The 115343-nt window shown below is 63.0% G+C and carries 102 protein-coding genes, 2 pseudogenes and 2 riboswitches (2 of these 106 cut by a window edge); of the genes and pseudogenes, 57 read left to right on the forward strand and 47 right to left on the reverse strand.

The features are described 5' to 3' along the window. Both V7714_RS07830 and V7714_RS07835 read right to left on the reverse strand, forming a co-directional pair. Positions 1–517: the 5' portion of a pseudouridine synthase gene (locus V7714_RS07830; RefSeq protein ID WP_335709214.1), read on the reverse strand. Its footprint begins 221 nt before the window's first position; only the first 517 of its 738 coding nucleotides appear in the window; the start codon lies at positions 515–517; its stop codon lies beyond the left edge, outside the window. Between the two features lie 143 nt (positions 518–660). Further along, entirely contained in the window at positions 661–1068 is a 408-nt protein-coding gene (locus V7714_RS07835) for a glycine zipper domain-containing protein (RefSeq protein ID WP_335709215.1), read from the reverse strand. A 277-nt stretch (positions 1069–1345) separates the two neighbouring features. Between V7714_RS07835 and V7714_RS07840 the strand changes: the two genes are divergently transcribed. Together V7714_RS07840 and V7714_RS07845 are read left to right on the forward strand one after the other, a co-directional pair. Beyond that, positions 1346–1771 (forward strand): organic hydroperoxide resistance protein, encoded by a 426-nt coding sequence (locus V7714_RS07840; RefSeq protein ID WP_284195154.1) that lies wholly within the window; start codon positions 1346–1348, stop codon positions 1769–1771. 128 nt (positions 1772–1899) lie between these two features. Then, positions 1900–2337: a MarR family winged helix-turn-helix transcriptional regulator gene (locus V7714_RS07845; protein ID WP_335709216.1), complete on the forward strand. Its 438-nt coding sequence runs from the start codon at positions 1900–1902 to the stop codon at positions 2335–2337. Positions 2338–2504: 167 nt separating this feature from the next. Here the strand turns inward: V7714_RS07845 and V7714_RS07850 are convergent, their stop codons facing one another. Then, entirely contained in the window at positions 2505–3482 is a 978-nt protein-coding gene (locus V7714_RS07850; RefSeq protein WP_335709217.1) for a lipin/Ned1/Smp2 family protein, read from the reverse strand. A gap of 719 nt (positions 3483–4201) precedes the next feature. Between V7714_RS07850 and V7714_RS07855 the strand changes: the two genes are divergently transcribed. Further along, positions 4202–6412 (forward strand): OsmC domain/YcaO domain-containing protein, encoded by a 2211-nt coding sequence (locus V7714_RS07855; protein WP_335709218.1) that lies wholly within the window; start codon positions 4202–4204, stop codon positions 6410–6412. 28 nt (positions 6413–6440) lie between these two features. Here the strand turns inward: V7714_RS07855 and V7714_RS07860 are convergent, their stop codons facing one another. The 4 genes from V7714_RS07860 to V7714_RS07875 all read right to left on the reverse strand — a co-directional run bounded on the left by V7714_RS07860 (position 6441) and on the right by V7714_RS07875 (position 10959). Next, the gene (locus V7714_RS07860; protein WP_335709219.1) at positions 6441–7442 is read right to left on the reverse strand and encodes a lipin/Ned1/Smp2 family protein; all 1002 of its coding nucleotides are present in this window, start codon (positions 7440–7442) and stop codon (positions 6441–6443) included. A gap of 11 nt (positions 7443–7453) precedes the next feature. Further along, complete coding sequence (gene glnT / locus V7714_RS07865; protein ID WP_335709220.1) at positions 7454–8815, reverse strand: type III glutamate--ammonia ligase; 1362 nt, start codon at positions 8813–8815, stop codon at positions 7454–7456. An 83-nt stretch (positions 8816–8898) separates the two neighbouring features. After that, positions 8899–9693, reverse strand: a complete 795-nt coding sequence (locus V7714_RS07870) for a MipA/OmpV family protein (RefSeq protein WP_335709221.1) — start codon at positions 9691–9693, stop codon at positions 8899–8901. A gap of 36 nt (positions 9694–9729) precedes the next feature. After that, the gene (locus V7714_RS07875; protein ID WP_335709222.1) at positions 9730–10959 is read right to left on the reverse strand and encodes a winged helix-turn-helix domain-containing protein; all 1230 of its coding nucleotides are present in this window, start codon (positions 10957–10959) and stop codon (positions 9730–9732) included. Positions 10960–11188: 229 nt separating this feature from the next. On the opposite strand from V7714_RS07875, the gene V7714_RS07880 reads away from it, so the two are divergent. Beyond that, positions 11189–13390 (forward strand): YgiQ family radical SAM protein, encoded by a 2202-nt coding sequence (locus V7714_RS07880; protein WP_335709223.1) that lies wholly within the window; start codon positions 11189–11191, stop codon positions 13388–13390. Positions 13391–13489: 99 nt separating this feature from the next. Here the strand turns inward: V7714_RS07880 and V7714_RS07885 are convergent, their stop codons facing one another. Both V7714_RS07885 and V7714_RS07890 read right to left on the reverse strand, forming a co-directional pair. Next, a complete protein-coding gene (locus V7714_RS07885; RefSeq protein WP_335709224.1) occupies positions 13490–14524 on the reverse strand; it encodes a hypothetical protein in 1035 nt (344 codons plus the stop codon). A 314-nt stretch (positions 14525–14838) separates the two neighbouring features. After that, entirely contained in the window at positions 14839–15222 is a 384-nt protein-coding gene (locus V7714_RS07890; RefSeq protein WP_335709225.1) for a hypothetical protein, read from the reverse strand. Between the two features lie 354 nt (positions 15223–15576). On the opposite strand from V7714_RS07890, the gene V7714_RS07895 reads away from it, so the two are divergent. Then, entirely contained in the window at positions 15577–16125 is a 549-nt protein-coding gene (locus V7714_RS07895) for a YaeQ family protein (protein ID WP_335709226.1), read from the forward strand. Positions 16126–16165: 40 nt separating this feature from the next. On the opposite strand, the gene V7714_RS07900 is transcribed toward V7714_RS07895, so the two are convergent. The 10 genes from V7714_RS07900 to V7714_RS07945 form a co-directional block, all read right to left on the reverse strand. After that, on the reverse strand, positions 16166–16963 hold the full coding sequence (locus V7714_RS07900) for a transporter substrate-binding domain-containing protein (protein WP_335709227.1): 798 nt from the start codon (positions 16961–16963) through the stop codon (positions 16166–16168). 138 nt (positions 16964–17101) lie between these two features. Further along, on the reverse strand, positions 17102–18058 hold the full coding sequence (locus V7714_RS07905; protein WP_335709228.1) for an FAD:protein FMN transferase: 957 nt from the start codon (positions 18056–18058) through the stop codon (positions 17102–17104). Beyond that, complete coding sequence (locus V7714_RS07910) at positions 18051–19181, reverse strand: DUF3570 domain-containing protein (RefSeq protein WP_335709229.1); 1131 nt, start codon at positions 19179–19181, stop codon at positions 18051–18053. Before V7714_RS07910 ends, V7714_RS07905 begins: the two co-directional genes overlap by 8 nt. Next, complete coding sequence (locus V7714_RS07915; RefSeq protein WP_284195169.1) at positions 19172–19375, reverse strand: DUF4266 domain-containing protein; 204 nt, start codon at positions 19373–19375, stop codon at positions 19172–19174. The genes V7714_RS07910 and V7714_RS07915 overlap by 10 nt, the downstream gene beginning before the upstream one ends. A 9-nt stretch (positions 19376–19384) precedes the next feature. After that, positions 19385–19852, reverse strand: a complete 468-nt coding sequence (locus tag V7714_RS07920) for a TlpA family protein disulfide reductase (protein WP_335709230.1) — start codon at positions 19850–19852, stop codon at positions 19385–19387. A 25-nt stretch (positions 19853–19877) separates the two neighbouring features. Next, positions 19878–20399 (reverse strand): c-type cytochrome, encoded by a 522-nt coding sequence (locus tag V7714_RS07925; protein ID WP_335709231.1) that lies wholly within the window; start codon positions 20397–20399, stop codon positions 19878–19880. Positions 20400–20465: 66 nt separating this feature from the next. Next, positions 20466–21005: a cyclic nucleotide-binding domain-containing protein gene (locus V7714_RS07930; RefSeq protein ID WP_335709232.1), complete on the reverse strand. Its 540-nt coding sequence runs from the start codon at positions 21003–21005 to the stop codon at positions 20466–20468. A gap of 152 nt (positions 21006–21157) precedes the next feature. After that, positions 21158–21493 (reverse strand): nuclear transport factor 2 family protein, encoded by a 336-nt coding sequence (locus V7714_RS07935; protein ID WP_335709233.1) that lies wholly within the window; start codon positions 21491–21493, stop codon positions 21158–21160. Next, positions 21493–23550 (reverse strand): M3 family metallopeptidase, encoded by a 2058-nt coding sequence (locus V7714_RS07940; RefSeq protein WP_335709234.1) that lies wholly within the window; start codon positions 23548–23550, stop codon positions 21493–21495. Before V7714_RS07940 ends, V7714_RS07935 begins: the two co-directional genes overlap by 1 nt. A 148-nt stretch (positions 23551–23698) precedes the next feature. Then, positions 23699–24529 carry a class I SAM-dependent methyltransferase gene (locus V7714_RS07945; RefSeq protein ID WP_335709403.1) on the reverse strand — a complete coding sequence of 277 codons (831 nt, stop codon included), beginning with the start codon at positions 24527–24529 and terminating at the stop codon, positions 23699–23701. A gap of 89 nt (positions 24530–24618) precedes the next feature. Here V7714_RS07945 and V7714_RS07950 point away from each other — a divergent pair, with 89 nt between their 5' ends. The 3 genes from V7714_RS07950 to V7714_RS07960 all read left to right on the forward strand — a co-directional run bounded on the left by V7714_RS07950 (position 24619) and on the right by V7714_RS07960 (position 26430). Continuing rightward, positions 24619–24816, forward strand: coding sequence for a SlyX family protein (locus V7714_RS07950; protein ID WP_335709235.1), 198 nt, complete (start codon positions 24619–24621; stop codon positions 24814–24816). A 96-nt stretch (positions 24817–24912) separates the two neighbouring features. Next, positions 24913–25932, forward strand: a complete 1020-nt coding sequence (locus V7714_RS07955) for a class I SAM-dependent rRNA methyltransferase (protein WP_335709236.1) — start codon at positions 24913–24915, stop codon at positions 25930–25932. Between the two features lie 24 nt (positions 25933–25956). Beyond that, positions 25957–26430 carry a nuclear transport factor 2 family protein gene (locus tag V7714_RS07960; protein WP_335709237.1) on the forward strand — a complete coding sequence of 158 codons (474 nt, stop codon included), beginning with the start codon at positions 25957–25959 and terminating at the stop codon, positions 26428–26430. A gap of 183 nt (positions 26431–26613) precedes the next feature. Here V7714_RS07960 and V7714_RS07965 read toward each other — a convergent pair whose 3' ends face one another. From V7714_RS07965 to V7714_RS07975, 3 genes are all read right to left on the reverse strand, one after another. Further along, positions 26614–27174: a flavin reductase family protein gene (locus V7714_RS07965; RefSeq protein ID WP_335709238.1), complete on the reverse strand. Its 561-nt coding sequence runs from the start codon at positions 27172–27174 to the stop codon at positions 26614–26616. A 106-nt stretch (positions 27175–27280) separates the two neighbouring features. Then, a complete protein-coding gene (locus V7714_RS07970) occupies positions 27281–28531 on the reverse strand; it encodes a TIGR03862 family flavoprotein (protein ID WP_335709239.1) in 1251 nt (416 codons plus the stop codon). A gap of 205 nt (positions 28532–28736) precedes the next feature. After that, positions 28737–29678 (reverse strand): DUF1853 family protein, encoded by a 942-nt coding sequence (locus V7714_RS07975; RefSeq protein ID WP_335709240.1) that lies wholly within the window; start codon positions 29676–29678, stop codon positions 28737–28739. Between the two features lie 282 nt (positions 29679–29960). On the opposite strand from V7714_RS07975, the gene V7714_RS07980 reads away from it, so the two are divergent. From V7714_RS07980 to V7714_RS08005, 6 genes are all read left to right on the forward strand, one after another. After that, positions 29961–30479 (forward strand): nucleotidyltransferase domain-containing protein, encoded by a 519-nt coding sequence (locus V7714_RS07980; protein WP_335709241.1) that lies wholly within the window; start codon positions 29961–29963, stop codon positions 30477–30479. Next, a complete protein-coding gene (locus V7714_RS07985) occupies positions 30476–32155 on the forward strand; it encodes a thiamine pyrophosphate-binding protein (protein WP_335709242.1) in 1680 nt (559 codons plus the stop codon). The genes V7714_RS07980 and V7714_RS07985 overlap by 4 nt, the downstream gene beginning before the upstream one ends. A gap of 107 nt (positions 32156–32262) precedes the next feature. Further along, complete coding sequence (locus tag V7714_RS07990; RefSeq protein WP_335709243.1) at positions 32263–34986, forward strand: GAF domain-containing hybrid sensor histidine kinase/response regulator; 2724 nt, start codon at positions 32263–32265, stop codon at positions 34984–34986. A 47-nt stretch (positions 34987–35033) separates the two neighbouring features. After that, a complete protein-coding gene (locus V7714_RS07995) occupies positions 35034–35228 on the forward strand; it encodes a Lar family restriction alleviation protein (protein WP_284195184.1) in 195 nt (64 codons plus the stop codon). Beyond that, positions 35225–35812 carry an IMPACT family protein gene (locus V7714_RS08000; RefSeq protein ID WP_335709244.1) on the forward strand — a complete coding sequence of 196 codons (588 nt, stop codon included), beginning with the start codon at positions 35225–35227 and terminating at the stop codon, positions 35810–35812. The genes V7714_RS07995 and V7714_RS08000 overlap by 4 nt, the downstream gene beginning before the upstream one ends. Positions 35813–35941: 129 nt before the next feature. Further along, positions 35942–37393: a sensor domain-containing diguanylate cyclase gene (locus tag V7714_RS08005; protein ID WP_335709245.1), complete on the forward strand. Its 1452-nt coding sequence runs from the start codon at positions 35942–35944 to the stop codon at positions 37391–37393. A gap of 12 nt (positions 37394–37405) precedes the next feature. On the opposite strand, the gene V7714_RS08010 is transcribed toward V7714_RS08005, so the two are convergent. Continuing rightward, positions 37406–38176 carry a substrate-binding periplasmic protein gene (locus tag V7714_RS08010; RefSeq protein ID WP_335709246.1) on the reverse strand — a complete coding sequence of 257 codons (771 nt, stop codon included), beginning with the start codon at positions 38174–38176 and terminating at the stop codon, positions 37406–37408. Between the two features lie 72 nt (positions 38177–38248). Further along, entirely contained in the window at positions 38249–38839 is a 591-nt protein-coding gene (locus tag V7714_RS08015) for a M91 family zinc metallopeptidase (RefSeq protein ID WP_335709247.1), read from the reverse strand. Positions 38840–39152: 313 nt separating this feature from the next. Between V7714_RS08015 and V7714_RS08020 the strand changes: the two genes are divergently transcribed. The 14 genes from V7714_RS08020 (at position 39153) to mtgA (ending at position 55679) form a co-directional block, all read left to right on the forward strand. Further along, a complete protein-coding gene (locus V7714_RS08020) occupies positions 39153–40232 on the forward strand; it encodes a CaiB/BaiF CoA transferase family protein (protein ID WP_335709248.1) in 1080 nt (359 codons plus the stop codon). Positions 40233–40288: 56 nt separating this feature from the next. Continuing rightward, on the forward strand, positions 40289–41338 hold the full coding sequence (locus V7714_RS08025; RefSeq protein ID WP_335709249.1) for a M14 family zinc carboxypeptidase: 1050 nt from the start codon (positions 40289–40291) through the stop codon (positions 41336–41338). Beyond that, positions 41331–42140: an alpha/beta fold hydrolase gene (locus tag V7714_RS08030; protein ID WP_335709250.1), complete on the forward strand. Its 810-nt coding sequence runs from the start codon at positions 41331–41333 to the stop codon at positions 42138–42140. The genes V7714_RS08025 and V7714_RS08030 overlap by 8 nt, the downstream gene beginning before the upstream one ends. Positions 42141–42290: 150 nt before the next feature. Beyond that, entirely contained in the window at positions 42291–42548 is a 258-nt protein-coding gene (locus tag V7714_RS08035; protein ID WP_290333547.1) for a hypothetical protein, read from the forward strand. 173 nt (positions 42549–42721) lie between these two features. Continuing rightward, a complete protein-coding gene (locus tag V7714_RS08040; protein WP_335709251.1) occupies positions 42722–45508 on the forward strand; it encodes a DUF3857 domain-containing transglutaminase family protein in 2787 nt (928 codons plus the stop codon). Positions 45509–45685: 177 nt separating this feature from the next. Beyond that, complete coding sequence (locus tag V7714_RS08045) at positions 45686–47533, forward strand: ABC transporter ATP-binding protein (protein ID WP_335709252.1); 1848 nt, start codon at positions 45686–45688, stop codon at positions 47531–47533. 30 nt (positions 47534–47563) lie between these two features. Then, entirely contained in the window at positions 47564–49285 is a 1722-nt protein-coding gene (locus V7714_RS08050) for a hypothetical protein (protein ID WP_335709253.1), read from the forward strand. Between the two features lie 261 nt (positions 49286–49546). Then, on the forward strand, positions 49547–50035 hold the full coding sequence (locus V7714_RS08055; RefSeq protein WP_335709254.1) for a DUF3291 domain-containing protein: 489 nt from the start codon (positions 49547–49549) through the stop codon (positions 50033–50035). A 94-nt stretch (positions 50036–50129) separates the two neighbouring features. Continuing rightward, positions 50130–51029, forward strand: a complete 900-nt coding sequence (locus V7714_RS08060) for a hypothetical protein (protein WP_335709255.1) — start codon at positions 50130–50132, stop codon at positions 51027–51029. Positions 51030–51127: 98 nt separating this feature from the next. Beyond that, positions 51128–52183, forward strand: a complete 1056-nt coding sequence (locus tag V7714_RS08065; RefSeq protein WP_335709256.1) for a DUF1176 domain-containing protein — start codon at positions 51128–51130, stop codon at positions 52181–52183. A gap of 83 nt (positions 52184–52266) precedes the next feature. Then, a complete protein-coding gene (locus tag V7714_RS08070; RefSeq protein WP_335709257.1) occupies positions 52267–54180 on the forward strand; it encodes a diguanylate cyclase in 1914 nt (637 codons plus the stop codon). After that, complete coding sequence (locus V7714_RS08075; RefSeq protein WP_335709258.1) at positions 54177–54749, forward strand: sigma-70 family RNA polymerase sigma factor; 573 nt, start codon at positions 54177–54179, stop codon at positions 54747–54749. The genes V7714_RS08070 and V7714_RS08075 overlap by 4 nt, the downstream gene beginning before the upstream one ends. Before the next feature lie 4 nt (positions 54750–54753). Continuing rightward, complete coding sequence (locus tag V7714_RS08080; RefSeq protein WP_335709259.1) at positions 54754–54930, forward strand: zf-HC2 domain-containing protein; 177 nt, start codon at positions 54754–54756, stop codon at positions 54928–54930. A gap of 56 nt (positions 54931–54986) precedes the next feature. Next, a complete protein-coding gene (gene mtgA / locus V7714_RS08085) occupies positions 54987–55679 on the forward strand; it encodes a monofunctional biosynthetic peptidoglycan transglycosylase (protein WP_335709260.1) in 693 nt (230 codons plus the stop codon). A gap of 93 nt (positions 55680–55772) precedes the next feature. Here the strand turns inward: mtgA and V7714_RS08090 are convergent, their stop codons facing one another. Further along, positions 55773–56144 carry a DUF6463 family protein gene (locus tag V7714_RS08090; protein WP_335709261.1) on the reverse strand — a complete coding sequence of 124 codons (372 nt, stop codon included), beginning with the start codon at positions 56142–56144 and terminating at the stop codon, positions 55773–55775. Positions 56145–56348: 204 nt separating this feature from the next. Here V7714_RS08090 and V7714_RS08095 point away from each other — a divergent pair, with 204 nt between their 5' ends. The 5 genes from V7714_RS08095 (at position 56349) to V7714_RS08115 (ending at position 61218) form a co-directional block, all read left to right on the forward strand. Then, positions 56349–56792 (forward strand): PACE efflux transporter, encoded by a 444-nt coding sequence (locus V7714_RS08095; RefSeq protein ID WP_335709262.1) that lies wholly within the window; start codon positions 56349–56351, stop codon positions 56790–56792. A 479-nt stretch (positions 56793–57271) separates the two neighbouring features. After that, the gene (locus V7714_RS08100) at positions 57272–57475 is read left to right on the forward strand and encodes a hypothetical protein (protein WP_284195206.1); all 204 of its coding nucleotides are present in this window, start codon (positions 57272–57274) and stop codon (positions 57473–57475) included. A 272-nt stretch (positions 57476–57747) separates the two neighbouring features. Next, positions 57748–59037 (forward strand): hypothetical protein, encoded by a 1290-nt coding sequence (locus tag V7714_RS08105; protein WP_335709263.1) that lies wholly within the window; start codon positions 57748–57750, stop codon positions 59035–59037. A 192-nt stretch (positions 59038–59229) separates the two neighbouring features. Beyond that, positions 59230–59847, forward strand: coding sequence for a CDP-diacylglycerol--serine O-phosphatidyltransferase (gene pssA / locus V7714_RS08110; protein ID WP_284195208.1), 618 nt, complete (start codon positions 59230–59232; stop codon positions 59845–59847). 354 nt (positions 59848–60201) lie between these two features. Continuing rightward, positions 60202–61218, forward strand: a complete 1017-nt coding sequence (locus V7714_RS08115) for a substrate-binding domain-containing protein (protein ID WP_335709264.1) — start codon at positions 60202–60204, stop codon at positions 61216–61218. Positions 61219–61382: 164 nt separating this feature from the next. Here V7714_RS08115 and metH read toward each other — a convergent pair whose 3' ends face one another. The 6 genes from metH to V7714_RS08145 all read right to left on the reverse strand — a co-directional run bounded on the left by metH (position 61383) and on the right by V7714_RS08145 (position 69586). Beyond that, complete coding sequence (metH, locus tag V7714_RS08120; RefSeq protein ID WP_335709265.1) at positions 61383–65087, reverse strand: methionine synthase; 3705 nt, start codon at positions 65085–65087, stop codon at positions 61383–61385. A 174-nt stretch (positions 65088–65261) separates the two neighbouring features. Beyond that, positions 65262–66665, reverse strand: coding sequence for a nitrogen regulation protein NR(I) (gene ntrC / locus V7714_RS08125; RefSeq protein ID WP_335709266.1), 1404 nt, complete (start codon positions 66663–66665; stop codon positions 65262–65264). A 15-nt stretch (positions 66666–66680) separates the two neighbouring features. After that, a complete protein-coding gene (glnL, locus tag V7714_RS08130) occupies positions 66681–67745 on the reverse strand; it encodes a nitrogen regulation protein NR(II) (RefSeq protein WP_335709267.1) in 1065 nt (354 codons plus the stop codon). Positions 67746–68011: 266 nt separating this feature from the next. After that, entirely contained in the window at positions 68012–68443 is a 432-nt protein-coding gene (locus V7714_RS08135) for a DUF4124 domain-containing protein (RefSeq protein ID WP_335709268.1), read from the reverse strand. After that, a complete protein-coding gene (locus V7714_RS08140) occupies positions 68440–68760 on the reverse strand; it encodes a YciI family protein (protein WP_335709269.1) in 321 nt (106 codons plus the stop codon). Before V7714_RS08140 ends, V7714_RS08135 begins: the two co-directional genes overlap by 4 nt. 55 nt (positions 68761–68815) lie before the next feature. Continuing rightward, positions 68816–69586 carry a tRNA threonylcarbamoyladenosine dehydratase gene (locus V7714_RS08145; RefSeq protein ID WP_335709270.1) on the reverse strand — a complete coding sequence of 257 codons (771 nt, stop codon included), beginning with the start codon at positions 69584–69586 and terminating at the stop codon, positions 68816–68818. A gap of 166 nt (positions 69587–69752) precedes the next feature. On the opposite strand from V7714_RS08145, the gene V7714_RS08150 reads away from it, so the two are divergent. Beyond that, positions 69753–70496 (forward strand): pseudouridine synthase, encoded by a 744-nt coding sequence (locus tag V7714_RS08150; RefSeq protein ID WP_284195216.1) that lies wholly within the window; start codon positions 69753–69755, stop codon positions 70494–70496. Positions 70497–70661: 165 nt separating this feature from the next. On the opposite strand, the gene plsB is transcribed toward V7714_RS08150, so the two are convergent. The 5 genes from plsB to metK form a co-directional block, all read right to left on the reverse strand. Next, entirely contained in the window at positions 70662–73184 is a 2523-nt protein-coding gene (gene plsB, locus V7714_RS08155) for a glycerol-3-phosphate 1-O-acyltransferase PlsB (RefSeq protein ID WP_335709271.1), read from the reverse strand. Positions 73185–73326: 142 nt separating this feature from the next. Beyond that, complete coding sequence (gene metF, locus V7714_RS08160; RefSeq protein ID WP_335709272.1) at positions 73327–74154, reverse strand: methylenetetrahydrofolate reductase [NAD(P)H]; 828 nt, start codon at positions 74152–74154, stop codon at positions 73327–73329. Positions 74155–74233: 79 nt separating this feature from the next. Continuing rightward, positions 74234–74743 (reverse strand): GNAT family N-acetyltransferase, encoded by a 510-nt coding sequence (locus V7714_RS08165; protein ID WP_335709273.1) that lies wholly within the window; start codon positions 74741–74743, stop codon positions 74234–74236. 162 nt (positions 74744–74905) lie between these two features. Further along, positions 74906–76324 (reverse strand): adenosylhomocysteinase, encoded by a 1419-nt coding sequence (gene ahcY, locus V7714_RS08170; RefSeq protein WP_308446981.1) that lies wholly within the window; start codon positions 76322–76324, stop codon positions 74906–74908. A gap of 63 nt (positions 76325–76387) precedes the next feature. Further along, a riboswitch (S-adenosyl-L-homocysteine riboswitch) is annotated at positions 76388–76454 on the reverse strand. A 61-nt stretch (positions 76455–76515) separates the two neighbouring features. Beyond that, a complete protein-coding gene (gene metK / locus V7714_RS08175) occupies positions 76516–77685 on the reverse strand; it encodes a methionine adenosyltransferase (protein WP_335709274.1) in 1170 nt (389 codons plus the stop codon). 90 nt (positions 77686–77775) lie between these two features. Here metK and V7714_RS08180 point away from each other — a divergent pair, with 90 nt between their 5' ends. Continuing rightward, positions 77776–78645 (forward strand): lysophospholipid acyltransferase family protein, encoded by an 870-nt coding sequence (locus tag V7714_RS08180; protein ID WP_335709275.1) that lies wholly within the window; start codon positions 77776–77778, stop codon positions 78643–78645. Beyond that, positions 78642–79505 (forward strand): lysophospholipid acyltransferase family protein, encoded by an 864-nt coding sequence (locus V7714_RS08185; RefSeq protein WP_335709276.1) that lies wholly within the window; start codon positions 78642–78644, stop codon positions 79503–79505. The genes V7714_RS08180 and V7714_RS08185 overlap by 4 nt, the downstream gene beginning before the upstream one ends. Positions 79506–79586: 81 nt before the next feature. On the opposite strand, the gene V7714_RS08190 is transcribed toward V7714_RS08185, so the two are convergent. Next, positions 79587–80237 carry a protein-L-isoaspartate O-methyltransferase family protein gene (locus tag V7714_RS08190; RefSeq protein ID WP_335709277.1) on the reverse strand — a complete coding sequence of 217 codons (651 nt, stop codon included), beginning with the start codon at positions 80235–80237 and terminating at the stop codon, positions 79587–79589. Positions 80238–80401: 164 nt separating this feature from the next. After that, positions 80402–80497: riboswitch (TPP riboswitch) on the forward strand. Positions 80498–80534: 37 nt separating this feature from the next. Between V7714_RS08190 and thiC the strand changes: the two genes are divergently transcribed. The 11 genes and pseudogenes from thiC to V7714_RS08245 all read left to right on the forward strand — a co-directional run bounded on the left by thiC (position 80535) and on the right by V7714_RS08245 (position 94027). Next, entirely contained in the window at positions 80535–82451 is a 1917-nt protein-coding gene (thiC, locus tag V7714_RS08195) for a phosphomethylpyrimidine synthase ThiC (protein ID WP_335709278.1), read from the forward strand. Positions 82452–82588: 137 nt separating this feature from the next. Then, a pseudogene (locus V7714_RS08200) lies at positions 82589–83398 on the forward strand (DUF1186 domain-containing protein); the annotation flags it as partial. Positions 83399–83479: 81 nt separating this feature from the next. Next, positions 83480–83560, forward strand: a pseudogene (locus tag V7714_RS08205) (SEC-C metal-binding domain-containing protein); the annotation flags it as partial. 84 nt (positions 83561–83644) lie between these two features. Continuing rightward, positions 83645–86227, forward strand: a complete 2583-nt coding sequence (locus V7714_RS08210) for a sensor domain-containing diguanylate cyclase (RefSeq protein ID WP_335709279.1) — start codon at positions 83645–83647, stop codon at positions 86225–86227. Positions 86228–86316: 89 nt separating this feature from the next. Continuing rightward, positions 86317–86640, forward strand: a complete 324-nt coding sequence (locus tag V7714_RS08215) for a rhodanese-like domain-containing protein (protein ID WP_335709280.1) — start codon at positions 86317–86319, stop codon at positions 86638–86640. A gap of 85 nt (positions 86641–86725) precedes the next feature. Then, on the forward strand, positions 86726–88870 hold the full coding sequence (gene pbpC, locus V7714_RS08220) for a penicillin-binding protein 1C (RefSeq protein ID WP_335709281.1): 2145 nt from the start codon (positions 86726–86728) through the stop codon (positions 88868–88870). A 145-nt stretch (positions 88871–89015) separates the two neighbouring features. Beyond that, on the forward strand, positions 89016–90272 hold the full coding sequence (locus tag V7714_RS08225) for an STAS domain-containing protein (RefSeq protein WP_335709282.1): 1257 nt from the start codon (positions 89016–89018) through the stop codon (positions 90270–90272). Positions 90273–90564: 292 nt separating this feature from the next. Then, positions 90565–91098 (forward strand): ATP-dependent protease subunit HslV, encoded by a 534-nt coding sequence (hslV, locus tag V7714_RS08230; protein ID WP_284195232.1) that lies wholly within the window; start codon positions 90565–90567, stop codon positions 91096–91098. A 9-nt stretch (positions 91099–91107) separates the two neighbouring features. Continuing rightward, positions 91108–92433 (forward strand): ATP-dependent protease ATPase subunit HslU, encoded by a 1326-nt coding sequence (gene hslU / locus V7714_RS08235; protein WP_335709283.1) that lies wholly within the window; start codon positions 91108–91110, stop codon positions 92431–92433. Positions 92434–93054: 621 nt separating this feature from the next. Beyond that, positions 93055–93243: a hypothetical protein gene (locus tag V7714_RS08240; RefSeq protein ID WP_335709284.1), complete on the forward strand. Its 189-nt coding sequence runs from the start codon at positions 93055–93057 to the stop codon at positions 93241–93243. Positions 93244–93838: 595 nt separating this feature from the next. Next, positions 93839–94027, forward strand: a complete 189-nt coding sequence (locus V7714_RS08245) for a hypothetical protein (RefSeq protein WP_335709285.1) — start codon at positions 93839–93841, stop codon at positions 94025–94027. Positions 94028–94084: 57 nt separating this feature from the next. Here the strand turns inward: V7714_RS08245 and V7714_RS08250 are convergent, their stop codons facing one another. Further along, positions 94085–94618 carry a metal-dependent hydrolase gene (locus tag V7714_RS08250; RefSeq protein WP_335709286.1) on the reverse strand — a complete coding sequence of 178 codons (534 nt, stop codon included), beginning with the start codon at positions 94616–94618 and terminating at the stop codon, positions 94085–94087. Positions 94619–94852: 234 nt separating this feature from the next. Here V7714_RS08250 and V7714_RS08255 point away from each other — a divergent pair, with 234 nt between their 5' ends. After that, positions 94853–95023, forward strand: coding sequence for a hypothetical protein (locus V7714_RS08255; protein WP_335709287.1), 171 nt, complete (start codon positions 94853–94855; stop codon positions 95021–95023). Positions 95024–95096: 73 nt separating this feature from the next. Here V7714_RS08255 and V7714_RS08260 read toward each other — a convergent pair whose 3' ends face one another. From V7714_RS08260 to creB, 4 genes are all read right to left on the reverse strand, one after another. Continuing rightward, entirely contained in the window at positions 95097–95528 is a 432-nt protein-coding gene (locus V7714_RS08260; RefSeq protein ID WP_290333584.1) for a hypothetical protein, read from the reverse strand. Then, complete coding sequence (gene creD / locus V7714_RS08265) at positions 95525–96883, reverse strand: cell envelope integrity protein CreD (protein ID WP_335709288.1); 1359 nt, start codon at positions 96881–96883, stop codon at positions 95525–95527. The genes V7714_RS08260 and creD overlap by 4 nt, the downstream gene beginning before the upstream one ends. Positions 96884–97082: 199 nt before the next feature. Further along, positions 97083–98507 (reverse strand): two-component system sensor histidine kinase CreC, encoded by a 1425-nt coding sequence (gene creC / locus V7714_RS08270; RefSeq protein ID WP_335709289.1) that lies wholly within the window; start codon positions 98505–98507, stop codon positions 97083–97085. A 4-nt stretch (positions 98508–98511) separates the two neighbouring features. Next, positions 98512–99189, reverse strand: coding sequence for a two-component system response regulator CreB (gene creB / locus V7714_RS08275; protein WP_335709290.1), 678 nt, complete (start codon positions 99187–99189; stop codon positions 98512–98514). A 167-nt stretch (positions 99190–99356) separates the two neighbouring features. Between creB and V7714_RS08280 the strand changes: the two genes are divergently transcribed. Then, positions 99357–99827 carry a WapI family immunity protein gene (locus tag V7714_RS08280; protein WP_335709291.1) on the forward strand — a complete coding sequence of 157 codons (471 nt, stop codon included), beginning with the start codon at positions 99357–99359 and terminating at the stop codon, positions 99825–99827. A 44-nt stretch (positions 99828–99871) separates the two neighbouring features. On the opposite strand, the gene V7714_RS08285 is transcribed toward V7714_RS08280, so the two are convergent. Next, positions 99872–100744 (reverse strand): DUF3034 family protein, encoded by an 873-nt coding sequence (locus V7714_RS08285; protein ID WP_335709292.1) that lies wholly within the window; start codon positions 100742–100744, stop codon positions 99872–99874. Between the two features lie 120 nt (positions 100745–100864). Between V7714_RS08285 and V7714_RS08290 the strand changes: the two genes are divergently transcribed. The 7 genes from V7714_RS08290 to V7714_RS08320 all read left to right on the forward strand — a co-directional run bounded on the left by V7714_RS08290 (position 100865) and on the right by V7714_RS08320 (position 111015). After that, positions 100865–101284, forward strand: coding sequence for a group I truncated hemoglobin (locus V7714_RS08290; protein ID WP_335709293.1), 420 nt, complete (start codon positions 100865–100867; stop codon positions 101282–101284). Beyond that, positions 101281–101901 carry a methylamine utilization protein gene (locus tag V7714_RS08295; RefSeq protein WP_335709294.1) on the forward strand — a complete coding sequence of 207 codons (621 nt, stop codon included), beginning with the start codon at positions 101281–101283 and terminating at the stop codon, positions 101899–101901. The genes V7714_RS08290 and V7714_RS08295 overlap by 4 nt, the downstream gene beginning before the upstream one ends. A 14-nt stretch (positions 101902–101915) precedes the next feature. Then, entirely contained in the window at positions 101916–104252 is a 2337-nt protein-coding gene (locus tag V7714_RS08300; protein WP_335709295.1) for a bifunctional diguanylate cyclase/phosphodiesterase, read from the forward strand. A 122-nt stretch (positions 104253–104374) separates the two neighbouring features. Next, positions 104375–105694, forward strand: coding sequence for an amino-acid N-acetyltransferase (gene argA, locus V7714_RS08305; RefSeq protein ID WP_284195246.1), 1320 nt, complete (start codon positions 104375–104377; stop codon positions 105692–105694). Positions 105695–106053: 359 nt separating this feature from the next. Next, a complete protein-coding gene (locus V7714_RS08310; protein WP_335709296.1) occupies positions 106054–106872 on the forward strand; it encodes a phosphate/phosphite/phosphonate ABC transporter substrate-binding protein in 819 nt (272 codons plus the stop codon). A 2-nt stretch (positions 106873–106874) separates the two neighbouring features. Then, positions 106875–109736, forward strand: a complete 2862-nt coding sequence (locus V7714_RS08315) for an EAL domain-containing protein (protein ID WP_335709297.1) — start codon at positions 106875–106877, stop codon at positions 109734–109736. Between the two features lie 55 nt (positions 109737–109791). Then, complete coding sequence (locus V7714_RS08320) at positions 109792–111015, forward strand: MFS transporter (RefSeq protein ID WP_335709298.1); 1224 nt, start codon at positions 109792–109794, stop codon at positions 111013–111015. A gap of 70 nt (positions 111016–111085) precedes the next feature. Here V7714_RS08320 and V7714_RS08325 read toward each other — a convergent pair whose 3' ends face one another. From V7714_RS08325 to V7714_RS08340, 4 genes are all read right to left on the reverse strand, one after another. Continuing rightward, complete coding sequence (locus V7714_RS08325) at positions 111086–111277, reverse strand: hypothetical protein (protein ID WP_284195250.1); 192 nt, start codon at positions 111275–111277, stop codon at positions 111086–111088. Between the two features lie 64 nt (positions 111278–111341). After that, positions 111342–112037 carry an N-acetylmuramate alpha-1-phosphate uridylyltransferase MurU gene (murU, locus tag V7714_RS08330; protein WP_335709299.1) on the reverse strand — a complete coding sequence of 232 codons (696 nt, stop codon included), beginning with the start codon at positions 112035–112037 and terminating at the stop codon, positions 111342–111344. 1 nt (position 112038) lies between these two features. Then, on the reverse strand, positions 112039–113079 hold the full coding sequence (gene ltaE / locus V7714_RS08335) for a low-specificity L-threonine aldolase (protein ID WP_335709300.1): 1041 nt from the start codon (positions 113077–113079) through the stop codon (positions 112039–112041). 239 nt (positions 113080–113318) lie between these two features. Further along, positions 113319–114338 (reverse strand): aminoglycoside phosphotransferase family protein, encoded by a 1020-nt coding sequence (locus V7714_RS08340; RefSeq protein ID WP_335709301.1) that lies wholly within the window; start codon positions 114336–114338, stop codon positions 113319–113321. A 73-nt stretch (positions 114339–114411) separates the two neighbouring features. On the opposite strand from V7714_RS08340, the gene V7714_RS08345 reads away from it, so the two are divergent. Next, a protein-coding gene (locus tag V7714_RS08345) for an LPS-assembly protein LptD (protein ID WP_335709302.1) crosses the window boundary here: on the forward strand, positions 114412–115343 show its 5' end (the start). 1186 nt of this gene lie beyond the right edge of the window; only the first 932 of its 2118 coding nucleotides appear in the window; the start codon lies at positions 114412–114414; the stop codon falls past the right edge of the window.

Here is a 115343-nt window from a genome sequence, read left to right on the forward strand (position 1 = left end):
CTCGTGCAGCCAGTGGTGCTGGCTCGTCATGCAACTGCACGCCTGCCAGCAAGGCCGCCACCAGCGAGGTATCGGCCGCATGCTTGAGGCTGACCTGGTAGGTCTTGGGTACGTGCCGCTTGGGCGAAGCCAGCGCATGGTTGTAGGGACCGTCATCGGTCAGCAGCAGCAGGCCGGTGGTGTCGGCATCCAGCCGGCCTATGGGCTGGACTCCCCGCGCAAGGAAATGCGCGGGCAGCAGGCTGAACACCGAGGCATGGTGCTGCGGCGTGCGCGAGCACTCGTAGTTGGCCGGCTTGTAAAGCGCCAGATAGAGCCGTTCACGATAGGGCCAGGGCTGCTCGTCCACCGTCAGCAGCAGGCCATCGGTAGCAAAGCTGGCATCGGGCTGGTGGCAGGGCTGGCCGTTGACGGCCACGCGGCCGGCCTGCACCAGGGCGCGGGCCGTCTTACGGCTGCCAAAGCCTTGCGATTGCAGGATGCGTTCCAGCGGTTGGGGGCGATTCGATACGGGCATGGCGGGACCAGAAACAAAGAAGCCCCGCCGCAAGCGGCGGGGCCGAGCCCGCATGATACCGGGCTCTGCTGATGTTTGTGTCCTTGTGGCGCCGCCCGAGTTTAGGCGCTGGAAGAAGACAAACTCAGCTTAAGCGGTCTGGCTCAACGACCGTGGTGGCCGTGATGATGGCCGTGGCCGTGCCGGCGATGGTGCTTCCAATGCTTGCCATGGCCACGGTGGCGCTCTACCGGCACATAGACCACCTGTTGCACGGGGCGGTACACCACGCGGGGCTCGTCGTAGTAGCGGACCGGGTAGACCTTGCGGTACTCAGTACGATGCACCACCACTTCGCGGCGATCTGAGCGGTGTGCCACGGCGGCCCCCACGGCGCCACCCAGTGCAGCGCCGACGATGGCGCCATTGCGGCCGTCCAGCTCGTAACCGATGGCCGATCCGGCTGCGCCACCCAGGGCACCGCCGACGATCACGCGGGAAGAGTTGTCAGCCAGCGCAGCGGTGCCACTCAAAGCCACAGCCAGTATCAGGATGGAAATCGGTTTGAACATGATCTTGCCTCCGTTGATGCAGCCGCAGTGGCTGCCTGTGAAGCGCAGTTTGCTGCCACGGCGCTGAATCCTTCCTGAACGTACGGTTTGGCAGTTTTCACCGTGCACGCGCCAGACAGGCGCGATCCCTCCCCCGCGCCGTGGTCACAAGACAGGCTGTACCCCATGGCTATCGACGTGATAGTTACAATTAAATTGTGTGCAATTTAATTGCTGGCTATATTTCGTCTCACCAGGCGGCACCCAGTGCCATCGATAACCCAGCAAGGAAAACACCATGTCCGTACAAGTGCTCTATACCGCCCAAGCCACTGCCACCGGCGGCCGTGAAGGCCAGATCGAATCGTCCGACGGCGTACTGCAGGCCAAACTGGCCCTGCCCCGTGAAATGGGCGGCCCCGGCGGTGCGGCCACCAATCCCGAGCAACTGTTTGCTGCCGGCTATGCGGCTTGCTTCGAAGGTGCCGTCCGCTTCGTGGCCCGCCAAAAAGGCATCAAGATCGAACAGGCTTCGGTCACGGCCCAGGTTGGCGTCGGCCCTCGTGCCGCCGGCGGCTTTGGCATCACCGCCGCCCTGACGGTATCGCTGCCCGGCCTCGATCGTGCCGTGGCCACCGAACTGGCCGAGATTGCCCACCGCGACATCTGCCCCTACTCGCATGCCACCCGTGGCAATGTGGATGTGCAGATCACCGTAGCCTGATGCACTGATGCCCAACCGGGCATCGCCACAGAATGGCGGCCCGGCTTGGCACCAAGGCGATAGAATCACAGGCAGTGGGATAGGCCGGTACCATGCCGGCCTGCCGCCATTGCCAACGAGTACACATCATGACCGCGCAACCCGATTGGCTCAGGCTGGATGCCCAGCTCTGCTTCCGCCTCTACGCTGCCTCCCGCACCGTCACCCGCTGCTACCAGCCGCTGCTGGCCGAGCTGGGGCTGACCTATCCTCAGTATCTGGCCATGCTGGTGCTGTGGGAGCGTGACGACCTGACGGTCAAGGCACTGGGCCAACGTCTGCTGCTGGACTCGGGCACCCTCACCCCGCTGCTCAAGCGGCTGGAGCAAGGCGGGCTGATACGGCGCGAGCGGCGGGCCGAGAATGAACGCGAAGTCCGCATCATGCTGACCCCTGCCGGCCAGGCACTGCGGCAGCAGGCCGAAAGCATCCCCCCCGCCCTGCTGGCCGCCACCGGGCTGAGCCTGGATGAGGCACAGCAAATCAACGCCTTGCTGGACAGGCTGCTGGTGCAGGCCGAGCTTTAAGCGACAACTAGCACCATCGACGATAGCAAGGACAGCACCCCGCATTTTGCGGTTAGCGTGATATCCCCATGCTCGCGTATGCAAACTTGGGCAGATAGATGGTGTATGCAGCCATCACGGGCACAGGCCAGCCAAGCGGGCCCGTTCCCGTGCATCACCCCGCCAGCTTAGCGCCTGCAGGCCGCCGGCGGCGTTGCCGCCACCACACTGCTGTAGTGATAGCTGTAGTCTGCCCCAACGCTGCGGGTCCCCTCCTTGCCGGCATGCTGGCCTATGATCCAGGTTTCGGCCTTGGCTATGCCGCCGTTGGCATAAGCCGCAATATCAGTGGTGGCATTGCCATAGGCGCGGACGATGTTGAGGCCGACTGTCTCGCGCAGGTAGCGCACGTAGTTGGTCTTGTGTTCCTCGGTATTGGGCGGGATGGGGCCGTCGCCATAGGGGTTGCTGCGATAGTGCCAGCCCAGCAGGTTTTGCTTGCCGAACCATTCGCGGGCATCGCGCGTCACCCAGTAGGGTCGGGCGGTCAGATAGATAATCTGGTAGCCCTTCTGCTGATAGGCCCGCACGGTCTCCGGGGCGTAGTAATAGGCAGCGGCCGTCTTCAGGCCGGCGTAGTCGGCATAGGCCTCGAAATCGTTGATGGTGAGGGTGCCATCGATATCGAACAGCACGGTGTCGCGGCCCGGCTCGACCACGCTCAGGTAGCCTTCCACGGCAGACCCATCGCCCTCCACCACCATGCGTACCTTGTATTCACCGGCCGGCCGTGGGCCCAGGGTAACGAAGATCTTGCCGTCGCTATTGGTCATTTGGCTACCCAGGTATTCCCAGGCGGCCATGCCGGTACCATAGAGGTAGACATGCACGCGCTCGTCTTCGAGATCCTTGTGCAGTACGGCGTCGTAATCGAACTTGCCCACCAGGGTGGCGGACTGTCCTTGTGCCACCAGCGTGTCATGCACCATGTGCCAGGGCTGGTAAAGCCCCGACAGTATCTTGCTGCCCAGGTGGCGGAAACTCTTCTTGGCCGGCTTGGGCGCGGCAGGCGCCTGCTGCGGTGTGGTGTAGTCGGGGCAGGCGGCCTGGGCGGTGAGGCTACCCGCCAGGGCCAGGGCTATGGCCAGCGATATGCGGCGTGTCATCGATGTGTCTCCGTTTGTATTTGAATGTCTCACCCTTGCGGTGAAGCAGGTGAGTGTGGAGAAGATAGATGACGCTAGCATGAAAGCAAGCGCTTGAATACAGGCAGCACGAAAATCGGGCACCCAGAAATCTCAACTGCCGGGCAGCACAAGGTGCGCGCAAGCAAACGCAACGCCACACACCGTTGATATACAAAAAGAATTTCTCTATCCGCAACGCTGTACAGCAAGGAGAATGCGGCTTCTGGCTGTGCCCAAAAGCCACACTGCATGCCACCTCTGGCCCTACCGCCGGGTGATACCGCAAGTGCAATCCACGCCGAATCACAGTACCATGAAAAAATACGGGCTAGTTACGCCCCAGTTTCTTATGCATATCGAATGTCTAGCGCCGTCCGTGGACTCAAGCCATGGATGAGTGGTGACAGACTGGGCAGGCATCAGGAAGACACCGGCGCTGGACAGCAGCGTAGCCTGGATCAGTAGGCTCTCCCTCGATCAAGGTCCCGCCCTCGAAAGGGCAGCTCACTAAAGCCAGTCTTCACCTGCATGGGCTTCGGCTTTGCAACGAATCAAGTTCACAACAGGCTCTCCCCCGTCACTTGGCCTTGGGGACACCTGGCCTCAATGAAATGCACGCCGTGCCCATCAGCGTTCCAGCTGCTGTCGTGGGCAGGCAGTAGCAGTGGGGCTTGGCGGCGCTATTTTGGAGTTCTCTCATGGAAATTAAGGTCAACTTTCTCGACAAGCTTCGCCTTGAAGCCAAATTCGATGATTTCACGGTGGTGGCCGATCAGCCCATACGCTACAAGGGCGATGGCTCGGCGCCGGGCCCGTTCGACTACTTCCTGGCCTCTTCGGCTTTGTGCGCTGCTTACTTCGTCAAGCTGTATTGCGTCACCCGCAATATCTCTACCGAAAACATCCGCCTGTCACAGAACAACATTGTTGATCCGGAGAACCGCTACCAACAGATTTTCAAGATACAGGTCGAGTTGCCGGAAGATATCTCCGCCAAAGACCGCCAGGGTATCTTGCGATCGATTGAACGCTGCACGGTAAAAAAAGTCGTGCAAGCGGGGCCAGAGTTCGTGATTGAAGAGGTAGACAATCTCGATGCCAATGCCCAGGCGCTGTTGATGCCCAACTCGGCTTCCGAAGCGCGCACTTATATCGCGGGCAAGGATCTGCCCTTGGAACAGACCATTGCCAATATGTCGGGCATTTTGGCTGGCCTGGGCATGAAGATAGAAATCGCCTCCTGGCGCAATATCGTTCCCGGCGTCTGGTCACTGCATATACGCGATGCGCACTCGCCCATGTGCTTTACCAATGGCAAGGGCTCAAGCAAGGACAGCGCACTGGCATCGGCCTTGGGCGAGTTTATTGAGCGGCTGAATTGCAATCACTTCTATGCCAGCAGCTTTCTGGGCCAGGACATCGCCAACGCCCCCTTCGTGCATTACCCGAACGAGCGCTGGTTCAAGCCTGGCCCTAAGGATGCCTTACCGGCCGATATCCTCGATGAGCACTGCCTGGCGGTCTACAACCCCGATGGCGAGCTACTTGGCACGCATCTGTACGACACCAACTCTGGCAATGTGCAACGCGGTATCTGCTCCCTGCCCTTTGTGCGCCAGTCTGATGGCGTGGTGGTGTACTTCCCCTCCAACTTGGTGGAGAACCTGTACGGCAGCAATGGCATGAGCGCTGGCAATACCCTGGCCGAGGCGCAGGTGCAGTGCCTGTCGGAAATCTTCGAACGGGCGGTCAAGCGCGAGATTCTGGAAGGCGAAATTGCACTGCCCGATGTGCCGCAAGCGGTGCTGGCGAAATACCCCGGCATCGTGGCGGGCATACAGGGCCTGGAAGAACAGGGGTTTCCGGTGTTGGTGAAGGATGCCTCGCTGGGCGGGGTGTATCCCGTGATGTGCGTCACCTTGATGAACCCGCGTACCGGCGGCGTGTTTGCTTCGTTCGGCGCGCATCCCAGCCTGGAGGTCGCGCTGGAGCGCAGCCTGACCGAGCTGCTGCAGGGGCGCAGCTTTGAAGGCCTGAACGACCTGCCCCAGCCCACCTTCGAAAGCCAGGCGGTAACTGAGCCGAACAACTTTGTGGAACACTTCATTGATTCCAGTGGCGTGGTGTCATGGCGCTTTTTCAGTGCCAAGGCCGATTACGCCTTTGTGGAGTGGGATTTTTCCGGCCAGGGTGACAATTCCAATACCGAGGAAGCCGCAACCCTGTTCGGCATACTCGAAGACCTGGGCCAGGAAGTGTATATGGCGGTGTACGAGCATCTGGGTGCGACAGCCTGCCGCATCCTGGTGCCGGGCTATTCGGAAGTTTTTCCGATAGAGGACCTGGTCTGGGACAACACCAACAAGGCGCTACTGTTCCGCAACGATGTGCTGAACCTGCACAAGCTGGATGATGCCAGCCTGGCCGCCCTGCTGGAGCGCCTGGAAAATAACGAGCTGGATGAATACGGCGATATCGCCACCTTGATCGGCATCGAGTTCGACGAGAATACGGCCTGGGGCCAGTTGACCGTGCTGGAGCTGAAGCTGCTGATACACCTTGCCTTGCAACAGTTTGAGGAGGCGCAGGAACTGGTGAGCGCCTTCCTGCAATACAACGACAACACGGTCGAGCGCGGTTTGTTCTACCAGGCACTCAATGTTGTGCTGGAGGTGCTGCTGGACGATGAGCTGGAGCTGGACGACTACGTGGTAAATTTCCGCCGCATGTTTGGCGCCGCGCGCATGGACGCAGCGCTGGGCTCAGTGGACGGCAGCGTACGCTTCTACGGCCTGACGCCGACGAGCATGCAACTGGAGGGCTTGGACCGACACCAGCGCCTGCTCGACAGCTACAAGAAACTGCACACGGCACGGGCCTGGGCGGCGACAAAAGCCGGCCAGGCTTAGTCGCGCACGGTAAAAATAAGGTCGCGCTTCACCGCTTGCAAGCTGCCAGCGGTGTCGCCGCCACCACCGTGCGATAGTGCGCCCGGTAGTCCTTGCCTACCACGCGGGTCTGCTCCTTGCCGGCGTGCGGGCCTATGATCCAGGTTTCTGCCTTGGGCAGCCCGGCGCTGGCATAGGCGGCAATATCGGTCAGGGCATTGCCGTAGGCCCGCACGATGTTCAGCCCCACCGTCTCGCGCAGGTAACGCACATAGTCGGCCTTATGCTGCTCGGTATTGGGCGGTATGGGGCCACTACTGTAGACATTGCTGCGGTAGTGCCCGTCGAGCAGGCCGTGGCTGGCAAACCAGCTACGGGCCTTGGGCGTCACCCAGTAGGGGCGCGCTGTCAGATAGATGATCTGGTAGCCCTTCTGCTGGTAGGCCTGCACGGTCTGGGGTGACTGGGCATAGGCCTCGGCCATGGCCAGCCCGGCGTAATCGGCATAGGCCTCGAAGTCGCTCAGCGTCAAGGTGCCATCCACATCGAACAGCACCGCCTCCCGCCCCGGCTCCACCACGCTGAGATTGCCCTCCGCCACCGAGCCGTCGCCCTCCACCACCATGCGTAAGCGGTATTCTCCTACCGGGCGTACACCCAGGTTGATCGAGACCTTGCCATCGTCGTCCGTCAGCCAGTCGCCCAGATACGCCCAGCTGGCCATGCCGCTGCCGTAGAGGTAGACATGCACGCGCTCGTCTTCCAGATCCTTGTGGAGCGCAGCGTCGTAGTCAAACTTGGCCACCACCGTAGCCGCTTGGCCCTGCGCCACCAGGCTGTCGTGCACCATATGCCAGGGGCGATACACGCTGGCCAGCACGCTGCTGCGCACATGGCGGAAACTCTGCTTGGCGGGCTGCGGCGCCGCTGGCGCAGACTGCAGGGCATCGTAATCGGGGCAGGCGGCCTGGACAGCCAGGCTGGTGGCCAGCAGCCATGCCACAGTCCTCGCTTGCTGGCCAGCCCGTCGGGCGTATTTGCTATACCGCATAGTGCCTTACCTCAAAAGAAATCGGCATAGCGCTTGCGCTCCCAGTCCGATACGTGGCGGGAATACTCCACCCACTCCATGCGCTTGATCCTGGCGAACTCGGCGACAAAATCGGCCCCCAGCGCCTCCAGCATGACCTGGTCCGCCTCCAGGGCAGCGACGGCCTCGCCCAGATTCTGCGGCACAGGGCGTATACCGGCACGTTCAAGCTGGCCTTCATCGTACTCATACAGATCGTCATCCACCTTGCGGCCCGGCTGCAGCTGCCGGCTGATGCCGTCCAGCCCGGCGGCAATCAGTGCGGCTGTCACCAAATAGGGATTGGCGCCGGCATCAGCCAGACGCCACTCTATGCGCCCCCCAGGACAGCGCGCCAGCACGGTGCGGTTGTCGCCATAGGCCACATAGGCTGGCGCCCAGGTGGCGCCTGACAGCGAGTTGCCGACCACCAGCCGCTTGTAGCTGTTGACCGTGGGCGCACAAATAGCGGTGAGCGCCGGGGCATGCTGCAGTATGCCGGCCAGGAAGTGATAACCCAGGGAGCTGAGACCATAGCCCTGAGGATCACTCGCATCCTCGAACAGGTTGCGGCCCGTCGCATCAGCAATCGAGAGATGGAAATGCAGGCCTGAGCCGGCCCTGTCGGCAAACGGTTTGGGCATGAAGCTGCACAGCATGCCCAACTGCTCGGCCACATGGCTGGCTGCCATCTTGAAGTAGATATAGCGATCGGCGCTGGTCAGCGCGTCCGAATAGACGTAGTTGATCTCGTACTGTCCCGGCGCGTCCTCGTGGTCTATCTGGTAGACGTCAGCGCCGACGGCAGCCATGGCCTCGGTCACCTGCTCGAGGAACACCCGGTTGGCCTCGCGCGACAGGCCCTTGTAGTCGTAGCTGGCCTTGTCCAGCACATCGAGCTCGTCAGCCGGCCGGTAGTCGCCATCGGCAGTTCGGCGCAGCAGGATGAACTCCGGCTCCAGCCCGGTGTTGAGGGTCCAGCCACGCACCGCCAACCTGGCCAGTTGCTGTTTGAGCAGCACCCGCGAACACAGCGGATGCGGCTGGCCGTGCACATGGCCGTCGCCTACCACCCGGGCATAACCAGGCTGCCAGGGCACCAGCGCCAGGGTATCGAGATCGGCCCGGGCATAGTAGTCACCGCCGTTGCGGGCGATGCCGGTTCCCCATATGGCATAGCCCGAAAACCCGGCCCCCGTATGGGTGATCATGTCCAGATGGCGGGCGGGCACCACCTTGGTCTTGGCCGCACCGTGGATATCCACGAACTGCGCCAGCAGGTATTTCACCTGGTGCTGCTGCAGCCACTGCTGCGCCTGGGCCAATGCGGCCTGCTTGCTTTCGTCCTTGGCCATATGCTGCTCGTGCGGGTGGGAATCCCGCATCCTAACCGGCCACCGGCCACTTGCAAATGTGCAGCGCAGCAGTCGACATAGGCTCAGTCGCGGCGATAGAAACGCCAGACCAGGGTGATGCCCGCGCTGACATTGTTATCCCGGCGCACCAGCGGGCTATCGGCAAATCGCGCGCCCGCCAGGTGATCGGTGCGTAGAAAGGCACCCAGCCAGTAGTCACCCAGGTCACGGCTGGCACTGAAGGTCAGCTGCGTACCACCGTAACCACCGCGCGCCTCATAGGCGGCCCGGCCCGGGTGGACATACTGCGGTGCAACCCCGTAAACATACTGGTGCAGATCGCGGTCACCCACCAGCACGCCGAGCGAGCCGCCCAGCTTCCAGGCTGCATCACCCTGCCCCACCTTCCAGTCGGCCGCCAGGCGGGGGTTGAACAGATTGCCGCGATGGCGGGTACGCCAGTCGTCAAAGCCTATAACCGCCCTTACCGGCAGTACCAGTTCGGTACGGACCGCCGCATCCGAATTGCTCAGGCGATAGCGCAGCGATGGGCCGACCTCCAGCATAGGGTCCAGCTCCGGCATGCCCAGCCGCGCCTGGTTGCGGTCTGCACGCACCGGTGGCGTAGCGCCAAAGCTGAGATCGAGCTCGGCCCGCTCACTCAGCGCCAGCTTGCCGCGCAAGCCGGTGCGTGACACCTCCAGGTGTTCACTGCGGTAGCTGATATAGGGCACCGGCAGCAGATAGGCGCGCTGCTCGTCGCTGCCACGGTAATCCGGCAGGCTGAGGGCGCTGGCACCGATGCCCAGCTCCAGTGTACCGGCCTGGGTGACCAGCGACAGCAGTGCGGCCGATAGGCCTGTGTAGATGCGTTTCATGGTGGTGTACTCGATGTTAGGCAGGGCAAAAGCGGGTCAGGCCGTGATGATGGGGGTACTCAAGGCTTCGGCCAAGCCCATGGGTGCCTCCTGCACCTGTACTCGGGGCGTACCGTGCCAGGCGGCGCACCGTTGCAAAGCCGTACCGATATCGCCCAGCAGGCGCTGGCTGATACGCACACCAGGCTCGATGAACAAAGCCTTGACCTCGAACACGCCCTCCTTGCGATGGGCCTTGGCATCCACCCTGCCCACCAGCCGCCCCCGGCTAAGCAGGGGCAACACAAAATAGCCATACTTGCGCTTGGCCGCTGGGGTATAGCACTCGATGCGGTAATCGAAGTCGAACAGCTCCGCCGCCCGCTTGCGATCCCATACCACCGGATCGAACGGCGACAGCAGTGTGGTGACCGTGGATTGCAAGCGCCCGGCAACGGCATCGTCAAGCAGGGGGGCAAGGCTATGGTGCACATAGGCATCCTGCCGGCTGTCCTCCAACCGCACCGGAATCAGCTCCCCTGCGTCGGCCAGGCCATGCAGTGCCTGCTCGTATTTGCCGCGCTTCAATCGGTAGTAGTCGGCCACCCAACCCGCCTTGACCACGCCCAATGCCTGGCAGCTGCGGCTGACCATACGCGCCTGCGCCACCTCCGGCGTGGGCAGGTCGCGGGCATCGTCCCAATCGGGCAGCACCCGTTCGGCCAGATCGTAGACCCGCTGAAAATTGTGCCGCTCTGCCACCATCAAGCGGCCCGCAGTGAACAACACCTCGAGGTGGCGCTTTTCCGGCTTCCAATCCCACCAGCCCGTACCCTTGCCGCTCACCTTGCGTTCGAAATCGGCCGAGCGCACTGGCCCTTGCGCCGCAATATGCGCCAACAGGGCTTCGATCTCGGCCTTGTGGGTCTCCATCCAGCGGACCGAGAATTTCCAGCCCATGCCGGCCGGATCCAGCATGCGGTGGCGCAGCAGGCCGTAATCCTCGGTCGGCACGAAGCAGGCCTCATGCGCCCAGTATTCGTACAGCCGGCCTTCGGCCAGCAGTTGTTCCAGCCAGGCCGGATCGTACTGCCCCAGCCGGCTGAACAGCACCAGATAGGGGCTGCGTGCCACCACATGGATGGTATCGATCTGCAGCAAGGCCATGCGCTGTATGGCCGCCAGCACATCCGCCTTGCTGGCCTTGCGCCGACTGGGCGTGAGCAGGCCCTGTGCTGCCAGATGCAGGTTGCGGGCGGCGGCGAGGGAAAGATGTAGGGTCGTCATGGCCCGTCAGGATACCCATAGGCAGAGAGAATGGGTACAGCTCAACAAACGCCAAGGGAGATACCGAAAGCGAGCGGCGTGAGGGGCGGTGCATCGGAATCAGCGAAGCGCCTCAGATTTTCGTTGCACGCCACCGGCAGACCTTATGTATGTCGATGAATATCAAAAAGATTTTCAGATAACAAGGCAAATCTGAGACAATACCCGATTGACCTTGCCCCACTCAGCCATGACTGTTACCGCAACACCCACCCCGCTCCATCAATACCCCAGCTACTGGGGCACGCAAGGCCGCATTGCGCCCTTCCTGCCCATGAGCCGGGCCGAGATGGATGAACTGGGCTGGGACGAATGCGACATCATTCTGATATCAGGCGATTGCTATATCGACCACCCCAGTTTCGGCATGGCGCTGATAGGGCGGCTGCTGGAGCAACAGGGCTTCCGGGTAGGGGTGATCGCCCAGCCGGACTGGCATTCGGCCGAGGCCTTCACGGCGCTGGGCAAGCCCAGGCTGTTCTTTGGTGTCACTGCCGGCAATATGGATTCGATGATCAACCGCTACACGGCCGACAAGAAACCGCGCTCGGACGACGCCTACACGCCGCACGGCGCACCGGACAAACGCCCGGATCGCGCCGTCACCATCTATTCGCAGCGCTGCCGCGAGGCCTACCCCGGCGTGCAGATCATGATAGGCGGCATCGAGGCCAGCCTGCGCCGCATTGCCCAGTATGACTACTGGAGCGACAAGGTACGTCAGTCCGCCCTGGTCTACGCCAAGGCCGACATCCTGCTCTACGGCAACGCCGAACGGGCCCTGGTCGAGATCGCCCAACGCGCAGGCCGAGGCGAGAAGCTGCGCGACATGCGTGATATACGCGGCACTGCCTTCATGGCGCCGCTGGGCTGGAAACCCGACGCCAGCTGGCGCGAGGAAGATTCCAGCACGGTAGATACCCCAGGCCGAGTGGACGCTCACATCGACCCCTATGCCATGGAGCCCGAACAGCCCAAGCAGATTGCCGGCGAAGTGCTGCCCGAGGGCACCCAGGCCATACGCATAGTCAGCAAATCCGAGCGGGTACGCGCCAAGCTGGAGGCCCGCCTCAAGACTGTCGTGCGCATCCCCGCCTACGAGGCTGTGGCCCACGACCCGGTACTCTACGCCCACGCCAGCCGGGTGCTGCACCTGGAATCCAACCCCGGCAACGCCCGCGCGCTGGTGCAGCAGCATGGTGAACGTGAGGTCTGGATCAATCCGCCCCCCATCCCCCTCACCACCCCGGAGATGGATCACGTCTACGGCCTCTACTATGCCCGCAACCCACATCCGGCCTATGGCAACGCCCATATCCCGGCGTGGGAGATGATACGGTTCTCAGTCAACATCATGCGCGGCTGCTTTGGTGGCTGTACCTTCTGCTCGATTACCGAGCATGAAGGCCGCATCATCCAGAGTCGCTCTGAAGAATCCATCCTGGCCGAGATCGAGGAAATCCGCGACAAGACCCGTGGCTTCAAGGGCCATATCACCGATATAGGCGGCCCCACCGCCAATATGTACCGGCTGGCCTGCAAGGACACCAAGATAGAATCGGCCTGCCGCCGCCTCAGCTGCGTCTACCCAGGCATCTGCGAGAACCTCAATACCGATCACGCACCGCTGATACAGCTCTATCGCAAGGCACGCGCGATACCGGGGGTAAAGAAGATCACCATCGGGTCCGGCCTGCGCTACGACATTGCCGTGCGCTCGCCCGAGTACATCAAGGAGCTGGTCACCCACCATGTCAGCGGCTATCTCAAGATCGCGCCCGAGCATACCGAGGAAGGTGCGCTGAGCAAGATGATGAAGCCGGGGGTGGATGCCTTCGAGCGCTTCCGCGAGCTGTTTGATCGCTTCAGCAAGCAGGCCGGCAAGGAGCAGTACCTGATCCCCTACTTTATCGCCGCCCACCCGGGCACCAGCGATGAGGACATGCTGAACCTGGCGCTATGGTTGAAGAAAAACAACTTCCGCCCAGACCAGGTGCAGGCCTTTACCCCCACGCCTATGGCCCTGGCCACCACCATGTGGCATACCCGCCGCAACCCGCTGAAGAAATTGAGCCGCAGCTCGGAAAAGGTCGATATTGTTCGCGATGCCTACCGCCGTAAGTTGCACAAGGCCTTTTTGCGCTACCACGATCCCAAGCACTGGCCCATTCTGCGCGAGGCCCTGAGCAATATGGGACGGGCCGATCTGATAGGCAATGGCAGCCAGCATCTGGTGCCCCACCCCACGGCCGAGGAGCGCCAGTTGCAGGCGCCTCGCGGCAATGCCCGTGGTGGTGGTGGTCCTGGCACGGTGGGCCGTATTGCGCCGCCACGGCAACCCAACCTGCGTGGCGGCAAGGGCAAGGCGCCCAGTAAGCCGCGAGGCCGATGATCTGACCTGCGCCAAAACAAAACGGGCTCATGAAAACATGAGCCCGTTTGCCATCATGCCTCCCAGCCGAGCCGGCTGTTCAGGCAACAGCGTCCGGCCTCAGCGCGCCAGGCACTGACCATTGACCGTGCAGGTCGCATTGAAGGCGGGGCCAGCCTTGCACACTACGCGATAGTGCTCGTCCAAGCCATCCTTGCCGACCAGCCAGGCGCCATCGCCCATACAGCCAGCCTCCTTGGCAATCTGCTCAACCTCGTATGACCATTTGCCCAAGGTCTGGCTGGCGGCAACCACCTGCACCGGCGCTGACACCACTTGCTCGACCACGACGGGCTTCAGCTGCACTTGCGGTGCAGCCGCCGGTACGGTTGCTGTCTTCACTTCAGCCTTGGCCACCGCCGCGGGTACGGCGGCAAGCGTCGCCACCGGGGTTACAGGGGCGACGGTTTGCAAGGCTGTCACGGCAACCTCATTGTCCATTTGCTCCAGCGCCAGGGTTGCTTGGCCGGTGAACTCTCTTTCCACTACACGCGCAGCACCACCCAAGGCGCCATAGAAGGCCTTGGTCAGGTTAGGGTAAGCTTCCGGTTGATCCCAAGGGCCGACAACCGGCGCAACCTGATCCACCGTGCTGTACCACTCCAGAGAGTTGTCCTTCAGATTAACCAGCTGCGCCTCTATCATGAACCTGGCACGCGGTTCCTCCAGCGGAATAAAGCCATAGTAGGCCCGCAGGGTGCCCGCTGCCGCCACGTTCAGGGTAATAATCTTGCTCGCCTGGTAGCGCTGCGCCAGCCCACGGAAATCCCGCCCAGCAAACCCGGTGCCCCTGCCCTTGTCCTTGAACTCGGGCAGTGAGGCAAAATCGAAGTCTTCTATCAACTGAACCTGGGCGAAGCCCTGTTCGGTAAGGTGGCTATTGAATTGCTGGCCAACGCGATTGAAGCGGGAAATGTCCAGACCTGCCAAGTGCTTATCCAGGCCACTGGCCATGGCGTTGTTGATGGCCACATCCAGCAGTCCCTGCGCCCCCACCTTCATGCTCATGGGCTTGGGCAACTTACCCACCACGATGGCAACCGTCTCTTGTTTCTGCGTCTTGAACTCAGGCTTCAAGGCGATCTGCGGCTGCACCGAAGCACACCCGCCTAAGGCCAACAAGGCAATTGCACCTAAACAAACTGCTAAATGCTTCAACATACTCCCCTTTGCATACTCATGCTCTGACAATCAAGACGTGGCCGGACAAGCCCGGCCAATCAAAGGGACGCATTATATATCAAGCACTTACATGCCATTAGCATATAGCAATGGTGCGGCTGCTGTCATGCCTTAGGGGTTATGTATCTCCAACTACACCTGCTGCTAGGGCTACGCCCGGCATCTAGTCCCAGGTGCTCACGGCAGGCGTACAGCATGTTGTACTAGAGCGGCAGCAAGCCCGACGCTCAATCCACCAGACACTGACCAGAAGCGGTACAGGTAGCCTGTAGCACGGCGCCCGTCTCGCACTGGATACGGTAGTACTGTTCACTGCTATCGCCGCCCGTCAGCCAGGCGCCGCTGCCCTTGCAGCCTTGGCTACGTGCCAGCTCTTCCACCTCGTAGGACCAAGTACCCAGCTTGGGCGCCGGAGCGGGTAGCGTGGCGGCCAGCTTGGTGCCGGGCAGGTAGACCGCCTCAGCGCGGAGCGGCGCCTGGGTCAGGGGCATGACCACCACGCCGGCCTCGGGCGTCGGCGCTGGCACAGCAGGTGCTGCTTCCACCGCCAGCGACAGCAGCATCCAGCCGGCCATCACCATGGCGCGACGCTTGTTTCCTGTTTTCAACATGATGTCATCCTTCTATGTACAGCCTCCTGCTTTACAGGATCTGCCGTATGAATGTGGCTGGCAGCAGGCTGCGGCCGAAAACCGAATAGTACCATGCCAATATCATTATTCCATAGGCATACACAACATAAGCATCTGATTGAATTAGCTTCTTCCATAGCAACCCGGTAACCGCGAGGCAGACAGGCACTGCAACCATGCCGTCGATGCGGCAGCAACCTGCCTTATGCATCCAGGTCCGCCCAGGCGGCTTGGCAACCGAACCGGCTGCACAAAATATCTGTGCCGGCTTTGCGACACCGGCGCCCACAAGGGCTAAACTCGCGCCTTTCTCAAATCGACTGCATACCTGCCATGGCACTCAAGGCCACCATACATAAAGCCGACATCTCCATCAGCGACATGGATCGCGGCTACTACGCCAACCACAGCCTGACCCTGGCCCAGCATCCCTCCGAAACACTGGAGCGGCTGATGCTACGCCTTGCTGTGTTTGTGCTGCACGCGAGCGAACGGCTGGCCTTTACCCGCGATATCGCCAGCGACAATGACGAACCCGCGCTGTGGCAGAAAAGCTATGCCGACGAGATCGAACTGTGGATAGACCTGGGTGAGCCGGACGAGCGCAGGCTGCGCCAGTCCTGCGGCCGTGCCGATCAGGTATGGGTCTACAGCTACGGGGGCCGCGCTGCCGATATCTGGTGGAAGGGCATGGAGAGCAAGCTGGGCCGGCTGGATAATCTCAGCGTGATCAGCATCAGCCCGGAAACCCTGGCGCAGTTGGCCGCCATGAATCAGCGTGGCATGCAGTTGCAGGCCACCCTGCAGGATGGCCAGCTGTGGCTGAGCGACGGCACGAATACCGTGCTGGTGGAGGGCGAGAAATTGAAGCAGATTGCCTGATAGGCCCAGCAAGGGCCTATCACTGCTCAAGCACCCGTGATCAGCTCTGTATCTTGAATATGCGCTGCAGCGGCGCGCTGGAGGTCGGGCCGAACCAGCGCTCGAAAATACGGGCCGCTTCGCCGCTGTCTTCCAGCTCGGACAGGGTATCGTTGATCACCCCAACCAGCCGCTTCTCGCCCTTAGCCACGGCCAGGCCATAGGCCTTGGTGGAGAGTGATACCGGGCTGATCTCATACTGCTGCTTGCCTGGCATGGCGAACAGCTTGGCGGCCAGGATGGGCTCGTCATAGGTAATGGCATCGATCTTGCCTTGCTGCAGGAAGCGAAAGGCTTCGTCCACATCGGTGAAGCTGATGATGGTGGTGCCGGCCAGTTCCTTCTTGGCCAGCTTCTCCGAGGTGGTGTCGCGGATGGCGCCCACCGACAGGGATTTGACGTCGTCCAGCGTCTGTATCTTGCGCAGCTTGGCCACGAACTTCTGGCCGGTCACAAAATAGCCGTAGCTGAAATTGACCTGCTTTTCCCGCTCGGCCGTCTTGGTATAGGCAGTCAGAATGTCGATCTTGTTGCTATTGAGTGCGTTGACACGCTCATCGGTGTCCAGCTCCAGGATCACCGGCTTGACGCCCAGCTTCTTGGCAATGGCAATGGCGAAATCCACATCGTAGCCAGAGAGCGTGCCATTCTTGTTCTTGATGCCAAATGGCGGGTCGATGACCACGCCTACCGTCAGCACGCCCTTGCTCTTGACCCGGTCAAGCACATCGGCCAATACCGTGGACGTCATCAACAAACCAGACAGGCAACCTAGCAGCAGGGTGCGGTTCAGGCGCATGGGAGAGTACTCCTTAAGATTTGGTGCAGTGCTCGCCGGCCCGCAATATCGCGGTAGCGCACGGCGCAGCAGCAGGTGATGGATGTCCCCAATAGAGGCGCTGTAGCGATAGTGTAGTACCCAAACAAGGTGGCCGTCTCAGCTTTGCGAGGCTGGCTGCGGCATACAGGGTACTTCGTGTTCATTCTGCCGCACCGGAAAACCATCATGCACGCTGCCATCGGCCGCCACGGCCAGATAGGGCTGGCCGCAGCGCCGCAACCAATCCAGGCCGCCTGCGGCATCGTGCAGCATGGCTACCGTGCTGACCGTACCCGCCAGCAGGCACCGTGCGGCCGTCACACTGACCGCCTGCCAGCCCTGCGAAGGATAGCCGGAATGTGGGTCCAGAATATGACAATAGCGCCGCCCTGCCACATCCATATAGCGCTCATAGTCGCCGCTGCTGGCCAGACCGCCCTCGCTTAACAGCACGGTTGCCAAGACCTGCTCAGGCGCACGCGGGTGTCGCAGGCCTATGCGCCAAGGCCTGCCACCGGCTTGCGGCCCCAACACCCGCAGATCGCCGCCCAGGTTGACCAGCCCCTGGCGCCAGCCCGCCGCCAGGCAAAGGTCGGCGGCGCTATCGACAGCATACTCCTTGCCAAAGCCACCAAAATCCAGCTCCATGCCGGCCTCGGGCAGGCGCACCCAGCCGGGGCCGCGCTCCACCCTGTCCCAGCCTATGCGCTGCAATGCCTGGGCCAGTTGCGCGTCGTCGGGTAGCTTGGTGCTGCGAAAATCCCACACCTGCCTGAGCACGCCCGAGGTGATATCGAATCGCCCGCCGCTTTGCAGCCAGGCTGCATGGGCATAGTCCAGCAGGCGTTCGGTCTCCAGGTCTATGGTCACCGGCTCGCCACCAGCACCGCCATTGATGCGCGCCACCACGCTGTCGGCGCGGTAACGCGAATACTTGGCCTCGATGCGGCGGACCTCGGCCATGGCCTGCTCGGCTATGTGGGCAGCGGCGGTAGCATCGCCCACCAACTGCAACTCGTTGTCACAGGCCATGGCCCGGAACACGAAGCGGTGGCAGGCGTCAGCTTCACTCAAAGCGATGGCCCAACCCCAGCGATAGCCAATTGGCCTTGAACGGCATCATTGCGGTGCTGCCCTGCCCGCCTGCATGCCAGTTGGCACGCTGCTGGTAGTGCTCGGCCAGCAGTGCTACGGTGGTCTGCGCGCTGTAACGCCAACTGGCCTTGAGGCCCACCGTGACGGCGCCCAGCGCGCCCAGCCGGCTATCGGCCGAATACAGCGTATTGAAGCGGGCAGGCGGAAAACGATCGCTGTAGAAGCAGGCAGCGCCCTGGCTGTGGTAACGCAGACTGGGCTGCAACAGCCAGCGCTCGCCTACGGGCTGGTACCAGCTAGTCTCCAGGCTATGCGCCCGGACACCCCAACTGTCGCGATAGTAGCGGTAGTCCAGATGCAAGGCGGCCTGCAGGGCAGGCAGGTAGTGCCGATAACGGGTCAGCCAGGCCAGCTGGTGGCGGCTGTCGGGCCGTCGGTCCAGCGCCTTGTAGGAGTCCGAAAAGTAACCATGGCCACGGCTATAGGTGAGATTGCTTTGCACGATGGCCACCGGCGACAGCACCTGTGTCAGCCCCAGCATGGCCTCCTTGCCATGACGCTGCTGCTGTATCAGCGGCCGGTCGGTGGCACTGATATGGTCGCTGCTGCTGCCCAGCCCTGCCACCAGGGTGGTGTTCTGGTCCTCGCTCAACCACTGCACATCCAAGCCAGCCCCACGTGAGCGGTAGTCGTCCTCGTCTGAATAGGCCAGCCCCAGGCCCAGCACCACCCTGTCGAAATAGTGGCTGAGCTTGGCATCGGCAGCGCGCCGGCTGTCGGCTATACCCTTGCCGGATGCGCCGCTGAGTGCATTGTGGAACTCCGGTGAAGCACCCGACATGGTCTCCACCGTGGCCGCCATCTCCAGGCCAAAACGCTCGCCCAGCGCAGTCCGCAGGTGTAGTTGCGGGGCATGCACCTGCATGCGATCACGCTGGGCATCGTAATCCTGATAGCTAAGGTAGCTCACCGTCACGCTGGTACCATCAGGTGGCGTCACCGCCTGCGCCGTGGCCGGCATCAGGGCCAGGGCGGCAGCCGCCAACAGGCCCAACGGATGGCTGTTGGCATCATCGGTCTGCGGGCTAGATGTCAGTTGCATCCACAGCCCCCCGTGCCCACACCCTGGCCGCCGCTGGCGGCTTCCTTGCTGGTGTAGATCTGCTTGTGCTGGCGTGCCGTCAGTGGATCGGGGTCAAACGCCATGATGGGCTTGGCCAGGTGGCCTTTCTCCCAGGGCTGCACAGTGGCGCAGCCGGCCAGCAGGGTCATGCTCAATAGCAGGCAGATACGCATGCAAGGTCCTCAGGGGGTTTGCAGCAGGGCTGCGATTTGGGCGTCGAGCTCGACGGCACTACTGGGGCGGAAACCAATATGGCGGCTACGAATGGCCCCCTGCCTATCGATCAGATAACTGCTGGGCATGGCCTTGACGCCCCACGTCTTGGCACTGGCGCCGGTGGCGTCGTACAGCACGCTGAAGCTGGCCGGATAGCGAGCCAGAAAAGCCGCGGCATCCTTGGCCTCTGCATCAAGATTGACGGCCAGCACCACCAGGCCGTCCTTGGCGTGCCGTTGCTGCAATTGATTCATCCAGGGAAAGGACTGACGGCAGGGCCCGCACCAGGAAGCCCAGAAATCCAGGTAGACCACCTTGCCACGCAAGTCCGCCAGATCGTGCTGGCGTCCCTGGACATCCAGCAGCCTGAGCATGGGTGCGGGCACACCCGTGTCGGCGGCGCGGGCTGGCACCCAGGCCAGGGTCAGCAGCAAGCAGGCCAGGCCCGCGAGCCCGTACTCAGTACCCCGCCGGCTCAGCCAGCAACATGAAGCTCTCCATACTGCCCAGATTGAGTGGATCGCCGGGCTGGCTGGGGTCATAGAAAAAAATGTCACGGTTCTGCGTGCCTACATAGACATTGGTGATCGGATAATACCGATAGTAGTAGCCCAGTGCGGTTCCAGCCACCGGCACACCGCTCAGCAGCTCGGGATAGGTCGCCTGCCCCCAGTCGAACAACCGGTCGGAATCCGTGGTGGTGGGCTTGGCAAGATACTTGGCAACGTCGCGCAATTCGCTGTCGGTGAAGGCGCCATTCAGAAAGCTCATCTGCGGCTGGATGTTGAAGGCATTGCGTATGGCGTTGGGATTGTCCGCCGCTATCATCACCTTGGGCCGTATCAGATTGTCGGGTGGTGTGCCATGGCACACGGCGCAGTTGCCCTCAAACACATGGCGGCCGTTATCCACGCTGGCTGCCAGCGTATCGGACTGCCACAGCACCAGCAGGGCCATTCCGCCCAGGAAAACGGTTTTCATGCCACACCTCCCATGCCTGCATGTCCATGCCGACACGGTAGACCTATCGGTGGCCGACCGGGTGTTTCAGCGACGAATGACGGTGCGCTGCTGGGGCAGCGCAAAGCCGCTGCCCTGCGCCTCATCGTCCACCGCCACCGCGGCAGGTGCCTTATCAGCCAGCAGCACGCTGACCAGGCTATTGGTCTCCCGCAGGCGGCCGGCCATCAGGGTGCCCACATTGCGGTAAAGCTTGGCCAGCAGCAAGGGTGGCAGCTTTACCACGTCCAGTCGGTCAAAACGCAGCAGGCGGCAGGGCTCGGTCGTGGTCACCGAAGCCGAGCGCTCGCCGAAATCCACCAGGGCCAGCTCACCAAACACATCGCCAGCCCGCAGTAGCGCCAGTTGCACCGGCTCAGCCTCGCCTGCCTTGCGGCTGACCTTGAGCCCGCCACTCATTACTGCATAGAGATGCCTGCCACGCTCACCCTGTTCTATCAGCACATAGCCGGCCGGCACCTCCTCCTGCCGGCAATGGCCCAGAAAGGTAGCCAGCTCGTCAGGCGTCAGCTCATGGAACAGCGGTACGGCAGCCAGCAGCTTGTGCAAGGGTGATTCAGCGTTCATGGTGTGTCCCGGCGGCAACCTATCCGCCCAGTGTAGTGCGCCGGCGCCAGACAAACCAAGGGCCGGTCTGCGCCGGCCCTTGGTTCATGCTTCAAGCGCAGTCGGCGTTGGTGCCGACTTTAGCCCCTTGATAGCTTACGCCCACAAAGTGCTCAGCGCATGAACCAGACCCGCTCTATACCCTGCGCCCCCACCTGGTAGATCACCACCAGTGAGGCATCACCCATGATGGGGTGACCGGTGATCTGCTCATGGTCGATGACGCGATTGCCCACCACCATGCGCTGGGTCACCACGGCATGCACGGTGGAACCCGGGAACAGGATGCGGCCATAGCGCTCGCGCAGGGCAGCCTTGCCCTCCAGCAGCGGCGTGGCGGGGAATTCATGCACCACCACATCATCTGCATAGAGGGCCAGGAAGCCCTCCAGGTCGAGCTGGTTGTAGCAATCGAGCTGCGCCTGGGCGTAATCGGCCGGTCGCATCATCAGATCAGGCCCCGCTTGGCCAGCATGGGCTCGACCTTGGGGTCGCGACCACGGAAGGCCCGGTAGGCGGCGGCAGGCTCCTGCTTGTTGCCGGCACTGTAGATATGGCGGTACAGCCGCTCTGCCGTCTCGGCATGGAAGGGGTCGCCGGCTTCGATAAAGGCGTCGTAGCCATCGGCATCCAGCACCTCGGCCCACATGTACACATAGTAGCCAGCGGCATAGCCGGGGCCGGCAAACAAGTGCTGGAAATGCGACAGATAGTGGCGCAGGCCGATGTCCTCGGGCACACCCAGCGCTGCACATTGCTCGGCCTCGAAGGCGGCGATGTCCACCTCGGTGCCGTTGGGCAGCGAATGCAGCGCCATGTCTATCAAGGCTGGCGCCACATACTGGATGGTGGCCCAAGCCTGGTTGAACTGGCGTGCCGCCTTGAGTTTCTGCAGCAGCGCGGCGGGAATGGCCTCGCCGGTCTGGTAGTGCCGGGCATGCTGCTTGAGCACGGACTCCTCGTCAGCCCAGTTCTCGAATATCTGCGAGGGCAGCTCAACAAAATCGCTCAGCACCTGGGTGCCGGCCAGATGCTCGTAGCGTACCTGCGACAGCAGGCCATGCAGGCCGTGGCCGAACTCATGGAACAGGGTGCGCAGGTCGTCCGCGCTCAGCAGCGTGGTGTCGGCCTTGGCAAAGTTGTTGTTGTTGATGACGATGGGCAGCGTCCCGCCAGCGATACCGCTCTGGCTGCGGAAGATGCTCATCCAGGCGCCACTGCGCTTGCTGGGCCGGGCGTAGTTGTCACCGATGAACAGGCCTATCAGCTGATCAGCGCGGTCGCGCACTTCCCACAGGCGGGCATCGGCGTGGTAAAGCGGGATGCCCTGCTGTTCCACGAAACGTACGCCGAACAATTTGCCGGCACAGTCGAACATGGCGGCAATCATGTTCTCCAGCGCAAAGTAGGGCTTGATCTCGGCATCGTCCAGATCGTAGCGCTGCTGCCTGACCTTCTCTGCCAGATAGCGCCAATCCCAGGCTGCGATCGGGGTCGGCTCGCCCAGCGAGCGGGCCATCTCGGTCAACGCCAGGCGATCCTGCTCGGCCTTGCGCTTGGCAGGCTCCCAGGCGCGGCTCAGCAGATCATGCACGGCGGCCGGCTTGCCGGCCATGCGGTCCACCAGCTCATAGTCGGCATAGCTGGCATAGCCATGCAGCGCAGCCTGCTCTTGGCGCAGCGCCATGATCTCGGCAGCCAGCGGGCGATTATCGTGTTCGCCAGCATGGGCGCCACGGGCCACCCGTTCGCGCCAGACTATCTCGCGCAGATCGCGGCGCGAGGAAAACGTCAGGAAGGGTTCTGCCAGTGAAGGCGACAGGGTGATGGCGTGGCTGCCTTCGGGCAGGCCCAGCTGGCGGGCTGCGCCCTGGGCAGATGCCAGCAGGAAGTCCGGCAGGCCTGCCAGATCAGCAGCATCCTTGAGCTGCAGCGAGAAACCGGCTTCGTCGGCCAGCACATTCTGGGTAAAGCGGGTGCACAGGCCGGCCAGCGCCTCCATCACCTCGCCATAGCGCTGGCGCTTGTCCTCCGGCAGTTTGGCGCCGGCACGGACGAAATCCAGGTGGATGCGCTCCAGCAGGCGCAGTTGCTCGCTATCCAGGCCCAATTCGGCGCGTTGGCCGTACAGCGCGTCTATGCGGCTGAACAACGCGGCATGCATGTAGATGGCGTTCTTATGCGCCGCGATACGCGGCGCCATGATCAGTTCCACCTCCTGCAAGGCCGGCGAGGTCTCGCTGGAGGCAAGATTGTCGAACAGCAGCTCTATGCGGGTGAGCAGACGGCCTGCAGCGTCGAAAGCCACCACCGTATTGTCGAAGCTGGCGGGCGCAGCCTGGCTGGCGATGGCATCCAGTTCGGCCAGGTGGGCCGGCATGGCCAGATCAAACGCCGGAATGAAATGTCCGGCATCGACCTGGTCGAACGGGGGCAGGCCATAGGGCGTATGCCAATCTTGCAGCAGCGGGTTGATGGCGAGGGTATCGCGCAGTGCGTCATTCATTGCGGCGGCTTCCGAGCTTGTCAGTAGCCCACCATTCTACTGTGCAGACCGACCACTCGCCCACTGCTGCGATAAAGGGCCCAAAGCCGCGACAGGCGGGATACGCAGCGCTTGTAGTATGCAAATACTAAGCACCTAACTCACCCCACTAAGGCGCCGGTACGAAGAAGCGCGCCTGCATATCCTGCAGCCCCACTTCGGCCAGCACCGCATTGAGCCGCTGGGCAGCTTGCTTGCGCGGCCGGTTCTGGTATTGGGCAATGATGAGTTCATTCTTTATCGAGTGCTCCCAGCCCACCAGCTCGGTCACTGTCACCTGGTAACCATGGGCCTCCAGCTGCAGGCAGCGCAATACATTGGTGAGCTGGCTGCCGAATTCACGGGTGTGGATGGGATGCCGCCAAATCTCGGTCAGCGGATTGGCCAGCATGCTGCCCTTGTGCTTGCGCAGCGCAGCCGCCACCTCGGCCTGGCAGCAAGGTACCAGGACGATGCTCTGCGCCCCCTTGGCCAGGGCAAAGCGGATGGCATCGTCGGTCGCGGTATTGCAGGCATGCAGGGCCGTTACCACGTCTATGCGCTCAGGCAGCTCGCTGGAGCTGATCGAATCGGCCACCGACAGATTGAGAAAGCGCATGCCCTTGAAGCCCGCCTTGTCGGCCAGCTCGCGCGATCGGCTGACCAACTCGTCGCGGGTCTCGATGCCGTAGATCAGGCCGTCGGGCGCCTGTGCCTTGAAGAACAGGTCGTACAGGATAAAACCCAGGTAGGACTTGCCGGCACCGTGATCCACCAGCCGGATATCAGGGTGGACCGCCAGCGCCGCCTGCAGCAGGGGCTCGATGAAGTTGAACAGGTGGTAGACCTGTTTGAGCTTGCGCCGGCTATCCTGGTTGAGCTTGCCGTCGCGGGTCAGGATATGCAGCGCCTTGAGCAACTCAACGGACTGGTCGGGGCGGATGTCGTACTTCTCGGTCATAACGATGCTTTTCACCTATCAAGACCGGAATGCTACGCGGCTAAGCAAAAATCGGTAAGCTCCGCCCGTCTTTTGAAAGCGAGTAGGTCATGGAAGATCGCATTACCGAACTGGAAATCCGCCTGGCGTTGCAGGACGATCTACTGGATGAGCTGAACCGCGTGGTCGCCCGCCAGCAGCAGCAAATGGAGTGGTTGGCACAGGAACTGCGCCGCCTGAACGACCAGATGCGCACGCCCGACGGCAGCAAGGGCAGCCCGCAGCATGAGATTCCACCGCATTATTAAGTGGTTAGCCGCGCCGGACAGGTTAAAATGATCGATTGATCTAATTGAAGCGCCTGGCCCGCCCTGCGGTGTACCGGCGCTTGACCCGGAGTATTCATGTCCAGCACCACCCTGACCCCGCTGCTGCAAGCCGCCTTTGATGCCCGTACCGAGCTGCTGGCCCGCCTGCACGGTGAAGCCACCGATGCCTACCGACTGTTCCATGGCAGCGTGGAAGGTGAAGCCGGCCTCACCATAGACCGCTATGGCAGCCTGCTGCTGGTGCAGACTTTCCACAGCAGCCTGAGCCCAGCCCAACTGGACGAGATAGAAGACTTCTACGAGCATGCCAGCCCCGGTCTCGCCATGGTCTACAACGACCGCAGCGGCGCCAACTCGCGCATAGGCAACCCCTTGCCCGAAGATGAACTGGAAGCCGCCATGCTGCCACGCGAGTTCCAGGAACTGGGCGTGAGCTACCATGTACAGGCCCGCCATGGCGGTCAGGACCCCTGGCTGTTTCTGGACATGCGCGCCGGCCGCCGCCGGGTGATGCAGGAGGCCGAGGGCAAGTCTGTGCTGAATCTGTTTGCCTACACCTGCGGCATAGGTATCGCCGCCGCCAAGGCCGGTGCCAGCCATGTGGTGAATGTGGACTTCGCTGAATCCAGCCTGCGCGTGGGCAAGCAGAATGCCCGCCTCAACAACCTGCCCATACGCCCCCGTTTTGTGCAGAGCGATGTCTTCCCCGCCGTGCGCCAGTTGTCGGGCCTGGGCCAGCCCACCATGGTGCGCGGCAAGCGCATGCCCCCCTTCCCCAAGCTGGAAGCCAAGCAGTTCGACTTGGTGTTCCTGGATCCGCCCCGCTATGCCAAGAGCCTGTTCGGCGTAGTGGATCTGGTCAACGACTACTCCTCGGTCTTCAAGCCTGCCCTGCTGGCCACCGCTGAAGGCGGCACCCTGATCTGCTGCAACAATGTGGCCCAGGTGGATGCCGACGCCTGGCTGGACCTGCTGCAGCGTAGCGCCACCAAGGCGGGCCGCACGGTGCGCGAGGTGGAATGGATCACCCCGGAAAGCGACTTCCCCAGCCATGATGGCAAGCACCCGCTGAAGATGGTGCTGCTGCGCGTATAAGCACCCCCACCCCGGATAACCGCCATGCCCCTGCTGCGCCGTGCGCTACTGACCCTGCTTATGCTGATTGCCCCGCTGGCCCATGCCGATGACCGTGTCGAAGTCGGCGCCGTACTGGATCGTTTCCACGGCGCTGCCGCCAAGGCGCAGTTCGAGCCTTATTTCGCGCTGTTTACCGCAGATGGCGTATTTATCGGCACCGATGCCAGTGAGCGCTGGACCGTGGCGCAGTTCAAGGCCTACGCCAAACCGCATTTCGACAAGGGCCGTGGCTGGACCTACACCCAGGCCGAACGGCATATCAGCCTGGCACCGGACGGCAGCCATGCTTTCTTTGACGAGCTGCTGGACAATGCCAGCCTGGGCCGTTGCCGGGGTACTGGGGTGCTGCGCAAGGAAGCGGGCCAGTGGAAGATCGCCCAGTACCACCTGACCATCCCAGTACCGAATGCGCTGGCCGACAGCGTGGTCAAGCAGATACGGTCGGCCCAGCCTTAAGCGCCTAGTTATGGACTTAAATCATTGATTGTTGATGTCGGGCTGTGCGGGCGCCAGGAAAAATCCAGCGCTATGCATCATAAACAGCCTGATACAGCAGGCTTTCCCTGATTGAGTCCCCCACCCCGCCCTCGCGTGACCAGCAACCGCCTTGCAAGGCAGGCGGCGTTGCCGGCAGAGGCCTCAAGGCATGGGCACCTGAAATGCCTCTCCGGTTTCAAAGAAGGTGCCGCCGGCCACATAGTGGATGGAGCGCTCTCGGCCCGCTGCGAAATGCCAGTGCCCCTCGCTGAAGTCGCGCGGGTCGGCCCAGGCGGCGACCACTTCGGCAATGAATAGATCGTAAGCCTGCTGGATATGCCGCTCGGCCAACACCCGGCATTCCAGCCAGCCCACACAGCCTGCCAGCAGCGGTGCCGCAACCTGGCTGCCGGCAAAGGTCGCCAGCTGGTACTCGGCAAACTTGTCCAGCTCCCTGCCGCTACGATTGCCCACCGCCACCGTGGCCTGGGCCAGGTTGCGGCCGGGGATATTGAGCACGAACTCGCCCGACGCCTCGACCAGCTCGCGGGTCAGGGTGTGCTTGTCTATGACTACGGAAATCTTGGGCGGCGAGAAATCCAGCGGCATGCTCCAGGCAGCCGCCATCACATTGCGGCGCTCGCCGTGCGCGCTGGAAACCAGCACGGTAGGGCCATGGTTGAGCAGGCGATAAGCCTTGGCGAGGTCGACGGGTTGGTGCATGGTGGGCTCGGCGTTAGAGGGAATCAACGGCCTAGATGGGGTCGACAGCAGTAGGCTGCAAGGCACTGGACAGGTGCTTGCATCGCGTCGCAAGCATCAGGGCTACTCAGCCCGCTCGCCCCAACCAATCGAGCACGCCCTGCCCCGCCTTGCGGCCGCTGGCAAAGCAGGCGCTGAGCAGATAGCCGCCGGTAGGGGCCTCCCAATCCAGCATCTCGCCCGCGCAGAATACGCCGGGCAGTTGGCGCAGCATCAAGCCACGGTCCAAGGCCTCGAACCGCACGCCACCGGCCGTGCTGATGGCCTCGGCCAAGGGGCGCGGCTCACCCAGGGTGATGGGTAAGGCCTTGATACCCTGCGCCAGCAAGGCCATGTCGTTGTACGCCTCCTTGCTCAGGCACTCGCGCAGCAGGCCGGCCTTGACGCCGGTGATACCCAGCTTGCTCTGCAGATGGCTGGACAGCGAACGCGAGCCCCGCGGATGGGCCACTTCGGCCTGCACCCGCGCCAGATCACGCCCAGGCGCCAGGTCGATATGGATGGTGGCATGCCCCTGCCTAGCCACCTGCTCACGCAAGGCGGCAGCATGGGCGTAGATCAGGCTGCCCTCCACCCCGGCATCGCTGATCACGAACTCGCCTTGCTTGCGGTATTCCTTGCCGCTGCCATCGGCAAACGACAACACCACTGATTTCAGCGGGGCTCCGGCGAATTTTTCCCGGAAATGCTGGCTCCAGGCCACCTCAAAGCCGCAGTTGGCTGGTCTGAGCGGGGCAATACCCACCCCCTGCGCTGCCAGCAAGGGTTGCCAGGCACCATCCGACCCCAGCCTGGGCCAGCTGGCGCCGCCCAGGGCCAGTACGGTGGCGCTGGCCTTGCAGTGCTTTTCGCCATCGGCCGTAGCCAGCCGCAGGCTGCCATCCGCCGTCCATCCCAGCCAACGGTGCCGCACATGGATGCGCACCCCCATGCCCTTGAGCCGGTGCAGCCAGGCACGCAGCAGGGGAGCGGCCTTCATATCGGTGGGGAAGACCCGCCCGGAGCTGCCCACAAAGGTGGCAATGCCCAAGCCATGTATCCAGTCGCACAGCGCATCAGGGCCAAAGTCCGCCAGCAACTGCCCCACCTCGTGCTCACGCTCGCCATAGCGGCTGAGAAAAGGTGCCAAAGGTTCGGAGTGGGTAATGTTCATGCCGCCCACGCCAGCCAACAGGAACTTGCGGCCAACCGAGGGCATGGCGTCGTAGACATCCACCGCCAAGCCGGCCTGTGCCAGCACCTCGGCAGCCATCAGGCCGGCAGGGCCGCCGCCTATGATGGCTATGGCAGGAGAGGAGGCAATCGCGGTATCAGACATGGCTCAGGCACAGTCCCTGATAACAACATCCAGGGACTATAGCGTTAATGGCGGGGGGCGCATGGTACACCGTGCGGCAGGTCGGGCGGTGAGTGGGCATCGACCTGCCACAGCAGTGGTGGCCCAGGCTGCATTCCTCTGCATAGTTCATCCAGCCGCCTCCCGCACCATCATTGCCCCACGCTCAAGCGCCATGGACAACTGCTTAAAACCCCAGGGCTGCCGCGCCCGGTGTTTCCGCCACCTTGCGGCGCAGCAGGCGCAAGCTATCGGCTTCGGGCCAGCCCGCAGGCAGCACCATGCCGCGTGCCAGCTCCTGCCCGCCTGCCGCCAGGGGTGCATACTCGGCCACCATGACTGGCCTGGCACTGACCGCAAAATGTTGTGCCAGTTGGGCCTGTACACCACCCAAGTCTGGCGCTTCGCCGTCGGCCCGCTGCGGCGCCAGCCATAGCCGCTTGGGCAGGCAACACCACAGGCTGTCTGGCCGGGTTTGCGGCCATGCCTCACCCCAGCAGCGCCACCAGCCACGCAAATGATCGTTAGCCAACATGGCGGGGGCAGGCGACGAAGGCTCCCTATAGAACATGCGCCCGCGCAGCCAGGGCATGGCTTGTACCGGCCCCATGCCATCCAGCGCCGCCTGTCCTGCCGGCGTATGTGGTAGTTGCAACTGGTGTTGCAGCAGGCGTGCCAGCTTGAGGCTGAGTGCATCGTGCAGGCCCGGCCCCACCAGGAACGGCCCTTGTGGGTCGGGCAGGGCCAGGTAGAACTTTACCGCCAGTTCGATATGCCATACCCGCCCGGTAGGTGGGCGTAGCAGAAAGTCATATTCGCCCAGGCTGCGGCCGGCCTCCCGCACGGCCAACTGGCTGGCCAGCAGGTCGTGGCCGGGTAGTTGGGTCAAGGCCAGCCGCATCAGGTCTTCGGCGTAGCGGCCCAGCCGATAACCCTGACCCACCGTTGGCAGGGCAGCCAGCCCTGGCAGCAGTGCCGTCCTGTCCAGCGCCCGCCACCAGGCCTCGCCCAAGGCAGCATCGCCAGCGAGTGCATCGGCCGGCAGACTGGCCGGTGCCAACAGCGAGGGCGAGGTCAGCAGCCAGTGCAGATCGGCGACAGCGGTGGTTTGTCGTATTTCTGGCAACATCTTTGTGGTATTCCAACCGGTAGGCAGCAAGGCAAGTAGTCAAGGCAAGGCTGCGCTACGATACGCCAACTCCGGCAGCAGCACTTGCGAACCGGGGCCTGTCTCCATATAACGCATAGGGGGCAGTGAAACACGGCCGGGGAACCTGGCCGGTTTTGGCGGTTCCCAATGTGCGGCGGGCAACAAGCCCGCCACATCCAAGCCAGCGAGGACGACATGGGCCACCACGACAGATCACCGCGCGGCGCGCGCGAACAGATCATTCACCTCGCAGCCCGTCTGATGGCCGAAGAGCACATCGACGACTTTGCCCTGGCAAAGCGCAAGGCCATCAAGCGGCTGGGCTTGCCTGAGGGCAAGAACCTGCCCGGCAACGACGAGATCGAGGCCGCCCTGCGCGAATACCGCAGCCTGTTCACCCCCAACCATGCCGATGTGGTGACCGAGCTACGCAAGAAGGCCCTCTCAGCCATGCGGCTGTTCACCGAATTCAAGCCCTATCTGGTCGGCTCGGTCCTGTCCGGCCTGGCTGGGCCGCATTCCGACATCAACCTGGTGGTCTACACCGATGACGACAAGTCAGTCGAGATACGCTGCCTCAACCTGGGCATAGACTACCGGATTGAATCGCCGCCCTCCGGCCACACCACGCTGGCTTTTTATGAGGAAGGCAGCCTGGTGCGGCTGAGCGTCCGGCCCACCAATGACGAGCGGCTGGGCGCCCGCGCCGCCTCCGAACCGCTGGAGCGCGCGCGCCTGTCCCAGGTGGAAAACCTGCTTACCTGCCCCGCTGCGCCGTGAGCCAGGCCACAGCCCGCCTGGGTGGCCATCTGGTTGCCGATGCCCTGGTGAGCCAGGGCGTCAGCCTGGCTTTCGGGGTGCCCGGCGAAAGCTATCTGTCGGTACTGGATGGCCTCTATCGCCATGCCGACTTCCGGTTTATCGTCACCCGGCATGAGGGTGGGGCCGCCTTTATGGCAGATGCCTACGCCAAGCTCACCGGCAAGCCCGGTGTCTGCCTGGTAACACGGGGGCCGGGTGCCACCAATGCAGCCATCGGCATACACACAGCCCAGCAGGATTCCACCCCGCTGGTGCTGCTGGTCGGCCAGGTGGGGCAGGATGTGGTGGAGCGTGAGGCCTTCCAGGAGATCGACTACCGCCGCATGTTCGGCAGCATGGCCAAGTGGGTCGCCCAGATAGATCAGGCCGAACGGGTACCCGAGATGGTTGCCCATGCCTTCCAGCTGGCGACCTCGGGCCGGCCCGGCCCCGTGGTGCTGGCCCTACCCGAGGATATGCTGGCCGCCAGCGCCACCGTGGCCGATGCCCGCCCGCATCAGCCGCTGCAGGCCAGCCCTTCGGCGGCCCAACTCTCTCAGCTCACCAGCCTGCTGCACGCCGCCCGGCAGCCCATCATCATCGTTGGCGGTTCGGGCTGGAGCCGCCAGGCCTGTGCCGACCTGCGCCTGTTTGCCGAGGCCTGGCAGTTGCCGGTGGCCTGTGCCTTTCGTTTTCAGGATCTGTTCGACAATCAGCACCCGCTCTACACCGGCGATGTCGGCATAGGCATCAACCCCAGGCTGGCCGAGCGCCTGCGACAGGCCGATCTGGTGCTGTGCCTGGGCGCCCGCCTCGGTGAAATGACCAGTTCAGGCTACAGCCTGTTTGATATCCCCATTCCACGCCAGCAACTGGTGCATGTGCATGCCGGGGTGGAGGAACTGGGGCGGGTCTACCAGGCCGCGCTGATGATCAATGCCGGCATGGCCGAGATGGCAGGCGCGCTGCGGCTGATACCTTGCCGCCATGCGGGCTACGCCGCCGGGGCAGCCGCGGCGCGGGCCGACTACGAAGCCTGGCAGGGCATACCGCCCATCTACCAAGGCAGGCAGGCCCGGTTGGACTTATGGCAGGTGGTGATGGAAGCCCGCCAGCAACTCCCGGCCGACACCCTGGTCTGCAACGGTGCCGGTAACTTTGCCAGCTGGGCCCATCGCTTCTGGCGCTATGGCAGCCAGGAGCGGGGGCGCTGCCAGTTGGCGCCTACCTCGGGCGCCATGGGCTACGGCCTGCCCGCTGGCGTGATGGCCAGCATTGTGGCGCCCGAACGCACGGTGCTGGTATTCGCTGGCGACGGCGATTTCCTGATGAACGGGCAGGAGCTGGCCACCGCATTGCAATACGGCGGTGCCCCCATCGTATTGCTGTTCAACAATGGCCAGTACGGCACCATACGCATGCACCAGGAGAAGCACTTCCCGGGCCGGGTCTACGGCACCCAGCTGCACAACCCAGACTTTGCCCGCTATGCCGAGAGCTTCGGCGCCCTGGGCCTGGTGGTGGAAACCACAGCCCAGTTCGGCCCAGCCCTGTCTCAGGCGCTGGCCCATCGGCAGCAGACCGGCAAGCCCGCGCTGATAGAACTGCGCATGGATGCTGCCGATCTGGCGCCAGGCCTGCGCCTGGCCGGCTGATGCGGAACCCTCGCCGGCTGGCCGGCATATTTACGCCCTTCCCGGGCTTTCGTTACACGCTCCCCTGCGCCACACTGTATATCTGACCCGCAAGGCACTATCCCGATATGCCGCCCTCCGACGACGATCTCAAGCGCCAGTTGCAACGCCTGCAAGCCATCCAGCAGGCCATCCTCACGGTGAGCCGCCAGGCCAATGCCGGCCATGACCTGGCTGGTTTCGCCGCCCTGGTGCATAGCCAGCTCAATAGCCTGATGATGGCGGAGAACTGCTATATCGCGGTGTGCGACCCGAACAATGAACGCATACGCTATGCCTACTTCTCGGACCAGTGTGAGCCGGCGCCGGAGCCCGAAGCCTGGGAGAAGCTGGGTGATGCCGAAAGTGGCCCCACCGCCTGGGTGATCCGCCAGGGCCAGCCCTTGCTGATGACCGCCGAGGAAGACCGCAACCGTACTGCCACCGGGCAGCCCTGGGGCGACGGCAAGGTGGCAGAGCACTGGATGGGCATGCCGCTGCGCGGCAGCAATGATCGCGTCATCGGCGCGCTGGTGACCCAGACCTATCTGCCGGGATATCGCTACAGCAAGGAAGACCAGGAAATCTTTGGCGTGATGGCCAGCCATGTGGCGGTCGCGCTGGAGCGGGTGATGCACCAGCAGTGGATGGACCAGCTGGTGGACGAGCGCACCCGCGAACTGGCGCGCGAAGCCCATGAGCGGCGCAAGGGCGAAACCCTCAACCGGGTGTTCTACCAGATAGCCGAACGCGCCACGGCGGGGGATTCGTTCTATGACTTCCTGCAGGCAGTACACCACCTGCTGGGTGAGTTGCTGTACGCCCGCAATTGCTATGTCTGCCTGTATGACGCCGCCAAGGGCGTGCTCAACTTCCCCTACTATGTGGACGAGCGCGACGGCGACACCATGCAGGAATACGACGTGCCAATGCGGCGCGGGTTGACCGAATATGTATTGCGCAGTGGCACGCCGCAGTTGATAGACCGTGACCGCATGCAGGCACTGAGCCAGGCCGGCGAGATCACCGAGGCCACAGGCGACCTGACCTTCTACAGCTGGCTGGGCGTGCCCATGCAGATACGCGGCAGCCTGGGCGGGGTGCTGACCATCCAGAGCTATGAGGCCGACCACCTCTATGACGCCGCCGATGCCGACGTGCTGTCCTTTGTTGCAAACCACATCAGCAGTGCCATCGAGCGCAAGCAGGCCTACGATGCGCTGCGTGAGGCCACCCAGGTGGCCGAGAACGCCTCCCGCCTCAAGAGCGAGTTCCTGGCCAATATGAGCCACGAGATACGCACACCCATGAATGCCGTCATCGGCATGGCCTATCTGGCGCTGAAGACCGAGCTGACGCCGAAGCAGCGTGACTATGTCAGCAAGATCCACAAGGCCGGCAATTCCTTGTTGGCCATCATCAACGACGTACTGGACTTCACCAAGATCGAGGCTGGCAAGCTGGACATGGAGCGGATCGAGTTCTCACTCGACGAGGTGCTGGCCAATGTGGCGACCGTGACAGCCCAGCGAGCGCAAGACAAGGGACTGGAGTACCTGTTCCATGTGCCGCTCAACATCCCCCGCCAACTGATAGGCGACCCTTTGCGACTGGGTCAGGTGCTGATCAATCTGGCCAACAACGCCATCAAATTCACCGAGCACGGCCAGATCGACCTGCATTGCCGGCTGCTGCGCGAGGAAACCGGCCAGGTGCGGCTGGAATTCACCGTGCGCGACAGCGGCATAGGCATGAGCCAGGCACAGGTAGCCGCGCTGTTCCAGCCGTTTACCCAGGCGGATGGTTCCACCACCCGCAAATACGGCGGCACCGGTCTGGGGCTGACCATCAGCAAGCGACTGGTCAGCATGATGGGGGGGGACATCTCGGTGGAAAGCCATGTTGGCGTAGGGTCGGCGTTTCATTTCGCGGTGGACTTCCAGCTACCCGCCGCCCCGCAGCCCACCCTGCGCGGCCTGCTGGATACCCTGCAGGGCAAGAGCGCGCTGGTGGTGGATGACAACAGTGCTGCCAGCGAGATACTGGCCGACGCACTGCTGCATTTTTCCATCGGTGCCGATACCGCTGATAGCGGCGCGGACGCCCTGGCCAGCATCAAGCTGGCCGATGCACACGCGCCCTACGATCTGGTGCTGTGCGACTGGCATATGCCCGGCATGGATGGCGTGGCGCTGGCCGAAGCACTGCAGGCAGCCCGTTTGCGCCACCCGCCCAAGGTCGTGCTGGTGACGACCTTCGGCCATGAGTCCAGCCTGCAGCGGCCTGCCAGCCATGGAGTGGATGCCGTGCTGACCAAGCCCATCAGCCAGGCCGGCCTGCTCAACACCCTGCTGCCCCTGTTTGCGCTGCACGCGCCCGGCGACGCCAGCACGGTGGACACCGCCCAGTCAGGAGTCGGCTACAGGGTGCTGCTGGCCGAAGACAACGAGATCAACCAGCAGATCGCGGTCGAGCTGCTGCAAGCCCAGGGCTATGCCGTGGAGGTAGCCCAGAATGGCCGCCAGGCCTTGGCCATGCTGCATGCCCAGCCAGCCGATTACTACCAGCTGGTACTGATGGACCTGCAGATGCCCGAGATGGATGGCCACGAGGCGGTGCTGAACCTGCGGCGTGACACGCGCTACGACCGCTTGCCGGTCATCGCCATGACAGCCCACGCCCTGCTGGAAGAACGCGAGCGCTGCCTGCGCGAAGGCATGCAGGACACCATCACCAAGCCGATAGACCCCGACCTGATGTTCCGCACCATGGCACAGTGGCTGGCACCACAGATAGCCGAAATCAGCCAGTAAGCGCTACCATCGCGGCCCCACACCCCTGCCGTACCGAGAGACCTGCCATGACCGATGCCACCCCGCTCACCCCCAAACCCTGCAAGAAATGCGGCTCGCCAGGCGAAGTATTGAAGGCCGGCTCCAATCGCTGGTGGGTGGAATGTGCCAAGTTCGGCCGCAACGGCAACTGCAATGTCATTAGCGCCCAGGCCAGCAGCCGCAAGGCCGCCATACAGGACTGGAACGCCCACTGCGCATGAGCAGCAGCCTGACCGGGCCTTGCCATAGCGAACTGCTGATCAAGAAAAGCCGCTTTATCGGCTGCGTCGAACCCATGGCCGACCGCGCTGGCGCCCAGGCCCGCGTCGCCGCCCTGCGGCAGGCCCACCCGGCAGCGGCCCATGTCTGCTGGGCCTTGCTGGCAGGTGGGCACTCTGCGGCGGTGGATGACGGTGAACCCAGCGGCACAGCCGGGCGCCCCATGCTGGATGTACTGCGCCACCAGGATCTGGAAGGGGTACTGGCCACCGTGGTGCGCTACTACGGCGGCGTCAAGCTGGGTGCCGGTGGCCTGGTAAGAGCCTATACCGATGCCGTCGCCCAGGCCTTGCTGGATGCACCCCGCATCCCCCTGCAAACCCTCAGCACCCTGCACTGCAGCCTGCCCTATGCCCTGGAGGGCCATGTGCGGCGGCAGCTCAGTGCCGCCGGCGCGCAGTTGCTGGGAGTAGAGCACGCCAGCCTGGTACACATGCAGTTCTGCCTCCCGGCCAGCGCGGCCGAGGCACTGATTCGCCAACTCAACGAGTCCTGCCACGGCCAACTGGCCTGGTTCCATCCCTAATTTGCAGGATGGCAAGGCCGCGCCGCCTCTCTACAATAGGATGGTGATGCCATGCGCGGGTGTTCTCGCCCCGAACGCAGGGCATACCCGCCAACCCGCCGGCCCTGCCGGCATCGCGAGAGGAAAGCCATGCCCGAGCAGCAGCTGCCACGCCCAGGTCTGGGCGCCTATCTGCTGCTGCCCCTGCTTTACTTCGTCGCTGCCCGCTTTTGTGGCGCCTATACCGTTTCGCCTGAGGGCATGGGCATCATCTGGGCCCCCAATGCGGTGTTGCTGGGGGTATTGCTGTACTACCAAGGCCAAGGCTATCTGCGCTTTGCCGTACTTGCTGTCATCGCCGAGATGCTGGGCGACCTGCCCTACTACCCCGTGCAGCATTCCTTCTTCTTTGGCCTGGTGGACACGCTGGAAGCCACCCTGGCCTGGCTACTGATGCGCCGCGCCGGTATGTCCACCCAACTGGGCACGGTGGAGGACCTGGCCAAGTTCATGCTGGCCGGCCCCGTGCTGGCGGCACTGGCTGGTGGTACCCTGGGGGCGCTTACCCTGTATAGCCTGGGCGTCAGCCAAAATGGGCTGCTCAGCATGACCAGGGTCTGGTGGTTTGGCGACGCGCTGGGCTATATGATCATGACGCCCCTGCTGCTCTACCTGGCCCAGCCCGCCAGCCGCTGCGGCTACCAGTACCGGCAGGGCGATCTGGTGGCGCTGGTCTTTACCCTGGCCGTTGCCGCCGCCCTGGTCGCGGCCGAGCATGGTGCCCTGCAGGGCGTATCCGTCACCCCCGCCGTCCTGCTGCCCTCGCTGCTCTACCTGGCCACCCGTTTTCACCCCGCCTGGTCGGCACTGGGGGTGGCCCTGGTCGCCATGACGGTAGCCGTGCTGATCACCCGCGGCCACCATCCCTTCGGCAAGCTGCCGCTGAACGAAGAGGTCATGCGCGGGCAGGAGTTCATCCTGATCATGAGCCTGCTGGGCACCGGTTTTGCCGCACTGATGAGCGAGATACGCGAACACAAGCGCAGCCTGGAAGCCAGGGTGGCAGAACGTACCTCACTGCTGCTCAAGCTCAATGCCGACCTGGCCCACCAGGCCCAGACCGATGGCCTGACCGGCCTGCTCAACCGCCGGGCCTTCTATGAGGCCGCGCAGCGGGAGGTCGAGCGCAGCACCCGCTTCGAGCGGCCGCTGGCGGTGTTGATGCTGGATCTGGATCATTTCAAGGCCATCAACGACAGCCATGGTCACCTGGTCGGCGACAAGGTGCTGAGCCACTTTGCCAGCCTGCTGCGGCAGACGGCACGTGGCTCCGATGTGGTGGCGCGCTATGGCGGTGAGGAGTTCGTGGTGCTGCTGCCGGAAAGCAGCCTGGAACCCGGCCAGGCGCTGGCAGAGCGCTTGCGCGAGAACCTGAGGGACTCGCCCCTGCTGATCGACGGCCAGGCCATCGCGGTCACCGCCAGCATGGGCCTGACCGTGCTGCGGCCGCCCGAAGGGGTGGAAGCCATGCTCAGCCGGGCCGATACCGCGCTATACCATGCCAAATCCGGCGGACGCGACCGCATCATGGAGGTAGGCTGAACCAGCGGTCGCTCAGGGTTTCTGCATCCAGGGCGCCACGGCCTGCTTGAATTCAGCCGACTCCCTTACCACCGCCACCGTATCCCACAGGCGCTGGGCCCACGCCGGGTGCTGGGCAACAAACCGGCGCGACAGCATGATGAAATTGGGGCGCCGGTCGAGCGGTGGACCGACTTTTTCCAGATTGGCCGCCAGCTCGGGGTTGGCCTGCAACAAGCGGTCGCCGTTATGGGTCAGCAAGGCGGCACCGTCGGCCACACCCAGTTGCACCTGCCGCAACACATCCTCGGCGTCCTTAGACAACTCCAGCACGTTCGCCCCAGCCGCCCGCAAGGGGCCAATGATGGAAAAGCGATACTGCACAGCAATGCCGCGTTTGAGGTTGCTGAAGCGGCTACCATCCCAATGCAGCTCGCCTTCCTTGGGCCGATACAGGGAGTAGGTGATTTCCAGCATGCGCTTGTCGATATCCGGCTTGCCATCCCGCATGGGGTAGACCCCCATCTCCAGCCGCTCCGGCACAAAGCTGGCATTGACCACGCCATCGACCACGTTCTGCTGCATCTCGGCCAGACAGCGCTTCCAGGGCTTGGCCACCAGCACCACATGCAGGCCGCTGCGCTGGCCGACCATCTCCACCATGGTGATCACATAGCCACTGGGGCCAGGCAATATCCAGGGATAGTTCTCCTGATCCTCGAAGCACAAAGTGACGCTGGCAGGCTTGTCGGCCAGGACAGGCAGCGTCAGCAGGAGGCAGATCAGCCAGCGCAGCGAGGTCATGGTATTCCTCCGGGTATCAGAGAAATATAGATGACCAGCACGGTCCTGCGCCGTCCTCAGTCAAGGGTGGCGCTAGAACTGCCTGACGCCATCCCGGAAATAATCACCATAGTCGAGGCGCCGCTGCAGGAAATGCTCCTGCCGAATATGGTTCTCGCTGGGCATCCACTCGCCATGCCGGCGCATCAGGCCCACGGTTTCGCCTTCATCGGTACCGGTCGCGACTATCCTGGCCTGCTGCATCGCCGGCCTTTGTGCCTGCGGCGCCACGAACTCGTCAGCCGCAGACCGCCGAAACATGGTCGCCCCGTGCGCATTGCGCCAGGCATGCACCAGCTCATGACCCAGCCCGATGAAATTGGGCCGCCGCTCGCCGCCGACCACCAGATTGTCCGGATTCCAGTTGACCGTGGTACCTATGCCGCCAGCACCACGCTGCCCATTGGCTTGCCGATACAGACCAAGGTTGGGATTAAACCGGTTGGCTATCTGTGCTTCGGCATCGTTCACGTTGGCAGAGCGCTGTATATCCACCCAGCCATGGCTGGCCCGCAAGGTGGCATTGGTTTCAGTGAACATCCGGTTGGCCGTGTACTTGGTATCCAGCTTGGCCATGGCGCGGCGGGTCTGCACCGTGAAATCGGCAAACTCGGCATTGGACATTCCGCCACGGCGCACTGTAAATCGCTCATGCTTGCTGCTTGCCACACCTCGGTCGGCAGGCCGCAGCGCAGCGCGACCCGCTGCAAGCAAATCTGGGGTAACACCGTGTCGGTTCATCTTGCGTCCTTCCTGGCCCACGGCCTATGACCACGCCGCCATGGCCCCATGGCCATGAACGCGATCCGTCAATGAACTATCTAGACGTTCGCGCCAGGAATGGCAAACTGTCACCTGCCCGCACCGGCCATCCCGCCACCCTCGGCACCGGCATGGTCACCTGCTCCCTCCCGCTCCATTGTTGAAAGTGCATTCCATGGCAGATCCCAAGCAACCCCTGGCTGGCGTCAAGGTTGTCGAACTTGGCTCGTTGATCGCCGGGCCGTTCTGTACCCGCCTGATGGCCGACTTCGGTGCGGAAGTCACCAAGATAGAGCCGCCCGAGGGCGACCCCTTGCGGCGCTGGCGGCGGCTGCACCAGGGTACGTCGCTGTGGTGGTATGTGCAGAGCCGTGGCAAACGCTGCATCACCCTCAATCTCAAGCTTGATGCCGACCGCCAGCGCGCCCGCGATCTCTGTGCCGGCGCCGATATCGTGGTGGAGAACTTCCGCCCCGGCGTGATGGAAAAACTGGGCCTGGGCTGGGACACCCTCTCCGCCCTCAACCCCAGGCTGGTGATGGTGCGCATCTCCGGTTTTGGCCAGAGCGGGCCCTATCGCGATCTGCCCGGCTTTGGCGCGGTGGGGGAATCCATGGGCGGCCTGCGCTATGTGACCGGCTTTGCCGACAGGCCACCGGTACGCACCGGGGTGTCGATAGGTGATTCCATTGCTGCGCTCTATGCCGTCATGGGCGCCCTGATGGCCCTGCGCCAGGTCGAGGTCAACGGCGGCCGGGGGCAGATAGTCGATGTGGCGCTGTACGAGGCCGTCTTCGCCATGATGGAAAGCCTGGTGCCCGAGTTCGACCACGACGGTTTTATCCGCGAACGCAGCGGCAACATCATGCCCGGCATCACCCCCTCGAACACCCATACCACCGCCGATGGCCGACATATCACCATAGGCGCCAATGGCGATGCCATCTTTGTCCGGCTGATGCGTGCCATAGGCCGCCATGATCTGGCGGAAGCCCCCGACCTGGCGGACAACGCCGGCCGTGATGCCCGCCGCGACGAGATCTATGCCGTGATAGACCAGTGGGTAGGCCGCCACAGCCACGACGAAGTCATGGCCGCCCTCAAACAGGCCGAAGTCCCGGCATCCAAGGTCTATTCGGTGGCCGACATGCTGGCCGACCCACACTTCCAAGCCCGCGAGATGTTCATCCCCCTGACGCTGCCCGATGGCAAGGTGATAAGGATGCCGGGCATCGTGCCCAAGCTGGCGGGCTAGGCGGGACTTGTAAGAAAACCGTCACCGCCACCGGCGCGCAGGCTGGCTATGCTGGGATGCAGCCCCCCCTGCCGAACCAGCCCGCCATGCTCTATGACCGCCTGCCCGAACTTGCCCAGCTGGAGCGCCTTATCGCGCATGGCCAGGGCTGTTTGCGTGCACAGACCGTAGCGGAGGTACGCGCGGGTGGGCATGCCCTGCCGGTCAAGCTGCTGAGCATGGGCAGCGAGCGGCCGGATGCACCGGTGGTGGGTTTCTTTGGCGGTGTGCATGGGCTGGAACGCATAGGCACCCAGGTGGTGCTGGCCTTCATACACAACCTGCTGATGCGGCTGCGCTGGGACCCACTGCTGGAACACCAGCTGAGCCAGGTACGACTGCTGTTCATGCCGCTGGTGAACCCTGGCGGCATGCTGCAGCGGCGCCGTGCCAACCCGGCCGGGATAGACCTGATGCGCAATGCCCCCGTCAACGCCAGTGAGCCGGTGGCCTGGCTGGTGGGCGGGCATCGCCTGGGCGGCTGGCTGCCCTGGTATCGCGGCCCCGATGGCGAGGACATGGCGGCCGAAAGCCGGGCGCTGTGCGAGGTGGTGGCCGCCGAGATGCTGGGACGGCCGCTGGCGCTGGCGCTGGATTGCCATTCGGGCTTTGGGCTGCGCGACCGAATCTGGTTTCCCCTGGCGGGCAGCCGCCGGCCCATCGATGTACTGGGCGAGATCTACACCCTCAAGACCCTGTTCGACCAGGCCTACCCGCACCATCGCTATGTGTTCGAGCCGCAAAGCCGGCAATACCTGACCCATGGGGATTTGTGGGACCACCTTTACCTGCAGTCGCGCCAGTTGGGGCAAGGCTTGTTCCTGCCGCTGACCCTGGAAATGGGCTCGTGGAACTGGGTACGCAAGAACCCGCGCCAGCTGTTCTCACGCCTGGGGGTGTTCAACCCAGTGGCCCCGCACAGGCAACAGCGGGTAATGCGCACCCACCTTGCCTTCATGGAATTCCTGACCCGCCTGGCCGGCAGCGAACAGCGCTGGCTGGCCGGCCACCTGCGTAGCGCCCGCCACCGCATGGATGCCATGCACCTGTGGTATCGCGATGCCTGAGCCGCGCCCCTGGGTGTTGCTGCGGGGCCTGGGGCGGGAGGCACGCCATTGGGGTAGCCTGCCGGGCCTGCTGGCGGCGGCAACCGGCAGCCGTATCTACACCCCGGACCTGCCCGGCAATGGCCGGCTATGGCGCCAGCCGAGCGCCAGCAGCATTGCAGGGCAGCTAGGCCAGTTGCGCCAGCAACTGGCCACAACCTTGCGCCATGGGCCGGTACAGGTACTGGCGATCTCGCTGGGTGGCATGGTGGCGCTGGAGTGGGCCACCCACCACCCCGAGGAGGTGGCAAGTCTGGCCCTGGTGAACACCAGCCTGGCGGGTTTGGCCCCCCCTTGGCAACGGCTGCGCTGGCAGCGCTACCCGGCGCTCCTTCGCCTGCTATGGCAAGACACGGCCATGCGTGAGCACGGCATCTTGCAGATCACCAGCAATCTGCCGGCTCGGCGCCAGGCGGTACTGCACGACTGGCAACAGTGGCAGCAGGCCTGTCCCGTTTCGGCCAGCAACCTGCTGCGCCAGTTGGCCGCCGCCGCCCGCTACCGCCCCCCTGCAGCCTGGCCCCGCTGTCCGGCAATCCTGCTGAACAGCCAGCAAGACCAGCTGGTACACCCGCGCTGCTCGCAGCGGCTGGCACATGCCAGCGGCTGGCCGCTGCGGCTACACCCCTATGCTGGCCACGATCTGGCGCTGGATGACCCGCTCTGGCTGGCCCAGCAAGTGGCCGGCTGGGCAAGGCATGCGGCCGAACCGGCACTGGCAATAGCACCAGGGGAGTACGCAGCGCCCCCCGGAGCGCGGTAGGATTAGCCCGGTGCTACCCGTAAGGCCGGTCGGGCATTGCGGGCAGCGTTTATCCGCCCACGGCATGTGCTTGCTGCCGCGCCTTGCACCTGCCCGGTGCACGGCGCAGGCCGGGGGCCAGACCCACCACCAGCCTACCCTGTCACCATCATGATCCTCGACTTCGAACTCTCCCCCGCCGACGACGCTCGCAAGGAAATCGCCAGCGTGCTGACCCATATCGACCGTTTTCTGCAAGGCCGCGAAAACGGCCTGGCTCACGCCAGCAAGGACGATCTCAAAGCCTATCTCAAGTCCATGTTCAACTTCTCCACCGATGTGCTGAGCATGGTGGTGACCAAGGAAGCCTACGCGCTGGAGCTGGAACTGGGCTACGTCAAAGTGGTCTGCAAGCTGAAACGCTACTGACCGGCCACTTGCAATACAATCAGAAGCTTACCCTGCTGTGGCCACAGGCATCCTGGGGCCACAGCAGGGGTGGGCTGTGCCTGTTCCTTGTTCCCAGGTGGATAGGCCACCACCGTCTTGCCCTGTTGTCCCTCACCCTGTTGTTTTATTGATCGAGTATTGGTTTCATACGCATGCAATTTCATGGCTTATTGCTGACCGCCCTGCTAGGCGTTGCTTACACCTCCCCCCTGCACGCCCACGCAGCCACCGCCGACTCGGCCCGCGAGCAGGATATCCTGGCCCGCAGCTTCAGCCGGGGCGCGCCACTGCCCCAGTGGGCGCAAGCCCTGGCCGAGATTCCCACCACCCAGCGCGAAGACCCGCTGGTGGTTAGGCTGGCCGAGACCCAGTCTTATGCCGGCGCCACCCAGGCCACCCTGATCAACCGCGCCGTGCAGGTCAACGACCGCAATATGCTCGATCGTATCGGCCAGCTTTCGCTGACCTACTACCCCGATTACCAGAAGCTCAAGCTGCACCGCCTGACCATACTGCGTGACGACAAACAGCTGGACCATACCCGCACCGTCAACGCCCGCCTGTTGCAGCGCGAGCAGGCCCTGGAGCAAGGCATGTACACCGGCGCCAGCACCGTACAACTGCTGGTCGAAGACGTCCGCCTGGGCGATACCCTCTGGCTGACCTACAGCACCGAGGGCAGCAACCCGGTATTCGGCAACCGCCTGACCGAGGACTACACCTGGGACAGTGCCGACCCGGTGGAACTGCGCCGGCTGACGGTCTTCTACCCGCCGCAGCGGCCAGTGCGCTGGCAGCAGTTTGGTGATTTCCGCACCGATGCCGTCAGCCCCAAAGTCGACGACTACAACGGCATGAAGCGCCTGCGCTTCGAGGCCCGTGGGTTGGAGGCCCTGGAGTACGAAGGCGGCATTCCGGCGGAGTACTTTCCCGCCCGTTTCCTGCAGTTCAGCGAATACCGCGACTGGAACGAAGTGGCGCGCTGGGCCACCGGCCTGTTCCCCGAGCCCAAGACCACCCCGGCACTGGCCGCGCTGGTGAAGCAGTTCAATGCCGAAGCCACCCCGGCTGCCCGTGCTGCCGCTGCGCTGCGCTGGGTGCAGAATGAAGTGCGTTACTTCAGCGTTTCCATCGGCGAGAACTCGCACAAGCCGCAAGACCCCAATGTGGTGATCAAGCGCCGCTATGGCGACTGCAAGGACAAGACCTATCTGCTGGTCACCCTGCTGCGCGCCATGGGCATCACCGCCCACCCCTTGCTGGTATCGGCCCAGGCCCCGCGCTTGCCAGGCCGCATGATGGCCTCGCCCACGCTGTTCGACCATGTCATCGTGCAGCTGCAAGTGGACGGCAAGACCTACCATGTCGACCCCACCCGCACCGGCCAACCCTCGCCGCTGGACAAGCTGTCCCTGCCGCTGCCCGGCGCCAAGGGCTTGCTGGTGGCAGCCGACACCACCGCCCTCAGCACCCTGCCCGAGCGCGACAACAACGCCATACGGTTCGAGCGGGACGAGCGCGTCGTCATCCAAAGCTTTGATGGCGACGCCACCCTGGAAACCAACGAGACCTTCAGCGACAGCCATGCCGAATCGGCCCGGCTCAACTTTCCCAGCATGTCGCGCACCGAATTCAAGCGAGACCTGCTGGCCATCTATGAGAAGCAATACCCCGGCATCACTCTGGCCGCCGATCCCGAGTACCGCGACGATGTCGCCAACAACCGGTTCTATCTGAAGGCCCGCTTCAAGCTGCCCAAGCCGCTGCAGCAAAAGGATGGCCGCTACCGCATCGAGTACGACAGCAGCATCATCAGCGGCTCGCTGGGCATACCCGACAAGATAGTCCGCAACTACCCGCTGCAACTGGCACGCGGCGCCTTCACTGCCCGTTACCGGCTGCGGCTGCAATGGCCAGATAGCGTGCGGTTGAACAAAGACCCGCAGAACACCACGCTGGATACGCCTTATTTCCGCGCCGCCGAGGAATACTCGGTACGCGGCAACAGCATGGATTACCTGCTCGACTACCAGGTCAAGGTCGACAGCGTGGCGGCCAAGGACGTACCCGACCTGCAGCAGCAGGCCAAGCAGCTGACCAACTACACCAGCGGTAATTTCAACGTGGATGGGCACTTTGCCAAGCAGCCGCGCGACGGCAAGCTGTCCATGCGGGCGCTGGATGGCGAGTCCACCAGCCAGGATGCCCGCCAGGTAGTCAGTCTGGCCGCCAAGACCCGGCCCAGCAGCGAGGAAGACATCGCCACGCTCTGCCATGCCCTGTTGACGGTCAATCAACTCAAGGACAGCAAGGCCGTGCGCAGCCAGGTGCAGGCCGTGGAATCGCTGGTACGGCAGTTCCGCAAGAGCGTGGCCGCCCAGCGCTGCCAGGCCCGCGCCCTGCTCGAGGACGCCCGGTTTGCCGAGAGTGTGGCCGCACACGAGAAGGCCGGTGCACTGGACGATGACGACAGCGATATGCCGGATCTGGCCTGGGCCCGCTATTACGCTGGCGACACCGACAAGGCACTGCAGGACATGGCGCGCTACAGCCAGGCCATGCGCGAGGAGAATGGCGCCCTGCCCGGCTTTGTGGCCGTCAACCAGCTGGCCCTGCTGAAACTGGCCGGACGCGACATACCCGCCGACGCCCTGCAATATGCCCGCCAACTGCCCGACGGCCCCTGGCCCCGCCCGCTGCTGGGCATGCAGGCCGGCCTGATCACCCCCGAGACCCTGCTGGCGCAGTTGCAGAGCCTGCCGGCTGATGAACGCGACCTGGCCTTGTCGGAAGCCTGGTACTACATCGGCCTGCAGCGCCTGGCCGAGCAAAAGCCAGAGGAAGCCCGTAAGGCCTTCCAGTGGGTGGCCGACAATGGCATGCCCAGCTACGAGGAAACCGTCCAGGCCCGCATCCAGTTGCGGCGGCTGGGACAGTAACCCCCGCTCACCCCGCCCTCTTTGTTCGGGGGCGGGGTGGGTCGTCGGCCTCACCCCACGCGCTGCTAGACAGTGCAACTGCAAACACCCCCATCCCCACCCTGGTGGATGCCGTACCCGCCCCACCCTTGCTACACTGCCACCTCAGTGACACCACCCCAAAGTGCAGGCCGCAGCGTGTTCCAATGGTTTGAAAACCGCGTCAACCCCTACCCCGACGCCCCACCCTCCCAACCGCCCCATGGCTTCTTCCCCTTCGTCTGGTCCGCCACCCGCGGCATACGCGGGCTGATTGCCGCCATCATCCTGCTCACGGCCAGCATAGGCGCCTTCGAAGCGCTGTTGTTCAGCATGCTGGGCAGCGTGGTGGACTGGCTCTCGGCCACCGCCCCCAGCGAGCTGTGGCAGAAGGAGCGCAGCAACCTGCTGCTGCTGGGCGGCATCCTGCTGGCCAGCCCCCTGGTCATCGCCTTGCAGGCCATGTGCAAATATCAGGGCCTGTTTGCCAACTTCCCCATGCGGCTGCGCTGGCATTACCACCGCCATCTGCTGGGCCAGAGCATGGGCTTCTACCAGGACGAGTTCGCCGGCCGGGTCGCCGCCAAGGTCATGCAGACCGCGCTGGCCGTGCGCGATACCGTGGTCATCGTCTGCGACATCCTGGTGTTCGTGGTCATCTACTTCATCACCATGGTGGCCGTGGTAGGCGGCTTCGACCTGGTCCTGCTGCTGCCCTTTATGGGCTGGCTGCTGGCCTACGGGCTGACGCTGTGGTTCTTTGTCCCCCGCCTGGGCAAGGTAGCCAGCGCCCAGGCCGATGCCCGCAGCTTGATGACAGGCCGCGTCACCGACGCCTACACCAATATCGCCACCGTCAAACTGTTTGCCCATAGCCAGCGCGAAGCCACCTTTGCCCGCCACGCCATGGAAGAATTCATGCTCACCGCCCGCCAGCAAAACCGGCTGGTCAGCGGCTTCGAGGTCATCAACCACATCCTCAGCATGCTGCTGATAGGCAGCACGGCCGGCGCCACCCTCTGGCTATGGAGTCATGGCCAGGTCGGCATAGGCGCCGTGGCGGCCGCCACCGCCATGGCCCTGCGGCTCAATGGCATCTCGCACTGGATCATGTGGGAGATGGCCGCCCTGTTCGAGCAGATCGGCACCGTGCAAGATGGCATCAGCACCCTGGCACGCCCCATCGCCATCCAGGATCGCGCAGACGCCCAGCCGCTGCAGGTACGCCAGGGCGAAATCCGCTTCGAGCAGGTGCACTTTGCCTACGGCGGCAGCAAGACCGTGCTGCAGGATCTTGACCTCACCATCCGCCCCGGCGAAAAGGTGGGCCTGGTAGGCCGCTCCGGCGCCGGCAAGAGCACCCTGGTCAACCTGCTGCTGCGCTTTTACGACGTGGAACAGGGCCGCATCCTGATCGACGGCCAGGACATCGCCCAGGTGACGCAAGATAGCCTGCGCCGCCAGATCGGTATGGTCACCCAGGACACCTCGCTGCTGCACCGCTCAGTGCGTGACAACCTGCTCTACGGCCGCCCCGATGCCAGCGACGACCAGATGATCGCCGCCGCCCGCCGCGCCGAAGCGCATGAATTCATCGAACTCCTGACCGACCCCAAGGGCCGCACCGCCTACGAGGCCCATGTGGGCGAACGCGGCGTCAAGCTCAGCGGCGGCCAGCGCCAACGCGTCGCCATCGCACGCGTCATGCTCAAGGACGCACCCATCCTGCTGCTGGACGAAGCCACCAGCGCACTCGACAGCGAAGTGGAAGCCGCCATCCAGAGCAGCCTCTACCGCCTGATGGAAGGCAAGACCGTGGTGGCAATTGCCCATAGATTGTCTACGATAGCTGCCATGGACAGGCTGATCGTGATGGACGAAGGACGGATAGTGGAGCAAGGCAGCCACGCCGAGCTGCTGGTACAGGGTGGGCTGTATGCGCGGTTGTGGGCGCATCAGAGTGGGGGATTCCTCGGGGAATTAGATAGCTTAGCAGCCAATGGCTGATAGTTCAGAACTACCATCTAGGACAGCAACATGGCCAGCTATATTGAATCAGCAATCAATAATATATATCGAGAGGATGATGACTTTATCGTCCTAGGGCTTACAGGCAGAACTGGAAGTGGCTGCTCAACAGCAGCAAAAATATTGTGCTCACATCAAAATGAAATCACACATTCTCTATACTCCGGAGACACCCCTCAAACAAACAATCAACGAAAAGAAAAAATAGTCCGCAAGGACTTTGAACGAAGCTGGCAAAAATTCACCCTAATACAAGTTCGATCAATAATAACCCTATTGCTTCTTGATAAATCACCAAATGAAACTCGGCACTTTTTCGAAAATAAGCGCCAAGACATTAGTAAAGGCGCAGTTAGAATATTTGCCGATCTAGCCACAGAATACAAAAAACTCAACATAAAATTACAAGAAGAACCATTAACCAATGATCAATTTGACTTCCTATTCGAAACGTTACCTTCCGCATGTGAGTTGCTCAAAAAAAATCTCTCGGAGACGCTCTTTGTAAATCTTTATCAGCAAATAGGTAAAAACATAAGGCTCTCTGGAGACCCATATAACGCCGATTACGTTTCCGGAAAATTCTTCACTCTAGCGAAAAAGGTTTACGACGTAATTGAAGCCGGCCACATCTACAATAAGAGTCAAAAGAAAAAGTCCTACTTTGTTATAGACGCACTGCGAAATCCATTCGAAGCGCTTTTCTTTCAGGATCGTTACACGTCATTCTTCTTTGTTGCAATTTCCTGCTCAGAGCAGGATCGTCAATCTAGGCTTAATAAGTATGGATATAGCCTCAAAGACATCGAAACGCTTGACAGGAATGAATACAAGCCTGCCAACATAGATAATGAATCCGCCTATGCCATTCAAGACATACAATCTTGCTTGCAAAAAGCCGATCTATATCTTAGCAACCCGAACATTGCTTGCAAAGTGGATGAGTTTCAGTGGCTAGCCAATCAGCTTATCACATTCGTTTCACTTATCAGACGACCTGGTCTTATCACACCCTCACACATTGAGCGATGTATGCAGATCGCACATACTGCCAAGCTAAATTCTGGCTGCATATCTCGCCAAGTAGGAGCAGTGGTTACTGACAGCAACTTCTCCATTCAAGCAGTAGGCTGGAATGATGTCCCATTAGGGCAAGTACCGTGTAACCTGCGAAACAGAATAGACTTGGCCACGGGCAAAGACAAATCAGCCTATAGTGAGTATGAAAAGAACAATTTGGCTTATTTAAATTTCTTTCGCGCTCACACCTCTAAACTCATTCCCATTCAAGAAAAGGGTCGCAATCTTTCATTTTGCTTCAAAGCAGAATACAATTCCTTTACAAAGGAAAAGAACCAAGTGCACACACGCTCACTACATGCCGAGGAGAATGCGTTTCTACAAATCGCTAAGCATGGAGGTAGAAAAATAGCTGGCGGGATTCTATTTACCACAGCCAGCCCCTGTGAGCTTTGCGCAAAAAAGGCCTACCAGCTTGGAATAAGTGAAATATATTTCATTGACCCATATCCGGGCATCGCTGTAGAGCACATCCTTCAGGGAGGTAGCAAAAACCCGAAACTAACTTTATTCTCCGGTGCCATTGGAAGAGCATTCCATAAATTATATAGCCCTATAGTCCCCTACAAAGACGAGTTGAATGCACTAAGCCCAACAATGGCGTCAGGGCAACCGCTTGGTGTGACGCTACTTCGCAAGCAGCACCATTAGCTTTCATTCTAGCGTGCGAACCCTTATAAAGCTTATTTTCCTACTTTATTCCAAACTGTAGTCATACTTGGGAAAGTGGATAGATCTGCTTATGGTAACAGCCAAACAGCTGATAGGGAGCTTGGGGGCACCTTCCTCGTGGCTCATACTGTTTGGCGGCAAGAGCTAAGCGCATGCCTGCGCGGCACTCAGCATAATGCCTCTTGATTTCCCCCGCCCCACCCCCACCCTCTGCCTATCCCCCACTTCCCGGTGCCCCCCATGTCCTACCACCTTGCCCAGGTCAACCTCGCCTATGCCCGCGAGCCCATAGACGCGCCCCTGATGGCGGACTTCGTGGCGCGCATTGCCGAGATCAACTCGCTGGCCGAGGCCAGCCCCGGCTTTGTCTGGCGCTACCAGACCGATGCCGGCTATCCGCAGGAGTTTGGCGACCAGTTGGTGCTGTTCAATATGTCGGTATGGGACAGCGTGGAGGCCCTGCACGCCTATACCTACCGCAGCGCCCACGCCGAGGTGTTTGCGGCACGCAAGCGCTGGTTTGAGGACATCAAGGCCAAGTTGGGCTTGCCGCATATGGCACTGTGGTGGGTCAAGGCGGGCGAGCTGCCCACCGTGGCCGAGGCCAAGGCCAGGTTGGAATACCTGGGCCAGCATGGCCCCAGCGCCCATGCCTTCAGCTTCAAGCAGCGCTACTCACCCACCGGCGAGGCCTTGGCCTACGCCAAACCGGCGCCAGCCACGGCCTGAAGCAAGCCAGCTTGGTACTAACACCGCCGGCCCCCAGGGTATCAGGCTTTATCATGCTGGCCTTTGCGGCAAACCGCTTGAGCCCCTGGCTACCATGCCCCCGATACTTCTGTACCGCCCCGCCCTGCTTGGCCTGCTACTGACCAGCGTCCTTACCCTGGCCGACGACATGGCGCGGGGCTACGACCCCAGCGCCACCCACCCCGACCCCACCAACGGCGCCATCGTACTGATGGATGGCCGCCTGTCCCGCCCTGCCGATACGGCCGCAGCCCAATGGCCTGTCGGCAAGCATCTGGCAGGCCGCCATTTCAAGGCCGGCAGTGGCTGGTGGGCACTGGCCTGCCAGAATACCTGCACGCTGACCGCTACCCAGCTGAGCCTGCGAGCGCTCAAGCACCCTACTTACGATGGGCCGTCCATGCCTGGCCAGTACCTGAGCTGGTCGCCACTGCCCTACCAACTGGACCAGCCCGATGCCGCTACGGCCGCCAACGCTGTGCTGCTGGCACTGTTCAAGCCCAAGCCTGCCCAGGTGGCGCTGAAGCTGGCGCCAGGTCTGGTCAAGACCTGGCTGCACCAAGGCATGGATGCCTATCCGGTCAGCCAGAAAAAGGGAACCGGCTCGGAGACCGTGCGCATCAAGCTGGACAAAGGAATGGCAGCCATCGTGCCCATCCTGGCCGACGAGCCTGAGCGCCACGGCGAGACCAACCAGCCCACCGAGTCGCGGCTGGAACTGCGCGCCTATGGCCGCAAGCAGAACCTGGGCGAGGTGACCTTTGGTATCGACGGCGGCATGCCGCTGCTGGCCAAGAGCTATCTGCACTGGGCCGGCGACTTGGACGGCGATGGCCGGCTGGACCTGCTACTGGACCAGGACCAGGCCCGTGGCAAGCTGGTGCTCTACCTCTCCAGCCTGGCCCAAGCGGGTGAACTGGTAGGCGAGGCTGGCGCTTTCAACTACATTGCTCCCGACGACCCTGGTTGCTGAACCCGCCAGGGCACTGCCAGAGGCCTCAGCGTCCAAAGCCGTATCTCGGCGACGCGCGGCGTCTGGCGTCGCCCATCACCCACACACCACTACCCACCATGCGCCCTATTCTGCTGATTGCCGCTCTTGCCGCCACCCATCTGGCCAGCCAGGCCGCTACCTTGCCGGTTTACCGCGAGTTCAAGGATTGGCTGGTGGCCTGCAGCAACAGCGGTCACTGTGTTGCCAAGGGTTTTGACCAGTACGCGGGTACCACCGAGATTCTATTGGAGCAGGCGCCCGGGCCGGCGGGCGAGACCTCGTTGACACTGGGTTTCCAGACCACCGGCAAAGTGCCGCCACAGCCACTGCGCCTGGGCGGCCTGACCTTGCCCTCGGCGGCATGGGCGCTACAGCAGGAGGCCGACGACTATGCCGAAATCCACAGCCTGGACGATGCGGCGGCGCGCAAGCTGCTGGCCGCCATCAGCCGCAAGCAGACACTGGCGCTGACTGGCAGCCAGGGCGAGATACTGGCCAACTTCAATGCCGACGGCCTGGCCGCCTCGCTCTTGCTGATAGACGAAGTACAGGGTCGGCTGGGCAGCCGCCATGCCCTGCTGCGCGTTGGCAACAAGCCCGCCAGCGGCATTCCACCGGCCCGTGCCTTGCCCGTGCTGCGCCCCGGCGTGCCGGGTAGCCCGGCCGTGGACGACGAAGAGGCTGCCCGCCTGCTGCATGCCGTGCGCAAGCTGGAACCCGACTGCGTGATGGAAGGCAACACCCAGCCCGACGGCGAGGTATCGGCACTCAGCCCCCGCGAGGCCGTCGTCCTGCTGCAGTGCGGCCAGGGCGCCTACAACACCTCCTACGTGGTCTATCGTACCCAGCGGCAGGGCAAGGCCAGACCGGTGCGGGTGAACCTGCCTGGCCTGGGCACCTTGCTGCAGCCGGGCTATTGGGTCATGAATGCCAGCTATGACAGCGCCAGCCAGACGCTGAGCCAGTATGGCAAGGGCCGTGGCCTGGGCGACTGCGGCGACAGCACCAGCTGGGTGTTCGACGGCAGCCACTTCCTGCTGAGCCACTATAGCCACCAGGGCCGCTGCGGCGGCATGGCGCTAATGGATTGGCCCCTGCTGTGGGACACCTCGATCGTTCCCCGCAAGCCATGAGGCGCTGATCCGCCCGCCGCTGGCATGATGCAGCTATCCGCCATACGTGAATGCAATCGCCGCTGCCAGGCTCTACGATGTATATGTCCTGTCTCGTGCATGACTGGTTGACCGTGCCTACCCAGCTGATCGCTTACTACCACCACGCGCTACCACGCGGCACCCGGCTGGCCATGGCGGGCGTCACGCTTTTGCTGGTGCTGGTGGCGTCGATGACGATCTGGTGGCTGCAGAACAGCCACCAGAGCGCCGGGCAAAGGGCAGCGGGCGAAGCAGACAATGCCGCCCGCCTGCTGGAACAAAGGGTACTGGCCACCAATCGCGAGATCGACCTGATGCTGGACGATATCGCCCGCGATGCGGCGCGCATGCCCATCGCGCCACCACTGGAATGGAGCGAGCCGACGGGCTTTGAAGCCATCATGATGCTGCGGCACAAGCCGGAGCGCCTGCCCCATGTGACGGTGCTGACCATACTGGATCCGCAAGGGCGGGTAGCCTACTCGGCCAAGGCCAACCGTGGCGACAACTTTTCCGACCTCCCCTACATCCGGCAGCTGATCGCCAACCCCAGCCAGCGCTTGGTCATCTCGCAGCCCTACGCATTGCGCACAACGGGCAAGATGGGCGTCGTATTCGCCCGGCCAGTTCTCAATGATGAGGGCAAGCTGCACGCCATCGTGGTAGCCGGCGTGCACCTGGATGCCTGGCAGCGGCACCTGAGGGATATCGAGCTGGGCCAGCATGGTTCGGTCATTCTGATGGATACCCAGTATCGCTTGATCGCTCGCGAGCCCCTGACTGATCGGGCCAGCCTGGGCACCCAGGTCCAACCCAGCCAAATGCGGCCCAGCGGGCTGCGTGACCAGACCTACTTCGTGGTATCGCCACTTGATAATGAGCGACGCCTGTCGGGGGTGCGCAATCTGGCCGAGTACCCGTTTATCCTGGGCGTGGGCCTGTCGGAGCAGGATTACCTGGCGGAATGGCGGGCCGCCTTGCTGGTGTGCGTATTTGGCATGATCAGCCTGCTGGCCTTCGGCGGCTGGCTCATGTACCTGCTGTGGCAAAGCGGCCGGCATGCCAAGCTGCTGGCCGAACGCGAAGCCAGGCTGGCCGCCCAGGAGTCCCGCATGCGCAGCATGGTCGAGGCCTCGCCCTGCGCGCTGGGCCTGATCGACTTTAGCCACGACCGCATACGCTATGTGAACCCGGACATGGGCATGCTGTTTGGCATGGCCGCCGAGGACATGGCCGGCAAGGAGCTGGCCGAGCTGTTTGTACGGCCGGAGGAGTGGCGGGCCTGCCGCAAGGCCCTGCACGAGGCCACCACCCTGCGCGAACTGGAATACGCCGTACGCAATGGCGACAGCGAACGCTGGGTCATACTCTCGGCCACGGTGCTGGACGGCGATGGCGACAGCGAAGGCGACGATGTGCTGGTCAGCCTGATCGACGTGACCAGCCGCCATGTGCGTGAAACCCGGCTGAGCCACGAAGCCGGAACCGATGCCCTGACCGGCCTGGCCAACCGCCGCCGCTTCTTTGAGCGCGGCAGCGAGACATTCGAGCTGGCACGGCGGCACCGGCGCCCTTTCTCTCTGTTGATGATAGACATCGATCACTTCAAGCAGGTGAACGATGCCCATGGCCACGCCGTGGGCGACGAGGTGCTGGTACGGCTGGCCCGCCTGTTGGAAGTCACCCTGCGCCAGGGCGACCTGGCGGTACGGCTGGGCGGCGAGGAATTCGTGGCCGTATTGCCTGAAACCAACCTTGAACACGCCATCGAAGCGGCCGAGCGGATACGCGAAGCAGTTGAAAATGCCCCGCTGACCCTGGAAGATGGCACCCTGATCGAGTTCACGGTGAGCGTGGGCGCGGCCCAGATGCAGGAGGACGACAAGGAATTGCAGTCCCTGCTGATTGCAGCCGACGCCGCCCTCTATCGTGCCAAGGCCAATGGCCGTAACCGCGTGGAAGCTGACAACCTTTGACTACGCCCGATGACCGCCAGCTGGCGGAGTTTCGCGACTACCTGCTGCGCTATGCCCTGTACCGCCTGCGTGATGAAGCCGCCGCCGAAGAAGCCGTGCAGGACACCCTGCTGGCCGCCATACAGGCTAAATCCGGCTTTGCCGCCCAATCCAGCATCAAGACCTGGCTGACCGGCATACTCAAGCACAAGATCATCGACGCCCAGCGCAAGCTGTGCCGCGACCCATTCCAGCTGGACGACAAGCTGGATGATGAAGGCGAGCTGAGCGACTTTGACAGCCTGTTCGACAAGACCGGCCACTGGGGCAGCGATGGCCCTCGCACCTGGGCCAACCCCGAAGCCGCGCTGGAACAGCAGGATTTCTGGCGAGTCTATGAGGAATGCGCCCAACGCCTGCCCAAACGCACCGCCCTGGTGTTCGCCATGCGCGAATCGCTGGGCCACGAGATAGAAGAAATTTGTCAGAACCTCGATATCACGGCGACCAATTGTTCAGTGCTGTTGTACCGGGCGCGCATGAGCTTGCGACTGTGCCTGGAAAAAAACTGGTTTGGCCGGGAAGACTAAGCGCATGAACTGCAAGGAAGCCACCCGTTATATCTCCGAATCCATGGACAGGCCGCTGAGCACCGGCGAGCGCCTGCGGCTCAGGCTGCATCTGTTCCTCTGCCATTACTGCAGCGATTTTTCGCGCCAGGCGGCCTTTTTGCGCAAGGTCAACCAACAGAAGTCCAAGCCCAAACCCTGAGGCTGGCGCTTCCGCGCTGCACCGACAGCCACCCTATCCCGCTATAATCGGCCGCCATGAAACCCCTACGCCTGATCGGCCGTGCCCTGCTGGCGCTTATCCTGTTGTTGCTGGCCTACCAGCTATGGCTGTTCGGCCATGTGGTGTGGTGGAAGTATTACAACCCTTCCGAAACCTCGTTCATGGATCAGCAGCTCGATGTGCTGCAGGACAAGAACCCGGATGCGGAACTCAAGCATAAGTGGGTGCCCTACGCCCAGATTTCGCCCAATCTGAAACGGGCGCTGGTGGCAGGCGAAGATGCCAAGTTCCTGGAGCACGAAGGTTTTGACTGGGAAGGCATGCAAGCCGCTTGGGAAAAGAACCAGAAAAAGGGCCGCATCTCGGCCGGCGGCTCCACCATCAGCCAGCAACTGGCCAAAAACCTCTTCCTCAGCGGCAAGCGCAGCTATTTCCGCAAGGCCGAGGAGGCCGCCATCACGCTGATGCTGGAGGCGGTGATGGACAAACAGCGCATCTTCGAGATCTATCTCAATGTGATCGAGTGGGGCAATGGCGTGTTTGGCGCCGAGGCCGCTGCACGCCACTACTACAAGACCAGCGCGGCCAATCTCAGCACCAGCCAGGCCGCCAAGATGGCCGCCATGGTGCCCAACCCGCGCTTCTTCGACAAAAACCGCAACCATCGCCGCCTGCTGCGCAAGGCGGCCATCATCCAGCGCCGCATGGCCTACGCCGATGTGCCCTGAGCGCCAGTGACGGGCTTGAGTCATTGATGGGCGAGGCGGGCAGCACCAGCTGCAACGGCAGACAGGTCTCCGATTTAATCCACGCCCCCGCCGCTATGCCAGCGCCGGCTTCGCACCACCCCGCTTCACCAGCAGCGCAATGGCCGGCGGGAACACCAGCCAGAATCCGGATGCCGGCATCAGCACCACGCCCAGCACGCCCAGCGCCAGCAAGCTCCAACCCATGCCCTTGGGCAGCGCCGCTGGCGAGCTTGCCTCCAGCCTGGAGACGGCTTGCCCACAAATAAACAGCACTACACCAAAGAGCAGGAACCAGACCACCGCACCCGTCATGGGGTCGGCGCCCACGGTGTCAAAGACCCCGCGCTGCACGATGCCCAGCAGTTGCTTGCCAAACACCACAACGCCAAACACGGTGTGGATGACGGCGACGCCGATAAGCCAGCGACCTATCCATTGCTTCATATGCTTCCTCCTAACTGTTGATGTCGTATGTGCAATGCTGGATATTGGGTTTCAACTCCCTGGGCTGGCTCACCGTCTGAACCAGATAGACGGCAAGCTCTAGGAGACATGCGACCCGCTGCCCGCCTCACCTACCCGGTGGCAACCATGTGCCAGGTGCGATAATCTCCGCGCCGTCCAGCATATCGGAATCTCCCCACAACCATGCAAGGCCCGCTGCGCAAAATCATCCAGGCCATCAGCTACGAGGCCATCGCCATGCTGTTCATCACCCCGGCCATGGCCCTGGTGTACCAGCAGCAGCTGGCGCACTCGGCCGCCTTGTCGCTGATCATCTCAACCGTGGCGCTGGGCTGGAACATGCTGTTCAACCTGCTGTTCGAAGCCTGGGAGCGGCGGCAGTCGCGGCGCGAGCGTACTTTCTGGCGGCGCACCCTGCATGCCACCGGTTTCGAGGGGGGATTGGTGGTCCTGCTGGTGCCTTTGATGGCTTGGTGGTTGCAAATAAGTCTCATACAGGCACTACTCGCCGACATCGCCTTGTTCGTGTTTTTCTTCTTCTATGCCTTCGCCTTCCAGTGGGGCTTCGACCGGGTGTTCGGCGTACCGGAATCTGCACAAGCGGCAGCGGCAACACACGCCGTTTAATAAAAACAAATACTTAGCTTTACAAGCCCAAATACATTGTGTTAAAGTTAGCGCTTCGGTCGGATCAATCCGTCTGTTTGCCTTACTTTGCAGTACTTCAAGCCGTCCTCTCAGGCCATGTTCCAACGCGTGGAACAGCCTTCCCTGATGTCTTCTGCTTGTTTATCGAATGGTGCAATCCGCACCCACTTCTGCTGTAATGAAGGTTCGTGCCAAAACGAAACCTGCTCGTAACAATCGAGCATTACGATAACACCGTCTCGTTCTGGCTAATTTGACCCGATATGGCTTGGTCCATATCAGCGGCGCAAGTGCATGGCCTGCCGTGGCCGTGGCGTAGTACGCCACCCATGGAGAGGGTCTGATCGCGTTCGTCCCATGTTGTCGAAAATGAACTCGGCCTGGAACACACGGTCTAGCTGCAATGCAGCCCGGCAACGCACCGGTGCGCTACCAAAAACAAAAAATAGGAAACATGTATGAAAGTTCAAGAACTGAAGGCCGGCGACCATTTCGTCCAGGATCGTCACGGCGAGTCCATCCGCTTTGAAGTATTGGCCGTGGAATGCGTAGGTCGCCAATTCCAGGTCAGCTTCCAGTCCCGTCTGGGCCAGGGTAGTGCCCGTTACTTCGGTAATGCCTACCTGCCTGGTACCCGTGCAGCCAACCGCACGGTGAACTGATCCGCCAACCAGGCTGATCAGCGCAGTACCCGCCAACGGTGGTAGCACCACCATGGCAAGACAAGCCGATTCCGGTCTAGCCGGGGTCGGCTTTTTGCTGGGCGCCAGCCCTGCTCCCGCTAGCCGCACCCTATGGATATCCCCCACCCTTCGCTGGGTGAGGCTGCATCGCCACACCTGCTCCGCTGTCATCGCATTGTCCACGTTCTCTGCTAAAACAATGTTTCGGCCAAGCGTTTGCTTGGCCGTATCAAAACAACAAAGGAGACAAGATGGTAAAGCTGGGTACATGGCTGGCCGGCGCGCTGGCCACTTGCATGGCGCTGCCGCTGCTGGCAGGCGAGGTCGATGATTTTCAGCACAGCTGGGTGCGCAAGGCGCTGCGACTGCAGGAGCGGATAGACAGGCAGGCGCCGATAGGTGAGGCGCTCTGGCCGGCCACACACAACTCCTACAACAGCAAGGCCTACACCAATGCGGTGAGCTATTACGATCCCAACCACGTCCATAGCATCTACGATCAGCTGCGCATGGGGGCCCGTGGGCTGGAGCTGGATATCCATTCCTACTTCAATATGCGGGGCTGGCCCTGGCAGTGGCGCAACGACATCCTGCTGTGCCACGCCGGTGGCAATAATGTCGGCTGCTCGCCTGGCGATCGACCTTTTGTCGATGGCCTGAACGAAATACGCCGCTGGCTGGATGAGACCCGCAACGACCCCGAGGTCTTGCTGCTTTACCTGGAGAGCCATCTGAACGGCGGCGACTACGACGATGCCCAGCGCCATATCCAGAACATCCTAGGCAACGATGTCTACCTGCCTCCAGGCGGCGCCTGCCAAGGCATACCCGCCAGCATGAGCAAGCAGGCCGTGCTCAATGCCGGCAAGCGGGTGCTGATCATCACCGATGGCTGCAAGGACACGGCCCATTTCAATCGCTGGGTATTTACCGGCGCCACCAGTGAAAGCGGCTACCCCACCGACAGTCAGGACAAGTACCAGCGCTACCCCAGCTGCACCTCGGCCCAGTTTGGCCCCGCCGACTTCCGCCGGCTACTGGTACGCTTCAATGAAGACCGCACCAAGATCGCCGATGTGTTCTCGCCCAAGATGCGCATAGACGCCGATGTTACCGAGGGCCTGATGCGTTGCGGTGCCAATCTGTTCGGCTTTGACATGCTCACCCCCGGTGACGGCCGCCTGGCCAGGCTGGTATGGAGCTGGGATGTGAACGAGCCCAATAACTGGGGGGCAGGCGAGCACTGTGCCGAGAATTGGTACAACGGTCGCTACAACGATGCCAGTTGCGGCCAGGCCAAACCCTTTGCCTGCAAGCAGCTGCATGGCGATGGCTGGCTGATCAGCCGCAGCCAGGGCCGCTGGCAGGATGGCCGGCTGACATGCAGCAACGAGACCGGCGGTGCCTACCGCTTCGCCATGCCCGCAACTCCGCTGGAGAACGAAGCCCTCAAGCAGGCCAAAGCCGCAGCCGGCTACGCCTCGGTCTGGGTGGATTACACCGACGAGGGCAGCGAGGGTAACTGGCGGCGCAGCCCCTAAGCCCAGCCTGGCCGGGGGCAGTGGCCCCCTTACCAGCGGGGCCGGCAGACAACTGCCGGCCCTTTTACGATAGGCACCAAGCGGTTGATAGATAGGCCAAGCTGCGCAACCGTCAAAATCACATGGCGTCCTGTTCGCCATAATTGCGCGCTTTCCATTACCATGCCCGGCATATCGCCTCTGGATAGCACCATGAATCGCCCCAAACCCTTCTCGATGATCCGCGAGTTCCACCTGGCAGACTGGTTCACCCTGTCCAACGCCTTCTGTGGTGTAGGCTCGCTGTTCGCCGTCATGACCTACCTGCAGACCCACGATGTCCTGCACCTCTACTTCGCCTGCGGCCTGATTCCCTTTGCCCTGCTGTTCGACGTGCTGGATGGCCGCATTGCCCGCTGGCGCCAGCAAAGCTCGGCCATGGGCCGCGAGCTGGATTCGCTGGCCGATGTGATCTCCTTTGGCGTGGCGCCGGCCGTCATCGCCTATGGCTGCGGCATGCAAGGCCTGTTCGACCGCATCGTGCTGCTGTTCTTTGTCGCCTGCGGCGTCTCGCGCCTGGCCCGCTACAATGTCACCGCAGAGAAACTGTCGGATGGTGGTGACAAGGTCAAATACTTCGAGGGCACCCCCATCCCCACCTCGCTGTTGCTGGTGGGCGTGCTGGCCGTCGCAGTGTGGCAAGGCGCCCTGGGCACAGAGCTGTGGTTCGGCGTCTACCATATCGGCGGTTTCCGCTTCCACCCACTGGTGCTGATGTTTGCCATTTCCGGCTCGCTGATGATCAGCCGCATCCGCATACCCAAGCTCTGATCGCCCCCCGCCGCCGCCCGACAGCCCCGCCACAAGCGGGGCTTTATTGTTACTTCCCTACCTACCTTCCCCGTCAAAACCCCCATTTAAATGTAGCTTACTTACCAAAGCGTTTTGGGTTATCATCCAAACCGCTTTGGGCGTTTTAACCACCGGCGTGGGAATCCCCATGGCAATACCCCAATAGGGTATGTCTGACACCGTTTTTTTGAAGTAGCCCCAGGGCTGCTTTGCTGTTCACTCCTCTCTGGCGCGGTTAGTTGGCTGCTTAAACCACAGCTTGCTACGCGCCTGCTTTTTTTGTGACAGCCGTTTGCGCAGCCCAACGCGCCGCCGTGATAACGTTGCACCGCCATGGATCTCAAAGCCCTCGCCGCCCACCTCAACCTTTCCGCCACCACAGTCAGCCGTGCACTCAATGGCTATTCCGACGTCAGCGCCAAAACCCGGCAGCGCGTGGTGGAAGCCGCCCAGGCCCTGGGCTACCAGCCCAATCCAGTCGCGCGCAGTCTGGCCATGGGGCGTGCCAACGCCATCGGCATCGTCTACCCGCTGGAAGCCGACGATGTGGCCGACCCGCGTTTCCTGCAGGTGGTGTCAGGCCTGACCGAAGGCCTGATGGAAGTGAATATGGACCTGCTGCTGGCCTCGGCCACCCACAAGGGTGAGCTCGATACCTACGACAGGCTGGTGCATGGGCGCCGGGTCGATGCCTTTATCGTGGCGCGCACCCTCTGCCAGGATGAGCGCATAGACTATCTGCAGCAGGCAGGCGTGCCCTTTCTCGCCTACGGCCGCAGCGCCGACTGCCAAGCTTACCCCTGGTTCGATTTCGACAACGAAGCCGGTAGCGTGCTGGCAGTGGCGCGCCTGGCTGGCTTGGGCCATCGCCATATCGGCTATATCCACGCCTCACTGCACTACAACTTCGCCCATCAACGCCACGCCGGCTTTCTGCGCGGCATGGCCGAGGCTGGCCTGCCGGTCGCCAGCCCATGGTTGTTGCAGGCTGGCCTGGCGCGGCGCAGCGGCTATCAGGCCATGATAGGCCTACTGGACCAGCCCCAGCGCCCCAGCGCCGTCATCGTGGACAACAACCTGGCAGGCGTGGGCGCCGTCCGCGCCCTGCTGGATCGCGGCATCGTCATGGGTCGGGATATCTCCGTCATCGTCTACGACGGCATCCCGCCCGACACCCTGCTGACCCAGCACATCACCTCGGTGGTGCAACCCACCCAGCACAGCACCGGTAAGCACATGGCCACGCTGATGAGCCGCCTGCTGGCGGGCGGTCATCCACTCAGCGAGCTGCAGATGCTGTGCCAGCCCGAGCTGCAGGCAGGCGATTCGGACGGTCCGGCACCGGGCTGATCCCGGCTAGGCCACACTCACCCCGCCAGGTAGCCGCAAGCGCCCGCCATTAAGCAGAGCGAGGGCTTGCTACGCAACCGCGGAATGGCCCCGCCAAACCCAGCCAGCTTGTGGTCCAAAGCCGTATCTGGATAGGCATGTGGTGCACAACCACCGGGTGCCGCCTAGGCGTTGTACCCCAGGTTAGGCGCCAGATCGCGCTCGGCCTGCTCCACCCTGACGCCACGGCGTGCGGCGTAATCCTCGACCTGGTCTTTCTCCAGCTTGCCCACGGCAAAGTACTGCGACTGGGGATGGCTGAAATACAGCCCGCTGACTGCGGCGGTGGGCAACATGGCATAACCCTCGGTCAGCTCCATGCCTATGCCTTCGGCGCCCAACAGGCGGAACAGGTCGGTCTTGGTGGTGTGATCGGGGCAGGCCGGGTAGCCGGGCGCCGGGCGTATGCCCTGGTAGCGCTCTTCTATCATGGCCTCGTTGTCCAGTTGCTCGCCCTCGGCATAGCCCCACAGCTCGCGCCGCACCTTGGTATGCATCAGCTCGGCAAAGGCCTCGGCCAGGCGGTCGGCCAGCGCCTTGACCATAATGGCGCTGTAATCGTCGTTGGCATCCTCAAAGCGCTTCACATGGGGATCGATGTTGAGTCCGGCGGTAACGGCAAACAAGCCCACGTAATCCGCCTTGCCGCTGGCCTTGGGCGCCACGAAGTCGGACAGGCACCAGTTAGGCTTGCCTTCCGCCTTGCGGTTCTGCTGGCGCAGGCAATGCATGGTCATCAGCTTGTCGCCGCTGGCAGGGTCATACAACTCGATATCGTCACCCACGCTATTGGCCGGGTACAAGCCGATCACGCCGTTCGCCTGCACCCAGTCGCCCGCTATCATCTGCGCCAGCATGGCCTGGCCCTCGGCAAACAGGCTGCGCGCCGACTCCCCGACCACCTCGTCCTCCAGGATGCGCGGGTACTTGCCAAACAGCTCCCAGGCATTGAAGAAGGGGCTCCAGTCTATGTACTCGGCAATCTCGGCCAGCGGGTAGTGCTCGAACCGCATCACCCCCAACTGACGAGGACGGGGCGGGGTATAGGCAGCCCAGTCCACCGCAAAGGCATTGGCGCGGGCATCGGCCAGCTTGAGCAGATCCAGTTTGCCCTTGTTGGCATGGATGGTACGGATATTGTCGTACTCTTCCGCCACCTTCTGCACAAAGGGTGCGCTGAGGTCTTCCGACAGCAGGTTGGAGCAAACGCCCACGGCGCGGCTGGCATCGGGCACGTAGACCACCGGGTGGCCATAGTTGGGGGATATCTTGACGGCGGTATGCACCTTGGAGGTAGTGGCGCCACCTATCAGCAGCGGGATATCAAAGCCCTGGCGCGCCATCTCCTTGGCCATGTGGGCCATTTCCTCCAGCGAAGGGGTGATCAGGCCGGACAGGCCGATGATGTCAGCCTTCACCTCCCGAGCGGTATCCAATATCTTCTGCGCCGGCACCATGACCCCAAGGTCTATCACCTCGTAGTTGTTACAGCGCAGCACCACGCCCACGATGTTCTTGCCGATATCGTGCACATCACCCTTGACCGTGGCCATCACGATACGGCCCTTGGCCGACGAATCCGATATGCCCAGGCGCCGCTTCTCTTCCTCGATGAACGGCTCCAGATAGGCAACCGCCGCCTTCATGACCCGGGCCGACTTGACCACCTGGGGCAGGAACATCTTGCCCGAGCCAAACAGGTCGCCCACATGGTTCATGCCATTCATCAAGGGGCCTTCAATCACATTGATGGGCCGTGGCAGGCTCAAGCGCGCCTCTTCGGTGTCCTCGACAATGTAAGTGGTGATGCCCTTGACCAAGGCATGGGTGATGCGATCCTGCAGGCTGCCGTTACGCCAGGCCAGGTCTTCGCCCTGGGCCTGGGCCGCATCGCCCTTGAAGCGTTCGGCCAGGGCGATCAGCTTCTCTGTGGTGTCGCCACCATCTTGGGCCTGGCGATTCAGCACCACATCCTCAATGGCCTCGCGCAGTTCCGCCGGCACTTCCTCATACACCTCCAGCGCACCTGCATTGACGATGCCCATGGTCATGCCACGCTGGATGGCGTGATAGAGGAATACCGCGTGAATGGCCTCGCGCACCTTGTTGTTGCCACGGAAGCTGAACGACACATTGGAGACGCCGCCCGATATCTTGGCATGCGGTAAATTCTGCTTGATCCAGCCGGTCGCCTCGATGAAGTCCAGCCCGTACTTGGCATGCTCTTCTATGCCCGTGGCCACGGCAAAGATATTGGGGTCGAAGATAATGTCGGCCGGATCAAACCCGACCTCGTCCACCAGCACACGGTAGCTACGCTCGCAGATCTCCACCTTGCGGGCATAGGTATCGGCCTGGCCGGCTTCGTCAAAGGCCATCACAATCACGGCTGCGCCATAGCGCTTGACCAGGCGGGCGTGCTTGATGAACTCCTCGTAGCCTTCCTTCAGCGAGATGGAGTTGACGATGCCCTTGCCCTGTATGCACTTGAGGCCTGCCTCGATCACCGTCCACTTGGACGAGTCGATCATGATGGGCACCCGGCTGATATCAGGCTCGGACGCAATCAGGTTGAGAAAGGTCACCATGGCCTTCTCGGCATCCAGCATGCCTTCGTCCATATTGATATCGATGACCTGGGCGCCATTCACCACCTGCTGGCGTGCCACCTCCAGCGCAGCCGGATAGTCGCCAGCCAGGATCAGCTTGGCAAAAGCGCGCGAACCGGTGACGTTGGTACGCTCGCCTACGTTCACGAACAGATCGCCGTCGCCGATATTGAAAGGCTCCAGGCCGGACAGCCTGGCCTTGGCTTCGATCTCGGGCAGCGGTCGCGGTGCGACCTGCGATACAGCCTGGGCGATGGCGGCAATATGCTCAGGCGTGGTGCCGCAGCAACCACCGACGATATTGACCAGGCCCGATTCGGCCCACTCCTTTACCTGCACCGCCATCACCTCGGGCGACAGGTCATAGCCGCCGAACTCGTTGGGCAGGCCGGCATTGGCATGCACCGAGACAAAGCTCTCGGCCACCCGGGCGATCTCTTCCACATAGGGGCGCAGCAGGTCCGGCCCCAGCGCGCAGTTCAAGCCATAGCTGATAGCATCGGCGTGGCGCAGGGAGTTATAGAAGGCTTCCGTGGTCTGGCCGGTCAGGGTGCGGCCAGACTGGTCGGTAATGGTGCCCGATACCATGATGGGCAGCCGCTCCACGCCGGGGCGCTCATCAAAGTATTGGTGGATGGCAAACACCGCCGCCTTGGCGTTGAGGGTGTCGAACACCGTCTCGACCAGCAGCAGGTCGGCTCCCCCCAGCACCAGGCCATCGATGGCCTCGGTATAGCTTTCGACCAGGGCATCGAAAGTGACATTGCGATAGCCAGGGTCGTTCACATCTGGGCTGATGGAGCAGGTACGATTGGTCGGACCCAGCACCCCGGCACAGAAGCGCGGCTTCTCTGGCGTGCGGGCCGTCTGCGCCAGGCACAATTCCTTTACTAGCCTGGCCGCCTCGAAGTTCAGTTCATGCACCAGCGACTGCATGTCGTAATCGGCCATGGCGATGCTGGTGGCGTTGAAGCTGTTGGTCTCGATGATATCGGCGCCAGCATCCAGATAGGCCTGGTGGATGCCACCTATGATGTCGGGGCGGGTAATCGTCAGCAGGTCATTATTGCCCTTGAGGTCACTGGGCCATTCGGCAAACCGGGTGCCCCGGTAGCCTCTTTCGTCCAGTAGATGACGCTGTATCATGGTCCCCATGCCGCCATCCAGTATCAGGATGCGTTGTTGCAACAGGTCGGTCAGCTGGGTGCGGCGTGAGGTCATGGAAGCGTTTGATATTGCGAGGGAAAGGCGCAAATTCTAGCACGCCGGGTGCATGCTCCCGACGGCCAAAGGGTGCTAAGCATATGAATACCATTCATGCAGATGCCCGCCAAAAGACAAAAGGCGCATACCCTCATGCGCCTTTGTTCATGCTTTGTTATCAGCACCCCGTGGTCATTCGCCGCCTATTTCGCGCTCCAGCCCCAATTCCTGGATTTTTCGGGTCAGGGTATTGCGCCCCAGCCCCAGCCTTTCGGCCGCCTCGATGCGCTTGCCGCCGGTCGCCGCCAGCGCCCGCAGTATCAGGGTGCGCTCGAACAGCTGGGTCAGGTCGTCGATAAACCCCCGCTCGCCGGCTCGCAGGCGGCGATCTGCCTCAGCAGCCAGCAGCGTCACCCAATCGCCCAAGCCGCCGCCACTAGCCCCCTCACCCTTGAGTTCGGGCGGCAAGTCATTCACCCCCACCGCCTGGCCGGGAGCCATCACGGTAATCCAGTGGCAGAGGTTCTCCAGTTGCCGCACATTGCCGGGGAAATCAAACCCGGCCAGCAGGCGCATGGCATCCTCGGTCAGGCGCTTGACCTCGGCCCCCAGCTCGCGTGCCGACTTGGCCAGAAAATGCCTGGCCAGCAGCGGTATGTCCTCGCGCCGCTCGCGCAAGGCCGGCAGGCGCAGCCGTATCACATTGAGGCGATGGAACAGATCCTCGCGGAACAGATTGGCCTTGACCCGCTCTTCCAGCGCCTGGTGGGTAGCGGCTATCACCCGCACATTGGCCTTGATGGGCGCATGCCCGCCCACACGGTAGAAATAACCGTCCGACAGCACCCGTAGCAGCCGGGTCTGCAGCTCGGGCGGCATATCGCCGATTTCATCGAGGAACAGCGTGCCCCCCTCGGCCTGCTCGAACCGGCCTGTGCGCTGAGCCTGAGCGCCGGTAAAGGCACCGCGCTCGTGGCCGAACAGCTCGCTTTCCAGCAGATCCTTGGGGATGGCCGCCGTATTGATGGCCACAAAGGTCTTGCTGGCGCGGGGGCTATGGCGATGCAGGGCTCGCGCCACCAGCTCCTTGCCGGCGCCCGACTCCCCGGTGATCAGCACGGTCGCGGCCGACTGGCTCAAGCGGCCTATGGCGCGGAACACCTCCTGCATGGCCGGCGCCTGCCCCAGGATTTCCGGGGTTTCCTCCAGCGGGGCATCGACCACCTCCTGCTTCAGGCTTTCGTCCATGGCCCGGCGTATCAGCTCCACCGCGTGGTCCACATCAAACGGCTTGGGCAGGTATTCAAATGCCCCGCCCTGGAACGCCGCCACCGCGCTTTCCAGATCGGAATGGGCCGTCATGATGATGACAGGCAGGCGAGGAAAGCGCTCCTTCAGCTGGGCCAGCAAATCCAGCCCCGACTCGCCAGGCATGCGGATATCGCTGACCACCACCGAGGGGGTTTCGCGCCGCAGTGCATCGACCGCCTCGCTGGCGGAGGCATAGCTGTGAAAGGCGATGCCCTCGCGGCCCAGTGCCTTCTCGAACACCCAGCGGATGGAACGGTCGTCATCAATGATCCAGACAGGTTTCATGTAGCAGTCATCTTGTTATTTGCTGGCATCCAGCGGGGTCCAGCCGTTCAAGGGCAAGGTCAGCGTAAAGCAGGTACGGCCGGGCTGCGATTCGAAATCGATGGTGCCGTTGTGCTGTTGGATAAAGGTGTGCGCCAGATGCAGGCCTATGCCGGTGCCACCGGGACGGGCCGAAACCAGCGGGTAGAAAATCGTCTCGCGTATGTGCTCGGGTATGCCGGGGCCGTTGTCGATGATCTCCAGCGTCAATCCCAGGGGGAAGCGCCGCCGGTTCAGCGTCACCTGCCGGGCAATACGGGTCTTCAGTACGATCTGGCCAGCGCCATGCATGGCCTGGGCCGCATTGCGCACGATATTGAGCACAGCCTGTATCAGCTGCTCCTTGTCGCCATACAGGTCCGGCACGCTGGTATCGTAATCACGCCGCACGGCCAGGCCATTGGGATACTCCGCCAGCAACACGCTGCGCACCCGCTCCAGCACCTCGTGGATATTCAACTCGCCCAGCTGGGGCAAGCGGTGTGGCGTCAACAACCTGTCCAGCAGTCCTTGCAGCCGGTCTGCCTCGTCGGTGATCACCTTGGTGTATTCATGCAGGGCCGGGTCAGGCAGCTCCTTGCGCAGCAATTGCGCCGCCCCCCGTATGCCACCGAGCGGGTTCTTGATCTCGTGCGCCAGGTTGCGTATCAGCTGCCGATTCGCCTGCTGCTGTGCCGCCAGCCGCTCCTCATTGGCTATCCGCCGCTGCTGGTCGGTCTGGCGGAACTCCAGCACTGTATAGGCGGGCGACTCCACCTCGCGCACGGTAAACGCCACATGGATGGTATTGGTCAGCCTGACGGCCAGTGCCACATCATGCTCGGTCACGCTGGCATTCTGCTTCTCGGCTGCATCCAGCGCCGCCAGTATCTCGGCCGGCTCCGAAAAACAAGCCGACAGCGGCCGCCCCACCGTCTCGCGCGCCGGTAGCTCGAACAGGGTTTCGGCAGCGGGATTGAGGTAACGCACCGTACGGGCGGTATCCAGCACCATCACGGCGGTTTCCAGCAACTCCAGGCCTAGGAAGGCAGGGTGGGACATGGCGTCATTCAGCTAAGCATTGGTTTGGTCTTAGCAATTACCGGGCCACGCCCCAGGCCATTGCAAAGAATCAATGAAATCAACGACCTACCTAAAATCAGCTGGCAAACCACCGGCGGGCGCCGTCCAGGCACAAAAAATGGGCAGGTCATCGCACCATTTTAGTGCATAAACAGGCAGGCTATCGGGAATCGCCCCAATGCGGGGCAGGGCTCGTGGCTGGCGTCCGGATGCCGCCCATGAAAAAGCGGCCCGCAGGCCGCTGTCTACTTCACCCTGGCTATTTCCTTGTGCAGGGTTTCGATATTTTTTTCGTGCATCAGCACATTGTCGCGTTGCTTGGTGTCCGCTGGTGCGGCGGCCGCCTTTTGCTTGGCCTGGGCCAGCAAGCGCTGCTCGTTGCCCAGTTCGTCCTGCAGTATCTGCAACTTGGTCTGGTCGCGGCTATGCTGGGTGGCGGCATCCACGCGGGGGAAGCTGGCCGGGGTAGGCTGGCGGGCATTGCTGCCGCCGCTGGACTTGCCACCGCCACTGCTGCGCGGTGCCGGCACGCCAAGCGGTATGGGGCCCAGGTCCAGCTTCTTGGCGCCCTTGATGGGCACGTTCGAATAGGTGATGCGGCCCTCGGCATCGACATGCTTGTAGATATCGGCCATGGCCGGCATGGCCAGCAATGCCAGGATCAGATAGCGCTTCATGCCCCTGCCTCCACATTCTCGGCGCTGATCAGCGCCACCCGGTAAGGGTAGACCTCGGCCTGTACCACGCCTGCCGCAACAGCAGGGTCGTGGCGGGCAAAGTCCGCTGCCTCGATAGCATCAGCGGCGTTATAGATCGCAATACCGAAACCGCGTTCATCCGCCTCCAGGGTACGGCCAGCCAGTATCAAGCGGCCTTCGGCCTGGGCCGACTGCAGATAGGCAAAGTGCGCGGACATGGCAGCGGACTCGGCCTCGATGAGGCCGGTGCGCAGCATGTCGGTTCGTGTAGGGCGTATCAGGTAGAGAAACTGCATGACAATGGCGTAGCAAGAATATTCGCGATCATAGCATGGGCTATGACAGTCAAGCTCAAGCCAGGTTCGCCAACTTTACCAAAGCGCGTCCTGCCATGGTCATGCCAAAGCTGGCCGTCACCGCCACGGCCGAGCCATAACCCGCACAGCTAAGCCCGCCGGAGACCGGTTCGCAAGCCTCGGCCTTGGGCCGGATGATGGGCTCGGTGGAGTACACCGCCTCCACTCCGAACTTCTTGCCCTCGCGCGGATAGCCATGGTTGCGGCGCAGTTCGGCACGCACCTTGGACAGCAAGGCATCGCCGCTGGTCTGGGCGATATCGGCAATAGCCACCCGGCTGGCATCCAGGCGCCCACCGGCCCCGCCCGACACCACCAACGGTATCTTGTGCCGCTTGCAATGCACAACCAGTGCCACCTTGACCCGCAACTGGTCCATGCAGTCGACCACGTAGTCAAAGCGCCCCGGTGCAATCAGGCTGGCCAGATTGTCGGCCGTCAGAAAGTCATCCACCACCTCCACCACGGCACGCGGGTTGATCTCGGCAATGCGCTCGCGCATGGCCTCGACCTTGGCTTGCCCCAGGGTGCTGCTGAGTGCATGCAGCTGGCGGTTCACATTGGAAGGCGCGATATGATCCAGGTCTATCAGGGTCAGGCGCCCTATCGCACTGCGCGCCAGCGCCTCGGCGGCCCAGGAGCCCACCCCACCGATGCCGATGACGCAAACATGCGCCGCCTCGAAACGTGCCAGGCCCGCAGCGCCATACAGCCGGGCAATGCCGCCGAAACGGCGTTGGTATTCCAAATCATCAGAGCTTTCCATGGCGGCATTTTACCCTGTGATGGCGGGAATATCGTGCTGCCATCCACGCTGTGGCCACCGCAAGCCGCTGGGCCATGCTGCCGCAGGCGGCGACATATTCGCCTGCTTCCTTGGGCAGTCACCGCAGCAGGGGTTAAAATAGGGTTTTAGTGCAGGGAACACCATCATGACCGACGCGCAGGAAACCCTACGCCTATCCAAACGCATGGCCGAACTGGGCTTGTGCTCGCGGCGCGAAGCGGACGATTACATCGAACGCGGCTGGGTCAAGGTCGATGGCATCGTGGTTGATGTGCTCGGCAGCCGGGTGCTGCCCACCCAGCGTATCGAGCTGGACAAGCGCGCCGCCCTGGCACAGACCCAGCGCGTCACCATACTGCTGAACAAACCGATAGGCTTTGTCTCGGCCCAGGCCGAACAAGGCTACAAGCCCGCCTCGCTGTTGATCACCCCGGAGAACCGCTATGTGGGCGACCGCTCCGGCATCGAGTTTTCGCGCCGCCACCTCAACGGACTGGCACCGGCAGGCCGCCTCGATATCGACTCCACCGGCATGCTGGTGCTGACCCAGGACGGCCGCGTGGCCAAGGCCCTGATAGGCGACGATACCAAGGTGGAAAAAGAATACCTGGTGCGGGTGGAAGGCCAGCTCGATGAGGCCGGCATGAAGCTGCTCAACCACGGCCTGAGCCTGGATGGCCAGGCTTTGCGGCCGGCCAAGGTCAGCTGGCAGAACGAGCATCAGCTGCGCTTTGTACTGCGCGAGGGCAAGAAGCGGCAGATACGCCGCATGTGCGAACTGGTGGGGCTCAAGGTCATCGGCCTCAAGCGCATACGCATAGGGCGCATCCCACTGTCTGACCTGCCCATGGGTCAATGGCGCTATCTGGGGCCATTCGAGAAATTCTGAGGGCAGGCCATCGCCAGCATGGCCGGGTCGATACTTGCAAGGCTGACAGCCGGGCGCGCTGGGATGCGGCGCCGCCGAGCAGCTCAGGCAGCGGCCTCCCCCACCTTCTGGACCCAACAAAAAGAGACGCTCGTGCGTCTCTTTTTGTTGCGCTGGTCCTAGGTATCAGGTCTTGCTGGCCAACCTGGCCAAGGCCTGTTCCACCGTGGGGCGGTCCAGCCGGGTCAGGTGCAGCACGCTTTGGCGCACGTCCGGCGACAGCACATAGCGTGATTCGGCAGCAGCCGAACGGACCGCGCCATTGAAGGTCAGCTTGCCGGCCTCGTCCTCGGCCGCCAGGCCTGCCTGCTTCAGCGTCGTGATAAAGGTACGGAAGATGGCCCGGTCGAAGAACTCCGGCGCATTGAACTCGCGCAGCAGGCTCAGCCGCTGGGCCAGCAGGTGGCACAGGCCTTCCAGTTCATCCGTGCTGACCACGCCACTGCCCTGCTGGGTCAGCACCGACAGCGAGATGAAATAGCGCACCAGCGCCGGCCTGACCGCCTGGCCCAGCAAGGCCAGTTGGGCATACTCATCGCTATTGAGGTTGGGTGCATGGAAGATACCCTCGCGCCCAGGGCTGCTGGACAGCCAGCCCATCTCCACCAGCGCTGCCAGATAACTATCCAGCGCCGCCTCCAGTTCATCCGGCTGCCAGCGTAGGTAGAGCTCGGCCCGCAGGAAGGGGTAGACGGTACGGGTCAGGTTGGCCAGTTGCTCGCGGCTCAGGCTGGCATTGCGTGAGAACAGGCAGGCAATCAGGCCCGGCAGCGCCACGCAATGCAGCACATTGTTACGCATATAACTGCACAGCACCGCGTCTTCCGGGTAGAAGTGCATGACATCACCCAGGGCATGGGGATGGCGCTGTATCAGGCGCAGCTTCTCGCAGTGGTCCACCATGGCGCGGCCATCCATGGCGGTCAGCTGCGAACGGGCAGCATAGGGCACGGCAGACAGCAGGCGGCGGTAGCCATCCAGCTGGGCCACCAGTTGATCCTCATCCATGGCATGGCGCGGTGTGGCCAGCAGGGCCAGGCTGACCAGGTTGACCGGGTTGGCCACGGCAGCACTATTGAGGCCATCGGCGATACGCTGGCCCAACTGGCGTATGCCCTGGGTAAACCAGGCTGGCCGGTTATCCTCCAGCGGCGGTTCATTGCGCCACTCAGGGTGGGACTGCCCCAGTACTTCAGCCAGCTTGATGGGCTCGCCAAAATTCACATGCACCTTGCCGAAGTTCTTCTTCAGCTCGCGCACGCTCATCAGCAGGCTGAACAGCGATTCCTTCTGCTTGGGCTTGCCCATCAGTTCGCCCACATAGCTTCGCCCTTCAAACAGCTTTTCGTAGCCGATATACACCGGGATGAAAACGATGGGCCGGTTGGAGTCACGCAAGAAGCTCTGCACCGTCATGGCCAGCATGCCGGGGCGCGGCTGCAACAGCCGTCCGGTACGGCTGCGTCCGCCTTCGACGAAGTATTCGATGGGATTGCCACGGGCAATCACCATATGCAGGTATTCGTTGAACACCGCACCGTACAGCGGATTACCCTTGAACGAGCGCCGCAGGAAGAAGGCCCCGCCGCGCCGCAGTATGCCGCCGACGATGGGCAGGTTGAGGTTGGCACCCGCCGCGATGTGCGGAATCATCAAGCCCTGCTGGTAAACGATATAGCTCAGCAGCAGGTAATCGATATGGCTGCGATGGCAAGGCACATAGACGATTTCGTGGTCCGGCGCGACGCCGGTCACCGTATCGAAATTGCTCAGCTCAACGCCATCGTACAGGCGCGTCCACACCCAGGTGAGGAAGCGGTGGAATACCCGCACCACCGGGTAGCTATAGTCGGCCGCAATCTCCCAGGCGTAGTGGCGGGCCTTCTCTTCGGCCTTGAGCATGGCGCTCGCCCCGCCCCCCTGCTCGGCGGCCAGGGCGGCAATGGCGGCCCGCACCGACTCGGTCTCCAGCAAGCCTTCAACCTGCGTGCGGCGATGCGATAGATCGGGGCCGATGGCCATTTCCCGCTGTTGCCGGAAATGCACCCGGAACACCCGCGCGATCTTGCGCAGGGCACGCTCCTCGTCCTCGGTGTCGGAAACCAGTTCCTTCAAAGAGATGGGCTGACCGAAACGCACCAGCGTCTGGCGCCCATGCAGCAGGATGGTGAACAGCTGCAGCAGGCTGCCACGAGGCGCCCAGCTTTCCGAGAAGATCAGCTTCCAGATCGAGCTTTCCTTGTCGGGCGTGCGGCCCCACAAGATATTGACCGGCACCAGTTGCACATCGAAGTCGGCGCGATTGCGCGCGGCCTGCACCAGGCGGGCCAGCCTGGGCGAGTACCCGACATTGCTGCTGCGGCCAAACCAGCGTTCGGCCCGGGTGGTAAAGAAGAAGGCCCGCGACTCACGCACACCCTGGTGCGTCAGCTCGGCCAGGGGCGAGGCCAGGCCCGCTGCGCTGACTTCCTTGTCCAGCACCAGGATATTGCTGAGAAAGCGCCGCTGCAGCACATAGACCACCGGCTTGTCGGGCGACAAGCCCAGGCTTTGCAAGCCGTCAGACATGACGTGGGTACGCACCACGCTGAACAGCAGCTTTTTGGCGAGCAACAAAAAAGGCCTGTCGAGGCCGAGATACTTGAGCATGTAGCGAGGAAATTCTGGAATAAGCGAGCGATTATAAACGCCAACCGGCCAAGCGCATGCTTGACCGGTCGAACGGTGCTGCATAGACCTTCAGCTTAGCAGCTTATTCGCGTGTTCACGCCAGGCGGCGGCGCCGGGCGGGCTACAGGCCCAGCCGTTGCCAGATGGTAGAAACATTGCCGGCGGCATTGAGGGTATAGAAGTGCAGGCCGGGTGCGCCGCCTTCCAGCAGCTTGCGGCACAGGTCGGTGATCACATCCAGGCCCAGCGCCTTGATGGAGGCCGTGTCATCGCCGTAGCTCTGCAGCTTGAGCCGCAGCCAGCGCGGTATCTCAGCCCCGCAGCTGTCGGAGAAACGGGCCAGCTGCGAGAAATTGTTGATGGGCATGATACCCGGCACGATAGGTATCGTGACGCCGCGAGCCCGCACCTCGTCGACAAAGGCGAAGTAGGCATCGGGGTTGAAGAAATACTGGGTAATGGCCGAGTTGGCCCCGGCCTGGGCCTTGCGCACGAAATTGGCCAGATCATCATGGGCCGAACGCGCCTGTGGGTGGTACTCGGGGTAGGCCGCCACCTCGATATGGAACCAGTCGCCGTGTTCGCGGCGGATGAATTCAACCAGTTCATTGGCGTAACGGAATTCACCGAATTCCACCATGCCGCTCGGTATATCGCCCCGCAACGCGACAATACGATCGATGTTTTCCTGACGGTAGATCTGCAGCAGCTCGGCCACATTGGCGCGGGTAGCGCCGACACAGGACAGGTGCGGCGCAGCAGCAAAGCCCTCGGCCTGTATCTCGCGCACGGCAGCCAGCGTGCCCTCCTGGGTGGTGCCGCCGGCACCAAAGGTGACGGAAAAGAAGGCCGGCTTGAACTGCGCCAGCTGGCGTCGGGTATTGCGCAGTTTTTCCACGCCTTCCGGGGTCTTGGGCGGGAAAAATTCGAAACTGAAGGTCTGGCTCATGGAGATACCCAATCAATGCAATCGTTGAATGAATGCTAACACCGTAAAACAAGCCAGCTAATGAATTCGATGCATGTTCTTATGCAGCAGACCGTGTTTTCTCCAGTATGGTCATCGTCGGGCTGGATGCCAGCCCATCCACCGCCATACCCAGTTTGCGGGCAACCGCCAGGGAGGCCAGGTTAGCAGGCTCGATATGCGCCTCCACCCTTGCCGCCTGCACCACCTCAAGCGCATAGGACAGCGCCGCCTGGCCTGCTTCGCTGGCATAGCCACGGCCCCAGTAATCCCGGTGTATCAGCCAGCCGATCTCCATGGCCGGATAACCAGTCGGGTTGATTAGCCCGGCCTGACCCACGATCTCGCCACTGGCGCGCTCGCGTACCGACCACAGTCCATAGCCGCGCAGCAGAAAATGCCCCAGTGCCAGGGCGATCTTGTTCCAGCTGCCCGCCCGGTCAAATGTCTGGCCACCCCGGATATGGGCCATGAGCCCAGGGTCGCCATACATGGCGGCGTAGACATCCAGATGGGATTCATCCGGCGCCACCAGCTCCAGGCGGTCGGTCTGCAGTACGGGTATGTTCAAGTCCACAATCGCTCCCTCATCAGCTTGCAAGTCCTGGTCAAACAAAACCCCGCACCAGGCGGGGTTTTGTCATACAGGCGCCAGGGTGCAATCTACCCCAGGCTGCGCCGCAGCGGCAGTGACACGGCAGGGCCGGCACCGTCGGTACAGCGCAGGGTGCGATCAATAGCGGTAGTGATCAGGCTTGTACGGGCCCTGCTTCTGTACGCCGATATAGGCGGCCTGCGCATCGGACAACTCGGTCAGCTGCACATTGAGCTTGCGCAGCTGCAGGCGAGCCACCTTCTCGTCCAGGTGCTTGGGCAGGGTATAGACGCCCACCGGGTAGTCGCTATGGCGGGTGTACAGCTCAATCTGGGCGATGGTCTGGTTGGCAAAACTGGACGACATCACATAGCTGGGGTGGCCCGTGCCGCAACCGAGGTTCACCAGGCGGCCCTTGGCCAGCAGGATGATGCGCTTGCCATCCGGGAAGATCACATGGTCCACCTGCGGCTTGATCTCTTCCCACTGGTACTTCTCCAGCGCCGCCACTTCGATCTCGTTATCGAAGTGACCGATATTGCAGACGATGGCCTGATCCTTCATCCGTGCCATGTGGTCATGGGTAATGATGTGGTAGTTGCCGGTTGCGGTCACAAAGATATCGGCCTTGTCGGCAGCGTAATCCATGGTCACCACGCGGTAGCCTTCCATGGCGGCCTGCAAGGCGCAGATGGGGTCGATCTCGGTCACCCACACCTGGGCCGACAGGGCGCGCAAGGCCTGGGCCGAGCCCTTGCCCACATCGCCGTAGCCGCACACCACGGCCACCTTGCCAGCGACCATGACATCGGTCGCGCGCTTGATGCCATCGACCAGCGATTCGCGGCAGCCGTACAGGTTGTCAAACTTGGACTTGGTCACCGAGTCGTTGACGTTGATGGCGGGGAACTTGAGCTCGCCACGCTGGTGCATCTGGTACAGGCGATGCACGCCGGTGGTGGTTTCCTCGGTCACGCCCTGGATCTTGCCCAGGCGGGTCGAGTACCAGTGCGGATCGGTCTTGAGCTTGGCACGGATGGCCGCGAACAGGATGGTTTCTTCCTCGCTGCCGGGCTTGCTCAGCACGGTCTCGTCCTGCTCGGCGCGGGCGCCCAGGTGCAGCAGCACGGTGGCATCGCCGCCATCGTCCAGAATCATGTTGGAGTAACCGCCATCCGCCCACTCGAAGATGCGGTGGGTGTATTCCCAGTAATCGGCCAGCGACTCGCCCTTGACGGCGAACACAGGGGTGCCGGTGGCCGCAATGGCGGCGGCGGCATGATCCTGGGTGGAGAAGATATTGCACGAAGCCCAGCGCACCTGGGCGCCCAGTGCCTGCAGGGTCTCGATCAGCACGGCGGTCTGGATGGTCATGTGCAGCGAACCGGTAATGCGGGCGCCCTTGAGCGGCTGAACCGCGGCGAATTCCTCGCGGATGGCCATCAGGCCCGGCATTTCGGTTTCGGCGATGCGTATCTCCTTGCGGCCCCAATCGGCCAGGGAGAGATCGGCAATAACATAGTCGTTAAAGTCAGCCACAGCGTATTCCTTGTGCATGTGGCCGGGTAATGCGGGATGCGGTTCTCACCTGTTTGCATCCCGTGCCCGGCACGGGGGTTGGTCAGGTGAGCGCAGTTTTGAGGTACCGGGCCTGGGATCAGACAATCTCGCAACGCTCCCCGGTAAGGCAGCAGTATAAAACAAAACACCCCAGGCTGGCTGGGGTGTGGTGCCGATATATCAGCGTATTACAGACCGGCGTCGGCGCGCAGCGCCTCGGCCTTGTCGGTCGCTTCCCAGCTGAACTCCGGCTCTTCGCGGCCAAAGTGGCCATAGGCCGCGGTCTTGCCGTAGATGGGGCGCAGCAGGTCCAGCGACTGCACGATGCCCTTGGGACGCAGGTCGAAATGGCGCTGGATCAGTTCGACGATCTTCTCGTTGCTGATCTTGCCGGTCTCCCAGGTGTCCACCATGATGGACACCGGTTTGGCGATACCGATGGCGTATGCCACCTGCACCTGGCATTGGCGGGCAATGCCGGCGGCCACGATGTTCTTGGCGATGTAGCGGCCCATATAGGCAGCCGACCTGTCCACCTTGCTGGGGTCCTTGCCCGAGAAGGCACCGCCACCATGGGGTGCAGCACCGCCATAGGTGTCGACGATGATCTTGCGGCCGGTCAAGCCACTGTCACCCTGCGGGCCACCGATGACAAAGCGGCCGGTGGGGTTGATGAAGTACTTGATATCACCGTTGATCAGCTCAGGCGGCAGCACCGGCTTGATGATGTCCTCGATCACCGCCTCCTTCAGCACCTCGTAGGCGATATCGGGATGATGCTGGGTCGACAGCACGATGGTGTCTATGCCCACCGGACGGCCGGTATCGGCATCGTAGCGCAGGGTGACCTGCGACTTGGCATCCGGCCGCAGCCACGGCAGACGGCCATCCTTGCGCAGTTCGGACTGGCGCTGCACCAGGCGATGGGCCATATAGATGGCAGCCGGCATCAGGGTGGGCGTCTCATCGCAGGCGTAGCCGAACATCAGGCCCTGGTCACCGGCACCCTGGTCCAGATCCAGGCCTTGTCCCTCGTTCACCCCCTGGGCGATATCGGGCGACTGCTTGTCATAGGCCACCAGCACGGCGCAGCCTTTGTAATCGAAACCCAGATCAGAACTGTCGTAACCGATCTTCTTGATGGTCTCGCGCGCCACCTGGATGTAATCGACATTGGCATGGGTAGTGATCTCGCCTGCCAGCACGCACAGACCGGTATTCACCAGGGTCTCGGCGGCCACACGGGCGTGCTTGTCCTGGGCCAGGATGGCATCCAGGATAGCATCCGAAATCTGGTCGGCAACCTTGTCAGGGTGGCCTTCCGAAACCGATTCGGAAGAGAACAGGAACTCGCGCATGGATTTTTCCTCTTGTCGCTATGCCACCAGATCGGCGGCGAAGTGGGCAACCCGCTAAAATAAGCGGATTAGATTTGAAATGTGATGTGGATGCTGACTCTACTACTGAAGTTCCTCGCCCGCTTCCCGCTGCTGGTCCTCCACGCGGCGGGTATTCTCCTGGGCTGGCTGGCATGGCTGTTGGATCGCCGCTATCACCGCCAACTGGCCGACAACCTGCGTCAGTCCGGCCTGGGCGATTATAACGACTTGTTACGCAATAGTATTGCCCAGCATGGCAAGGGCGCGCTGGAGCTGCTGGCGGCCTGGGGTAGGCCGGCCGACGCCGTCAGCCAGCTGGTGCGCGAGTGCCAGGGCTGGGAGCATGCCGAGGCCGCCCTGGCTGCCGGCCGGCCGCTGATTTTCGTCACCCCCCACCTGGGTGCCTTCGATATCGCCGGCCGATATGTCAGCGACCGGCTGCCCTTCCCCATCACCGCCATGTACCGGCCGCCCAAGCTGCGCTGGCTGGAGCCCTTGATGCAGGCCGGCCGCGCACGCGACAATGCACGCACTGCACCGGCCACCGGGGCCGGCGTACGCCTGTTGATGAAGGCCCTCAAGTCCGGCGAGGCCACCGTCATCCTGCCCGACCAGGCCCCCGGCGCCGGCGAAGGCGTGTGGTCGCCATTTTTCGGCAAGCCTGCCTATACCATGACCCTACTGCCCAGGCTGGCCCAGGCCACCGGGGCCACGGTACTGTTCTTCTTTGCCGAGCGGCTGGACTGGGGCCGTGGCTATAAAGTCCATATCCAGCCCATGCAAGGCGAGTTCACCGGTGACCGGCAGGACGATGCCGCCATCCTTAATGCCAATGTGGAAGCCCTGATACGACTGGCCCCCAGCCAGTATCTGTGGAGCTACAACCGCTACAAACAACCGGCAGGCGCCCCACCCGCCGCAGAACAAGACAAACAATGATCTGGTTACTCTCCGCCTTCCTCTGGCTGCTGCACTGGCTGCCCTTCCGCGCTGTCGCCCTGCTGGGCAAAGTGCTCGGCAGCCTGCTCTACCGCGTGGCCGGCCGCCGTCGCCGCGTCGGCGCCACCAATCTGCAGCTGTGCTTTCCCCATCTCTCAGAGATTGAGCGTGCGCAACTGCTGCGCCGCCACTTCCAGTTGATGGCCACGGCCATGCTGGAATACGGCTACTGCTGGTATGCCCCGGCCAAGCGCTTGCGCCAGTTGGTGCGGGTCGAGGGCATGCAGCACCTCGACGCCCTCAAGGATCAACCCGTCATCCTGTTCGCCGGCCATTTTGTCGGGCTGGAGATAGGCGGACTGCGGCTGTCGGCCGATGTGCCGATGATGGATCTCTATACCCGCCAGAGCAATGCCGGCCTGGATGCCCGCCTGGCCGCCATGCGCGGCCGCTTTGGCGGCAGGCTGGTGGTGCGTACCGAAGGTGTGCGCCCCATGATCAAGGGCCTGCGCGAAGGCCTGCGGCTGTATTACCTGCCCGACCAGGACTACGGCCCCCGCGACGCTGAATTCCTGCCCTTCTTCGGCGTCAAGGCCGCCACCATCACCGGCATGTCACGCCTGGCCCGCGTCAGCGGCGCGGCCGTGGTGCCCTGTTTTGTCTACCGCGAACGCGACGGCTACCGACTGGTGCTCGACGCCCCGCTGGCCAACTTCCCCAGCGACGATGCCGTAGCCGACGCCCTGCGCATGAATACCGAACTGGAAGCCCGCATACGGCAGGCACCCGAACAGTATTTCTGGCTGCACAAGCGCTTCAAAACCCGGCCTGAGGGTGAGGCGCGCTTGTACGGAGACTAGCCGCAGACCAGCCATAGACATGAAAAAGCCCGGCGACCCGGGCTTTTTCATGTCCAGCGGATTAGCGTCCGTTCGAGGTGCTCAGAACACAAACCTTGCCGGTTGCGGTGCATTGGCAAAGGGTGCCACCACCGTCTCGAACAGCTTGGTGGCGACCACCGAGCCGCCCTGTTTCTGGAACAGGGTGCCGCTCATGGCGGGCTCATCGCCAACAATGGCGAACAGGCGGCCGCCTTCGGCCAGTTGTTCGAACAGGAACTCGGGCGCAACGGGGTAGGAGCCGGAGGCCACGATTACATCGTAAGGGCCATGCTTGCTCCAGCCACGCACAGCATCGCCGGTTTCCACAGTCACATTCTGGATACCGGCGGCAGCCAGATGTTCGCTGGCCTGCGCGGCCAGGGCGGCGTCGCTCTCCACGGTGTAGACCTGCTTGGCCAGCTTGCCCAGCAGGGCGGCGACATAGCCGGTACCCGTGCCTATCTCCAATACGCGCTCCTTGCCGGTCAAGGCCACTTCCTGCACCACGCGGGCTTCCAGCTTGGGTGACCAGGTCTTGCGGCCGGGGGCCAGGGGCAGTTCCATGTCCACCAGGGCCATCTCGCGGTGCACGGCGGGGATGAAATCCTCACGCTTGACGACAGACAAGAGCTGGAGCACGGTCAGGTCGAGCACATCCCAGGGCCGTATCTGTTGCTCTACCATATTGAAGCGGGCTTGATCCCAATCCATCTCGTGCATCCTTTCCAGACGAAGGCGCCACCGGACGGGTGGCGACTGCTTGTGTTGTATCAAATCCTTGTAATTATTTCATACTTGCCTTAGCTTCACACGATCTCTGGCTGCATTTGGCGGCCATGACGGTGCCTGGAGACGGTCCATACCGCGGCCGGGCGCCAAGACGCTAGGGGTTCCGCCAGATCGGCGGATGAGAAAAACCCTCAGCACCTGATCCGGTTAACACCGGCGTAGGGAAGCGTCGCACGGCTTGCCCCGTCTCCGCCCCTGCGCCGTTCATAGGAAGCCCGCATGAACGCGCCCAGCAAGTTCCTCTCCCAGACTGCCCATGTCGACGAAGCCTCGGTCCAGCCTTTCCCGGCCTCCCGCAAGATCTATGTAGAAGGCAGCCGGCCCGATATCCGCGTGCCCATGCGCGAAATCAGCCAGACCGATACGCCGACCAGCTTTGGCGGCGAGAAGAATCCACCCATCTATGTCTACGATACCAGCGGCCCCTATACCGACCCTGCCGTGAAGATAGACGTGCGTCGCGGCCTGAGCCCGCTGCGGGCGCAGTGGATAGCCGAGCGCAACGATACCGAGCAGCTGGACGGCATGAGCAGCGACTACGGCCGCAGCCGCGAGGCCGACCACAGCCTGGACGAGCTGCGCTTCGAGCTGACCCGCAAGCCGCTACGTGCCAAGGCCGGTGGCAATGTCAGCCAGATGCACTATGCCCGCCGCGGCATCATCACCCCCGAGATGGAATATATCGCGCTACGCGAAGACCTCAAGCGCAAGGACTATATCGAATCGCTGCGCCAGGCCGGCGGCAAGCTGGGTGACCGCATGGTGGAGCTGCTGACCCGCCAGCACCCTGGCCAGAGCTTTGGTGCGGCCATTCCGCAGGACATCACGCCCGAGTTCGTCCGCCAGGAAGTGGCCCGTGGCCGTGCCATCATTCCGGCCAACATCAATCACCCGGAAAGCGAGCCCATGATCATAGGCCGCAACTTCCTGGTGAAGATCAACGGCAATATCGGCAACTCGGCCGTCACCTCCAGCATTGAGGAGGAAGTCGCCAAGATGACCTGGGGCATACGCTGGGGCGCCGACACCATCATGGATCTCTCCACCGGCAAGCATATCCACGAGACGCGTGAGTGGATCATCCGCAACTCGCCCGTGCCCATAGGCACGGTGCCCATCTACCAAGCGCTGGAGAAAGTGGACGGCAAGGCCGAGGAGCTGACCTGGGAGCTGTTCCGCGACACTTTGATCGAGCAGGCGGAACAAGGGGTGGACTACTTCACCATCCACGCAGGCGTGCTGCTGCGCTATGTGCCCATGACGGCCAAGCGCATGACCGGCATCGTTTCGCGCGGTGGCTCCATCATGGCCAAGTGGTGCCTGGCGCATCACAAGGAGAACTTCCTCTATACCCATTTCGAGGATATCTGCGAAATCATGAAGGCCTATGACGTCAGCTTCTCGCTGGGTGATGGCCTGCGCCCTGGCTCGGGCTGGGATGCCAATGACGACGCGCAGCTGGGCGAATTGAAGACCCTGGGCGAGTTGACCCAACTGGCCTGGAAGCACGATGTGCAGACCATGATAGAAGGGCCGGGCCATGTGCCCATGCAGCTGATCAAGGAAAACATGGACCTGCAGCTGGACTGGTGCGATGAAGCGCCGTTCTACACGCTGGGCCCGCTGACCACCGATATCGCCCCCGGCTACGACCATATCACCAGCGCCATCGGCGCAGCCCAGATAGGCTGGTACGGCACGGCCATGCTGTGCTATGTCACCCCCAAGGAACACCTGGGCCTGCCCGACAAGGATGACGTCAAGGAAGGCATCATGGCCTACAAGATTGCGGCCCATGCTGCAGACCTGGCCAAGGGCCATCCCGGCGCACAGATACGCGACAACGCCCTGTCCAAGGCCCGCTTCGAGTTCCGCTGGGAAGACCAGTTCAACCTGGGCCTGGACCCGGACCGTGCCCGTGAGTACCACGACGAGACCCTGCCGCAGCAGGGCGCCAAGGTGGCGCACTTCTGCTCCATGTGCGGGCCGCATTTCTGCTCGATGAAGATTACCCAGGACGTGCGCGACTTTGCCGAGAAGCAGGGTATCGCTGCGGAAGCAGCGCTGCAAAAGGGCATGGAAGTGAAATCCATCGAGTTCGTGCAGCGCGGGGCCGAGGTGTATCACAAGGAATAAGGCTGCTACCGGCCGTCAAGTCATGGAACCAGGGCTGCGCATGCGGCCCTTGTTCTTTGACAGGCCGGCTACAATTGAAAGCTGCAACGGGCCAACAGGCCCGGCCCCTATTGATCAGAAAGCTTGTGAAAACCCTCATGACCGCCCCTCTACCCGTCCTGACCGCCGAACAGGAAGCCCGTCTGCCGCAGGATTGGCCATCTATTGCCGCACAACTGAGCCATTACCACGGTGAATTCCCGCTGCTGGCGCTGGCAGCCGCCTTGCGCCAGCCAGCCGTGGCCATCCCTGGCCTGGTGGCCGAACTGGTCGATTGCGCCGCCCAACCTGGCAAGCGCACAGACGACGATGAAGGCTGGATGCTGCACCTGTATGCCATGCACCTGCTGGCGGCCTTGCGCGAACCTGCGGCATTTGCCCCGCTGCTGGCGATGGCCCGCCTGGACGGCGAGACCCTGGAGGAATTGCTGGGCGACCACCTGACCGAGGGGCTGCCGCGCGCCCTGGCCGCCACCTGCCCCGGCGACGAAGCCGCCCTGCAGGCACTGGCAGACGACAGGCAGGCGTATTTCTGGAGCCGTTCGGCCGCCTTGCGGGCGCTGGCCTTGCGCACGCTGGAGGGCGATTACCCGCGCGCCAGCCTGCTGGCCTGGCTGACGGAAACCAGCCAGCGCGAAGCCGAGCGCATGGTGGACCAGGCTTTGCAACCCGAGCAGGGCAGCGAAACCGACTTCCTGTCGGAGCTGCTGGTGACCATGGAAGAAATCGGCGCCGCCGAACTGTCCGAGCAGGCAGCAGAGTGGTTTGAAGACGGCCTGGTGGATGATGCCTTCCTGCAAGTGGAAGAATCCCAACAACGGCTGCAGCGCGACTGGGCCACCTGCCAGGCGGAAGAACTGGACCATGGTTGGGGCTACCCGCGCGACATCACTGCCGAGATCGGCCGCTGGGCCTGCTTCCACCCCGATGAAGATGACGACGAGGATGAGGAAACCGAGCGCGAGCCACAGCAACCCATCAAGCGCGATGTGCCCAAGGTGGGTCGGAATGACCCCTGCCCTTGCGGCAGCGGCAAGAAATACAAGAAGTGCTGTGGTGCAAACGCCTGATAGCAGGGTATAGGCCGCGTATGGCGATTGTATTGCACGCCTGCGCGGTGTACACCCTAAGCAACCTCTACCCAGATTGCGCCGATGGACTTCTACGCCGACGACAGCCATGTCGCCACACTTGAATCCCGCCTTAGCCTAGGCCAGCTGCTGCTGGAGCAGCGGGTGGAGCTGGCCTGGTTCATGCGCCAGCGCGACAGCCGTCGCGCACAGCAACTGGCAGACGAGGCGGCCACCGCCCTGCCACCAGGCCATCCACTGCACGCCAGGCTGGATCTGCTGCGGGCCGAGGTGGCGGGCCTGCTGGCCGAGTTCGAGCGGGCCACGCAACTACTGGCCCAGTCCAAGAGTGCCTTCGAGGCCGCGCACGACGCGCTGGGGGTGGGCGACAGCTATATGCTGTCGGCCCTGCTGGCTGCCCTGCGGGGAGACAACAGGGGCAACCTTGCCGCAGCCGGCCTGGCCGCACAGGCCTATGGCCTGACGGAAGACCTGGAACGCAGCCGCATTGCAGCTGCCTGGGCCGCCCAGGCCAGTGTCTATGCCGCCCCCGACAGCACGCTGAGGCGCCTGGCCGAAGCCAGGGCGCTAGCGCCCTGGCCATCGGCGCCAGTAGCGACCCTGCTGGGCTTGGCCGAGGCGCTGCGGCAGTTCGATACCGGCGAACAGATGCAGGCCGCCGCCCAGCTGATGGCCCTGGCCACACAGGCAGGCCAGGCCGGCATGGTGCATATGCGCATACGCATAGGCCTGTCGCTGGCGGCCGCGCTGTCCAATGTCGACGACAACGACAACGCCTATGCCTGGACCGACCAGGCCCTGGCCCTGGCACGCCGGGCTGGCTGGCCGTTGGCCATAGGCGATGCCTTGGCGCTGCTGGGCAGCCTGGCGCGGGAGACCGGCCAGTTGGACCGCTCGCTGCTGCTGCTCAAGGAAGCCGTGGAATGGCTGGGCATTGCGCCGGAATCACGCGGCAATGTGCTGGCCCACGCTTATCTCTCGCATTCAGAACTTGATGCCGGCCATGCCGAGCAGGCGCTGCTGACCGCCCAGCGGGCCGAGCAGCTGGGACGACCAGTAGGCGCCTGGGCCGGCGTGATCGACGCCATGACGGTCGCCGCCAGAGCACAGGCCATGCTGGGCGAGGTCGATACCGCCCGCTCGCTGGCGCAGGAGGCGCTGCTGCTGGCCGAGCAGCACGAGCTGCCAATGTGGCAACCCGACATCTATCGCGCCCTGGCCGAAATACACTGCAACCACCCCAGGCCCAATGAGCAGCAACTGCCCATGACCTACCTGGAGCGGGCACTGGAACTGACCGCCAAGCAGGGCAATGACAAGGAGCAGCTGGAGATACTGGACGCACTCTCCAGCGCCTGCGAGCGCGCAGGCGATTACGCCCGGGCTTTGCGTTACGAGCGCCGGGCGCGCGAGCGCCTGGCGGTGACGGAACAGCGCCGTTTAAGCAATCGCATGGCAGCGCTGGAAATGCGCTATCGCGGCGAGCAGCAGCGCGAAGAAGCCCAGCACCAGCGCATGCTGGCCGAGGCCGAAGCGGCCAGGGCACAGGAGCTGAGCACCTCGCTGCAGGTGCTGGAAAATCTCGGCCGCATCGGTCGCGAGATCACCGTCAACCTCGATCTCTCCAGCGTGCTGCAGACCCTGGTGGCCCACCTGGGCAAGCTGGCACGGGTCAGCTATGTGGGCTTGTCGGTGCTTGATGCACAGGGCAGGCTACTGATACGGCGTGGGGTGGAGGATGGACGGCCCATGCCGGAGCGGCGTGTCTCGCTGGACGACCCCAATTCCAAGGCAGCCCAATGCGCGCGCGAGCGGCGCGAGATACTACTGGAATACGCAGCCGGGCAGCGGGCTGCCTCCCATATCCCCGGCACCCGCGAGATGCACGCCTCCTGGTTCGGCCCCCTGCTGGTAGGCGAAGACTTGGTGGGGGTGTTGACCATACAGTCAGCCGAAGAACATGCCTATGGCGCCCGCGAGCAACTGATCTTCCGCACCCTCAGTGCCTATGTGGGCGTGGCCGTCTCCAATGCCCGTGTCTATGCCCGCCTGGGTGAGCAGCATGCCCGGCTGGCCGAGGCCGAGGCCGAGATGCGCAAGCTGGCCACCACCGATGCCCTGACCGGCATACCCAACCGCCGGCATTTCCTGGCCGCACTGGATGCCGAGGCCCGCCGCAGCCAGCGTAGCCAGCGGCCGATGGCGGTGGTGATGGCCGATATCGATTACTTCAAGGCCATCAACGACACCCTGGGCCATGCTGCCGGCGATGCCGTACTGGTGCATGTGTCGCAACTGCTGGACGAGAACAAGCGCACCATAGACACGGTAGGCCGGCTGGGCGGCGAGGAATTCGCCATCCTGCTGCCTGAAACCGATGTAGATGGCGCCGCCGAAGTGGCCGACCGGCTGCGCCGCCTGATACAGGGCGATGCCACACTATGGCAGAACCAGCCCATCGCCGTCAGCATGAGCTTTGGCTGCGCCGCCCTGCCAGCCCAATTACCGCCGGAAGCCACCGACCAGGCTGCCACCGAATTGCTGCAGGCGGCGGATAGGGCGCTATACCAGGCCAAGAATGCCGGGCGCAACCTGACCGCACTACTGCGCGATGGCCAGGGCGAGCTATACAGCGCGGCAGAGTAGGCTAATGGTGCGCGATGTTTAAATGCGTGCCCCCGAACGGCCAGCCCGGTTAACATCACGGTCTACACCGCACTTTACCTAGACTCGCCATGAAGCAACTCTCCCCCACCGAGCTGGCCAGCTGGCTGGCCGATACCCAGACACCGGCGCCCCTGTTGCTGGATGTACGCGAAGCCTGGGAATACGCGCTATGCCATATCGCCGGGTCGGAAAACCGCCCGATGAACAGCATACCGGCCACCGTCACCGAACTGGACGCCGAGCGGCCTACCGTGGTGATCTGCCATCACGGCATGCGCAGCTACCAGGTCGGTGTCTTCCTCGAGCGTGCCGGCTTCGACGACATCTACAACCTGGCAGGCGGGGTTGCCGCCTGGGCCGATGCGGTCGAACCCGCCATGGCACGCTACTGAAAACCGCAAAAAAAGCGGCGCGATCAAACGATCACGCCGACAAGCTTATCCTGTTGGGGACACAGGATACGAGGAGCAGTACGCGATGAAGCGGAGCAACACTTCGCGCAACACTGTCTCCGACCGCGCCTGGCAGCCTGGGTTCCGTATTTTTTTGACGGGCCTGCTCCTGCTGGTGCTGGCCGCCTGCTCAGTCCCGCCGCCGCCAAGCAGCGTGCAAGAGGCATGGCGTAGCTCCGAGGCCCTGCTGCTGGACCGGCATGGTCAGCCCTTGCAACAGACGCGGGTAGACAAGCAGGCAAGGCGGCTGGCCTGGGTGCCGCTCCAGCAGTTGCCGGCCGAACTGGGCAGCAGCGTACTGGCCGCAGAAGACCGCCGCTTTCACGAACACGGCGGCGTGGACTGGCTGGCCCTGTTCGGTGCTGCCCGCGATACCGCCGGTGGCGATACCCGTGGTGCCAGTACCATCACCATGCAGCTCGCCGGCCTGCTGGACGACAGCCTCAGCCCCGCTGAGGGCCGCCGCAGCCTCTGGCAGAAGATCATGCAGATGCGTGTGGCCGGCCACCTGGAAGCCGATTGGAACAAGCCCGAGATCCTGGAGGCTTATCTCAATCTGGCGCCGTTCCGTGGCGAACTGGTCGGCATAGATGCGGTCAGCCGTGTGTTGCTGGGCAAGGCCCCCAGCGAGCTGGATCAACGCGACAGCCTGATACTGGCCAGCCTGCTGCGGGCGCCCAATGCCCGGCCGGAACGGGTAGCCCAACGGGCCTGCGCCCTGGCGCTGAACCTGCCCAGGCCGCCAGCCTGCCCGGCACTACGCGCCTACACCCTGGCGGTGTTGAATGCGCCGCAGCAGCCCCTGCCCGGCCCCGCAGACAGCCCCGAACTACTACCACAGTTGCAACCCCAGGCCGGCCAGCAATTGCGCACCACCCTGGATGCCCGCTTGCAACGGCAGGTCCGCGCCCAATTGCGCGAACAACTGGCGCAGCTGTACGGCCGCAATGTGCGCGATGCCGCCGCCGTGGTGCTCGACAATGCCAGCGGCGAGGTGTTGGCCTGGGTAGGCACACCCGGCGCTGGCGGCAGCGCCCGCTTTGTAGACGGCGTGCTGGCCCCCCGCCAGGCCGGCTCCACGCTCAAACCCTTTCTCTATGGCCTGGCCATGGAACGGCAGCTGATCACGGCTGCCACCTTGCTGGACGACAGCCCGGTGGCCCTGGCCACCCCGGCCGGCCAGTATGTGCCGCAGAACTATGACCGCAGTTTTCGCGGCCCGGTCAGCGTACGCACCTCCCTGGCCTCCTCACTCAATATCCCGGCTGTACGCACCTTGCTGCTGGTGGGCCTGGACGATTTCCACGACCGGCTCAGGCAGTTGGGGCTGCAGCTGGATCGCCCCGCCGCCCACTATGGCTACGGCCTGGCACTGGGCTCGGCCGAGGTCAGGCTGATCGACCTGGCCAATGCCTACCGCAGTCTGGCCAACGGCGGCCAGCTCAGTCCCTGGCGCCTGGTTGCCGCCGCACCCATGCCGGGCAAACAGGTCAGCGACCGCGCCACCAGCTGGCTGGTGGGCGATATCCTGGCCGACCGCAGCGCCCGCGCCACCGCCTTTGGTTTCGACAACGCCCTCGCCACCCCGGTATGGGCGGCCGTCAAAACCGGTACCAGCAAGGACATGCGCGACAACTGGGCGGTGGGCTATACCGCCCGCCATACCGTGGCCGTATGGGTGGGCAATGCCGATGGCGAAGCCATGTGGGATGTCTCCGGCGTCAGCGGTGCGGCGCCGGCCTGGCGGGCCATCATCGCCCTGCTGGGCCAGCCGGGCGAGCCACCCGGCCCGCCAGCCGGGCTGGAGCAAAGGACGCTGCGCTACCTGCCTGCCGTCGAAGCCCCCAGGCAGGAGTATTTTCTGGCCGGCACCGCCACCGATACGGTGGAACTGACCGGCAACCAACCGGGCCCCGCCATCGTCTACCCGGCAGAGGGCCTGATTGTGGCGCTGGACCCGGATATCCCCGCCGCCCGACAACGCATATGGTTACGTGCCAGTAATGCAGAAGGCTTACACTGGTTATTGAATGGTCAGCGGCTTGGGCGCGCCGACGCCGATCTGGCTTGGTCTCCCAACCCAGGCAAGCATCAACTGGCACTGCAAGATGCCCAGGGGCGCGTAAAAAGGCAGGTTATATTTCAAGTACGCGGCCAATATGGCCGATAAAGAAGAGACAGCAAGGCAAAAAAACGCCGACAAATGATGCAATAAGCATACTTTGATACAATTCCGGGCTAAACATCGTTCGGCGCAAGCAGTAGAATCGGCACACCGTGCGGCTTTGCACAGGTAATCGGGGTCAGAATCTGTGGTGTTTTCCTTCTTCAAGAAAAAAGATGCAGAGCCGGATGAGCCGCTGCCCAGGCAGCCGCGCATTATCCAGCCCAAGCCTGTAGCGCCGCCACCCGGAGCACAGGCAGGTGGTTCGTCGTCCGGCAAGGAAGAAGCCGAAGACCAGCGCGAACTACCGATACTGGATTTCACCACCATAGGGCCGACCACCATCTCGGGCGCCCGTATTGATGTCGTCGAATCCAGCGATCAGCTCTCGCCGGCCATGGAGCAGGCTGCCATCAGCTTTGCCAATGACCAGATAGACGACGCCATCAGCATCCTGGCGGCCGATATCGAGACCACCGAAGGACAGCACGCCTTCGATACCTGGTTGATGCTGTTCGACCTGTACCAGATGCGCAATCGGCGCGCCGAGTTCGACGAACTGGCCATGAAGTTCGTGGTGGTCTACGAGCGCAGCGCCCCGGTCTGGCGCGATACCGACACCAGCAAGCCCAAGCCGGCGGCCACACCGCAAGCCAAGGCGGGTGGCCCCTATTTCCTGTTCCCGCAGAAGGTGATAGCCGACGGCATCGAAGTCCTGCTGGATCAGCTGGAAAAGCACACACAAGGCGGTGTTGCGGTTAGGCTGGATTTCGGCCGTATTGAAGACATCGAACCGGCCGCCGCCGCTGCCATCGTGGCGCGCTGGGTGAAATTCAAGAAAAAGAAAGCCAAGTTCCAGCCCACCGGCGGCCCGGCTCTGGCCGAAAAGCTCAAGGCCCGCATCGAGGTCATGCGCAAGGTCGACGACGAAGCCCCCTACTGGCTGTTGCTGCTGGAGATATTCCAGTTGCTGGGCCTGCAGGAGGATTTCGAGAACACGGCAGTGGATTACGCCGTGACCTATGAGATGTCGCCGCCCTCCTGGGATGCCACCGCCAAGACCAAGACCGTCGCCGAAGTCGCTGCCGAAGAAGCCAAGCTGCGCGCCGAGGCTCCGCCGCCGGAGCCGGTGCTGGATGCCTACCGTTTTGATGGCGCCATCATCTCGGCCACCGAAGCGGTGTTTACTGCGCTCAATACCTACGCCAACAGCCACGACGAAGTCCGCATCGACTTCTCCCATGTGCCGAGGGTGGACTTTGTCAGCGCCGGCATGCTGATGAACGTGCTGGTAGGCCTCACGGCCCAGTCCAAGCGCGTCACCATCTTTGGCGCCAATGAGCTGATCGTGGCGCTGTTCCGCATCATGGGCATCTCGGATGTCGCGACCATAGTCCGCAAGAAGTAGCCCGCAGCGCCCCCACACCCCCGCCCTTCTGGCGCAGCGTTGGGTCTGGCCAAGCGGCAGCAGCCGGATGCCAGGCTCAACGCCTATTCAGCATCTTGGCCCGCCTTGTATCCCTGCCGCCCGCCGGCAGGGAGTCTCATCGCGGCGCTTGCGTGGCGCAGCTGGCATGCACAGCGTAGACCGGCCTGTGTCCGCCCCCGGTCCCGGCTTATCCCACTTCACGCAGTGCTTGCATTTTCTCCAGCCAATCCCATCTTAGAAACTATCGTTTCACACCAAGGGGATTCCCCATATGCAGCAATTCGACGGCACCACCATCGTCTCGGTGCGCCGCGGCGATCTGGTCGCACTCGGCGGCGACGGCCAGGTCACCCTGGGCAACGTGGTCATCAAATCCACCGCCCGCAAGGTGCGCAAGCTCTATCACGACAAGGTGCTGGTTGGCTTTGCCGGTGGCACGGCAGATGCCTTTACACTGTTTGAGCGGTTCGAAGCCAAGCTGGAGAAGCACCAGGGCCATCTGCTCCGTTCGGCGGTGGAACTGGCCAAGGACTGGCGTACCGACCGCATGCTGCGTCGGCTTGAGGCCATGCTGATCGTGGCCGACAAGACAGCCACCCTGGTGATCACCGGCAATGGCGATGTACTGGAACCGGAGCAGGGTATTGCTGCCATAGGTTCTGGCGGCGCCTTTGCCCAGGCGGCGGCCCGCGCCCTGTTCGAGAATACGGCACTGGCGCCGGCCGACATCGTCAAGAAGTCGCTGGAGATAGCCGGCGACATCTGTATCTATACCAATCAGAACCACCTGATCGAAACGCTGTAAGGCCACGCCATGACCCAGATGACTCCCCAGGAAATCGTCCACGAACTGGACAAGCATATCGTCGGCCAGCATCGGGCCAAGCGCGCCGTGGCGGTTGCCCTGCGCAACCGCTGGCGCCGCCAGCAGGTGGCCGAGCCCCTGCGTAGCGAGATCACGCCCAAGAACATTCTGATGATAGGCCCGACCGGCGTGGGTAAGACCGAGATCGCCCGGCGCCTGGCCAAACTCTCCAATGCCCCCTTCATCAAGGTGGAAGCCACCAAGTTCACCGAAGTGGGCTATGTGGGCCGCGATGTGGACAGCATCATCCGCGACCTGGTGGAGATGGCGCTGAAGCAGACCCGCGATATCGCTACCCGCCGGGTACGGGCGCTGGCCGAAGACGCCGCCGAGGAGCGCGTGCTCGATGCCTTGCTGCCACCACCGCCAGCCCAGTTCGGCATCCACCCGGCCGCCACGCCGGAGAACAGCGAGACCCGCCAGAAATTCCGCAAGATGCTGCGCGAGGGCAAGCTGGACGACAAGGAAATCGAGATCGAAGTGCTGGATGCCCAGATGAGCACCGAGATATTTGCCCCGCCCGGCATGGAAGACCTGAGCAACCAGATACAAAGCATGTTCCAGGGCATGGCGCAGCAAAAGCGCAAGACCAAGAAGCTCAAGGTGGCTGACGCGCTCAAGTTGCTGGTGGACGAGGAAGCAGGCAAGCTCGTTAACCAGGACGACCTCAAGGCCGAGGCACTGGCTGCTGTGGAGCAGAATGGCATCGTCTTTATCGATGAGATAGACAAGGTCACCAGCCGTAGCGAGGGCCAGGGCGGCGAGGTGTCGCGCCAGGGTGTGCAGCGCGATCTGCTGCCGCTGGTGGAGGGCACCACGGTCAGCACCAAGTACGGCATGATCAAGACCGACCACATCCTGTTCATCGCCTCAGGCGCCTTCCACCTGGCCAAACCCAGCGACCTGATACCGGAACTGCAAGGACGTTTCCCCATACGGGTGGAGCTGGATTCGCTGAGCGTGGCCGACTTCGAGCAGATATTGACCGGCACCGACGCCTGCCTCACCCGCCAATACCAGGCCCTGCTGGCTACCGAATCGGTCGAGCTGGACTGGACCGATGACGGCATACGCCGGCTGGCCGAGATTGCCTACCAGGTCAACGAGAAAACCGAGAATATCGGTGCCCGCCGACTGTACACCGTGATGGAAAGGCTGCTGGAAGAAGTGGCCTTCGGCGCCCTGGCAGGCCAGGTCACCGTGGATGCAGCTTTCGTGGATAGCCGCCTGGGCGAGCTGGCGCAGTCGGAGGATCTGGCCCGCTACGTACTGTGAGAGCCTGATATAGATGCAAGTCATCGCTGGGTAGTGAGGGCAGTACAGGCGCCAGGGCAACCCTGGCGCTTAAGGCCTGCGCAGCCTGAACCCATAGGCTCTCCCCTGTTTGAATCCACTCCCCCCGCCCGCGCCGCCGCGCGGGAGCCTCGCTAACGCTCGTTGTCGAGCCTATCAATGGGCTGAACGCACGCCTGGGGTGACGCCTTAGCAGGCGCCAGGGAGACCCTGGCGCTGGACTTCAGCGCAGCCTAAATCCGCAGGCTCTCCCCTGTTTGAATCCACCCCCCCGCCCGCACCGCCGCGCGGGAGCCTCGCTAACGCTCGTTATCTGTCTGAATGGGCTTCAGCGCTCGTGACGGACTCAAGTCATAGCTAGGTGGTGAGGACAGCGCAGACCCCACGGCAAACCTGGCGCTGGACGGCGCTCGGCTTTGCCGATTCATCGCACAAACTGCTAGGCAAACAGAGGGTGGCATGGGCCACCCTCTGTCATTTGTCCCGCCTGCCGGCTATTCGCGCCACGATTTCTGCATATCGTCGCCTTCCGCGTTTCTTGCGTCCTGGCTTTTGCCAAGATACGCCTATCGAAACACAACGCCACTCACCAGGAGCCATACCATGAAGAACCAAACCCAAGACCTGATCGTCCGCCTGACTACCGCTGCCTCCGTTGCCATGCTCATGCTGGTCACCCTGCAAGGCGTAGGCAACCTGTCGCAGCAACGTATCGAACGCAGCCTGGCCCAGGACGCAGCGCATGTCGCTACCGTGCAACTGGCCCGTGCCGCCAACCAGCAGCAGGCCTGATCATGTGCAACCAGGCAGGAGCCGGCGGGTACACCCACCTCGCCCTCCTGCCACCCGCTAGCCACGCCGCCCTGGCACGCTAGCCCGCCATAGCAGCAACATCGCCGTCAAGGCTGCGCAAGGCAGCCAGATACCGACGCAAGCTCCCTCCCGCATTCCGCCCAAAAGCATAGCCTGCAGGCAAACCGTGATCAGGCCATGGCCTGCCCCGCGACCATACACACTGGACGGCCACGCCATGCTGCCCGACGGTCGCACTGACAACGCATCGCATGATCAAGGCAGACTCAACTCACCATCCTGCAAGCGCCCCCCCCTGCATAGCCGCCTTGCGCCGGCCAGCGCAAACACAGCGACAGCAGACCCAGGGCAGACCGCGCAAACCATGCGCCAGCGGCATCTCCCCACCTAGGGTGATCGGATATACAACGCCCCCACCATCCAGCCCCGTCTAGCCCATGCCGTGTCATTTATCCGGCCAGCTTGTAGTTCGTCCCCAGATTTCTGCATATCGTCGCCTTTCGCGTTTCTTGCGCCCTGGCTTTTGCCAAGATACGCCTATCGAAACACAACGCCACTCACCAGGAGCCACACCATGAAGACCCAGACCCAAGACCTGATCGTTCGCCTGACTACCGCGGCTTCCGTTGCCATGCTCATGCTGGTCACCCTGCAAGGCATAGGCAATGTGTCGCAGCACCGCATCGAACGTAGCCTGGCCCAGGACGCAGCGCACGCCGCTACCGTGCAACTGGCCCACGCCGCCAACCAGCAGCAGGCCTGATCATGTGCAGCCAGGCAGGAGCCGGCGGGTACACACACACCGCCCTCCTGCCACCCGCTAGCCACGCCGCCCTGGCACGCTAGCCCGCCATAGCAGCAACATCGCCGTCAAGGCTGCGCAAGGCAGCCAGATCCAGACGAATTCCGACTGCACTACCTCCCAGCCCCGCGCCGACCAGAAGCGCGACCAGCCTATGGGCGATACCTCGATCGGACGCCAGCCGGCAAACCAACGCGTATCTGACCAGGGCCACAGCAAGGCCACGCCTTTGCCGCCGTCAGTCAGGCTATCCAGCAAGCCGTGTGAGGCCATGGCGAAGAACAGAAACCACCACGCCCACGCATTGCGCCAGCGCGCCACCACCCCACAGGCCAACCCAGCCACGACTGCCGCCGTCAGCAATGCATGGCTGGCGCCACGATGACCCAGGTTGTCGCTGTAGGGGATGCCCAACTTGAAGGCAATCACATCGGCATCGGGCAGGACAGCGGCCAGCATGCCCGCCAGCAGCAGTGCAGGCGGTACCCGGCTACGCCCCAAACCCAGGCCAACGGCCAGTGGCAATAGGGCGTGGCTGAAGATGGTAGGCATGGTTTTCAATCTCCCATATGTCTGCAGCGCTATCTGCCGATAGCCTGCTACAGGGATGCAATCCCTTGTTTTCAATCACGTCAGGGCAAAAGCGCAGACACTACCCTGCCATTTGTCAGGCCTGCCCGTAGTTCATCCCGCCGTTCCTGCACACCGTCGCCTTTCGGATTTCCTTTGCCTTGGCTTTTGCCAAGATACGTCCATCGAAACGCAACGCCATCCAGGAGCCACACCATGAAGAGCCAGACCCAAGACCTGATCGTCCGCCTCAGCGCCGCCGCCGCAGTTGCCGTGGCCATGATGCTGACCCTGCAAGGTTTCAGCGCCGTCTCCCAGCATCACTTCGAACGCAGCCTGGCCCAGCACGATCAGCCCGCAGCGGCCCAAGCAAAGGCCCAGGCATGAACCCGCAGAAGGGATGGCGCTAGTACCATCCCTTCGCCATGTCGCGGCTCAGCGCTTCAATGCCTGCCCGGTATCAACACGGCGGCCGTCTCGCATCGGCCAGGCCAGTAGGCTCGTCACCCCAGCTTTTTGCCATCTGCCGACATTGCTGCTGTTGCATACGTTGCTCCTCCACCTTGCCCGCCACCACGGCATAGCCTATGGCCAGGGGGAAGTTGGCCAGCAACAGGCCCAGGGCCACACCCATCCCCGGCAGGGTGCGCCCGGTTTGCAGGTAGAGCGCGTACACCAGGCCCAGGCCCGCGCCAAACAGGGCAATGCCCAGCACCACATTCAGCCCGCCCAACAAAGGCAGCAGATTGCTGCCCGTCGCCACCCAGCCCAGCAGTATCAGGCTGCCAGCCAGCATGGGCAGCAAACCACACCATTGCGCCGCCTTGACCAAGCGCCGCCGGCTTTGCTCCTGTCGCCGCGTATCCACATAGCTCATGCTGATCGCACTCATGCTTCGCTCCCTTGCGCTACCTTCACGTAATCGGCCGAGCTATCCGAGCCAAGCTCATACCAGTCCAGCTTGCGGGTCAACACCATAACCACCGTCAGCAGGCCAAAGATCAGCAGCGAACCCAGCAGCAGGGCAAAGTCCTCGGAGCGCAGCAGCAGGTAGAGCATGCCGTACAAGCCGCTCAGCAGCGCCGCAAACCCCAGGCCACGCCAGCGGCTGCCCAGCGCATGGCTGGCATAGAAACCGTTCTGCAACACACAGGCTGCCGCCGCCAGGACATAGGCCGGGGCAAACTGCAGCTGCTCGGCAAACGACAGCAGCAAGAGGAAGAACACCGCCAGAGACAGCCCCACCAGGCCGTATTGCACCGGATGTATGCTCACCCGCTTGAGTACCTCGGTCAGGAAAAAGGTCGAGAAGGTCAGGAACACGAACAGGAAGCCATACTTGCCGGCCCGGTCGGATTGTAGGTAGACATCCACCGGGTCGATCAGGCGCACACCCAGACTGCTGCTGTTCATGGCCTCGCACTCGGCGCTGATGGCGCACTGGTCAAAGCGCTCGTTCAGGTTGCTGGCAAACCAGCTGGTACGCCAGCGGGCGGTAAACCCCTCGTCACCGGTCTTGCGCATTTCAGGCAGAAAGCGGCCGACAAAGCTCGGGTGCCGCCATTCCGACTGCAGCGACACCTCGGTATCCCGCCCCAGCGGCAGCACATGCAGGCCATCCATCCCACCCAGGCTCAGGCGGAAGCTGAAGGGCACACTGGTGGCCACCCCGGTGTGGCGCGGCAGGCTGGCATGAACGCCGCCCCCCAGGGCCTTGAGCCGGGTACCCGGTGCAAACTGGGTGGTGCCGCCCGCCCACTGCGCAATCGGGCTGGCCTTGATGCCACGCACGTCTTCTATGCCGACGCTGAGATAGGGCTGGCCCCACTCTATCGGGCCTTCGCCGTCGCGCTGCACCAGATCCGGCAGCTTGAACAGGCCGGTCACCGTCAGGTCGGCCATATAGCGGCGGGTCTGGTAGATACCCAGTTGCAGCGGCTCGGTACCCAGCTTGCCGGCTACCGCCAGCTTGTCTGGCAACACCCGTATCTCACGCTCGTGCCACACTGTGCGGACGGTGCCCGCTGTGGCGTTCACGGTCTCGGTCACCTGCTGCCGGTAGGGTAGCACCCACACCGGCCCACTCAATGTCTGGCTGCCTGCCGTACCATCAGCAATCGACCGCAGCGCATCGGCACGGTAGGCCTGCCGCTCGGCCACCAGGCCACGCACCATGCTCAGCGGGATCAACAGCAGCAAGGCCAGCACCGCCACCGCCAGCAATTTCCACATCATGGATCTGGACATCTTGTAACTCCCCTTTGAATAACGGGAGCCAGTGTGACCAGCCCATGTGCGCTGACGATGCGCTGTTTGTGAAGTTATATGAAGTCGCGTCGGCCACGTGGCACAGCGCAGCGGGACGGATGGGTAGCGCGATATCAGCGGAGGGGTGCCGCCCGGGCAGCGCCTACCGGTGCCACATCGCTTGCGCCCATCAAGCCACTCACCCAGGCAGCAGCAAGGTCGCCACCGCACCGCCCTGCGGGTGATTGACCAAGCTGACGCTACCGCCATGCAACGCCGCCACCTCATGCACCAAGGGCAGGCCCAGCCCGGTGGACTTGGGCGCGCCATCGGGGCGCGGCAGCGAGTAGAAGCGCTCGAACACCCTGGCCTGGGCATAGTCGGGGATGCCCGAGCCCTGGTCGCGCACACTCAGCGCCAGTTGCCCGCCCTGGCGGCTGGCCGCCAGGGTAATCTGGCTACCGGCAGGCGCAAACGCCATGGCATTGTCCAGCAGGTTGGAGAGGGCCTGCCCCAGCAGGAAGCGTTCGCCCTGTACCTGCAGCCCTGCCGGCACCTGCCGTACGATGGTCTGTTGCCGCCCCGCCAGGGCAATCGCCTTGCTGGCGCAGACTTCCTCGCATAGATCAGCCACCTCGACCGGCTCGACTGCATCCAGCGTTTGCCGGCTCTCCAGCCTGGCCAGGGCCAGCAGGCGGTCGATGATCTCGGTCATGCGCTCAGTCTGCTGGCGGATATTGCCGAGAAAACGTGCCTGATCGGCAGCCGGCATGCTGGGCTCGATCAGCTCGGCCGCCCCCCGTATGCCGGCCAGCGGGCTCTTCAATTCATGGGTCAGGCTGTGCACATAGTGTTCTACATATTGCTTGCCCTCCAACCTGGCGCGCATCCCCTCCAGCGCCCGCCCCAACACCCTCACCTCACGTCCCGACAGCTCGGGCAGGCTGACCCGCTCACCGCGCGCCACAGCATGGGCATAGTCCTCCAACCGGGTCAGCGAGCGGGTAATCCACCACGACAGCAGCAGCCCCAGCAGCAAACCCGCCGCCAGCACGAACACGCCCGCCTTGGTCAGCCCTGCCAGCGCCTGGTCAAAGAAAGGTTGCACGCTGCCAGACTGCTTGGCCACCGTCACCACGCCTATCCGCTGGCCCTGGTGCATGACAGGGGCCGCCACATACATCACCGAGGTGGCCGGGTCATCCGGGTCACCCCGGCTGGTACGGGCGCCATAGCGGCCGCGCAGGGTCAGGTAGACATCATTCCAGCGCGAGTAATCCTGCCCCACGGCCAACTGGTCGGAGTCATACAGCACCACGCCCTGGGCATCGGTCAGATAGATGCGGTGATTGGGCCGGTCCTTGCGCACCCCCCAGATCTCGGCATTGAGCCGCCGTTCGCTGAAGCTGGCCACATTGCGGGCGAATGTACCCTGACCGGCCGTACCGGCCACCAGGTCAGCTCGGGCAAACTCGGCCAGCAGGTTGGCCGTGTCCACCAGGGTGTCTTCCATGGATTGGCGCAGAGCCGGCTGCAGCCGCTCGCGCGCGGTATCGAGCAGGAACCAGGCGACCAGCCCTATCATGACGAAGTAACCAAGAAAGATGCGTATGCCTATGCGCATGGCGCTATACCGTCCAGCTCAGGCTATAGCCCAGGCCACGGTGGGTACGGATGGGATCGCAGGCAGGGTCGGCCTCGCGCAGCTTGGCGCGCAGGCTCTTGATATGGGCGTCGACGGTGCGCTCGAAACTGGCGGCCGGGTCTTGCCAGACAGCATCCATCAGCTGGCTGCGGCTGAACACCCGCTCGGGCTGGGCCATCAGCTGGGCCAGCAGGCGGTATTCATAGCGTGTCAGTTCCAGTGGCTGGCCATGCAGGCAGATACGGGCGCGGCCCACATCATGCTGCAGGCCACCGCCGGCGGGTGCCACCACCGTCGGCGCACCACGCCGCAAAATAGCCTTGATGCGGGCAACCAGCTCACGCGGGCTAAAGGGCTTGACCACATAGTCATCGGCACCCAGCTCCAACCCCACCACCCGGTCTATCTCATCGCCACGGGCGGTCAGAAAAATCACCGGTGTGGCATGGCGCTGGCGTAGCTCGCGGCAGAGATCAAAACCACTGCCATCCGGCAGGCCCACGTCCAGCACCACCAGTGCCGCACCATCGGCATCCAGCGCCGCCAGCCCATCACGGCCCAGGCCGTGCCAGCTCACCTGAAAGCCCTCACGCTGCAAGGCATAAACAATGGTGTCGGCAATGGCCGCTTCATCTTCTATCAGCAGGATACGTTTGCTCATGGTGCCGATTGTAGCGGCTACCTGGCGACCCAGTGCGGTTCAGCCCCGCTCCAAGAGGATAATAAGGATGGCTTTACGCAGCCTAGCTTACGTTGACGCAGCGTAGTATGGCCAAATCCATAGTTACCACGGCCTGATTCAATTCACCAAACGCACTCATAACCTGTATGTACGAAACCATCGACCTGTGGAACGTTGAGGGCAATGCCCATTTGACACTGCGTGTGGCCGGCTATCAGTTTCCGGACTCCCCCGAGGAGGACTGGCTGCTGATCGATCTTGCCGTCTATCATGCTGGCCAATGTTTCGAGCATATCGATCCTGCAATGGAAGTGAATGAACTGCTTGATCTGCGCAACTGGTTCCATGATCTGCTGCATCGGCGATTGCCAAAATACGCAACCGTCTATTTCACCGAGCCGTGCTTAACTTTCTGCTTTCTGCGATCGAGCCCAGAACATGTTCGTGTCGGGATAGAACTCGATGCCGAACTGAAGCCCCCGTTTCCCTTGCATCAGTTTGGATTTGAATCACCCACTTGGCGTATCGTTTTCGATCTCAGTAACGAGCAACTCCGTACTGTCGTTGCAGTACTAGACCAGTCCTTATCGCAGTACCCTGCGCGCGGCGTGGGATAACTTTCAGGTAGTTCCGTCCTGGGCGAACTTGTGCGCCCCACCCTTCAAAAATCCAGCTTGGCCGACACATAGGGGCCGCGCTGGCCGGGTTTATCGGCGATATTGCCCAGCTCGGTATGGGCGGCGACCAGGCTAAAACGGCGGTTGGGCACCCAGGCGACGAAGGCATCGGCGAAACGTGACTCACGGAATACGGACAGATTGTCATTCTTCTGCCGGTATTCCAGCCCCACGATCAGGGCATCGGTCAGGAATACAGCGGCGCTGCCTTCCAGCCGCAGTCGCCGCTGATTGGATTTATCCCCGCCAAAACCCAGGATGCCCAGCTGGTTGGCGCGGGTATAGCGCAGGGTGGTATTGAGCAGGGTGGTGCGCCCTCCCAAGCCGGCCAGCCAGAGCTTGGTGGCCGCCATATAGGGTTCGATATCACGGCCGCTGCGGGCGCCCAACGATCTGGGCACGAGGGCGAAATCACGGTTGCGCTTGGCCATCAGCCCCACGGCCAGCTGCGGCCAGGGACGGTCCTGGTCGGCCAGCGCATCACCATAGATCCGCCATTTCAGGCCCACGATATCCTGGCTGATGCGCTCACCCGGTACCGTGCTGCCCAGGTCGAAGCGCTGGCGGGCAAACGACAGTTCCAGCCTGTCGTGGATACCCACGGCCGCGCCGGCGGACTCCAGCCAGAAGCCCTGCGACTGCACACGGGTGTAGAAGGCATTGCCCGCCATCTCGTCGCGACTGCCGTAGCCAGTGATCAAGGCCCAGGGCACCAGGCCACCACCACCCGCCCCCTCTATCTGGCTCGCCCCGCCCGTTGCCGGCAGGCGCGACCCGCTGGCCTGTGCACCGCCCAGGCAGGCTGCTGCCAGCCACAGCGCAGTCATGGCTGCTATCCGTCGAATCCGTCGCGTCATCCAGGCTCTCCATTCCACGCAAGGGGCATGACCCGCCGCCAGGCCCGTGCTCACCAGCGGCAAGTCGCGGCCCAACACTTCGGTCTATACTTTGTAGGCCATCCCGCCATGGAGTGCTGCATGCGCCTGATCCCTGCCCTGCCTAGCCTCATCGCCGCCCTTGCCCTGCCGGTTTCGGCCGACACCCTGTATGACAGGCTGGGCGGCGAAGCCGGTGTCGCCGCCATCGCGGCCGACACCCTGGACAAGACCGCCAGCGATCCCCAAACCCGGCGCAGCTTCGCCAAGGTCAACATGAAGCGGCTCAAGACCCTGGTGGCAGAGCAGCTGTGCCAAGTCAGCGGCGGCCCCTGCCGATACTCGGGTGAGTCGATGAAGCAATCGCATGCTGGCCTGCACATCACCGAGGCGGAGTTCTACGGCATGGTAGGTCACCTGCGGGCAGTACTGGACGCCCGCCAGGTAGCGCAAGCCGACAAGAACGCCTTGCTGGCGCTGTTGGCACCCATGAAGCGGGACGTGGTGGAGGCAAAACAATGAGGCACGCCCGCTTGCCCCGGCTGTTGGTGGTACTGTCCAGTATCTGCGCGCTGGCCGTACCGGTGGAGGTTCAGGTGCTGGATGCCGCCGGCAAGCCGCTGGACGAGGTGGTGGTCTATGCCGAGCCTCTCTCGGCCAAGGCGCCCAAGGGCAAGCTCAGCCATATCATCGACCAGGTGGACAAGGAATTCGTGCCGCTGGTGAATGTGGTGCAGGTGGGCACGGCGATCAGCTTCCCCAACAAGGACAATATCCGCCACAACATCTATTCTTTCTCCGCCCCCAAGCCCTTCGATCTCAAGCTCTATTCGGGCACGCCCTCCTCGCCTGTGGTGTTCGACAAACCAGGCCAGGTGGTGCTGGGCTGCAATATCCACGACTGGATGGTCAGCTATCTGCTGATTGTCGATACCCCCTGGTTCGACAAGACAGACGCCCGTGGCATGGCCAGGCTGGGAGAATTGCCAGCCGGCGAGTATGAGCTCAAGGTCTGGCATCCCTACCAGGCCAGCGCCGCACCGGCACAGAAGATCAAGCTGGGCAGCGGGGCAGCAAGCGCCTTTGCATTCAGGCTCAAGCTGACGCCACCGCCTGCCTCTGGCAACCATAACTACTGAACCCACGACCCGCCGTGCGCATACGCAGCCTGACTTCCCGCATCGTTGTCTTCTTTACCAGCCTGCTGGCTCTGGTACTGGTCGCCACCTTTGTGCTGGTCAGCGTGGCCAATCTGCGTATCTCGCGCCAGAACGCCGCCCATGAGCTGGTCACCGGCGAGCGCATCTTCCGCCGCCTGCTGGAGCAGCAGGGCCAACAGCTGACCCAGGCGGTCAGCGCCCTGGCCACCGACTACGGCTTCCGCCAGGCCATAGGCACCGGTGATACCGATACCATCGCCTCTGCCCTGGCCAACCATGGTGGCCGCATCAAGGCTGACCTGGTCATGCTGTCCCGGCTCGACAACACCATACAGGCCGATACCGTCAAACCCGAACGGGTGGGCAAGTCCTATCCCTTTGTGGACTTGCTGGCCAAGGCCGGCGAACGGGGCGGTGCCAGCGGTATAGAGCGCATAGATGGCAAGCTCTACCAGTTGGTGGTGGTGCCGGTTAGGGCCCCCATCGTCATCGGCTGGGTCACCATGGGCTTCGAGATCAACGACGAGATCGCCGCCGACCTGAAAGCCCTGGCGGGCCTGCAGGTGTCTTTTCTGGGCCGCAACCAGGGCGGCTGGAACCTGCTGGCCTCCACCCTGCCGCCGGCCCAACGCATTGCCCTCAACGGCACCCTCAGCGACCGGCAGATGGCCGGCCGCCTGGCGCTGGAAGAGGAAGACTATGAAATCCGCCTGGCCAAGCTGGCCGATACGCCGGAAGGCCCCATCCATGCCCTGCTGGCCCGCTCGCTGAAGGAAGCCATGGCTCCTTTCTATGCCTTGCAGGGCACCCTGGTGGTCTTGGCGCTGGTGGCCATTGTGGTCTTCCTGCTTGCCGGCATACGCATCGCCAGCCGCATCACCGGCCCCTTGCGCGACCTGGCCGGGGTGGCGGAGCGGATACAGCAGGGTGATTACCAGCAGACCCTGGCCACCCAGGACACCCGTGAAATTGCGCAGCTGGCCGGCAGCCTGGCCCATATGCAAACCGCCATCGCCGAGCGTGAAGCCGAGATCACCAAGCTGGCCTTCCAGGACCCGCTGACCGGCCTGCCCAACCGCGTGCGCTTCAACCAGCTGCTGGACGAAGCCATCGCCCGCGCCCGCGAGCATGACGACAGCCTGACGGTATTGCTGATCAATCTCGACCGCTTCCAGCAAATCAACGACACCCTGGGCCATCCTACCGGCGACCGGGTACTGGCCTTGGTCGGCGAGCGCCTGCGCGAGGCGGTGCGCTTTGAAGACCAGGTGGCGCGGCTGTCAGGCGATGAATACGCCGTACTGCTGCCCGGTGTGCAGGTTGGGCAGTCGCTGTCCACGCTGGAGCGCATACACCGCACCTTTGACCGTCGCTTCGAGCTGGGTGGCCGCACCCTGGACGTGCGGGCCGGCATGGGCGCGGCGGGCTTCCCCGAGCATGGGCAGAACGCCACGGACCTGCTGCGCTGTGCCGACATGGCCATGTACCGCGCCAAGCGCAGCGGCGAGCCACAGATGCTGTACGACCCCGGCATGCAGAGCTTCCGCGAGGAGCACCTGTCCTTGCTGGGCGACCTGCAGCAGGCGGTGGAACGCAACGAGCTGACCCTCTACTACCAACCCAAGGTCAGCCTGGCCGATGGCCGCGCGGATGAAGCCGAGGCGCTGGTACGCTGGATACACCCCGACAAGGGCTTTATCCCGCCTGGTGAGTTCATCCCCTTTGCCGAACAGACCGGCTATATCCGGGAGGTCACCCGCTGGGTACTGGCCCATGCCATCGCCCAGGCCGGCCAATGGGTGGCGGCTGGCCACCCCATCAAGATATCAGTCAACCTGTCCACCCGCGACCTGCTGGACCCCGGCCTGCCTGACCAGGTGGCTGCCCTGCTGGCGCAGCATGCCATGCCGGCGCAGTATCTGTGCCTGGAGATCACCGAAAGCGGCCTGATGGAAGACCCCGGCCGCGCCCTCGATGTGCTGAACAGGCTGCGCGCCCTGGGCTTGTCGCTGGCCATAGACGACTACGGTACCGGCTATTCCTCGCTGGCCTATATCCGCCGGCTGCCGGTGACCGAGCTCAAGATAGACCGGGCCTTTGTGATCGAGTTGGCGCACAACGACGGCGACGCCCAGATCGTGCAGTCCACCATAGACCTGGGCCACAGGCTGGGGCTCAAGGTGGTGGCAGAAGGCGTGGAGGACCAGCCTACCGTGGCTATTCTGGCCCGCATGGGCTGTGATCGCATACAAGGTTATGTGTTCGGCAAGCCCATGCCGGCCGACGCCTTTGTGCGATGGCAGCAGGAACATGCCGCCAGCCCGGCCTGACGAGGGTTTCCCCTTGTTGCAAGTGCACAAATCATGCCCCATAAAGCCCGTGGATCACGGGCTTTTTTGTTACTCTTGGCCCCGTCCCTACCCCGCCCTCGTTGCGCCGGAGCGCTTACCCCATGCCCGATATCGGCTCCCCCGAATTCGTCTTCTGGTTTCGCCAGGCGGCCCCCTATATCCATGCCTTTCGCAATCGCACCTTTGTGGTGGCCTTCGGCGGCGATCTGGTACGCGATGGTGATTTCGTCAGCCTGGCGCATGACCTCAACACCCTGGTCAGCCTGGGGGTCAACCTGGTATTGGTGCATGGCGCCCGCCCCCAGATCAATGCCCGGCTACAGGAAGGCGGCCTGCCCTGCCGCTTCGAGCAGGGCATACGCATTACAGAGCGTGAATCCATCTCCGCCGTCCTGCAGGCCATAGGCCAGGTACGTTTCGAGATCGAGGCCGGGCTATCCATGGGCCTGGCCAACTCGCCCATGGCCAATGCCGATATCCGGGTGGCCGGCGGCAACTTCGTTACCGCCCAGCCCATGGGCGTGCGCGAGGGCGAAGACATGCAATACAGCGGCGAGGTGCGCAAGCTCGACGTCGCCGCCATGCGTGACCGACTGGAGTTCGGCGAGACCATCTTGCTGTCACCGGTCGGCTACTCCCCCACCGGCGAGGCGTTCAACCTGACGCTGGAAGACGTCGCCACCACGGCAGCCGTGGCGCTGCAGGCCGACAAGCTGATTTTCCTGCTGGACCAGCCAGGCGTGGTCGACGAAAACGGCCACCTGCACAATGAGCTGACAGCTGCCGAGGCCGAGCGCTTTGTGCGCGAAGAAATACGCGTCACCGACGATATCGACTTCTACCTGCCCTGCTGCATCCGTGCCGTGCGACACGGCGTGGCGCGCGCCCACCTGATCTCGCGCCACCTGGACGGCGGACTGCTGACCGAGCTGTTCACCCATGAAGGCATAGGCACCATGATCTCGCGCGAGCCGCTGGAGACCCTGCGGCGCGCCACCATCGACGACGTCGGCGGCATTCTGGCGCTGATCGAACCCCTGGAGGAGCAGGGTGTGCTGGTCAAGCGCAGCCGCGAGTTGCTGGAGCGCGAAATCGAGCGCTTTGCCGTACTCGAGCATGACCGCAAGATCATAGGCTCGGTAGCACTCTATACGTTCGAGGACAGCGATATCGCCGAACTGGCCGGCCTGGCGGTCCACCCCGACTACCGTGACGGTGGGCGCGGTGAACAGCTGATGAAGCATGTGGAACGCGAAGCCCGCCGGCTCAAGCTCAAGCAGTTGTTCGTACTGACCACCCGTACCGCCCACTGGTTCGTGGAACGTGGCTTCAAGCTGGCCGATGTGGAGGTGCTGCCCATGAAGAAAAAGGCCATGTACAACTGGCAGCGCCGCTCCAAGGTGTTTATCAAGGCACTGTGAGCGCACCAAGCAGTATCGCAAGCCCTTGCAGGGAGATGACGGCTGGAGCCAGTGCCAGGGCAACCCTGGCACCGGCCGTCACCCCAGTATGATCCACAGACCGCCCCCCCTGATTGCCTCTGCCCGTGCCAGGGCTGAACAAGCCCTGGTCGGATACTGTCTGATTTTCCCCGCATCCGGCGCAAGGCAAGCCAGGCAAGGGATTGCCCTCTCCCCATTGCGCTGGTGGCCATGCCGGCCCGCTTGATAGGCCTCCGTGGCGGCCGAGCATCTGCTAGGCTTGTTCTAATCGGCATTGCTGCGCAGGGGCCCCTGGCCCGGCCTCCCCTGCGCCGCGCACAAGCCCAGGGAGACAATCCATGTACAGGTGGCTTTGCCTATGCGCCATCATCGCCAGCAGTTTTTTTACCCATGCCGCGGGTAAGGAAATCAGCATAGGGCTGGAGCCCTATTTCACCCCACGCCTGCTGATTTCCAGCTTCCAGCCGCTACGCGATGCCGTGCAGACTAGCCTGGGCCAGCCGGTGGTGCTGCTGACTGCGCCAGACTACCGCCAGTTCGTCCGCCGCATGGAGGCGCAAGAGTTCGATATTGTCGTCATCGGCCCCCATACCGCCCGCTATGCCGAGCAACTGGCCGCCTACGTGCCGACCCTGATAGGCCGCAGCAAGCTGATAGGCCTGGTGGTGGTGCAGCGTGAAGGCAGCATCCGGCAGGTCAGTGAGCTGGGCGAGGTCACTGTAGCCATGCCCGACCCCCTCACCGCCACCGCCATGCTGGGCGAGGAATGGTTGCGCAAGCAGAGCCTCAAGCCCGCCCTGCGCTATTACGATTTCCACAATGCTGCTGCCATGGCCGTGATACGCAACGATGCCCAGGCCGCCATCGTCAACAAGACCGCCTTTGCCAATATGCCAGCCGATATCCGCGACAAGCTAAGGGTGCTGGCCGAAACCCGTACGCTTCCGCATATGGTGGTATTGATCAGTACCCGGCTGGAAGCCGCCACACGTAAACGCTATGCCGACACCCTGGCCAACTTTGTCAACTCACGCGAACACGGCGAAAGCTTTGCCGGCAAGATAGGTTTCGCCGGTGCCGATCCCGTCAAGGAAGGGGAGCTGAATCAGGTAGAGCCCTTTGTGGTCGAACTCAAGCGCCGACTGAAAGCCGAGTAAGCATGCAGGTTCCGTTTTTCCGTACCCTCCGGGCCAGACTGGTGCTGGCCATCTTGCTGGTGCAGTTCGCCGTGCTCGGCGTACTGCTCACCAACGTCAATCGTGTCTGGTCCGACATGGTACTCAGGGCCACCGATGTACGGGTACAGGAGCTGGCTCGCCTGCTCAATGCCGCACTGGCGCCCCCCATGGCCTCGCTGGACTACGCCCCGGCAGCCGAACTGCTGGACGGGGTACGCACCCCCGAGGGCATTGATTATCTGGTGCTGTTCGACCGCCAGGGCAAGGTCGTCGCCAAGCGGGGTTGGGATGCCGAACCGGGCAGCGGCACACCGCTGCCGCCACCGGACGACCTCAAGTTGCTGAATGATGGCCGCGATATCCCCCCCATCGTACATGCCAGCACACCCATAGAATTGGCTGGCCAGCAATATGGCCTGCTGCGTTTCGGCCTCTCGACCGAGCTGCTGCGCGAATCGGTCGATCGCATCGTCTGGCAGATCGCCTCGGTGGTGGTGGTGGGCGCCGTCGTTTCCGCCCTGCTGTTGGCCTTGATCGGCTTTTGGCTGACCCGCCGGCTCTACCATCTGATTGATGCGGCAGAGCGGCAGACGGCGGCAGGCACGCCCGAGCGCATACTGGTGGAAGGGGATGACGAGGTCAGTCAGCTGGCCCAGCGCTTCAACCAGATGTCGACTGGCATACAGGAGCGGCTGGATGCACTGAAGCAGAGCGAGGAGAAATTCCTCGCCATCGCCGACTACACCTATGGGGTGGAACTCTGGCTGGACCCGGAAGGCAAGCTGGTATGGGTCAACGCCTCGGTCACCCGACTCACTGGCTATACCGTGCGCGAATGCATGGACATGTTGAACTTCCCGGTACCCCTGGCCGCACTGGAGGAGCGTGGCAAGCTGGGCACCGCCGTGCAACAGGCCTTGCAAGGCACTGCCGGCCAGGATTTCGAATTCCGTGCCATGCGCCGCGATGGCAAGACCTTCTGGGCCGCCATGAGCTGGCAGCCCATCTATGATGCCCAGGCCAACTACCGGGGCATACGGGCCTCCATCAACGACAACAGCCAGTTCAAGGAAGACCGCCTGGCACTCAAGCGCGCCGTCTACGAGCTGCAGCAGTCCCAATCGCTGAACCAGACTTATCTATCGCGCGCCGAAGGCGAGCGCGCCAGGCTGACGGCACTGCTGTCAGCCATGCGCTTTGGCGTGCTGTTCGTCGATAACGATAACCTGGTGGTATTCCACAACCCCGCCTTCAAGACGCTCTGGCTGATAGACGACAGCACCCCCATCATCGACAAGCCCATAGGCCAGGTGCTGCAAACAGCGCTGAACCGGCCGGCCAACTATGATTTCGGCACCCACCTTGAGGCCAGCGAGGCCATGGCGGCCATGGATGTCTATCCCGGCGACCTGACCATGAACGATGGCCGTATCGTCACCCAGCACTGCTATACCGTGCGGGACGAGACGGGCATCTTCACCGGCCGGCTCTGGGTGTACGAGGATGTCACGCAGGAGCATTTCCTGAACGAGCGCATGGTGTTCCTGGCGGAACGCGATGCCCTGACTGGCCTGTATAACCGCCATGCCTTCCAGGAGCAGCTGACCCGCATGCTGGCCGAGGCGGAACGCAGCCAGGATACCCTGGCCGTGCTGTATTTCGACCTGGACGAGTTCAAGTACGTCAACGATACCTTTGGCCACGGCGCCGGGGACGAACTGCTCAAGCGGGTGGCGCAGGAGATATCGGGCCAGGTGCGGCGCAATGAGTTCTTCGCCCGCCTGGGCGGAGATGAATTCGCCATCCTGGTGCCCAACGGCAACGAAGTGGAAGTCAGCCATCTGGCAGGCCGCATCGTGCAGACGGTGTCGGGCATACAGCTGAATGTGGACAACCAGCCCCTGCGGCTGTCCTCCAGCCTGGGCGTGGCTATGTATCCACAGCATGCCGAGAATGCCGAAGACCTGGTGGCACACGCCGATACCGCCATGTACCAGGCCAAGTCCGCCGGCAAAGCCACCTGGCGCATGTACCAGGCCGAGCGCGATGCCAGCCGCGAGATGGTGAACCGCCTGACCTGGAACGAACGTATCCAGCAGGCGCTGGAGCATGATGGCTTGGTGCTGTACTTCCAGGGCATCTACGAAGCCAGGACGCTGGAGGTGGCCCACCTGGAGGCGCTGGTCCGCATGAAGGACAGCAACAACCCCGGCCAGATCATTCCGCCCGGCCACTTCATTCCCCACGCCGAGAAGAGCGGCAAGATACTTGATATAGACCGCTGGGTCATAGGCCAGAGCATACGGTTGCTGGCCCGCAATCCCCATATGCCGCCGGTGGCGGTCAATATCTCCGGCCGCAGCTTCGACGAAACCAGCCTGCCCAGCTATATCAACGACTTGCTGCAGGAGTATGAGGTCAGGCCTGAGCGCCTGATGGTGGAACTGACCGAAACGGCTGCCGTCAGCGATATGCGCGATGCGCAGCGCTTTATCGAGGCTTTGCGCGCCACCGGCTGTACCGTCTGCCTGGATGATTTCGGCGCGGGCTTCTCCTCCTTCGCCTATCTCAAGCACCTCAAGGCCCATGTGCTGAAGATAGACGGCCTGTTCATCCGCGATCTGCCACGCGATCACGACAGCCAGGTTTTCGTCAAAGGCATGGCCGCCATCGCCCGTGACATGGGCAAGCAGACGGTGGCCGAGTTCGTCGAGAACGAGGAAACCCTCAGGATGCTGGTGGAGTTTGGCGTGGACATGGTGCAAGGCTATTACCTCGACAAACCCACGCCAGACCATCCGGCTTTGCACGATAGCGACTACCAGCTGATGGTCCACCGCTAGCCGGCCAGCGCACGATATAAAACCGGGCCACGCCGCCCTGGGGCAAAATTCCCCCATGCCCGCCATGCCATCTACCCTGCGCCTGATCGCCCCCTTTGCCCTGGGCTATTTCTTTTCCTACGGGCTGCGCACAGTCAATGCCGCCATCGCCCCCAAGCTGATCGCCGAACTGGGCATCAGCGAGGCTGCGTTGGGCTTGATGACAGCTGCCTACTTTCTCAGTTTCGCGGCTGCCCAGCTCCCCATCGGCATCGCCATCGACCGTTACGGCCCGCGCCGGGTCAACGCCCTGCTGCTGCTGGTCGCCGTAGCCGGCTGCGGCCTGTTTGCCCTGGGGCGTGCCGAATCCACCCTACTCCTGGCCCGCGCCCTGATAGGCCTGGGTGTATCGGGCGCCTTGATGACAGCGATCAAATCCAACGCCCAATGGTTCGACCTGCACCATCTGCCTGCCATGAATGCCTGGGTCCATGTGTGGGGCTTGCTGGGTGCAGTGGCCTCCACCGTGCCCATCGCCTGGCTGGTCGGGGTGGCCGGCATACCCGGCGCCTTTATGGCCGCAGCTGCCGTGGGTCTGGCGGCCAGCCTGCTGCTGTGGTGGTGCTACCCCGACAAGCCGCAGGCCGGCCCGGCCGAAACCCTGGGCCAAAATCTGGCGGGAACCTGGCGGGTGTTCCGTGCGCGCGAATTCTGGAGCCTGGCCACCGTGGCCTCCATCGCGCTGGGCTCGCACATGGCCATGCAGGGCCTGTGGGTAGGCCAATGGCTACGCCATGTGCGTCTGTTGAACGAGGCGGATGTGACCCAGGCACTGTTCTGGATGATGGTGGCGGGTGCGGTAGGCGCGCTGGGCTGGGGGCAGGTCGCAACCCGGCTGGCACGCCATGGCGTTGCGCCGCTGAGCGTTTATGGGGCGGCCTGTGGCCTGCATGTGCTGACCCTGCTGCTGCTGGCCACCAACCCGGCCCTGCCGGCAGCCTGGCTGACCGCGGCCTACGCCCTCACCGGCATGGGGGGCAGCCTTTGCTATGCCGTATTGACGGCACGCTTTCCCATTGCGCTGGCCGGCCGTGCCAACACCTCGGTCAATCTGCTGATCTTTGTGGTGGCATTTGGCGTGCAGGCCGGCGCTGGCTTTGCCCTGCACAGCCTGGAGCATCACTGGAATCTGGACACAAGCACAGCCTACGCCACCCTGTTGGGCGGCCTGGCACTGCTGATCACAACAACCCTGCTATGGGCCTTGCTGGACAAACGCCACCCGCCCAGCCCGGCATAGCCCCGTCGGCCAAGTGCGGCCGGCGAGGTGCGGCCGGCGAGGTGCAGCCGGCCAGGTGTGCCGCAATCAGTCAGGAAGCCGGCTGCTGCGCTACCGGCTGGCGTATGGTGGGATAGTGCACCCAATGAACCTGGCCACCACCGATACGGGCTCCACGATTCACCGCATCCACATACTTGGCATCCACCACATACTCATAGTCGGTGTGGGTCGCACAGCCCGTCAGCAGGGCGGCCATGGCCGCAACAATCAGCAAGCGCATGATGTTCTCCCGGATGCCGCAAGTGGCATCCAGCTCCCAGACTAGGCGCTTGTCCGGCAGGCTATCAGGACACCCGACAAGCGGCGCGGGCCGCCTCCAGCCGCTCTACCGTCCCCACATCCAGCCATTGCCCTGCATAGCACTCCCCGCTGATGCGGCCCTCGGCCATGCCCGTCAGAAACCAGGGTAGCAAGGGGCCCGGCTGCCCCCTGGGGACGTCGGCGAAGAACGCCGGGGTGTACAGCGCCATGCCGCTGAACGTCAGTGGCTGCAGGCCGTCTGCATGGGGTAGCAGTTTGCCATCCGGTTGCAGCGCCAGATCAAAGCCCGTCTTGTAATCAGGCTTGGGCACCAGCACCAGATGGGCACGTGCCCCGCCTGCCTCTGCCAACTGCTGCGCCAGTGGCTGCAACTGGGCAAACGGATAATCGGTATAGACATCGCCATTGACCACCAGGAAGGGTGCATCACCCAGCAAGGGCAATGCCTGGGCGATACCGCCGGCGGTTTCCAAAGGGATAGGCTCTGGCGAGTAATGGATCTTTACCCCCCAATCGCTGCCGTCACCCAGGGTTGTTTCTATCTGCCGGCCGAGCCAGGCATGGTTGATCACCACCTCGTGGATGCCCGCAGCGGCAAGGCGCCGCAAATGCCAGCCTATCAAGGGCAGGCCACCCACTTCCAGCAAGGGTTTGGGCGTGGTGTCGGTCAAGGGCCGCATGCGCTCGCCCCTGCCTGCGGCCAGGATCATCGCCCGCATCTCAGCGCCCCTCGAAATAGCGGGTGGCAATCGCCAGGGCCGCCGCAACGGCCTGGGCATCCACATCGAGGTGGGTTACCCAGCGCTGGGCCGTGCCCACGCTGCTGACCAGCAAGCCCTGCTCCGCCAGATAGGTACTGAAGCCCTGGGCCATGCCCGGCTCCAGCTGTACGAACACCATATTGGTCTGGGTCTCCACCGTCAGCCCCGGCAGCTTGCGCAAGCCTTCTGCCAGCAGGGCCGCATTGGCGTGGTCATCGGCCAGCCGGGCCAGATTGCGTTCCAGCGCATACAGGCCGGCGGCGGCCAGCATGCCGGACTGGCGCATGCCACCACCCAGCATCTTGCGCCAACGGCGGCCCGCCTGGATGAAATCACGCTTGCCCAGCAGCACCGAACCCACCGGTGCCCCCAGCCCCTTGGACAGGCAGACCGAGACCGAATCGAAGCCACTGGCGATATCGGCCGGCGCAACCTGGCTGGCCACGGCGGCGTTCCACAGGCGGGCGCCATCCAGATGGGTAGCCAGGCCCAGGCCGTGGGCCCAGTCTGTCACCATGCGGACATAGCTGGCCGGTAATACCTTGCCGCCTATGGTGTTCTCCAGCGCCAGCAGGCGGGTGCGGGCAAAGTGGGCGTCGTCGGGCTTCACGGCCCGCTTCAGCTTCTCCAGCGGCAGGCTGCCATCGGCCAGGTTCTCTATAGGCTGCGGCTGTATGCTGCCCAGCACGGCGGCGCCCCCGCCCTCATACTTGTAGGTATGGGCGTCCTGGCCCACCAGGTATTCATCACCGCGCTGGCAATGCACCATCAGGCCTATCAGGTTGGACTGGGTGCCGCTGGGCACGAACAGCCCTGCCTCAAAGCCCAGCAGCTCAGCGCAATAGGCCTCCAGCCGCTGCACCGTGGGGTCATCGCCCCAAACATCATCGCCTACCGGCGCCGCCACCATGGCTGCACGCATGGCATCGGACGGCCGGGTAACCGTATCGGACCGGAAATCGTACAGCACGGGGCCGCTTGCAGCCTGGGGGTAGCTCATGGCAAATCCTATCGATGGCTTGTTGCTAGATCATGCCACCCGCTTCACCCGGGCAGCGCCTTGTTCAACTGTGCTCGCAGCATACTACGCAGAACAGACAGGGACAGAACCGCGGCCTGCAGGTTCAAGCCGGCACCAGGAGGTGGGCTGGAACATAGGCAGCGCCTATGTGGTTGGGGGTGGGGTGGCCCCGCCCAGCCCGCCATCACCCCGCCATGCCGCAAACGGCTGGCGGGCGATCAAAAGGTGTAGCCCACGCCCGGTACAAAATCAGTCAGCTTGTTGAGCAGCTTGTACAGCGGATGCAGCTCGGTATAACGGGCGCAGGTTTCACGCAGATAGGCCACGGCCACCGGCATGTCGTCTATATAACGCGGCTTGCCGTCGCGGTGAGCCAACCGGGCAAAAGTGCCCAGCGTCCGTATCTGGCGAAACACGCCCATGATCTCGAACTGGGCATAGAAATCGTCAAATGCGGCCGGCACCGGCAAGCCGGCCTGGCGTGCCGCCTCCCAATAGCGCACAGCCAGATCCAGCCGGAAATCCTCGGGCCACTGCACGTACATGTCCTTCAGCAGCGAAGCCAGGTCATAGCAGATGGGGCCGACGCGGGCATCCTGGAAGTCGATCACCCCTACCCGCTCATCCAGCCCGGTCTGGCGGCTGCCGGTGACGATCAAGTTGCGGCTATGGAAATCGAAATGGATGGCGACCTTGCCCTGCATCTGGGCGCGCGCCACCAGCAGCGAGCGGCTGCGCTCCCAGATGGCCAGGTCCTCGCCAGCCAGCGGCTTGCCCAGATGACGGTCGGCATACCACTCGGCAAAGCGGTTGAGGTCTTCCACCATGATCTCGGCGCTGTAGTTGGGCAGGTTGGCAACCGGCACATCACGCTGCAGGGCAACCAGGCTGGCAATCACCCAGCGATACAGCACCTCGGCGCCGGCTTCATCGGTGGCGGCCAAGGCCATCTGCAGGTCGACCTCGCCCAGGTCATCCAGCAGCAGAAAGCCTTGCTCAAGATCCTGCGCCAGCACCCGTGGCACCCGCAAGGCAGGTTGCAGCAGGGCAGCTATCTGCACAAAGGGTGTCAGGTCGTTGCGGTCCGGTGGGGCGTCCATCACCATGCGGCTACTGCCGTCAGCCAGCAAAACCCGGAAATAACGCCGGCTGCTGGCATCGCCTATTGGGTCCGACAGGCTATGGTCACCAGGCAGTTGAGTATGTAGCCACTGACGCAGCGTATTGATTCGATCCATGGGGCGAGTTTGTGCGAAGCGGGAAAGTATGCGATTTTAGCGCACTTCCTATCAGGCTCCCTCCCTGCGTCACATGCCGCGTTTCTCTCCGCTCCCCCTCGCCCTGGCCCTCTGTACGGCCCTTGCAGCCCATGCCGAAGAAGTCGCCGGCCCTACCGTGCTGCAGGCCGACAAGATAGAAGGTACTGGCAATACCGAAGCGCGCGCCAGCGGTAACGTGGCGCTGGACAGGGATGGCCGCCGCATCGAGGCGCAGTGGCTCAAGCTGTTCGAGACCACCCGCGAAATCCGCGCTGGCGACCAGACCCGTCTCAGCCAGCAGGGCGATCTGCTGGAAGGCGGCGAGCTGTATCTGAAGGAAGACACCCGTACCGGCGAGCTGGATGCCCCCCGTTACCGGCTGGGACAACGGCAGGGACGTGGCGATGCCGTCAAGCTGCTGTTCGAGGGCAAGGACAAATACCGCCTCAACAAGGCCCGCTTCACCACCTGCCAAGTCGGCCAGGATGACTGGTTCATCCGCGCCCGCGAGCTGGAGCTGGATTACACCCGCAATGTCGGTGTGGCCCTCAACAGCACCATCGAATTCAAGGGCGTACCGCTGCTGTACTCCCCCTATCTGGATTTCAGCCTGGATGGCTCGCGCAAGTCCGGCTTCCTGTCGCCGTCCATCGGCTCCAGCGGTTCGGGCGGCTTTGAGCTGATCGTACCGTACTACTGGAACATTGCGCCCAATATGGACGCCACCATCGCCCCGCGGCTGATCAGCAAGCGCGGGCTGATGTTCAACAATGAGTTCCGCTACCTGGGCCAGGACATGACCGGCCAGTTGACGGTCGAGACCATACTGAAGGACAGGGTGTACGGCAGCAGCCGCAGCGCCTTCCGCCTGCAGCACGATCAAGGGCTGGCGCCCGGCCTGCGTGCCGGCCTCAACCTGCAGAAAACCACCGACGACCGCTATTTCGCAGACTTCGGCGACCGTATCGCCGTGGCATCGCAGAC

Source organism: Chitinimonas sp. JJ19, from assembly GCF_036961565.1.
In the GTDB taxonomy this organism is placed as follows: domain Bacteria; phylum Pseudomonadota; class Gammaproteobacteria; order Burkholderiales; family Chitinimonadaceae; genus Chitinimonas.

Bases quoted from the DNA above. Each gene is read 5' to 3' on its own strand.
- metF (WP_335709272.1), bottom strand. From the start codon at position 74,154: ATGAGCCAGACCTTCAGTTTCGAATTTTTCCCGCCCAAGACCCCGGAA.
- V7714_RS08180 (WP_335709275.1), top strand. From the start codon at position 77,776: ATGCTGACTCTACTACTGAAGTTCCTCGCCCGCTTCCCGCTGCTGGTC.
- pssA (WP_284195208.1), top strand. From the start codon at position 59,230: ATGAATCGCCCCAAACCCTTCTCGATGATCCGCGAGTTCCACCTGGCA.
- V7714_RS07835 (WP_335709215.1), bottom strand. From the start codon at position 1,068: ATGTTCAAACCGATTTCCATCCTGATACTGGCTGTGGCTTTGAGTGGC.
- V7714_RS08135 (WP_335709268.1), bottom strand. From the start codon at position 68,443: ATGAAGCGCTATCTGATCCTGGCATTGCTGGCCATGCCGGCCATGGCC.
- V7714_RS07910 (WP_335709229.1), bottom strand. From the start codon at position 19,181: ATGCAACTGACATCTAGCCCGCAGACCGATGATGCCAACAGCCATCCG.
- V7714_RS07965 (WP_335709238.1), bottom strand. From the start codon at position 27,174: ATGCACCAACCCGTCGACCTCGCCAAGGCTTATCGCCTGCTCAACCAT.
- thiC (WP_335709278.1), top strand. From the start codon at position 80,535: ATGAACGCGCCCAGCAAGTTCCTCTCCCAGACTGCCCATGTCGACGAA.
- ntrC (WP_335709266.1), bottom strand. From the start codon at position 66,665: ATGAAACCTGTCTGGATCATTGATGACGACCGTTCCATCCGCTGGGTG.
- V7714_RS08210 (WP_335709279.1), top strand. From the start codon at position 83,645: ATGGACTTCTACGCCGACGACAGCCATGTCGCCACACTTGAATCCCGC.
- V7714_RS07860 (WP_335709219.1), bottom strand. From the start codon at position 7,442: ATGCGGTATAGCAAATACGCCCGACGGGCTGGCCAGCAAGCGAGGACT.
- V7714_RS08105 (WP_335709263.1), top strand. From the start codon at position 57,748: ATGGTAAAGCTGGGTACATGGCTGGCCGGCGCGCTGGCCACTTGCATG.
- V7714_RS08150 (WP_284195216.1), top strand. From the start codon at position 69,753: ATGACCGACGCGCAGGAAACCCTACGCCTATCCAAACGCATGGCCGAA.
- V7714_RS07935 (WP_335709233.1), bottom strand. From the start codon at position 21,493: ATGATGCGACCGGCCGATTACGCCCAGGCGCAGCTCGATTGCTACAAC.
- V7714_RS08255 (WP_335709287.1), top strand. From the start codon at position 94,853: ATGAAGAGCCAGACCCAAGACCTGATCGTCCGCCTCAGCGCCGCCGCC.
- creD (WP_335709288.1), bottom strand. From the start codon at position 96,883: ATGTCCAGATCCATGATGTGGAAATTGCTGGCGGTGGCGGTGCTGGCC.
- V7714_RS08320 (WP_335709298.1), top strand. From the start codon at position 109,792: ATGCCCGCCATGCCATCTACCCTGCGCCTGATCGCCCCCTTTGCCCTG.
- V7714_RS08185 (WP_335709276.1), top strand. From the start codon at position 78,642: ATGATCTGGTTACTCTCCGCCTTCCTCTGGCTGCTGCACTGGCTGCCC.
- V7714_RS08100 (WP_284195206.1), top strand. From the start codon at position 57,272: ATGAAAGTTCAAGAACTGAAGGCCGGCGACCATTTCGTCCAGGATCGT.
- V7714_RS08325 (WP_284195250.1), bottom strand. From the start codon at position 111,277: ATGCGCTTGCTGATTGTTGCGGCCATGGCCGCCCTGCTGACGGGCTGT.
- V7714_RS07900 (WP_335709227.1), bottom strand. From the start codon at position 16,963: ATGCGCCTGAACCGCACCCTGCTGCTAGGTTGCCTGTCTGGTTTGTTG.
- V7714_RS08065 (WP_335709256.1), top strand. From the start codon at position 51,128: ATGCGCCCTATTCTGCTGATTGCCGCTCTTGCCGCCACCCATCTGGCC.
- V7714_RS07845 (WP_335709216.1), top strand. From the start codon at position 1,900: ATGACCGCGCAACCCGATTGGCTCAGGCTGGATGCCCAGCTCTGCTTC.
- mtgA (WP_335709260.1), top strand. From the start codon at position 54,987: ATGAAACCCCTACGCCTGATCGGCCGTGCCCTGCTGGCGCTTATCCTG.
- V7714_RS08030 (WP_335709250.1), top strand. From the start codon at position 41,331: ATGCCTGAGCCGCGCCCCTGGGTGTTGCTGCGGGGCCTGGGGCGGGAG.
- V7714_RS07940 (WP_335709234.1), bottom strand. From the start codon at position 23,550: ATGAATGACGCACTGCGCGATACCCTCGCCATCAACCCGCTGCTGCAA.
- V7714_RS08090 (WP_335709261.1), bottom strand. From the start codon at position 56,144: ATGAAGCAATGGATAGGTCGCTGGCTTATCGGCGTCGCCGTCATCCAC.
- argA (WP_284195246.1), top strand. From the start codon at position 104,375: ATGCCCGATATCGGCTCCCCCGAATTCGTCTTCTGGTTTCGCCAGGCG.
- V7714_RS07945 (WP_335709403.1), bottom strand. From the start codon at position 24,529: ATGACCGAGAAGTACGACATCCGCCCCGACCAGTCCGTTGAGTTGCTC.
- glnL (WP_335709267.1), bottom strand. From the start codon at position 67,745: ATGTCCCACCCTGCCTTCCTAGGCCTGGAGTTGCTGGAAACCGCCGTG.
- V7714_RS08260 (WP_290333584.1), bottom strand. From the start codon at position 95,528: ATGAGTGCGATCAGCATGAGCTATGTGGATACGCGGCGACAGGAGCAA.
- V7714_RS08290 (WP_335709293.1), top strand. From the start codon at position 100,865: ATGCGCCTGATCCCTGCCCTGCCTAGCCTCATCGCCGCCCTTGCCCTG.
- V7714_RS08145 (WP_335709270.1), bottom strand. From the start codon at position 69,586: ATGGAAAGCTCTGATGATTTGGAATACCAACGCCGTTTCGGCGGCATT.
- V7714_RS08140 (WP_335709269.1), bottom strand. From the start codon at position 68,760: ATGCAGTTTCTCTACCTGATACGCCCTACACGAACCGACATGCTGCGC.
- V7714_RS07955 (WP_335709236.1), top strand. From the start codon at position 24,913: ATGTCCAGCACCACCCTGACCCCGCTGCTGCAAGCCGCCTTTGATGCC.
- pbpC (WP_335709281.1), top strand. From the start codon at position 86,726: ATGAAGCGGAGCAACACTTCGCGCAACACTGTCTCCGACCGCGCCTGG.
- V7714_RS08035 (WP_290333547.1), top strand. From the start codon at position 42,291: ATGATCCTCGACTTCGAACTCTCCCCCGCCGACGACGCTCGCAAGGAA.
- V7714_RS08240 (WP_335709284.1), top strand. From the start codon at position 93,055: ATGAAGAACCAAACCCAAGACCTGATCGTCCGCCTGACTACCGCTGCC.
- V7714_RS07850 (WP_335709217.1), bottom strand. From the start codon at position 3,482: ATGACACGCCGCATATCGCTGGCCATAGCCCTGGCCCTGGCGGGTAGC.
- V7714_RS08310 (WP_335709296.1), top strand. From the start codon at position 106,054: ATGTACAGGTGGCTTTGCCTATGCGCCATCATCGCCAGCAGTTTTTTT.
- V7714_RS08215 (WP_335709280.1), top strand. From the start codon at position 86,317: ATGAAGCAACTCTCCCCCACCGAGCTGGCCAGCTGGCTGGCCGATACC.
- metH (WP_335709265.1), bottom strand. From the start codon at position 65,087: ATGACCTCACGCCGCACCCAGCTGACCGACCTGTTGCAACAACGCATC.
- V7714_RS08245 (WP_335709285.1), top strand. From the start codon at position 93,839: ATGAAGACCCAGACCCAAGACCTGATCGTTCGCCTGACTACCGCGGCT.
- V7714_RS08340 (WP_335709301.1), bottom strand. From the start codon at position 114,338: ATGGATCGAATCAATACGCTGCGTCAGTGGCTACATACTCAACTGCCT.
- V7714_RS08015 (WP_335709247.1), bottom strand. From the start codon at position 38,839: ATGTCCAATGCCGAGTTTGCCGATTTCACGGTGCAGACCCGCCGCGCC.
- V7714_RS08115 (WP_335709264.1), top strand. From the start codon at position 60,202: ATGGATCTCAAAGCCCTCGCCGCCCACCTCAACCTTTCCGCCACCACA.
- V7714_RS07870 (WP_335709221.1), bottom strand. From the start codon at position 9,693: ATGAAACGCATCTACACAGGCCTATCGGCCGCACTGCTGTCGCTGGTC.
- V7714_RS08025 (WP_335709249.1), top strand. From the start codon at position 40,289: ATGCAGCCCCCCCTGCCGAACCAGCCCGCCATGCTCTATGACCGCCTG.
- V7714_RS07925 (WP_335709231.1), bottom strand. From the start codon at position 20,399: ATGAAAACCGTTTTCCTGGGCGGAATGGCCCTGCTGGTGCTGTGGCAG.
- V7714_RS08020 (WP_335709248.1), top strand. From the start codon at position 39,153: ATGGCAGATCCCAAGCAACCCCTGGCTGGCGTCAAGGTTGTCGAACTT.
- V7714_RS08055 (WP_335709254.1), top strand. From the start codon at position 49,547: ATGTCCTACCACCTTGCCCAGGTCAACCTCGCCTATGCCCGCGAGCCC.
- V7714_RS07995 (WP_284195184.1), top strand. From the start codon at position 35,034: ATGACCGATGCCACCCCGCTCACCCCCAAACCCTGCAAGAAATGCGGC.
- V7714_RS08095 (WP_335709262.1), top strand. From the start codon at position 56,349: ATGCAAGGCCCGCTGCGCAAAATCATCCAGGCCATCAGCTACGAGGCC.
- V7714_RS08050 (WP_335709253.1), top strand. From the start codon at position 47,564: ATGGCCAGCTATATTGAATCAGCAATCAATAATATATATCGAGAGGAT.
- V7714_RS08295 (WP_335709294.1), top strand. From the start codon at position 101,281: ATGAGGCACGCCCGCTTGCCCCGGCTGTTGGTGGTACTGTCCAGTATC.
- V7714_RS08190 (WP_335709277.1), bottom strand. From the start codon at position 80,237: ATGGATTGGGATCAAGCCCGCTTCAATATGGTAGAGCAACAGATACGG.
- V7714_RS08080 (WP_335709259.1), top strand. From the start codon at position 54,754: ATGAACTGCAAGGAAGCCACCCGTTATATCTCCGAATCCATGGACAGG.
- V7714_RS08040 (WP_335709251.1), top strand. From the start codon at position 42,722: ATGCAATTTCATGGCTTATTGCTGACCGCCCTGCTAGGCGTTGCTTAC.
- creC (WP_335709289.1), bottom strand. From the start codon at position 98,507: ATGCGCATAGGCATACGCATCTTTCTTGGTTACTTCGTCATGATAGGG.
- creB (WP_335709290.1), bottom strand. From the start codon at position 99,189: ATGAGCAAACGTATCCTGCTGATAGAAGATGAAGCGGCCATTGCCGAC.
- V7714_RS07840 (WP_284195154.1), top strand. From the start codon at position 1,346: ATGTCCGTACAAGTGCTCTATACCGCCCAAGCCACTGCCACCGGCGGC.
- V7714_RS07990 (WP_335709243.1), top strand. From the start codon at position 32,263: ATGCCGCCCTCCGACGACGATCTCAAGCGCCAGTTGCAACGCCTGCAA.
- hslU (WP_335709283.1), top strand. From the start codon at position 91,108: ATGACCCAGATGACTCCCCAGGAAATCGTCCACGAACTGGACAAGCAT.
- glnT (WP_335709220.1), bottom strand. From the start codon at position 8,815: ATGGCCAAGGACGAAAGCAAGCAGGCCGCATTGGCCCAGGCGCAGCAG.
- V7714_RS07980 (WP_335709241.1), top strand. From the start codon at position 29,961: ATGGCCGAAGAGCACATCGACGACTTTGCCCTGGCAAAGCGCAAGGCC.
- V7714_RS07930 (WP_335709232.1), bottom strand. From the start codon at position 21,005: ATGAACGCTGAATCACCCTTGCACAAGCTGCTGGCTGCCGTACCGCTG.
- V7714_RS07890 (WP_335709225.1), bottom strand. From the start codon at position 15,222: ATGTTGAAAACAGGAAACAAGCGTCGCGCCATGGTGATGGCCGGCTGG.
- V7714_RS08315 (WP_335709297.1), top strand. From the start codon at position 106,875: ATGCAGGTTCCGTTTTTCCGTACCCTCCGGGCCAGACTGGTGCTGGCC.
- V7714_RS07970 (WP_335709239.1), bottom strand. From the start codon at position 28,531: ATGTCTGATACCGCGATTGCCTCCTCTCCTGCCATAGCCATCATAGGC.
- V7714_RS07880 (WP_335709223.1), top strand. From the start codon at position 11,189: ATGACTGTTACCGCAACACCCACCCCGCTCCATCAATACCCCAGCTAC.
- hslV (WP_284195232.1), top strand. From the start codon at position 90,565: ATGCAGCAATTCGACGGCACCACCATCGTCTCGGTGCGCCGCGGCGAT.
- V7714_RS08070 (WP_335709257.1), top strand. From the start codon at position 52,267: ATGTCCTGTCTCGTGCATGACTGGTTGACCGTGCCTACCCAGCTGATC.
- V7714_RS08010 (WP_335709246.1), bottom strand. From the start codon at position 38,176: ATGACCTCGCTGCGCTGGCTGATCTGCCTCCTGCTGACGCTGCCTGTC.
- ltaE (WP_335709300.1), bottom strand. From the start codon at position 113,079: ATGAGCTACCCCCAGGCTGCAAGCGGCCCCGTGCTGTACGATTTCCGG.
- ahcY (WP_308446981.1), bottom strand. From the start codon at position 76,324: ATGCACAAGGAATACGCTGTGGCTGACTTTAACGACTATGTTATTGCC.
- metK (WP_335709274.1), bottom strand. From the start codon at position 77,685: ATGCGCGAGTTCCTGTTCTCTTCCGAATCGGTTTCGGAAGGCCACCCT.
- plsB (WP_335709271.1), bottom strand. From the start codon at position 73,184: ATGCTCAAGTATCTCGGCCTCGACAGGCCTTTTTTGTTGCTCGCCAAA.
- V7714_RS08250 (WP_335709286.1), bottom strand. From the start codon at position 94,618: ATGCCTACCATCTTCAGCCACGCCCTATTGCCACTGGCCGTTGGCCTG.
- V7714_RS08005 (WP_335709245.1), top strand. From the start codon at position 35,942: ATGCCCGAGCAGCAGCTGCCACGCCCAGGTCTGGGCGCCTATCTGCTG.
- V7714_RS07960 (WP_335709237.1), top strand. From the start codon at position 25,957: ATGCCCCTGCTGCGCCGTGCGCTACTGACCCTGCTTATGCTGATTGCC.
- V7714_RS08060 (WP_335709255.1), top strand. From the start codon at position 50,130: ATGCCCCCGATACTTCTGTACCGCCCCGCCCTGCTTGGCCTGCTACTG.
- V7714_RS07975 (WP_335709240.1), bottom strand. From the start codon at position 29,678: ATGTTGCCAGAAATACGACAAACCACCGCTGTCGCCGATCTGCACTGG.
- V7714_RS08000 (WP_335709244.1), top strand. From the start codon at position 35,225: ATGAGCAGCAGCCTGACCGGGCCTTGCCATAGCGAACTGCTGATCAAG.
- V7714_RS08285 (WP_335709292.1), bottom strand. From the start codon at position 100,744: ATGACGCGACGGATTCGACGGATAGCAGCCATGACTGCGCTGTGGCTG.
- murU (WP_335709299.1), bottom strand. From the start codon at position 112,037: ATGCGGGCGATGATCCTGGCCGCAGGCAGGGGCGAGCGCATGCGGCCC.
- V7714_RS08280 (WP_335709291.1), top strand. From the start codon at position 99,357: ATGTACGAAACCATCGACCTGTGGAACGTTGAGGGCAATGCCCATTTG.
- V7714_RS07855 (WP_335709218.1), top strand. From the start codon at position 4,202: ATGGAAATTAAGGTCAACTTTCTCGACAAGCTTCGCCTTGAAGCCAAA.
- V7714_RS07950 (WP_335709235.1), top strand. From the start codon at position 24,619: ATGGAAGATCGCATTACCGAACTGGAAATCCGCCTGGCGTTGCAGGAC.
- V7714_RS07875 (WP_335709222.1), bottom strand. From the start codon at position 10,959: ATGACGACCCTACATCTTTCCCTCGCCGCCGCCCGCAACCTGCATCTG.
- V7714_RS07915 (WP_284195169.1), bottom strand. From the start codon at position 19,375: ATGCGTATCTGCCTGCTATTGAGCATGACCCTGCTGGCCGGCTGCGCC.
- V7714_RS07895 (WP_335709226.1), top strand. From the start codon at position 15,577: ATGGCACTCAAGGCCACCATACATAAAGCCGACATCTCCATCAGCGAC.